Genomic DNA, 114,497 nt, shown 5'->3' with positions numbered 1-114,497 from the left:
GCGAGGGCGGTCGGTAACAGGAGACGACGGCGGCGCCTGGTGAGGGTGACCAGTGGCTGACAGCGGCGCCTAGCTAGGGCAGCGGTGGAGCCCTGAACGTCCCCCAAAACGACGACCCGCGTCTACGCGCGTGTGGGCGTACGACGTTGGGCCTGGCGGTGCTGGAGGAGAGGATCGGACCGGGCGTTGCCGAGGCGCAGGCGCGAACGGCCCGAGGGTCGCGCGACGACGCCGACACCCTGGACGGACCGTGCCTCGCCAGAGCGCGGCCCGTGCCGGTGCCTGGCGAGGGCGGCCAGCGACGGCGGTTGATGAGGGCAGCCAATGACAGCGCCTAACAGCGGCGCCTAGCGAGGGCGGACGGCGACGGCGGACGGCGACAGTGCGCGGTGGGTGTGGCCTGTGACGGTGACGGTGACGGCGTGCGGCGGCTGGTGACGGCGGATGACGATGGCAGCGCGGTGAGTGTGGCCAGCGACGATGGCCAGTGACGGCGTCTGACGGCGGCGCGTGGCGAGGGCGACGGTGGACGGCGACGGTGGACGGCGACGGTGCGTGGCGAGGGCGGCCGGTGACTGCGGCCAGCGACGGCGACGCGATGAGGACGCCCGGTGGCGGTGACCAGTGCCAGCGACCAGTGGCGGTGGCGATGGCCGGTGACGGCGTGCGACGGCAGCGGCTGACTGAAGGTGGCCGATGAAGGTGACCAGTGACGGCGACCGGTGACGGTGGTCAGTGACGGTGGTCAGTGACGGTGGCTGGTTGAGGGTGGGCGAGGGTGGTTGGAGAGGGTGGTTGGAGGGGTTGCTGGGCTGCTTGGTCTTTGGGGGTGGGTGGGGCGGTCGGGGGTGGATATGGCGGGCGTTTCGGACCGGATGTGGCGCGGTCTCGGCCAATCGGGTCCCGGATGGTTAGGGTCGAGAAGGCAGCCCGCCTCCCGAGGAGTCACATGACCACCGTGATCCTGGTCCTGCTCTGCCTTGCGATCGCCGGACGCGAGCTCTACCTGGCCTCCGACAAGCGGCTCCCGCAAGCACAGGCGGACGTGCGCGAACTGCGCGCCCAACTGTCCGAACTCGTCAAACGCCATGAGGCGCTCAAGGCGGAGGTCGCCGCGGCGGCCGAGCCGTCCGGGATCCCGATCCCGCAGCCGCTGCCGGACGGCGCGTCCGCGGAGATCCTCGACCGGCTGGAGAGCTTCTCGGGCCGGATCGACCGGCTGGAGAAGGAGACCGCCGACCTCGCCGGGGAGCTGGCGGGCCTCGGCCTCGACCGGGAGGCGCAGCACGCGCTCGCCCGCTCCCTGGACACGGTGGAGCAGGACGTGCACGAGCTGCACCGGGAGATGCTCGAACGCGTCGACCGCGAGGAGGGCGTCGTCCCCGGGCTCCTGCTCAGCGAGGAAGGGGAGGCCGAGGCGCTGCTCGCCGACGCGTACGAGCGGTGCGCCGCCGAGTGGGGGCTGCGCGTGCGCGTCCGCGACCAGCGGTCCCCGCAGGCGGCCGACGGCTCCTACCTGGGGACGGTCTACTACCTGTCCGGCCGCCGCGCCGACGATCTCGCCGAGGACCTGCTGACGCAGGTCAGGGGCCTGATCAACGCGGAGGACCCGGGTGCGTTGAGCGCCCTGCTCGGCGAGCTGGCGCACCTGCGGGGCGGTGGGATCGCGCGGTTCGGCCGGTTCGCCGTCGTCCGGACCGGGAGCACGCTGCTCTGCGGCGTCCTGCCGGGCGAGGCGCCCGCGGCCGAGCCCTGGGAGCTCGCGGGACGTCTCCGCGAGCTCCCCGAGGACCGGCGGGCCGACCTGTCCTGGCTCCGTCCGGACGCGTGATCAGGGCCGGACGAAGCGGGGCGGGGCGTCGTCGGTCCGGTCGACGCCGAACGCCAGCAGGCAGCGGGGCGGATGCCCGGCGTCGGTCTGCAGGCACAGCCCGACGCCCAGATCGGGGTCGATGACCACGACGCGCCGGAGGGCCCGCAGGGCGCGCCGGGCACGGCCTCGCGTCCGGGGCCGGGACGGCTCGTGCAGCGTGCTCGTCACGACCCGTCCCGCGTAGCGCCAGAGGGTCAGCGAGTCGAGGACCCGCACGCCCGCCGAGGTGAGGTTCGCGACGATGACCACGCCGCTGTCATCGTCCTCCCCCATCTCGGACGGCGTCGTCAGCGCCGCGTCCTCCGGCAGGTCGCGGGGCGCCCTGGGGCCGCCGACCGCACGGTGGTAGCGGAGCGGGTCGAGGGTGTCGATCACGAACGCCCCCGCGTACGGCCTTGACGCGCGCGGCTGCCCGGGACGCGCCCGCAGCGGCGTCCGCGGCGCGTTGCGGGCGTTCAGGTGCGCGCTGAGGTCGAAGACCATGCCGGCGTCGTCGAGCCAGGTGGGCAAGCCCAGCTTCGATGACGAGGTGCGGTCCAGGCCGTCCGTCATGCCGCGGATCTCGTCGGCGCGGCCCGAGAGCGCCGCCGCCATGCCGAGCCCGGGGAACGCGCCTTCGAGGACGGCGAGCATCGCCCGCCAGGTGGTACTCCCCACGAACTCGATCATGAAGGCGTCGGCCAGTGCCCTGCGCCGTCCCGGGTCCGCCATGGGCCCCGGCTGGGGCGCGGGCGGCGGCACGGTGGACGGCGGCTGGGCGGACAGTCCTCGGGCCGGCGGCCGTGCGATTTCCGGCCGTGTCACGTCCGGTTTCGTCAGCGAGGGCGGTGGTTCGGCGGAGAGGCCCTTGCCGGGCAGGAAGGGCTCGTCGGCGGCGGGGCGTTCGTGGCGGCCGGCGCTCCGCGTGTCCGCCGGGTCTTCGGGGGTTCCGGACTGCAGGCCGCCGGGCTTCCGGACGACCCACCGCTCCGGCTCGTCCTCCGGACGCGACGCACCGGCGACGTCTTCCTCGGGTACCGGCACACCCGTCCCGTGCGGCGCCCACTGCGGCGCCTCCCAGCGCGACGAGCCCTCGGACGACGGCACTTCGGTCGACCTGTACGGCGAGGAGGAGCCAGTAGGCCCCGTCGCCTCGGGGGGCACCCCTGCGCCTGGCTCCTGCTGTCCCCACGGCGCGGGTGTGGTCTCGGAGGACGGCTCGGTGGGACGCCCCTCCGGATCCTCTGCGGGACGCGCTTCCGGCACGTGCGGTGCCCACTGCGAGGGTTCGGCGGCTTGCGCGGACGTCTCAGGCGCCGCTGAACTCGGATCGCGGGCAGACCACGGCGCCGGCGTGGAGCCGGCAGGGGGTTCGGCTGACGGTGCCGGGTCGCGGGGGGACCGATCCGCAGGCGGCTCGGTGGCCGAGGAATCCGTGGGACGCGCCCCTGGGTCCTCTGGCGTCCATGGGGTCTGTGCGGTCTCCGGGGGCGGGGCGACGGGGCGTGCCGCAGGATTTTCGGGCGTCCATGGGGCGGGCGTGCCCTCCGGGGACGCGGGACGTGCTTCCGGGACGTGCGGCGTCCATTGGGGAGAGCCTGCGTCCGACCGCTCGGTTCCCCACGGGGCGGGTGTCGACCCGGGTGGTGGTGCCGCAGGGCGGGTCTCCGGCGTGTGCGGTGTCCAGCCCGAGGAAGCGGGCGACGGTGCCGCAGGCGGTGAAGCCGGATCGTGGGGCGTCCATGGGGCGGGGCCGGCAGGTGACGACGGCCCTGGATCGTGCGATGACCAGTCCGCGGGCCCGGCAGCCGACGGCCCCGGGGCGGGCGCGGACGGTGGTGTTGCGGGGCGGGTCTCAGGCGTGTGGGGCGCGTACGACGGGGGGTCTGAGGGAGCGCGGGCGATGGCGCCTCGGGGCGTCCAGGGCGGCTCGGCGGAGGGGGGCGGCGGTGAGGGAGATGTGCCCGGTGGGTAAGGCGATTCGGCGGTGGGCGGCGGGGCCTCGGGCTGCGGGGGCGGGACGGGGATCCAGTCGGCGGGCTCCTCCGGGCGGGACCTGCTCCTTCCCGCGACGTGGACGTCGCCGGGGTGGGGTGCGGGCGGGCCGCTGTCTTCGGGCTCGGGTCCGGGACGGTCGCGTGGGCCGAATCTCACGGTGACGATCCTGCGCTCTGGACGCGGGGCTCGGCAAGCGGGACGGAGGTCAACGGCGGCCGTCCTGGGCGCCGAAGAGAGCGGCGCAGAGGGATTCCAGGCGGTCGGGGCCGTCGCCGGCGGGCAGCACGGTGAGGACGGGCTCGCCGGTCTCACCGGGCGTGTCGGGTGCGTCGGGGGTGTCGAGGCGGAGCCGGACGGTGACCTCGCGGCGCAGGGGCTCGTCGGTGCCCTGGGCGGCGGCGACGTCCTGGAGGCCGACGGAGACGGTCTCGGGGAGGTCGACGACGAGGGGCTGCTCGCCGGCGGGGAGGCGCTCCTGCCAGAGGTCGAGGACGCGGCGGGCGAGGCCGTTGAGGAGGCGGCCCCAGGGGACGACGAGGGCGGGCGGGACGTTCTCGGTCTGCAGTTCGGGGAGCCCGAACCGGGCGAGGCCCTTGGTGGCGAACCAGAAGCCGTGCGGTCCCGAGGTGTGCGGGAGGAGCATCCAGTCGGTGAGGCGGACGGCGCCGTCGGGCTCCGGCAGGGAGCGGGTGAGGTGGTCGTGAGCGAGGATCTGCGGGGTGAAGACGTCGATGACGGGGGCGGTGCGGGCGGCGGCGACGGCTCCGGCGACGGCGCGGGCGGCCCATTCGTGGGCGGGCGGGTGCCCGGGGCGGTAGGCGGCGCGGACGGCGAGGATGTGGGAGGCGGCGTCGAGGGCGGCGAGTTCGGCCGGTGAGGCGCCGTAGGCGGCGAGGAGGTCGGCGGGCAGCGGCGGGAACTCGGCGGCGGGCCGCTGGTCGAGGGTGACCATGGGGCTGCCGAGCATGCCGAGGACGAGGTCGCGGAGCGGGGGCCGGGTCCGTGCGGCGACCTCGTCGTAGGCGAGTTCGCCGGGGTCGGGGATCGGCGCGGTGAGCACGACGGCGTAGGTGGCGTAGAGGGTCTCCGGGACCGGCAGGGTCAGCTTCTCGCCCAAATCGTCCCCCGATGGACCGTTGATGCGCTTCGACACTATCGATCTCAACGGACGGGACCGTTGGAAACTATCTGTCGTGGAGGGGACAGTTACCTCCCACCGGTGGGAGGCGGACCCCCGACCACCGGATTCACTCCGGGAGGCGGTGCTCGAACCACACCACCTTTCCGCCGTCGGTGCGGTGGGTGCCCCAGCGGGCGGCGATGTGGCTGACGAGCTGGAGGCCGCGCCCGGACTCGGCGGTGGCGTCGGCGTGCCGGAGGTGCGGCATGTCCTGCCCGTCGTCGTAGACCTCGCAGAGCAGGGCGTCGCCGCGGATGAGCCGCAGCACGATGGCCCCGGCGCCGTGCAGCAGGGCATTGGTGATCAGCTCGCTGACCAGCAGCTGGACGGTGTCGGCGACCGCGTCGAGGCGCCATTCGGCGAGCTTGAAGGCGACCTGGGCGCGGGTCCGCGGGACCATGCTCGGCTCGGGTTCCAGCTCCCAGACGGCGACGTCGTCCTTGGGGATGCCGTCGAGGCCGACGGCGACGATGGCGATGTCGTCGGCGGGGGCGGTGGTGGCGAGCGCGTCGAGGAGGGCGTCGCAGGTCGCGTCGAGCGGGCGGTCGGGCCCGGCGAGCAGGACGCGCAGCTCGTCGAGGCCCTGGTCGATGTCGCGGTCGCGGCGTTCGAGCAGCCCGTCGGTGCACAGGACGAGCCGGGAGCCGTCCTCGACCTCGATCTCCATGGTCTCGAACGGTTCGCCGCCGACGCCGATCGGCAGCCCGGCGGGGACGGGCAGCACCCGGCTCTCGCCGCTCTCCGACACCAGGACGGGCGGGACGTGCCCGGCGTTGGCGAAGCTGCACCGCCGGGCGACCGGGTCGTACACGGCGTACAGGCAGGTGGCGACGTAGCCTTCGCCGAGCCGCCGGGCGAGCTCGTCGAGCTGGCGGAGCAGCAGGTCGGGGCGCATGTCCTCGACGGCGAGGGTGCGGACCGCGGTGCGCATCTGGCCCATGATCGCGGCGGAGGTGAGGCCGTGCCCCATGACGTCGCCGACGACGATGCCGAGGCGGCGGCCGGGCAGCGGGAACGCGTCGAACCAGTCGCCGCCGACCTGCGCGGCCTGGCCGGCGGGCCGGTAGCGGTAGTGGACGCGGGCGCCGGGGACCTCGGGCGGGTCAGCGGGCAGCATGCTGCGCTGCAGCTCCTGCGCGACCTGGACCTCGCGGCGGTAGAGCCGGCCGTTGTCGACGCACAGCGCGGCGCGGCGGGCGAGCTCGTCGACCATGGCGAGCTCGAGGTCGTCGAAGCGGGGGCGGTCGGGCTTGCGCAGCAGCTTGAAGGTGCCGAGCACCCGGCCGCGCGCGATCAGCGGGACGATCAGCAGGTCGCGGCCGGTGAACAGCGGAGTCAGGTCGCGGCCGGCGAACGAGGCGGACAGCCGGGCCGCGAACTCGGCGTCGACCTGCGGGACGTGCACCGCGCGGCCGGTGCGCATGGCGCGGACGAACGGGGTGCCGCGCCCCAGCACGAGCGTCTCGCCCTCCGGGACGATCCGCTCCCAGCGTCCGGGCTCGTCGTTGTGGGCCACGGCGACGCGCCGCATCACGGCGGTCTCGTCGAGGTCGGCGGACGGCTGGGCGGAGTCGGCGGCGACGCCTTCGAGGAGTTCGACGGCGGCGAAGTCGGCGACCCGAGGGACGAGGACCTCGGCGAGCGTGCGGGCGGCCTGGAGGTGGTCGAGGGAGCCGCCGATCTGCTGCCCGGCCTCGCTGAGGAAGGTCAGCGTCTCGTTCTCGTCCGCGCCCGACGTACCGGACGTGCCGGTGGTGCCGGACGAGGCGGCGGCGCCGTCCCGGTCGTCGTGGTCGGCGGCGGCGGTGTGCGGGGAGACGGCGCGGGGGCGGATGCGCAGGGCCCGCGGCATGTCGCCGATGTGCGGGACGACGGGAAGCCGCACGGTGACGCTGAGCGAGACGGCGGGCCGGCCGAGCGCGAGCACGCGGGACACGATGGCATCGGTGGCGGCGGTTCCGGCGGCGGGCAGCAGTTCGGCGAGGCGGCGGGCGAGGGGCCCGTCACCGTGGCCGGAGCCATGGCCGGCGCCGTGGCGCGCGAGCCCGTCCCCGACGGGCCCCTCGGTGGCGGCCTCGCCCGTCACATTCTTGCCCGTCACGTTCTCGTCCGCGCCGGGCTCGTCCGCACCGGCCTCGCCCGTGGCGGTCTCCTCCGCGCCGGGCGCGTCCATGGGCGGGGCGAGGACGGGTTCGACGCGCAGCAGCCGGGCTCCGGCGGCGCGCCGGGCGGCGCCGTCGGGCGCGGCGACGAGGACGCCGTCCATGGCCAGGCCCGGGCCGTCCTCGCGGAGCCGGCGCAGGTCGGCGGCCAGCGCGAGGACGCGGACGTTGCGGGCGCCGCGGTCGCCGTCAGGTTCGATCGGGTACACCCACCAGCCGACCTCAGCGGGCCGTCCGTCGTCCGCGCGGGGCACTATGCAGGCGCCGCACCAGACGTGCCCGAAGACCTCGGGTTCGAAGGCCCCGCGGTGCTCCTGCGGCAGGCGCAGCAGCGAGGCGGGGGAACGGCCGGCGGCCTGCAGCGGCCCGGCGCCGAAGAGCTCGGTGGCGGCGTGGTTCCAGTGGTTGATGCGGCCGTGCTCGTTGAGCGTGAAGGCGGCCATGCTCACGACGCCGAGCAGGGGCTGGTCGAGGAACCGGGGCTGCCGGGCCCCGGCCCGCTGGTCGGGCGGGGCCGCTGCGCCCCCGCTGAGCGGCGGCCTGTTCTCGGCGATGGTCACGCTGCCCCCTTCCCCGGGCGGGATGCTCACTGCATCCGGCGACCCACGGTGAAGGGGACGTTACCTCGGGTGAACGACATTCGCCCGGGTTCTCGCGAACTCGGCAGGTGTGGCGGCCACCGATGACGGGTGAGCACTCACTCAGTATGCTGGGGTGCTACCGTCCGGCGACGGAAGGGAAGGTGGCGCAGGTGGCGGTGGGCAGGGAGCCGATGCGGGAGCGGATCCTGGCGGCGGCGGTCGCGGTGATCAGAGAGCGCGGGATCACCGCCGCGACGACCAAGGAGATCGCGCGGAGCGCCGGCGTCTCCGAGGGCAGCCTCTACAACCACTTCGCCAACAAGACCGCCCTGTTCGCGGCGGCGCTGGGCGAGGTCGCCGCCACCGCGCGGACGGCCATGGCGTCCCTCGCCGGGTCCGCCGGGCAGGGGACGGTCGAGGGCAACCTCGCCCGGCTGGCCGCCGGCATGGTGCGCTTCTACGGCGAGCTGCTGCCGATGATCGGGCCGGTGCTCGCGGACCCGGACCTGATCGCCTGGCTGCGCGCGGACGGCCCCGTCCAGGCACAGAAGGAGGCCGCCGAGCGTGCCCCGGACCCCGCGCTCCCGCCCGGGTCGCCCGGCGGGCCGCCGTCCGGACCGCCCGGCGGTCCGGCGGCCGGGCCGGTCCTCGGGCACGCCGCGCTGATCGGCTACCTGGAAGCGGAGCGGCGGGCGGGACGGCTGTCGGCGGGGGCTCCGCTGCCGGCCATCGCCGCCGCTCTGCTCGGCGGCTGCCAGCAGCACGCGTTCCTGATCCGCCTCGCGGGGCCGGAAGCGGTCGCGGCGGGCGCCCGGCTCCCGGAGGACCCCGAGAAGTTCGCCGAGCAGCTCGTCCGGGCCGTTCTGGCGGGCCATCTGCCGTCCTGACGCCCGCGCCCCGGCCTCCGCCCCACACTGCCGCCGGGCACCCTGCCGCCCCCACTACGGGCTCGCGGATCTCGACGGCAGCAGGCGGCTTATAGCGCCGCCTGGACACCGGTTCGGCCGACACGCCACGGTATGTGACGGACGCCACGCAACCTTCGGGCCCCGTTCGGGCGTCTTACCTAACGGGAAGCCACTGAAGCGTGGGTGCGCCCGACCAGTACGGCCCGCGACGTCCCGGACCCCGGGGTCGCCCTGGCGACGCCGGTCCGCGCACCCGCCGCCCGGCCCGCGCCGCCGCGGAGCCGAGCCCCCGACCACGCCGGACCGTCTCCCCCGGAGACGGGCACGAACCCGCGAGGACCACGTCGCTGGAGCGTGCCAAACGCCGGCCCGAACCCGTCGGGAACGGTGGCGCGTACCACCTGTACGGGGGGCGGTCATTCCGCCCGGCACGCGCGTGCCGCCGAGCACGCGCCAGCAACCGGCCCTTCACGGGGTCACGACCACGGGGAGCGATGATGACCGCTGTCACCATGCCCGTCCGCAACACCGCCGTCGTGCGCGTTCCGGCCGCCGCCGCGCACACCGAGACCATCCGGGACACCGAGACCATCCGGGACACCGGGAGCATCCGGGACACTGGGAGCATCGAGAACACCGAGCGCTACGAGCGCGACGTCCTGCCGCTGGCCGACCCGCTGTACGCCAGCGCCGTGCGGATGACGCGCAACAGCGCCGACGCCGAGGACCTCGTCCAGGAGACCCTGGCCAAGGCCTACGTGAACTTCCACCAGTTCCAGGAGGGCACGAACCTCAAGGCGTGGCTGCACCGGATCCTCACCAACAACTTCATCAACACCTACCGCAAGAAGCAGCGCGAGCCCCAGCGGGCCGGCTCCGAGGAGCTGGAGGAGTGGCAGATCGCGCAGGCCGAGGCGCACTCGTCCGGGTTCCGGTCCGCCGAGTCCGAGGCGCTGGACCGCATCCCCGACTCCGAGGTGATCGACGCGCTGCGCGCGCTGCCGAAGGACTTCCGGGACGCCGTCTACCTCGCCGACGTCGAGGGCTACGCCTACAAGGAGATCGCCGAGATGATGGGCACCCCCATCGGCACGGTGATGTCCCGCCTGCACCGCGGCCGCAAGCAGCTCCGCGAGGCCCTCGCGGGCCACAAGCGCGCCGCGCACACCCTGGCCGCCTGACCCGGGCGGCCCCGGCCGCGGGCGATCCGCCCCCGCCCCGCCCCGGCCCTTGAGCCTTCGCACGTTCCGACTCGATCCCGCGGTTACCCCGTGACCGCGGGATCGTCGGTTTTCCTGCACTGTCGGTAGTCACATGGATACATTGAGCGATGGTCCCTCAGGCCATCGGGAGTAGCCATGTCGAACACCATCGCCGTCCTGGCGGGCGCGCTGATCGCCCTCTCGCCCGCCGTTCCCGCGCATCACCACGAGAGCGGGACGACGTCCCTCCGGCTCACGCTCACCCATCCCGGGCGCCACGCGTCGAGCACGCACACGGTGACCCTCTACTGCGACCCTCCGGGCGGGCGGCACCCCGATCCCGCCCGTGCCTGCTCCGAGCTCAACGGCTCCGGCGGGAAGTTCGCCCACGCACCGGACGGCCGGATGTGCACCGCGGTCTACGCGCCCGTCGTGGCGCAGGCGAAGGGCCGCTGGCACGGCCGCCCGGTGTCGTTCCGCGCGCGCTACGGCAACGACTGCGTGATGCACTCCCGCACCGGAACCGTATTCGCGTTCTAACGGCACGGTCTTCGCGACTTGAGGAGCATCCCACCAATTCACCAAGACCGTCCGCATAGGTACGCCGACTGTGGGTAAGGCGCGCACACGGGCCACGCGAGCCGCCGGTCACTCGAGAGGATGTGCGCGCGATGCCACGACGGGTCAGCGACGTCATGACCCCGGCCCCCCAGTCGCTGCCGCTGGACGCGACGCTCTACGAGGCGGCACGGGTGATGCGGGACGAGGGCATCGGCGACGTCCTGGTCACCTACGCCGGGCAGCTCTGCGGGATGGTCACCGACCGGGACATCGTCGTGCGGGCCGTCGCGGAGAGCCGCGACACGGCGCTCACGCCGCTCGGCGAGGTGTGCACCGCCGAGCTGTGCACCGTGCGCCCCGACGACGACACCGAGACGGCGGAGCGCCTGATGATCGAGCAGTGCGTCCGGAGGCTGCCGGTGGTGGACGGCGGCCGGCGGCCCGTCGGCATCGTGTCCATCGGCGATCTCGCGGTGGCGGACGGGCAGCGGGGCCCGCTCCCCGAGATCAGTAAGGCTCCGCCGAACAACTGAGCCCGCTCAGCCCGGGCATGACGTGCCGCAGGATAACGTCATAAGCGTGGCTCCAACCGAAACGGTGCTCACCGACCAGCTCGCCGTGGAGATCGCCCGGCTGGGGATGGTCGGCGAGTCCTCCGACGTCGGCACCCTGCACCGGGTCGCCGAGCTGGCGTCGCGCGCCGTGCAGGGGTGCGCGGGCGCCTCGTGCGTCCGCTGGGCGATGCCGACGGCGTCCCTCGGCGACCCCGTCGCGGTCGCCGCGCTCGGGGCGTCGCCTGATCCGGTGCCGCGGCCTCCGGACGTCCCGCGCGTCCCGAGGCAGCAGGCCGCCTCGGAACGGGGCACCGCCGACCCCGACCTCCCGGACATGGCCGGGGACGTCGCGCCGGACGAGCTGCCCTCCCCGGACGCGGAGCGTCCCGAGCCGCTGGCCGTGGCCGCGAGCCACCCCGACCTCGCCGAGATCATCGACCGGCAGCTGTCGCGGGGGCACGGCCCCATCTACGACGTCGTCCTGGACCGCCGCACGCTGAGCTGCGACGACATCCTGGTCGAGACCCGCTGGCCGGAGGCGGTGTCGGACATGCTCCGCCGCGGGGTGCGGTGCTTCACCACGTCCCCGCACCTGAACCCGCCGGTGCTGGTCACGCTGACGCTGTACGGGGTGACGCCAAAGTCGCTCGGGCCGGACCGGCTCGCGCTCGTCTCGCTCCTGCTGGCGCAGGGCAGCGCGACGATGTCGAACGCGCAGCAGTACGACGACGTGCACCGGACCGCCGCGCAGCTGCAGGAGGCGGTGGAGGCGCGGGCCGTCGTCGACCAGGCGAAGGGCATCCTGATGCACGCGCTCGGCTGCGGCGCCGACGAGGCTTTCGCGGAGATGCGCCGCATTTCCCAGACAAGACATGTGAAACTAACCGCACTGGCCCAGCGGATAGTCGGTGACCAGGGGCTCCGCTAGGTCCCGCGCTAGGAGCACGGAGGTGACCGGCATAGGCTGCGAGATGCAGTCGCCGCGACTGCGGTCCGGATGAGCGGAGCGCGAAGCCGATCCTGTTTCGACCTTGCCTCGGGGCACAGAGGGAGACCTGTTGCACGATCAGCCCGATCAGCTCGAACCCGAGTCCCTGGTGCGGGAGATCTCGGATCTCGAGGGGCGCATCGGTGAGCTGCGCCAGGCCGCCGGCATGCCCGAGGCGGACCTGCGGGCCACCCTGGACGCGGCGCTGGTGGAGCTCGAGCTGGCGGTGACGGCGCTGCGCACCCTGGGCGCCGACCAGGGCACCGAGCAGGGCGGGTCGAACGCGGCCGAGAACGAGCGGCGGGTGCTGCGGACGGTCTTCCAGGACGCGCCCGTGCCGCTGTTCCTGCTCGACCGCAACACCAGCGTCCGGCGGGTGAACCGCCAGGCCGCGGAGCTGCTGGGCACCTCGTCCGGTTACGTCTCCGGCAAGCAGTTCACCGCGTTCTGCGATCTGGCGACCCGCGCGGCGGTCCGCTCGCAGCTGGCCGCGGTGGTGCGGACGGGACGGCGGCGGCGGGTGCCGGTGCGGTTCCTCGGCCGGGAGCGCCCGGTCGACGCGGTCATCACGCTGGCCCGGGTGTGGATCCGCGGGGAGCCGGACCCGATGGTGGTCGTCGCGGCGGGCGCCGCGCGCCCCCCGGCGGACGCCTCGGGCGACGGTACCGGGACCGCGGCCGCGGGCACCGCGGGACGCGGCGCGCCGGCCAAGCGGGACGGCGGGAAGCGGCCGGCGCGGCGCCCGGAGGCGGACGCGGCCGCGCCGCGGGTGCCGGAGCCGGCGTCGCCGCCGCAGGCGCGCGCGCCGCAGCCGCAGGCCCGCATCGACGACGAGGCCGTGGCCACGATCGTGCACCGGATGGACGTGCTGGCCACCGCGAGCGAGCTGCTGCTGGACGAGCCGGTCTTCAACGAGACGGTCGCGGTCCGGCGGTGCGCCCGGCTGCTGGCCGCCGAGCTGGCCGACTGGGCGTTCATCGACCTGACCGGCCCGAACACCGGCCCGTCCGGGCTGGGCGGCGGCGCGGCCGGATCGGCGCCCGTCCTGCACCGCCAGGTCGTGATGGGGCCGGACGACGAGTACTCCGTCGAGGCGGCGCGGACGCTGCAGGAGCTGCACCCGGCCGCCGGAACGCTCCCGCACGACGTGTTCGTCACCCGGCAGAGCGCCCTGCGCCCGCACCTGGACGGCCTGGACGAGCTCGGCAAGGCCGCCGACGGCGTCCCGATCTGCGCGAAGATCGGCGCGACGTCGCTGCTGAGCGTGCCGGTGGAGGACGGCGACCGGTGCCTCGGCGCGATCACGCTCGCGTCCGGCGGCGAGTACGGGCCGTTCGACCTGATGGACCTCGGCGTCGTGCAGCGGCTCGGCCGCTACCTGGCGCTGGTCATCCGCGCGGCGCGGCTCTACCGCCGCAGCGCGGAGGTCGCCGACTCGCTCCAGGCGAGCCTGCTGCCGCGGGCGCTGCCCGCCATCCCGGGCGCGACGGTCGCGGCGCGCTACCTGACGGCGACGCACGGCGCGGACGTCGGCGGCGACTTCTACGACGTGTTCCGCGTCGGGGACGGCTGGGGGCTGGTCCTCGGCGACGTGTGCGGCAAGGGCGAGGACGCGGCGGCGGTGACCGCGACGGCGCGGCACTGCGTGCGGCTCGGGGCGCGGTGGAAGTCGACTCCGGGCGAGATCCTCGGCATCGCGAACGAGGCGCTGCTGGACGAGGACCGGTTCGTCACCGCGATCATGGCGGGGCTGGAGATCACCGCGGAACGGGTCACGGTGTCGCTGGGCACCGCCGGCCACCCGCCGGCGATCGTGGTCCGCGCGGACGGGGTGATCAGGTCGGCGTCGCGGGGCGGCGTGCCGCTCGGCCTGTTCGAGGACTTCGAGGCCGGCTCGGACACCATCGACCTCCACGCCGGCGACACGCTGATCCTGCACTCGGACGGGGTGCTGGAGGCGTGCGACCACGCGCGCCAGGAGTTCGGCCAGGAGCGGCTGCTGGAGGCGCTGGCGGGCCAGGCGGGCGGCACTCCGGAGGAGATGCTCGGCGCGGTGGAGCAGGCGCTGCTGGAGTTCTGCGACGGCGACCTGCGCGACGACGTGTCGATGGTGGCGCTCCGCGTGGAGTCCCCCACGCTCGCCTGACGCCCCGGCGCGAAACCGGCACTGACGGGCGTTTTGCCGGGTAAAGGGATCTCATGAGCGTCGACCCCTCGTCCAAGCCGCGCAACGAGACCGAGCACGAGCGGCTCGACCGGCAGCTGATGGAGCTGCTCCAGGGCTTCCGGGTGGCCACCACGGGCGTGCAGGTGCTATTCGCGTTCCTGCTGACCGTCCCGTTCTCCAAGGGATTCGTGCAGGTCGACGACACCGGGAAGGCGCTGTTCTACGTGGCGCTGTTCGGTGCGGCGCTCGCCTCGATCTGCTTCATCGCGCCGGTGTTCCAGCACCGGATCCTGTTCCAGCTCAACAAGAAGCCGCTGCTGATCCGGCGGGCGAACCGGTTCGGCATCCTCGGCGCGTTCGCGCTCGCGGTCTCGATCACCGCGTCCACCACGCTGATCGTGCAGACGCTCGCGGCGGAGGGGGCGGCGATCGCCGCGGCGGTGGTCGTCCTGGCGCTGTGCGGGTGGGCGTGGTTCGTCCAGCCGTACCTGACCCGGCTGTCGGCGGGCGGCCGCGCGGAGCGGGAGGAGAGCTCCTGACCGCGCGGCACCCGCCGCCTCGCCGACGCACGAGCGCCGGCCCGGAATCGCCGGCTCAGTACGCCTTGCCGAAGATCACGCGCTTGCCGTAGGCGGACGGCCGCCCGCACTTGACGCACACACCGGTCTCCTCCGGCGCCTCGGCGGGGATGACCCGCGGGGTCGCGGCGGTCTCGGCCTTGATCTCGTCCTCGCAGGCGGTGGCGCCGCAGTGGAACGCGCGGGCCCAGCCGCCGGCGACCTGCGCGGTGAACGCGTCCCAGGTGTCCACGGCGGCGGTGTGCTCCTCGCGGAACGCCTCGGCCCGGGCCAGCAGGAACGACTGGAACTCGGCGAGCATCCCGGGCAGCACCTCGGGCACCTTCTCCAGCGGGATCTGCTCCTTGCCCTGCCCCTCGGCGGTCGGGAGCCGCCGGACGACGGTCGCGACGCCGCCCTCGATGTCGCGCTTGCCGAGCTCGATGCGGATCGGGACGCCGCGCATCTCCCACTCGTTGAACTTGAACCCAGGCGACAGCTGCGGCCGGTTGTCGTCGACGTGCACGCGGATGCCCATCGACTTGATCGCGGCGCCGAGCCGGCGGGCCTCCGCGGCGGCCTGCTCGCCCTGCTCCTTGCGCCCGATCGGGACGATGACGACCTGGTAGGGGGCGAGGCGAGGCGGCAGCACGAGGCCCTTGTCGTCCCCGTGCGTCATGATCATGCCGCCGATCATGCGGGTGCTCATGCCCCAGGACGTGGTGTGCGCCAGCGTCAGCTTGCCCGCCTCGTCCTGGTACTGGATCTCGAAGGCCTTGGCGAAGTTCGTGCCGAGGTAGTGCGACGTGCCGGCCTGCAGGGCCCGGCCGTCCCGCATCATGCCCTCGATGGTGTACGTGCGGACGGCGCCGGCGAACCGCTCGCCGGGCGTCTTCTCGCCCGCGATCACCGGCATCGCCGCGAGCTCGCGCGCGACGCTCGCGTAGGCGTCCAGCGCCCACATCGTCTCGCGCATCGCGTCGCCCTCGTCGATGTGGGCGGTGTGCCCCTCCTGCCAGAGGAACTCGGTGGTGCGCAGGAACATCCGCGGCCGCATCTCCCAGCGGACCACGTTCGCCCACTGGTTCAGCAGCAGCGGCAGGTCGCGGTGCGAGTCGATCCACTTGGCCATGTACTCGCCGATGACGGTCTCGGAGGTCGGCCGCATGACCAGCGGCTCCTCCAGGTCCTTGCCGCCGGCGTGCGTCACGACGGCGAGCTCCGGGGAGAAGCCCTCGACGTGCTCGGCCTCGCGCTTGAAGTAGGACTCCGGGATCAGCATCGGGAAGCACGCGTTGTCGTGCCCCGCGTCCTTGATGCGCCGGTCCAGGTCCGCCTGGAGCAGCTCCCACACCCGGTAACCGTACGGGCGGATGACCATCGTGCCGCGAACCGGACCGCGGTCGACGAGCTGGGCCTGCACGACCAGCTCGTTGTACCAGGCGGAGAAATCCTCGCTCTGCGGCGTCACACCTTCTCGACTCACAGCGAACAAGGGTACTGACCGGCGGCGGGGGCTCGGGCCGCTTCGCTACCCTCGCGAGATGCGCTGGTCCCAGATGTTCGCGCCGACGCTCCGCGACGACCCCGCCGAGGCGGACGCGCCGAGCCACCGGCTGCTCCTGCGCGCGGGCTACGTCCGGCAGCTCACGGCCGGGCACTACAGCCTGCTGCCGCTCGCCGTCCGCGTCCGCGCGAAGATCATCGAGATCGTCCGGCAGGAGATGGACGCGATCGGCGCGCAGGAGATGCTGCTGCCCGCGCTGCACCCGGCGGAGCCGTGGCGGCGTTCGGGCCGGTGGGAGCTGATGGGGCAGGAGATGTTCCGGCTCAAGGACCGGCGCGGCGCCGACCACGCGCTCGGCATGACCCACGAGGAGATCTTCGCGACGGTCGCGCGCGAGCTGAACTCCTACAAGCAGCTGCCGCAGCAGTGGTACCAGTTCCAGACCAAGTTCCGGGACGAGCCGCGCCCCAAGGGCGGCCTCATGCGGACGCGCGAGTTCACCATGAAGGACGCCTACAGCTTCGACGTGGACCGCGCCGGGCTGGACGTCTCGTTCGACGCCTACCACGGCGCCTACACGCGGATCTTCGCGCGGCTGGACCTGCCGGCGCTGGCGTGCGAGGCGTCCAGCGGGACCATGGGCGGGGCCGGCTCGACGGAGTTCATGTGCCCCGCCGACGTCGGCGAGGACCTGGTCGTCCACTCCCCCGCCTGCGGGTACGCGGCGAACATCGAGCGCGCCACCTCCGCGCTGCCCGCCGCGTCCGACGACCCCGGGCCGCCCGCGCCGGAGCGCTTCGACACGCCCGGCGTCCGCACCATCGACGATCTGACCGCCTACGGCGCGCCCGGCGACCGGCAGATCAAGACGCTCGTGTACGTCCTGGACGGCACGCTCACGCTCGTCCTCCTGCGCGGCGACCACGCGCTCAACGAGCAGAAGCTCGTGGACGCGACCGGCGCCGCGCGGATCCGCCCGGCGGAACCGGAGGAGATCCGGTCGGCGCTCGGCGCGCTCCCCGGCAGCCTCGGCGCGGTCGGCGTCGCGCTCCCGGTGATCGCGGACGAGGCGCTGCGCGGCCGCCGGTCGATGTTCACCGGCGCGAACACCGACGACGTGCACCTGCGCGGCGTCGACGTCGCCCGGGACATCGCCGTCGGGTCCTGGGCGGACCTGCGCGAGGTCGCCGCCGGCGAGCCGTGCCCGCGCTGCGGGGAGCCGCTGGAGATCGTCCGGGCGATCGAGATCGGGCACATCTTCAAGCTCGGCGACCGGTACGCCCGCGCGCTCGGCGTCGAGGTCCTCGACCCGGACGGCAAGCGGGTGCCGGTCGTGATGGGCAGCTACGGCATCGGCGTCGAGCGGGCGATGGCCGCGATCGTGGAGACCCACCACGACGAGCGCGGCATCGTCTGGCCGGTGGCGGTGGCGCCGTTCGAGGCCGCCGTGGTGATCGCGCAGTCCGACGACGCGGACGTGGCGGACGCCGCCGAGCGGATCTACGGCGCCCTCCGGGACGCCGGGGTCGACGTGGTGATCGACGACCGGGCCGAGCGCGCGGGGGTGAAGTTCCGCGACGTCGAGCTGACCGGGATCCCGTACCGGATCACGGTGGGCCGCCGCGGGCTCGCCGAGGGCGTGGCGGAGGTGACCGCCCGGGCCACCGGCGAGACCAAGAAGGTCCCGCTGGACACGGCCGCCGCGCACGTCCGGGCACTCCTGGCGCCCGTCTGAGGCGGCCGCTCTCCGGCGCACCCGGACGCCCGCGATCGCCGCCGAGCCGGCGGTGCCGGAAAACGGTTTGACGGGGTCGCGGCGCCTTCCGGAGACTCGGCGGGGGTTCTCAACGACGAGGGGTCACCGTGGGTCACGTGGAGGTCGGGCACGTCAGCCATGCGCTGCCCGATGGGCGGGTGCTGCTGGACGACGTGTCGTTCCGGGTCGGCGACGGCGTCACGGCGGCGCTGGTCGGGCCGAACGGGGCCGGGAAGACGACGCTGCTCCGGCTGGTCGCCGGGGACCTGGCGCCGCAGGACGGGACGGTCGCGCACAGCGGCGGGCTCGGCGTGATGCGGCAGTTCATCGGCAACGTGCGGGACGAGTCGTCCGTGCACGACCTGCTGCTGTCGGTGGCGCCGCCGCGGGTCCGCGAGGCGGCCGCGGCGGTGGAGGCCGCCGAGCTGGCGATGATGGAGCGCGACGACGAGCCGACGCAGCTGAGGTACGCGAACGCGCTGGCCGGCTGGGGCGACGCGGGCGGCTACGAGATCGAGGTGCTGTGGGACGCGTGCTGCGTGGCGGCCCTCGGCGTCCCCTACGACGCGTGCCGGTGGCGGGAGACGCGGACGCTGTCGGGCGGCGAGCAGAAGCGGCTCGCACTGGAGGCGCTGCTGCGGGGCCCCGACGAGGTGCTGCTGCTGGACGAGCCGGACAACTACCTGGACGTGCCGGGCAAGCAGTGGCTGGAGGAGCGGCTCCGGGAGACGGCCAAGACCGTGCTGGTGGTCTCGCACGACCGCGAGCTGCTCGACCGCTGCGCCGACCGGATCGTGACCGTCGAGGCGGGCCGGGTGTGGATCCACGGCGGCCGGTTCTCGACGTACGCGGCGGCCCGCCGGGACCGCAACGAGCGGCTGGAGGAGCTGCGGCGGCGGTGGGACGAGGAGCACGCGAAGCTCAAGGAGCTCGTCAACACCCTGAAGACCAAGGCGACGGTCAATGACGGTTTCGCGTCGCGGTACCGGGCGGCGCAGACCCGGCTGCGCAAGTTCGAGGAGGCGGGGCCGCCGGAGACGCCGCCGCGCGACCAGAGCCTGAAGATGCGGCTGCGCGGGGGCCGGACCGGGAAGCGGGCGGTGATCTGCGAGGACCTGGAGCTGACCGGGTTGATGCGGCCGTTCGGCGCGGAGGTCTGGTTCGGCGAGCGGGTCGCGGTGCTCGGCTCGAACGGGTCGGGGAAGTCGCATTTCCTGCGCCTGCTCGCCGCGGTGGCGGAGGTGCTGCCGCGGGGCGCGGTGCCGGTGCGGCCGGTGGCGCACACCGGGGTCGCCCGTCTCGGCGCGCGGGTGGTGCCGGGGCTGTTCGCGCAGACGCACGCGCGCCCTGACCTGGCGGGGCGGACGCCGTGCGAGATCGTCATGACCGAGCACGCCCGGCTGCGCAACGACGCGATGAACGCGCTCGCGCGCTACGAGCTGCAGTTCTGCGCCGAGCAGCCGTTCGAGACGCTGTCGGGCGGGCAGCAGGCGCGGTTGCAGATCCTGCTGCTGGAGCTGGGCGGCGCGACGCTGCTGCTGCTGGACGAGCCGACCGACAACCTCGACCTGGCCAGTGCCGAGGCGCTCCAGGAGGGTCTGGAGTCGTACGAGGGGACCGTCCTCGCGGTGACGCACGACCGTTGGTTCGCCCGTTCCTTCGACCGTTTCCTGGTGTTCGGCGCGGACGGGTCGGTCTACGAGGCCCCTGAGCCGGTCTGGGACGAGGCGAGGGTCGCCCGGCCGCGCTGATCGGACGCGCGGCCGGACGGCCCTCGTTTCCCCTCCGGATGGTCAGGGACGCCGGCCGGGGCGGTCCACGACGCCCGCGGCCAGGCGGACGGAGTAGCTCTCGACGGCGCCCTTCAGGAAGCGCCCGCCGTCCGGCATGGTGTGGTCCTTGACGACGGTGGTGCGGTGGCCCCGGTAGGCGTAGGTGGACGGGTCCAGGAGGATCTCGTCCTTCGCCCAGCCCTCGATGACGAACGAGACCGACACCGCCTTGTGCCCGGCCCCGTCCTCGGCGGTGCGGTCCACGGTGACGCCGGGGACCTTCGCCATCGCGCGGTACGCGGCGGCGGTCTGCGCGGGCGGCAGCGCGCCGTTGTTCAGCAGCAGCGACCCGAGCAGCTGGAACGCGCCCTCGTTCCGGCCGCCCGGCGCACCGGACCTGCGGGCCCAGGCCAGCATCCCGTCCGGGTCGGCGGGCAGCTTGGCGACGGTGGCGTGGTCAATCGGCGGCATCCCGCCGCCCGTAGCGGAGGTGACGAGCCTGCCGTGGTCGTACATCGCCATGCGCTTGCCGTCGGCCCGGATCCATGTCCGGTCGACCTGCGTCTTCAGCGGCGAGCCCGGCGCGATCGCCTGGCCGCGGCCGGGGACGCCGCTGCGCCGGTAGCGGGTCTCGGTGTAGACCCACTGGCCGGGACGGGGCGCCGTGTACGGCTGCTTCAGCGCGAACGTCGCGGCGACGTTCAGCACCTGCTGCGTCTCGGTCGCCGCCGCGGGCGCCGGGTGGTGCGGCCTGCCGTCGCTCGTGGCGACGACGGCACCGGCGATGAGCGCTCCGGCGACGCCGCCGGCGGCGACGAGGCGGAACGTCGTCCGGCGGGACGGGCCGGTGCGGCGGGCGGCGGACGCCGTGATCCGCTCGTAGGCGGCGCGTCCGGCCGGGTCGTGGGCGGCGCCGTCGAACGCGCCGGGCGGGCAGGGGTCGGCCGGGGCCATGACGCGGCGGACTTCGTGGAGGTCGTTCATGCCTGGGTGCTCCTTTGCAGCGGTGCGGCGGGTGCCGGGCGGTCTGCGGCGTCGATGTCGGCGAGGGCGGCGGTCAGGCGGCGGCGGGCGCGGTGCAGGCGCACGGAGAACGTCTTGACCGAGCAGCCCACGGCGGTCGCCGCGTCCCGCGCGTCGAGGCCCTCCCAGCCGACGAGCCGGAGGATCTCGCGGTCGCGGGCGGACAGGCGGCCGAGCGCGGCCGCTATGCGGCCGCCTTCGGCCAGACCGGTCGCCATGTCGGCGGCGGGGGCGCGCGGGCCGTCGCCGCGCAGCCGGTCCCACAGCCGGAGGCGCCGGCGGCGGCTCCGCATCTCGTTGGCGAGGACGTTGCGGGCGACGTTCAGCAGCCACGGGAACGGGCGGTCGGGCGGGATGTCGCCGCGCCGCCGCCAGGCGACCAGGAACGTTTCCGCGGCGATGTCCCGGGCCGTCTCGTGGTCGATCCGACGCGCCGCGTACCTGAGCACGTCGTCGTAGTGCGCGTCCCACAACCGGGTGAATCCCCCGTCTGGATCCGGCACGCCGGCTCCCTTCTCTCGGGTCGGTGTCGCTCGGAGATGTCCGGCAGGGCCGTTCCGCCTACACCCTGTTCGATCTTCGCTGGTCAGTGCACTCCGGTGGATCTGTCCAAGAACGCGGTGAGATGGATAGGGTGCCCGCGTGCGGGTGGTGGTGACGGGAGCGGCGGGATTCATCGGGGGGCATGTGGCCGGCGCCCTGTCGGGCGCGGGGCACGAGGTCCTCGCCGTCGACGCGCCCGGGCGGTCGCCGACGCCGGAGCCGGCGCGGCGCGCCTGGGCCGGGGTGGCGGCGCTGCCGGGCGTCACGGCGCTGGAGCGGGACCTGGCGGTGGACGACCTCGACGCGGTCGCCGCCGCCGACGTCGTGGTCCATCTCGCGGGGCGGCCGGGCGTGCGCAGCTCGTGGGGCGGCGGGCGCGCGGCGGCGGAGCGCGACAACGTGCTGGCGACGGCGCGGCTGCTGGAGGCGTGCGCGCGGCGCCCGGCGCGGCTGCGCCCGCGGGTGGTGGTCGCGTCGAGCTCGTCGGTGTACGGGTCGGCGGGGCACCGGCCGAACCGGGAGGACGACCCGCTCGACCCGGCGAGCCCCTACGCGGCCAGCAAGGTGGAGGTCGAGCGGCTCGCGGGGCTCGCCGCGGAGAACGGCCTGCGCACCGTGGTGCTCCGGTACTTCTCGGTCTACGGCCCCCGGCAGCGGCCCGACATGGCGTTCCACCGGTTCGTGGAGGCGGCGCTGGACGGGCGCCCGCTGCCGGTCTTCGGGGACGGGCGGACGTCGCGGTCGTTCACGCACGTGCGGGACGTGGTCGCGGCGACGCTGGCGGCGGCCGCCGAGGACCTGCCGCCGGGCGTCGCCCTCAACATCGGCCATCCCGAGCCGGTGGCGGTGCGGGCGGCGATCGCGCTGCTGACCGGGGTGCTCGGCGTGCGGCCCGAGATCCGGCGGGAGGCGCCGGTGGCCGGTGACGCGGCGCTGACCTGGGCGGACTGCGGGCTGGCCGGGCGGCTGCTCGGCTGGTCGGCCACCACCTCGCTCGCGGACGGCCTGGCGGACCAGATCGCCTGGCACCGGTCGCTGCGCGCGCAGGAGGTGGCGGTCGGATGAGGCACCGGGCGGCGTATCTCGCGTTCGACCGCTTCCCGTCGGGCAAGGGGTCGGCCGTGCACATCGCGCAGATGGCCGACGAGCTGTTCGAGCGGTTCGGCGGCGGGCTGCTGGGCGTGCTCGGCGGCGGCGGGCTGCCCGGCTACCAGCGGGAGGGCGCGCGGGAGATCGTCAGGTTCGAGGAGCAGATTCCCAACCTCATCGACCGCGCGGAGGCGTACTCGGCGTGGGCGGCGGCGCTGCTGAAGGAGCACGCGGGGTCGCTGGAGGTCGTCCACGTCCGGGATCCGTGGAGCGCGCTGCCCGCGCTGACCGCCGGCGGCCGGCGCTACCGGGTCGTCTTCGAGGTGAACGGGCTGCCGTCCATCGAGATGGGCCACACCTGGCCATGGGCCTCGCCCGCGACGCTCGGCAAGATCCGCGAGCTTGAGCGGTTCTGCCTGGACCGCTGCGACGCGGTCGTGGTGCCGTCGCGGGTGATCGGCGAGGCCGTCCGGAGGCTCGGGGCGGCGGAGGAGAAGGTCCACCTCGTGCCGAACGGCGCCGACCTCCCCGGCGAGACGGCGCGTCCCGCCGGCGCGCCCGGCCGGTACGTCGTCTACGTCGGGGCGCTCCAGCCGTGGCAGGGCATCGACGTGCTGCTCCGCGCGTTCGCGCGGCTGGGCGACCTCACGGACCTGCGGCTGGTGATCTGCTCGTCCGTCCCGGAGCGGCGCGCGAAGCCGGTACGGCGGCTGGCGGAGCGGCTCGGCGTCGCCGACCGCCTGGACTGGCGGTTCGCGCTGCCGCACCCCGAGGTCGCCGCGTGGCTGGCGCACGCCGAGGTGTCGGTGGCGCCGCTGACGGGTTGCGCCCGCAACCTCGACCAGGGCTGCGCGCCGCTGAAGGTGATCGAGTCGATGGCGGCGGGCGTCCCGGTCGTCGCCTCGGACCTGCCGGCGGTCCGCGAGCTCATGGCGGACGGGGAGCACGGGCGGCTCGTCCCGGCGGACCGTCCGGCGGAGCTGGCGCGGGCCGTCCGGATCCTGCTGGAGTACCCCGGCGAGGCCGCCGCGATGGGCGCGCGGGCGCGCGCGCACGTCGCCGGCGGCCTGACCTGGACGCGGTCCCGCGCCCGGCTGGCCGAGGTCTACCGTACGATCGCGCCGTCAGACCGATAGGTGGGGTGTCGTCATGTTCTGGCGCAAGCAACGCGCGGCCATCGAGGGGTTCCACCCGCTGCACCGGACGCTGGTGCTGGAGAAGGGGTTCTCGGTGTCGCTGCCGCGCGACCAGTGGGAGCCGGTGATCCGGAGCCTCGCCGGCCATGAGGCGGCCGTGAAGCGGCGCAAGTGGCGGGTCACCCCCCGGACGTCGCGGGTGCTGGTGCCGATGCTGCGCGTCCTCGCGGCGGACATGCCGCCCGAGGGCCTGCTGTCGGTGGCGCTGGACATGCGGGGCGCGGACGTCCCCGAGAAGCGCGGCCCCGAGCGGCCGGTGCAGGTGTCCCGGCCGATCCTGTCGATGAAGGAGTGGTTCGTCGTCGACCCGTGGCTGCGGATGCGCGCCGAGCTGCGGGACGGCAGCGTCGTGGAGCTGGCGGTGACCGACCGGGTCCGGCACCGCAAGTACAAGAAGCGGAACCCGCGCGGCAAGGTCAAGTACAAGCACAAGACGAAGACGGTGCAGATGGTCAGCGTGACGCGCCGGCTGGGCAAGGGCGCCGCCCCGCGGCCGCCCGGCACGCCGCCGCCGAGGTGGATCCAGGTGCGGGTCAAGGACGGCAACCGGTTCATGATCCGCGCGAACGCCAAGCTGCTCGGGCCGCTGAAGGACGACGAGCTGCGCGAGCGGATCCTGCACGTGTCGACGGAGCCGTTCCGCTGGACGCCCGCCGGCGCGGCCGGCGCGGCCGGAAGGAGCGCGCGGTGACGCCCTGCACCGTGACCACCGGGTTCTTCCTGCTCGGACGCTGCGGGCGCCCGGCCGTGGCCGCGTGCCCTGGGTGCGGGCGCGCGGTCTGCGCTGAGCACGCCGTGCAGGGCGGGTACTGCCCGGCCTGCGCCGCGCAGGCGGGCGGCGAGCCCGACCCGTACGACCCGTCCTACGCGAGCGGTTACCGGCGCCGCTACTACGAGAGCAGTTCGCAGACGTACTACGACAACCAGTGGTACTCGTCGTTCGACTCCTATGACCGCGGCGCGTTCAACCCCGGCGACGACTACTCGTACGGGGCGGGCGACTTCGGGCCGGACGACGGTGACGGCGGGTTCGTGGACAGCTGATGACCCGTGTCCTCTGGGTGACAGAGCACTATCCGCCAAGCCAGGGCGGGATGGCCAACTCGTGCGACCGGATCGTCCGGGGGCTGCGCGGCGCCGGCGTCGAGGTGGACGTCGCGCACCTGACGCGGCGCGAGCGGCCCTGGGCGGTGACGCGCGAGCACGGCGGCCGGCTGCTGGCCGCCCCGCTCGGCGACGACCCCGAGCACGCGCTGCGGCGGCTGTGGACGACGCTGACCGCCGAGCGGCTCACCGGCGCGTACACGCACGTCGTCGCGTTCGGCGGCACGTACTCGATGCTCGCCGCGCCCGTCCTCGCCCGGCTGGTGGACGCGCCGCTGATCACCCTGCTGCGCGGCAACGACATCGACGTCGGCGTGTTCTCGATGCGGCGGCGCGGCGTCCTGGCGGACGCCCTGCGCGCCTCCGCGCGGGTCTGCGTGGTGGCGCGCGACCACATGCCGCTGGTGACGGCGCTGGCCCCGGACGCGGCCGTGACGTTCGTGGCGAACAGCGTCGACACCGCGCAGTGGCGCGTCCTGCCGTCGGAGCGGGAGCGGGGGCGCGCCTGGCGGGCGGAGAACGTCGAGCCGGAGCGCCGCACCATCGGCGTCATCGGGCAGCTGAAGAACAAGAAGGGCGTCGGGTTCTTCCTGGACGCGCTCGTCGCCTCCGGCCATGCCGGCCGGTTCCACCTGGTGCTCGTCGGCGAGGTCGAGGAGACCGTGACGGCGTGGCTCGCCGAGCGCAAGGACACCGTGCCGCACTCGTTCCTGCCGTTCCTCGAACGCTACGACCTGCCCGCCGTGTACGCGAGCTGCGACCTCGCGGCGCTGCCGTCGTTCTACGACGGGATGCCGAACGTGGCGCTGGAGGCGGCGGCGCTCGGGGTGCCGCTGATCTGCTCGGACGCAGGCGGTCTCGCGGACGTGGCGGACGACGCGATCGGCTTCGTGTTCCCCGCGGGCGACGCGCACGCCTGCCGCGAGGCGATCGACCGGGCGGCCCGCGCGAGCGACGAGGAGCTGGCGGCGCTGGGCGCGGCGGGCGCCGAGCGGATCGCCCGCGACTTCACCCCCGCCGCCGAGACCGCCGGGTACCTCGCGGTCCTCGGCGAGGTGCGTTGATCGCCTGCTACGCGGCCGGCGGCGGGCTCGGGCACCTCACCCGGCTCCGCGCCTTCCTGCACACGCTGGCGGTGGACGACGACGTCGTGGTCCTGTCGGACTCGCCGTTCGCCGCCGACCCGCGCGTCTCGTCCGGCTGGACGGTGCGTCCCGCGTCCACCCGCCTGGCCGCGCTCGCACCGGACGAGCTGGTCGTCGACGCCTTCCCGGCCGGCCTCAAGGGCGAGCTGGCCCGGCCGCCGGCCGGGATCCGGGTCACGCACCTGGCGCGCCTGCTGCGCTGGGACGCCTACCTGCCGCTCCTGCCCGCCGACCCGCCCCGCTTCGACCGGACGTTCGTCCTCGAACCCCTCGACCCGGCCCACGAGGCCCACCTCCGCGCGGTGTCCGCCGAGATCGCGCCGCTCGCGCTGACGGACCCGCCGGCCGGGACGCTCGACGTCCGCGGCTGGCTGGTCGTCCACAGCGGCCCCGACGCCGAGACGCTCGAACTCCTCGCCTACGCGCGGGACATGGCGGCCATGGAGGGCGCGGACCCTCCGCTGACGCTCGTCTCGCCGCACCGCCCGGACGGCCTGCCCGCCGGGGTCGTCCACCTGGACGCCTACCCCGCGGGCCCGCCCGGGCCCGGCGTCGAGCGGATCGTCACCGCCGCCGGGTTCAACGCCGTCCGGCAGTACGCGCCCTGGCGGGACCGGCACCGGGTGCTGCCGTTCCCGCGCACCCTCGACGACCAGTTCGCCCGCGCCGCCCGCGTCAGAAGTACTTCGAGGTGAGGTCGCCGGTCGGCCAGGTCTTCACCGCGTTCGCGGCCTTGTGCAGCGCCGGGTCGATGTCGCCGTAGCTCGGCGCGCTGCCCTCCTGCCGCTGGTCGAACAGCACCGCCCAGGCGAGGCCGTCGTTGCGGCGGACGAGCAGCGTGCTCGTCCCGGCGAGGCTGCCGTCGTGCCAGGTGTTCATGCCGGTGCCGCCGGTGACGGGCCGGACCATCCAGCCGCAGCCGTAGTACCAGCCGTTGCTGTTGATCCCGGTCTCCGGCTTGGTGAACGCCCGCTTGATCGACGCGGCGGTCAGCACGCTCGTGCCGCCGTCGTAGATGCCGGCGAACCGGGTCAGGTCCATCGCGGTGGCGAGCCAGCCGCCGTGCGCGTCCATGTTCTCCAGGTTGAAGGCGCCGTAGGGGGTGGACACCTTCTTGCCGCTGTTGTCGAACACGGTCGGGCCCGTGTAGCCGGAGTAGTAGTGGGGCTCGCCGCTCGCCTGGGTGAGCGTGTGGCCCAGCTTCATCCGCTTGATGCCGCGCGGCGTCAGGACGGCCTTCTGCACGTACGACGCGTAGCTCAGCCCGGTGACCTTCTCGATGATGCGGCCGAGCAGCATGAAGCCGTAGTTGGAGTAGGCGTACTTCGTGCCCGGCGCATGGTCGAGCTTGTGCGCCGACACGTACTTCATGATGTTCGCCTGCTTCACCGGCAGCGCGATGCCGAGCGCCTTGGCGATCGCCGCGTCCTGGAACATCGGGTCGGGCGAGATGTCGCGGTCCCAGCCGCCGAGGTGCTGCAACAGCCGCAGGACGGTGACGTCCTTCAGCCGCGGGTCGGCGGCGGTCGACAGCCCGAGCAGCGTCGCGGCGCGGTCGGTGAGCTTCAGCTTCCCGTCCTGGACGAGCCGCAGCACCGCCGTCGCGGTCACCGGCTTGCTCAGGCTCGCGACGCGGAACGGCGACGTCGGCTGCGTGGTGAAGCCGGTGCTGGAACTCCACGTGTACCCGCGCGACAGCACCAGCTTGCCCTTGCGGACGACCGCGAGCTGCCCCGAGGGGACGTTGCGGGCCTGCATGAAGCTCTTCATCGTCGCGTCGAAGCTCCCGAGGCCGGCGAGCGCCGTCCCGGTCACCCGCCACGACCGCGTCGCGGCGGCCTGCGCGGCGGCGGCCCGCGCCGTGCGCGGCGAATCGTCGGACGAGCAGCCCGTCAGCAGCGCCGGCACCGCCGCGCCGAGACCGGCCAGCCCGGCCGCCTTGCCGAAGTCCCGCCTGGTTACCGGCGCCATGCATTCCCCCCGTAGAGACCCGCTGCCTGGAATGTACGGCTTCGGACACTAATGGGGGCCGATCTTCGCCGAGACCGGTCGGCGGCGGCGTTGATCAGTTGTTGACCGGGAGGCGGAGGTCGAACTCGACCTCGACCTCGTCGGCGAGGCGGAGCGCGCCGAAGAACGCCGAGAACGGCTTGATCCCCCAGCGGGTCTGCTGCACCGTCGCCCCGCCGCGCAGCCGGTCCCCGTCGAACTCGGCGCGGACCCGGACGGGCTTCGTCCGGCCCATGATGGTCAGGTCGCCCTCGACCTCCCCGGCCTCGGTGCGGACCGCGGTCGCGGTGAAGGTGATCTCCGGGTGGTGGCGGGCCTCCAGCACCTTGCGAAGGTTGTCGCCGATGTCCAGCCGGTCCTTCTCCGACAGCGGCTTCACGCCGCCGGTGCCCTCCCGGACCTCCAGGCCGTCCACCACGACGACCACCTTCCCGGACGACTCCGACAGCGGCTCGCGGACCGTCGCCTCCGCCGTCCAGTTGGTCGCCTCGATGGTCAGGTCGTGGCCGGCGCGCCGGCCGAGGCCGCTGCGGCTCGTCCGGAGCAGCAGCCGCCCGTCACCGGGGCCCAGCTCGTAGGTTCCCTCTCGAACGGTCATGCCCTCACACTGCCATGCGGCCCCGCGCGCCCCGCCGAGGGGCTACAGACAGGTCACCTCGGGTTGCGGACGGTACTCGGTGTGGAACTTCTCCCGGCGGACCTCGCGGCCGGCGGAGAGCAGCGTCCGCCACACGTCGATGCTGAAGCCCTTCCGGCCGGCCATCGGGACGCACCGGCGCCCGCGCCCCACGCCCGTCCCGTACGGCGAGAACCCGTACCGCTTCGACGTCTTCGACCGGACCTCGTACCGGCGGTGCCCCCACAGGCTCACCGTCAGCGAGTCCCCCGTGTAGCCGACCTGGATGCGCACCGGCGCGCCCGTGTCGTTCCGCCAGGTGAAGTCGAGATCCGGATAGGCCACCGCCGCCTCGCGCCCCTCCGGGTACTCCGGCATCCACATGGTGTGCGCGCGCGCCTTCCGGATGTCCAGGCCCGCACGGAACACCGCGTTGAACAGCGTCGTGGACACCTGGCAGATGCCGCCGCCCACGTCCTTCACCAGCCGCGACCCCATGATCGCGGGCGCCGGGACGTACCCGCGGCCCCGTGTCCGCGGCCCCACGACCCGGTTGAAGGAGAACGTCGCGCCCGGGCGCACCACCCTCCCGTCCAGCAGCCGCGCGGCCAGCTCGATGTTGCGGACGCGCGGCTGCCCCGGCTGGAACCGCGTCGTGTAGGACGCCATCGGCGCCCCTGACCGCGAGGCCGCGTCGGGCCGCGCGGAATCGCCGGGAGCCGCCCCCTCGGCGACCGACGCGCCCGACTTGCGCGGAGCCCACAGGTACACGCCGAGCAGCAGCCCCGTGGCGGCCAGCGCGCCGACCGCGAACGGCCACCAGCGCCGCACGCACTCCCCGAGGCCCGGCTCGCTCCCCGACGCCCGTCCGTAACGCCCCCGCCGGGTCCGTACCAACGATCACACCCCCCGAGGATCCCGGGCGATCTCGCCCGTCAGGATCCTGGCACCGCACCCTCCTCCCCTCTCCCGGCCGACACCCCCGCCTTTGCCGGAACAACACGAACACGAGCCCCGAAGTCGAAGCTGCGCGGTGCGCGGGAGTTCAGGCGCGGTGCGCGGGAGCCGGGCGCGGTGCGCCGGGCATGCCGACCGCCCGGCCGGTGGCGCGGAACCGGCCGGGCGACGGCGTCTGTGATGGGGGTGCCCCGTCAGCGGGCGCGGGCGCCCTCGCGCAGGCGTTGCGGGTCGATCTCGCGGCCCGGGCGCCTTCGCAGGTACTCGGCCTCCAGCTGGGCCATCCGCTGGGTGTGCTCGCCGTAGGCCTGGTCGGCGGCGTGCCGGAGCGCGTCCATCCGGGTCTCGTAGAGATGCCCCAGCTCACGGAGCAGGTCGTCGTCGGTGAGATCGGCGGGGCTGACTCCCATCGCCATGTGCGGTACCTCCTCCAGCGGTTCGCGGGCGTCCGTCTCCTACCCGGTCGGACGACCATGAACCGCGGGTCTTGCGCGTCCGGTGTCACCTACCTAGCGTTTGCTTTATGACTGAGACGAGCGGTCCCCTGGTCGGCCACGTCCACTCCGGCGACATCCCCTGGGTCACGATCGGCCCGGTCGGCCTCCAGGTCCTGAGGGTCTCCCCCGACACCTGGGTGGTGCGCAACCGCTTCGAGGCGGGCTTCCAGCTGCCCACCCACAAGCACACCGGCGGCGTCCACGCCTACACGTTCTCCGGACGGTGGCGCTACAAGGAGTACGGCATCGACTACCACGCCGGGACGTTCATCTACGAGCCGCCCGGCTCCGTCCACACGCTCACCATCGAGGAGGACAGCGACATCCTGTTCATCCTCGAAGGCGCCTTCATCGAGTACGACGCCGAGGGCAACATCACCGGCGTCACCGACGGCGAGTCGACGCTCAACGCCTACTACGCCATGTGCGACGACGCCGGGATAGCGAGACCGCAGGGCATCCTGTCGTGATCCCGGACGGCTTTCCGGACGGGTTCTACGCGCACGGGCATCCGTACGGGCTGTACGAGGCCGTACGGGCGGAGGGCGGCCTCGTCCGGCATCCATCGCTGCCGCTGTGGGTGGCGGGGTCCCACGCGGCGGTGCACGCGGTGGCGAGCGACCCGGCGGCGTACCGGTCGGGCGACGGCATCCTGATCGACGAGATCGGCGTCCCCTTCGACACGCCGCCGACGATCATGCACACCGACCCGCCCGAGCACGGCCGGTACCGGGGGCTGGTCGCGCCCGCGTTCCGGCCCTCGGCGATGCGGCGGCTGGAGGGCGCGGTCCGGGAGCGGATCCGGGCGCTGCTGGAGCCGGTGGAGGCGGGCCGCCCGTTCGACGTGGTCGCGGAGCTGGCCGTCCCGCTGCCGCTCCAGGTGATCTGCCTGCTGCTCGGCATCCCGGAGGACGACTGGCCGCGCTTCTTCCGCTGGTCGGAGTCGATCATCCCGGGGGCGGCGCCGGAGCTGTCGGACGAGGAGCGTGCCGCGCTGCGGATGGAGGCCGGCGTCTACCTGGTCGAGGTCTCCAACGAGCGGCGGGCCGCGCCGCGCGACGACGTGATCTCGCAGCTCGCCCAGGCCGAGGTGGACGGCGACCGGCTCACCGACATCGAGATGGTGATGTTCCTGATCCAGCTGCTCGTCGCCGGGAACGAGACGACCCGGCACGCGATCTCGGGCGGGCTGCTGGCGTTCGCGGAGAACCCGGACCAGTGGGAGGCGATGAAGCGGCCGGAGGCGATGCCGACCGCCATTGAGGAGATCTTGCGCTGGACATCCCCGGTCGTCTACTTCCTCCGGACCGCGACACGCCCGGCCGTCCTGGCGGGCGGGAAGCTGGAGGCAGGCGACCACATCATGCTCCTGTACGGGTCAGCGAACCGCGATCCGGAGGCGTTCGGGTCCGATGCCGACCGTTTCGACGTCACTAGGCGCCCCGACGTGCCGGGACTGGCGTTCGGGTACGGCCCGCACTTCTGCCTCGGCGCGGCGCTCGCGCGGATGGAGATGCGGCTCGTCCTCGAAGAGCTCCGGTCCCGGTACGGAACCGTCACGGTCACCGGCGAACCGGTCTACAACGGCTCGCCGGTGGTCGTCGGGCTCCGCGGCCTCCCGCTCGCGTTCGCCTGAGGACCGGCTCCCGGCGGCCGGACCCGCTTCTCGCGGCCGGCCGCCGGGAGCCGGTCGCGCGGCGCCCGGCCGCGGTTACAGCCGCCTGAACCTTCGCCGAACTCCCGGCACCCGTCAGGCTTCCGGCCGGAAGACCGCGAGCGCCTTCGCGTGCTTGCCGAACCGGATCCCCGGGGGCATCGGCGACACCTCGCCGTCCCGGGCCAGCCGGAGTTCGTCACACTCCGTGAGCACCTCCAGCCCGCCGGCGTGCCACCCCCGGAAACCGGGCACCACGTGCAGGTGCCCGGCGAGGACCGCGGCGACCGCCCGGATGCGGGGCATCCGCCGCCCGGACGAGACCATCCGGATGTCGAGGCGCCCGTCGTCGAGCCGCTCCCGCCACGTGGGCGCCGCGCCGTGCGAGCCGAACACGCCGTTCCCGACGAACGCCAGCCAGACGTGCCGCCGGTGCCCGTCCACGACGGCCTCGACGGGCTCGGAGTGCCGCAGCGTCCGGACGGCGGCGATCGCCAGCGCGGGCCACTTGCCGAGCCGCTTCTCCAGCCGCTCGCGCCGGTCGACCAGCTCGGTGTAGGCGCCGAAGCTCGCCGTGTTCAGGAACAGCCGCTCGCCGCCCCGGCGGGAGCCGGTCCCGGCGGGCGCGGCGTAGGCGACGTCCACGCGGCCGATCCGCCCCGCCCGGTACGCGGCGATCGCCTGCGCGGGCGACTCGACGCCGAGCGCGCGGGCGAAGTGGTCGAGCGTCCCGCCCGGCACGACCAGCAGCGGGACGTCGTGGTCGAGCGCGGCGCGCGCGGCCGCGTTGACGGTGCCGTCGCCGCCGACGACCGCGAGCACGTCGGCCCGCGCGGCGGCCTCCGCGCACGCCTTCTCGAGGTCCTGGCCGGGCTCCAGCATGACGATCTCCGCCGCCGGGAGCTCGCGCTCCAGCAGGCCGGACGCCATCTCCGCGCTGCCCGGCAGGATCCCGCGGGTGGCCTCGCCGCCGCCGCCCGAGCCGGTGTTGACGACCGCGACGACGCCGCGCCCGTCATCGGTGACCTGGACGTCCTCGCCCTCGGCCCCGGTTACGCGGGCCACCGGAGGGCGCGCCGGCCACACCAGGCGCGTGCCGAACCCGGCCAGCGCGCCGATGCCGAGGCCGGCGAGCACGTCGCCGGGGTAGTGCGCGCCCGTGTAGACGCGGGCGAACGCGACGGCGGCGGCGGTCGCCGCGACCGGCGCCGCCACCGCGGCCGGGGCCTCCAGCGCCACCCCGGCCGCGAACGCGGCGGCGGACGCCGAGTGCCCGGACGGGAAGGCGTGCGAGGTCGGCAGCTTCCATCGGATCCGGATCGGCGGCACCAGGTCCACGACCGGGCGCGCCCGGCGGAACGCCTGCTTGCCCAGGATGTTGACCATCGGGCTCGCCACCCCGATCGCGATCGAGCCGCGCAGCGCGGCGCGCCGCAGCCGGGGCCGCCGGGTGAGCCCGAGCGCCGCCGCCGTGGTGAACCACAGCACGCCGTGGTCGGCCGTCCTCGACAGCCGGGGCAGGACGTACTCCAGGCCGGGCAGCCGGGCCGCGGCGACCCGGTCGAACGCCCACCGGTCGGCGCGTCCCAGCCGGCCGAGCAGCGCCCGGTAGGGGGCGCGGGCGGGGCGGGCGGACGGGGGGCGCCCGGGCGAGCGCAGCACGGGGAGTGATCGAGAATGGTTGGACCGCATCCCCGGGGTATCCCCAGGGGCGACGACAAGATTCCGTAATGATCTCAGTTCGGGGGTCACATGCGGGTGAACGTCACCGACACATCATCGACTGCAATAGGCTTCCCGGCATGAGTCACCCGCAACGGCTCGGTTCATCGGGTGGCGAGTCGGTCGGCACGATCGCGGAGTCTCCTCACGTGAACGAGACGCTGGCCGCCTACGCCGCACGGTACGGATTGAGGCAGAGCGCGGCGCGCCCCCCGCTGCGCAAGTACATCCAGAGCGTCTGGGCCAGGCGCAACTTCATCTGGGCGTTCGCCTCGGCCAAGAACATCTCGATGTACACGGACTCGAGACTGGGTCAGGTCTGGCAGCTGCTGACCCCGATCCTGAACGTCTCGGTCTACTACCTGATCTTCGGCGTCCTCCTCAACACCAAGCGCGGCGTACCGGACTTCATTCCCTTCCTTGTGACGGGCGTGTTCATGTTCGGGTTTACACAGCGCTCGATCACGTCGGGCTCCAAGTCCGTCGGGGACAACCTGTCGCTGATCAGGGCGCTGCACTTCCCGCGCGCGACGCTGCCGCTCGCCATCGCGACCGTGGAGTTCCAGCAGCTGCTGCTCTCCCTGATCGTGCTGCTCGGCATCGTGTTCGCGTTCGGCGAGCCGATCAGCGTTCAGATGGTGATGTTCGTCCCGGTCCTGCTGCTCCAGCTGATGTTCAACGTCGGGATCAGCATGGTGATGGCACGGCTCGGCGCGTTCAACCGGGACGTCAGCCAGCTCCTGCCGTTCATCATGCGGACCTGGCTGTACCTGTCCGGCGTGATCTTCAGCCTGCCGGACCTGCTGCACCGCAGCCACGCGCTGAAGACCCACCCGTGGATCGGTGACATCCTCAAGGCCAACCCGGCCTACGTGTACGTGGAGCTGAGCCGGCACCAGCTGCTCGGCGAGTACCGCCACTTCGTGAACACCAAGCTGACGGAGACCACCGGCCAGCTGTGGCTCTACGCGGGGATCTGGTCGGCCGTCGCGCTGATCGGCGGGTTCCTGTTCTTCTTCAGTGCCGAGGAGCGTTACGGCCGTGGCTGACACCAAGGTGCGCGGCGGGACGGCCATCGACGTCGACCCCACGCGCGAGCCGATCGTCGTCGTCGACGACCTGCACATCATCTACCGCGTGTACGGCGCGGGCGGGAAGGGCAACGCCGCCAGCGCGTTCTCCCGGGTGCTGCGCCGCAAGAACCGTCCTTCGATGAAGGAGGTCCACGCGATCAAGGGGCTGTCGTTCGTCGCGTACCGCGGCGAGGCGGTCGGGATCATCGGGACCAACGGCTCCGGCAAGTCGACGCTGCTGAAGGCCATCGCGGGCCTGCTGCCGCCGCACAGCGGCGCGGTGTACACCGACGGCCAGCCGTCCCTGCTGGGCGTGAACGCGGCGCTGATGAAGGACCTCACCGGCGAGCGCAACATCGTCCTCGGCTGCCTGGCGATGGGCATGACGCCGACGGAGACGAAGGCCCAGTACCAGAAGATCGTCGACTTCGCGGGGCTCAAGGAGGGGTTCATCCAGTACCCGATGCGGACGTACTCGTCCGGCATGGGGGCGCGGCTCCGGTTCGCGATCGCCGCGGCGAAGACCCACGACGTGCTGCTGATCGACGAGGCGCTCGCCACCGGCGACGCCAAGTTCAAGCGCAAGAGCAAGAAGCGGATCGAGGAGCTGCGCAACGAGGCCGGCGCGGTCTTCCTCGTCGCGCACCAGCTGGACACGGTCAAGGAGATGTGCGACCGCGTCATCTGGATCGACGAGGGCCGGATGCGGATGGACGGCGATCCGGAAGAGGTCATCGCGGCCTACAGCGAGGCCGCCGGGAAGTGATTCCGGTCACGGACCGGTTCGTCACCGGGTTCTCTATGGGCGCGGTCAAGACCTGACCCGCCTGATAGAGATGGAGTGACAACTGATCCTTTGACGAGGAGGTCGCCATGGCCGGCCGGCCACCGCTTCCGCACGAGCACCTTCCCGAGGTCCCGTCGTTCACCGTGACCAGCGATGACGTCGCCCACGGCGAGCGGCTCGACGACAAGCACGTGTTCGACGACTGGGGGTTCAGCGGCGGCAACCAGTCCCCGCACCTGCGCTGGTCCGGATTCCCGCCGGAGACCAAGAGCTTCGCCGTGACCTGCTACGACCCGGACGCCCCGACGGGCAGCGGGTTCTGGCACTGGACGCTGTTCGACATCCCGGCGGACGTCACCGAGCTGCCGACGGGCGCGGGCACCGCCGACTCCAAGATCGGGATTCACGCCCGCAACGACTACGGGAACAAGGAGTTCGGCGGCGCCGCGCCGCCGCCCGGCGACCCGCACCGGTACGTGTTCACGGTGCACGCGCTGGACGTGGAGTCGCTCGGGATCGGCTCGGACGTCTCCCCGGCCGTGGCGGGCTTCAACATCACCGCCCACACCCTCGCCCGCGCGACGATCATTCCCGAGTACGGCGTCTGACGCCCCGCTGAGGCCGTCCCGCTGAGGCCGGCGCGCCCGCAGGGGCGGCCTCAGGAGGCGCCGACCAGCATGTCCCCCATGGCCGTCCGCCGGTACAGGACGGAGCGGCCGCTGCGCTCGCGGGTGACGAGGCCGGACGCGCGCAGCACCGCGAGGTGGTCGCCGGTCCCGCCGAGGCTCACCCGGAGCCGGGCGCTGAGCCAGGTCGTGGTGGCGGGCTCGGCCAGCGCGCGCAGCAGGTCGGCGCGGGTGCGGCCGAGCAGCCGGGCGAGCGCGTCGTCGTCCCGCGGCACCCGCCCCTCCCGCCCCTCCCACAGGGCCGCCACTCCCCTGGCCCGGTACATCAGCGTGTACGGCCAGTTCCGCTCCAGCGCGACGCCGAGTTCGGAGAACACGGTGGGGACGAACATCAGCCCGGCGCCGTCCAGCCGGTAGGCGCCCTCGTCGGGGATGTCCACCTCGATCATGCCGCCGCGCCACCGGACCTGCCGGGACAGGCCGTCGAGGGCCTCCGCCCAGCCGTAGGCGGCGAGCCGTCCCGCGCGGTGCACGATGTCCTGTTCGAGGATCGCGCGCAGCACCGGCCAGTCCGGTTCGACGAGCACCGTCCACGCGGCCTCCAGCGCGTCGCTGAGGCGCCGTACGACGTCGGGCGCGTGCAGGACCGCCCGGACGTCGTCCGGCGGCGTGGGAAGGCCGTCGAGGTTGCGGGCGATCTCCTCGCGGGCCTGGGGTTCGGGCGTGGCGCGGGCGACGGCGAGCTGCTCGGCGACCGTGAGGTTCGGGCGGCCGGGCGGCGGCTGGACGAAGTCGGCCATGTACCCGTGGCGGCGCCGCAGGAACGCCAGCGCCCGGACGGCCGGGTCGGCGGCGATCGCCGCGTAGCGGGGGCGCGCCCGCTCCACCCACGGGCCCACCGGACCGGCCGGCACGCGCCCCGCCGCGAGGCCGAGCGCGGTGATCGTCTCGTGCAGCGGCGCGATGCCGAACCGGCTCGCCGCGAGGTCGCCGGGCCCCACCTCGATCCGGTACATGTTTCGCTCCTCCCCGAAACATTATCCAGGCCGGCCCCGCCGCCCGAGTCTGGTCGCCATGACGGCATCCACCGCTCCCTCCGGCCCCGCCGCGCCGGCCGCGTCCGCGCGCTACCGCGACGTCTTCGGCGTCCCCGAGTTCCGCACGCTGTTCGGGCTGCAGACGCTGCAGGTGACCGGCGACTCCGTCCGGATGATCGCGCTGTCGGTGCAGACGTTCGAGCGGACCGGGTCCGCGCTCGCCGCGGCACTGGTGTTCTGCGCGGGCATGCTCCCGTACGCGGTGGGCGGCGCGCTCCTGCTGTCGCTCGCCGACCGCGTCCCGATGCGGCGGCTGCTCACCGGGTTCCACCTGCTGCGCCTCGCGGTCACGGCCGTCCTGGCGTGCGGCGCCGTCCCGCTGCCGGGGACGATCGCGCTGATCACCGTGCTCGGGCTGGTGGCGCCGGTCGGCGGCGCGACCGTGCAGGGCCGGCTGCCCGCGCTGCTCCCCGGCGACGGCTTCGTGCTGGGCCGGTCGCTGTTCACGATGACGTCCGCCGGGGCACAGATCACCGGGCAGGCCGCCGGAGGGCTGCTGCTGGCGGCGCTGTCCCCGGCGGGGACGCTCTGGCTGGCCGCCGCGAGCGCCGCCGTGGCCTCGGCGCTCGCCCGGTTCGGGCTGCCGGACGTGCCGGCGCCGAACCGCGGCGGCTCCGGGGTGGCGCGCGAGACGTGGCGGGTGAACCGGCGGCTGCTCGGCGCGGGCACCACGCGGGGCCTGCTGCTGGCCTTCTGGCTGCCGCTGTCGCTGTCCGTCGGGTCGGAGGCGATGGCGATCCCGTACGCGAGCGGGCTCGGGAATCCGGGGGCGGCCGGGCTGATGCTGTCGTCGGCCGCGGCCGGGATGTTCGCGGGCAACCTGCTGGTCGGCCGCTGGATTCGGCCCGGCCTGCGCGACCGGCTCACGTTCCCGCTCGCGCTGCTGACGGGCGCGCCGCTGCTGCTGTTCGTCCTGCACCCACCCTTGCCGCTGGCCTGCGCGCTGATGCTCGCGGGGACCGTCGGCCTCGGCTACGACCTGCCGCTCCAGCGCCGGCTCGTGGACGCGACGCCGGAGACCGTGCGGGGCCAGGCGATCGGGCTGGCGAGCACCGGGGTGATGACGGGCCAGGCCGCCGCGATCGGCGGCGCGGGCGCGCTCGGCGACCTGCTGGCCCCGGCGCAGGTCATCGCCCTCTGCGGGGCCGCCGCGGTGCTCGCCGCGCTCGCCCTCCACCGCCACCTGCGCTGACGGCGCCTATTCGGCGGAACGGCGGCGGCGTCGTCCGGGCCACAGGAGCCAGGTCTGAAGCGCCCCGGACCCGGTCGTCGCGACGTAGAACAGGACGTTGGTGAGGGCCTGCGGCATCTCCCCGAAGTCGAGGAGGTAGAGGCTCACCATCGACAGCGGCGCGGTGGCCAGGATGAGGAAGACGCCGATGAAGCCGGGGTCGTCCGCGAACAGGTCGGCGGCGAGGACGATCCCGGTCGTCACCGTGACGGCGGCGCCGTAGCCGATCGCGATGGCGAGCCGCACCCGGTCGGCCGTGCCGCGGGCCGGCCGGGGGGATCGGGGGGCGCGGGCGGAGAAAGAGGAGAACATGTCGGCAATGCTCGCCGCGCGCCCGGTGGCGCCGCCTGAGTACCGGTACTCAGGCGGCGCCCGGAAGGTACCTACTTCTCCCAGGGGAAACGGTCGGCGAACGCCGGCTTGAGATCGTCCAGCCAGGCCGCGTCGGGGTCGTACTTCGCGAAGAACGGCTTACCGACCAGGTCCGCGTCGCGGCACTGGATGAAGTGCAGGACGAAGACCTTCTCGCCCATCAGGTCGATGACGCCGTCCACGCACACCTTGCCGGGGGTGGCGGACATGGACGGGCCCCGGACGGTCCTGGAGAGCCCCGAGACGTTCTTGTAGGCGTCCCGGTAGATCTCGTAGGCGCGGGCGAGCGGGACCGCGAAGTAGTCCTGCGGACCGGTGTCGCGCTCGACGAACATGTAGTACGGGACCAGGCCCATCCGGGTCTGGGTCCGCCACATGCCCTCCCACGTCGCGGAGTCGTCGTTGATCGTCCGGATGAGGGGGGCCTGGGTCCGGATGACCGCGCCCGTGTCGCGGATGCGGCGGCACGCCTCGGCGACCATGAGCGGCTCCAGCTCGCGGGGATGCGAGAAGTGCGCCATGAAGGCGAGGTTCTTGCCCGACTCGACGACCTGCTCGAACAGCCGCAGCATGTCGTCGGCGTCCGGGTCGGTGACGAACTTCTGCGGCCAGTACGCCAGCGACTTGGTGCCGATCCGGATGGCCTCCAGCTGCTCCAGCTCCAGCAGCGGCTCGATGTAGCGCCGCAGCACCGGCTCGCCCATGATCATCGCGTCGCCACCGGTGAACAGGACGTTCGTCACCTGGGGGTTGGCGAGGAGGTAGTCGCGCAGGGCGGTGGGCTCGTCGCCGGCCATCTTCAGGTCGGGCTCGCCGATGAACTGCGCCCAGCGGAAGCAGTAGGTGCAGTACGCGTGGCAGGTCTGCCCCTGCTTGGGGAAGTACAGGACCGTCTCGCCGTACTTGTGCTGCATTCCGGGGATCTTGCCGTCCCCGAAGCTCGGGATGTTGAGCTCCATCTGCCCGGCCGGGTGCGGGTTCAGCTTCATCCGCACGGCGTGCGCGGCGGCCTCGATCTCGGCCTTGGGGGCCTCGCGGCGCAGCAGGTCGGACAGGCGCGCGACGTCCTCGGCCGGGAGCATGTCCTCCTGCGGGAACACCAGCCGGTAGATCGGGTCGTCCGGCGCGGCCGACCAGTCGATGAGCTCCTCAATGACGTAGGCGTTGGTCCGGAAGGGCAGGACCGTCGCGACCGCTCGGGTCGCGAGCCGCTGCTCGGGCGACAGACCGGCGCGAGCGGTGAGCTCGTCCAGGTGCTTCGCCGTGAAGGCGCGGAACTTGCGACCTGTGGATCGCATTGCGGGAGCCGCGTCGTTCACCAGTGTCACGTGTTGGTACTCCTTGATGTCATGGGGGAGCGGGTCCCCGGGCGCGTCGTCACGGACGGTGATCAAAAAGCCGCGGGACACCCCCATTCAACCGTTTGGGACCGGTTCATACCGAATTGATACCCCCTACAGGGTACGGAAAAAGCTGGTCAGCCCGGACCCCGACAAATCGCCCCTGCATCATCGTCGACGCCCCGCCCCATGTTCAACGACTACGGGACGTCAACCTCTCCGTCACGGCGGGGCCACGCTTCGGCCAGCGGATACTCCGGAAACCGCGCCCCAGGTCACACGCTGACACGATGTTCGGAAATACTGGCGAGGGCGGCACCGCGGACGGGCGAAGGGGCTGGTGTGCACTCCCATGACACGGACAGTCCGGCCGAGCCGGTCGATGGCCAGGGTGGAATCGCGCCCGGACCCGGCACCGGCGGACCGGACCTCCACGAGCCCGGCGGGCCGGGGGTCGCCCCGCGCTACGTGATCGTCCTGGCGTTCCTCGCGGCGCTCTTCTACGCCTCCTTCTTCCTGGAGAACTGGCTGAGCCCCGACCTGGACGTCGTCAACGGCTACGTGAGCGAGCTGTCGGCGATCGACCAGCCGTTCCACCTCGTCTACAGCGGCGGCGACCTGATCACCGGGGTCCTGTCGATCATCGTGTCGGCCGGCACGCTGCGCCGGCTGCGGCGCCGGCCGCTGGCCACCGCCGGCTGGGCGTTCCTCGGCCTGTTCGGGATCTGGGCGATCGGGGACGCCTCCTTCCCGCTGGACTGCGCCCCGAACCTGGAGACGTGGTGCGCGCTGCGGGAGCGCTCCGAGCACGTGTCGTTCTCGCACGAGTTCCACTCCGTCACCAGCACCGTCGTGATCACCTGCGGGGTGATCGCGCTGTTCCTGCTGTCGCTGGCCGCGCGCCGCTACGGGTGGTGGCCCGTGCTGGCCCGCTGGGGCTGGGTGGTCGCGGCGGCCGAGACCGTGTTCGCGCTGAGCACGCTGCTCGCGATGTACCTGGGCCGCTGGCTCGGCATCATCCAGCGCGTGCAGATCTCCGTCCTGTGCGCCGGGCTGCTGCTGGTCGCCTGGGCGCTCTACGCCGACCGCCGGAACGCCGGGCGGGCCCCGGCCTCCCCGCCGCTACGGGAGAAGACGCACCTATGAGCGACAGCCGCGCCGCGAACGACGGCGAGATCACGCACGAAGGCGGCACCGTGAACGACGGCACCGTGAACGACGGCGGCGCGGCACACGACGGCCGCGCCGCCGTGAGCGAGGTCGTGAACGTGGGCCGCGAGCAGGTCCACGTCGTCGAGGAGGGGCCGGCGGACGGGCCGCCGCTGCTGCTGAGCTCCGGTCTCGGCGGCGCCTGGTTCGACTGGCGGCCCAGCGTCGACCTGCTGCGCGACCGGAACCGGGTGATCGCCTTCGACCGCCCGGGGCTCGGCCTCAGCCCGGCCGCGATCGCCGCGCCGACGCTGCGCCGCGAGGCGGACGTCCTCGCCGCCCTCGCCGAGCGGGCCGGCCGGCCGGTGATCGCGGTCGCGCACTCGATGGCCGGGTTCCACGCCGAGGCGCTCGCCCGGCTCCGCCCCGACCTGGTGCGGGGCCTGGTGCTCGTCGACCCGAGCTACGAGCCGCACCCGCACGAGCTCGTCCGGTTCGCGGCGGCCGCGACGCCGCTGGCGACCGCGGCCGGGGTGCTCCTCGGCGCGACGCAGCTGGCGCGGGTCCTCGGGCCGATCGGGCGCCGCGCCGTCCTGAAGCACACCAGCCGGCGCGACGAACCGGTCCCGGACGCGGTCGTCCGCTCGGTGTACGGGCGCGGGACCGTCCTCGGCACGGTCATCGCTGAGGATCTCGCGTACCGGGAGCAGGCCGTCGACCTGGCGCGGCTCCGCGAGCGCCGCCCGTTCCCGGCCGTCCCGCTGGTCGTGCTGACCGCGCTAGGCGACGTCAAGGGCGAGGCCAAGAGGCGCGAGTGGTCGGAAGGGCACGCGCGGCTGGCGAGGATGACGCCCTACGGGAGCCAGGTGGACCTTCCGGACGCGCGGCACATGGTCCAGCTCGACCGCCCGGACGCCGTCGCCGACGCGGTCGCGGAGGTGCTCCGGGCGGAGGAGACGGTATGAGGCGCGTCCTGGCGCTGGTGCTTGCGGCGGTGCTGGGCGCGACCCTGTCCGGATGCAAGGTGATGCAGCGGATCTCCGAGGAGTCCTACCGCAACGCCGTCACCGACGGGGTCGTGGCCGAGCTGAAGAAGCGGGATATCCGGCTGAAGGCCCGCCCGTCCTGCCGGACGCCGAAGATCGGCGACACCGTCCGGGTGGCCTGCACGGCGACGACGAAGGCGGGGCAGCCCGTCGTGGTGACCGGCACCGCCCTCGGCGCCGACGGCGCGCACCCGGTCGAGGAGTACACCGTCACCGTCGCCGGGCGACAGGTCCTGGACCAGGGCTGCCTCGGCCTCGGCTGCTCCTGAGCCGCCGTCTCAGCCGCTCTTCTTGTGGCAGGAGGCGCCGAGGCACTGCGCGTTCTCCACGACCGGGCGGCCGTCCACGAGGATCGTGAAGTAGTTCCTCTTGGCCTCCTGCTCGCCGCTGCCGATCACCTTGACCTGCTTGTTGTCGGCGGTCGTGCCGGTGCAGGACACCCGCATGCTCTTCTTCGTCCAGCCGGGCAGGTCCTCGCACTTCAGCGGCGACCGCAGGTTCACCCCGCGGACGCTCAGCTCGTCGGTGGCCTTCGCCGGCATCGCGTTGCGCAGGGCCGCCTGCGTCTTGTACGTCAGCTCGCCGCCCGAGGTGACCAGCACCCACGCGGCACCGCCCGCGACCAGCAGGACGAAGAGCACGGCGGAGCCCAGGATCAGGGTCTTCTTGCGATTCATCACCATTTCCACGTCCGGTACATCACCGTCCGTACTGGATCACATGCGGTGGGTGCCGGACTTTTCCCTGATCATGCGCATTCGTTGCCCAAGGGCGCGGGCCGTCCGGCGCGGCGGTCGCGGCGGTCGCGGGCGCGTGAGGCTCGCCACCTCCGGGCCGCGCACCGCCAAGGCACCCGAACCGAGGACTTACCATGCGATGAGCTGCGGATCTCGCGCGCGCCACCCGTCCCTCTCCCTCCTGGAGCGACCCATGACCGGTCAAGGCGAGCCGCCGCGCCCGGCGGCCCGCCGTCCGGCGACGGTGCGGCCGCTGCCGATCGCGGTCGACACGATGGGCGGCGACCACGCCCCCGGGGAGATCATCGAGGGCGCGGTGGAGGCGGTCCGCGCGCACGGCGTGCGGGTGGTGCTGGTCGGGCAGGCGCCGCGGATCCAGCGCGAGCTGGACCTGCACGGCGTCGCCGGGAAGATCCCGATCGTGCACGCCGAGGAGGCCCTCGACATGGGCGAGGGCGCGCTCGCGAGCTGGCGCAAGCCGAAGTCGTCGATCGCGATCGCCTGCCATCTGATCAAGCAGGGCCGGGCGTCGGCGCTGGTGTCGGCGGGCAGCACCGCCGGGGTCGTCGCGACGTCCCGGCTGCGGCTGAAGGGCCAGCAGGGCGTGATGCGGCCCGCGATCGCGGTGACGCTGCCCACCTCGCCGCACCCGACGATCCTGCTGGACGCGGGCGCCAGCGTGGACGTGAAGCCGGAGGGGCTCGTCCAGTTCGCCGCGCTCGGCACCGCGTACGCGCAGATCCTGCTGGGCGTGGAGCGGCCGAGCGTGGGGCTGCTGACGATCGGGGCCGAGCCGGGCAAGGGCAACAAGGTCACCAAGCGGGCGTACGAGCTGCTGTCCGGGTCCAGCCACGGCATCGAGTTCGCGGGGAACGTGGAGGGCCACGACCTGCTGAGCGGCGAGGTGAACGTGGTCGTGACCGACGGCTTCACCGGCAACGTCGCGCTCAAGACCATGGAGGGCACGATCCGGACCGCGTTCGCGGAGATCCGGGGCGCGATGACCGCGAGCGCGCCCGCGCGGGTCGGCGCGCTGCTGCAGCGCCGCCGGCTGCTGGAGCTGCGCGAGCGGCTCGACCCCGACACCTACGGCGGCGGCGTCCTGCTCGGCCTGAACGGGACGGTCGTGATCGCGCACGGCGCCTCGCACGCCCGGGCGATCACCTCGGCGTGCGAGCTGGCGCACCGGCTGGCGGCCGGGCGGATCGTGGAGCGGATCCGCGAGCAGGTCGCGGCGACGCGGACGTCCCGGTTCGGCCGGTGGACGCACGGCGAGCGCGACTCCCAGGCCGACAAGGCAGATAAGGCCGACAGGCCGGACAAGAGCGACAGGGCGGACCGCGCGGACAGGGCCGACCGGGCCGACCGGGCCGACCGGGCGCCGAAGTCCCCGGAGCGGCCGCCGGAGCCCGCCAAGCCCGCGGAGCCGGCGCGGGAGGCCGCGGCGCCCGCCGGCGAGCGCGCCGCGCCGGAACGGACCGAGCCGCCCGCCGCGACATAGTCCGGGACGGGCCGGGGAGCTCGCCGGTGTGAACGGGGTGCCGGCGGCGGCCCGGCGCGGGCTGACGGCCCCCGAGGCGCGCGAACGGGTCGCGGCGGGCCGCGCCGACGACGTGCCGCGCCGCCCCGCACGGCGGGAAAACCCGTGCCATGCGGTACGCGCGCGCCGATAACCTTGGAACATGCCCGATCCGCAACTCGTACTCGCCGCCCGGGTCCAGGACGCGCTGAGCGCCGCCTTCGGACCGTCGTACGCGGACGCCGACCCGGTCATCCGGCCGTCGCAGTTCGCCGACCTTCAGGCCAACGTGGCGCTGCCGCTGGCCAAGAAGCTGGGCCGCAAGCCGCGAGACGTGGCCGACGAGATCGTCAAGCACCTCGACGTCGCCGGCGTCGTGTCGGACGTGCAGGTCAGCGGGCCGGGCTTCATCAACCTCACGCTCAGCGACGAGTGGATCGCCGGCGAGGCGCAGCGGGCCCTGGAGGACGCGCGGCTCGGCGTCCCCGTGACCGCCGCGCCGCAGAAGGTCGTCGTCGAGTACTCCTCGCCGAACGTGGCGAAGGAGATGCACGTCGGGCACCTGCGGACCACGATCGTCGGCGACGCGATCGCCCGCATCCTGGACTTCCTCGGCCACGACGTGATCCGCGACAACCACGTCGGCGACTGGGGCACCCCGTTCGGCATGCTGATCGAGCACCTGCTCGACCTCGGCGAGGACGCCGCCGCGCGGGGCGACTCGTCCGTCAGCGACCTCACCGCCTTCTACCAGGCCGCGCGGGCGAAGTTCGACGGCGACGAGGGGTTCGCCGACCGGTCCCGCAGGCGGGTCGTCGCGCTCCAGGCCGGCGACCCGGAGACGCTGCGGCTCTGGAACGTCCTCGTGGACGTGTCCAAGAAGTACTTCAACTCCGTCTACGGGCTGCTCGGCGTCACCCTCACCGACGACGACATCAAGGGCGAGAGCTTCTACAACGACCTGCTCGCCCCGACCGTCCAGGAGCTGGAGGACAAGGGCATCGCGGTGGTCAGCGACGGGGCGCTCTGCGCGTTCCCGCCCGGCTTCACCGGCCGCGAGGGCGAGCCCCTCCCGGTGATCATCCGCAAGAGCGACGGCGGCTACAACTACTCCACCACCGACCTCGCGACGATCCGGTACCGGGTCGACACCGAGCACGTCGACCGGATGATCTACGTGGTGGGCGCGCCGCAGTCGCTGCACTTCCAGATGGTCTTCGCGGTCGCCCGGATGGCCGGCTGGCTGAACGACGACGTCCGGGCCGACCACGCGCAGATCGGCAACGTCCTCGGCACCGACGGCAAGATCCTGCGGACCCGCGCCGGCGGCACCGTCAAGCTCGCCGAACTGCTGGACGAGGCCGTCGAGCGGGCCGGCACGGTGTTCGACGAGATCCAGCACGACGAGCCGTTCGACGACGCCACCCGCGCCGCGATCGTCCAGGACGTCGGCATCGGCGCGGTCAAGTACGCCGACCTGTCCGTGGCACGCGACAGCGAGTACGTCTTCGACCTCGACCGGATGATCTCGTTCAACGGCAAGACCGGCCCGTACCTGCAGTACGCGGCCGCGCGGATCCGGTCGATCTTCCGCAAGGGCGGCGTCGCCCCCGACGAGGCGACCGGCCCGATCGTCCTCACCGATCCGGCCGAGCGCGCGCTGGCCCTGCAACTGCTCGGCTTCGGCGCGGTCCTGGAGCAGGCGGGCGAGACGGCCGAGCCGCACAAGCTCGCGACCTACGTCTACTCGGTCGCCGACGCCTACACGACCTTCTATGAGAACTGCCCGGTCCTGAAGGCCCCGGACGAGGCGACCAAGGCGTCCCGGCTCGCCCTGTGCGCCGCCACGCTCCGCACCCTCACCACCGGCCTCCACCTGCTGGGCGTCCCCACCCCGGAACGCATGTAGCGAGGTCAGTGCGCGGGAGCGGCCTGCGCCGGGGCGGCGTTCGGCGCCGACCCGGCGGAGAGGCCCCGCCTCTCCCGGGCGGCCTGCTCGCGGACGGCGGGGACGACCTCCAGCGCGAAGACCGGAAGCTGCTCGGGATCGCCGCCGAACAGGAACGTGTCGACGCCGTGGCCCACGGCCAGCTCCGTCATCTCGTAGACCCACTGGCGCGGCGGGCCGTGCAGGAAGCCGCGCGAGTCCCGCCCGTCGATGGAGCCTTCGAGCAGGTAGACGCGGCGCAGCTCGGACGGGGCGCGGCCGGCCCGGGCGGCGGCGTCGTCGAGGCGGCGCTGCCCCTCGGCGAGCCGCTTCGGCGGGACGAGCGACGACGGCGCGATCCAGCCGTCGGCGACGCGCCCCGCGAGATCGAGCGCGCGCGGCCCGGTCACCCCGAACCAGATCCCGATCTGGTGGGCGGGCGCCGGCCCGGCCTGCGCGGCGGCGAACCGGTGGTGCTCGCCCTGGAAGCGCAGCCCGTTCTGGTCGCTCCAGTGCAGCCGGATGATCTGCACCGCCTCCTCCAGGGAGCGGCGCGCGGCGGCGGCGCCGAGCCGCGGGCCGCCGTAGGCCTCCACGCCGTCCCAGGACATGCCGGCGCCGAGCCCGAGCTCCACGCGCCCGCCGCTCAGGGCGTCCATCGTGGCGAGCGCCTTGGCCAGCAGCGCGGGCGGCCGCAGCGGCAGGCACGCCACGGCGGGCAGCACCCGGATCCGGGGCGTGACGGCCAGCGCGGTCGCCATCAGCGTCAGCGCGTCGGCGGTGTCGCGCAGGTACGGGCGGTCCCGGACGCCGAGCAGGTCGAGCCCGTACCGGTCCGCGTCCTGCGCGATGCGGACCAGCGGCGCGGACGCGTCCGGCGCCAGCGACAGGCCGAAGCGCAGCGGCCGCCGGGCGAGGGGCTGCGTCACTGCAGGTACCCCTCGACCTCGTCCGGCGGGCGGACGTGCGCGTCCGCGTCGCCGGGGTCGCTGCCCGCGTCGATCCGGGCGCGGCGGCGGCGCAGCAGGTCCCAGCACTGGTCGAGGGCCACCTCGAGGTCCTCGAGCCGCCGGTGCTCCTCGTCGCGGTCCAGGTCGCCGCGCTGGTAGCGGTCGCGCAGCCGCTGCTCCTCACCGACGTACTCGTCGATGCGCGCCAGGATGTCCTTCTCGTCCAATGGGCCCTCCCGTGAGCCGGCCGTCGTGGATCGCCGGCCGGCGGCGTGCGTGTGCGCGGCAGGCTCCGCCCGCGCCCGCGCCCGTGCCCGTGCTCGGGCACGGCCCCGCCCGCGGGCTCGCCGCTCGCCGCGTCCCGGGCAGGGCGCGGCGACGGGCGGGTCGGTGCCGCCCCTGGGGGCGGACCCCCGGGGGCGCCGTCCGGGCGGCGGTCAGCGCTCGCGCTGGCCGGCGCTGGTCAGGCCGCTCAGGAAGCCGCCGTCGGTGCCGGTCGAGTGCTGCAGGCCGTTGGAGGTCTTGGGCTCGACCATCGGCCCGGCGGGCGGCGCGGTGGCCGACTCGGCGGTCCGCCGGGCCGTCGTCCCGCCCGCTCGCGGGCGGGTCCCGGTGGTCCCGCCCGCCCCGGCGGTGCTCGCCTTGCGAGCGGTGCCGGACGAGCGGGATGTACCGCTCTTGCGGGCCGTGCCGCTCCGCGTGCTCGCGGTCGTCCGGGACGAGGACGCGGTGGACTTGCGCGCGGCACTGGTCCGCGGCTTGGCCGCCGTCGTCCTCTTCGCGGTCGACGGCCGGGTCTTGGACGCCGTGGTCTTGCGCGCCGTCGACTTCGGCGCCGACACCCGCGCCGACGTCGTGGACCGCGAGCGGCTCGCCGCCGAGGTGGACTTGCGGGCCGTCCCGGACGTGCTCTTGCGCGCGCTGGTGCCCGTCCTGCTCCTGGACGCCGTGGACCGGGCGGCCTGCTGCTGCTTCCCCATGTCCTTGGCCGCGGTGTTCATCGCCTTGGCGGCGTCGGTCATCGCCTTGGTGGCGGTGGTCATGGCCTTGGTCATCGCGGTCATGGCCTTGGCCGACGAGGACGCCTTGGTCGCCACCGACTTCATCTGCTTGGCGGCGGCCTTGGCCTGGTCGGCGGCCTTGGTGACGCGCTGCGACGCCTGTGTGGACGTCCGGCTCGACGCGGCGCTGGTCCGCTTCGCCGGAGTCTTCCTCGCGGCGGTCGAGCGGCTGGTCGTGGACCTCGACGGCGTCTTGGCGGCCGAGGTGCTCTTGGAGGCCGTCTTCTTGGCGGCCGTGGACTTGTTCGCCGTGGTGCTCTTCGTACGAGCGGCCGTACCTCGGCTCGTCGTCGTACGCGATGCGGTGTTGGTAGGCACTGATCTACCCCCCGTGATGATCAGTTACGGGGGGTTCTATTCCACCGTTCGTGACGCTCTACACACTCCGCGCCATTTCCACTTTCAGACGCCCACGGGATGCCACACCGTCTTGACCTCCAGAAACGCCGTCATACGCGCGGTTCCGGGGTCGCCGGACCAGTCCTCGGCGGCGCGGAAGACACGCTTCAGGTTCTCGGCCGCCTTCTCCTCCAGAGCGGTCACGTCGGCCTCCGGGACGCCGGTGAGGTCGATGGCGTTGACGTCCATGTGGGAGGCGAGCCAGGGGGCGAGTTCGGTGCGGTGTCCGGTGAGGATGTTGACGACGCCGCCCGGTAGGTCGCTGGTGGCGAGGACTTCGGCGAGGGTGATCGCGGGGAGTGGTGCGGGTTCGGAGGCGATGACGACGGTGGTGTTGCCGGTGGCGATCGCGGGTGCGAGCACCGAGACCAGGCCGAGGAGCGGGTCGTCGGGTGCGATGACGGCGACGATGCCGGTGGGTTCGGGGGTGGAGAAGTTGAAGTAGGGGCCGGTGACGGGGTTGGCGGCGCCGGTGATGGCGGTGATCTTGTCGGCCCATCCGGCGTACCAGACCCACCGGTCGATGGCGGCGTCGACTTGTGCGGCGGCGTGGGTCTTGGACGCGCCGCTGTGGCGGACCTCGGTGATGAACTGGTCGCGGCGTCCTTCGAGCATTTCGGCGATGCGGTAGAGGATCTGCGCGCGGTTGTAGGCGGTGCGGGCCGACCAGCCGGTGAAGGCTTTGCGGGCGGCGGTGACGGCGTCGCGGACGTCTTTGCGGGAGGCCTGGGAGGCGTTGGCGAGGAACCGGCCTTTGGTGTCGGTCACGGGGTAGGTCCTGCCTGACTCCGAACGCGGGAACGCGCCGCCGATGTAGAGCTTGTAGGTCTTGCGGACGGTGAGACGTTCAGACATTGAGGTAGGGCTCCAGTCCGTGGCGTCCGCCTTCGCGGCCGTGTCCCGATTCCTTGTAGCCGCCGAACGGGGAGGCGGGGTCGAACTTGTTGAAGGTGTTGGCCCACACCACCCCGGCGCGCAGCCGCTGCGCGGTCCACAGGATCTGCGAGCCCTTGTCGGTCCAGATCCCCGCCGACAACCCGTAGGGGGTGTTGTTGGCCTTGGTGACCGCCTCGTCGGGGGTGCGGAACGTCAGCACCGACAGCACCGGCCCGAAGATCTCCTCCCGCGCGATCCGATGCGATTGCGCGACACCGGTGAACACCGTTGGCGGGAACCAGAACCCGCGGTCGGGCAGCTCGCACGGCGGCGCCCAACGGTCGGCGCCCTCGGCCTCGCCGGCCGCCGACAGCTCGCGGATCTTGTCCAGTTGCGCGGCGGAGTTGATCGCGCCGATGTCGGTGTTCTTGTCCAGGGGATCACCGACGCGCAGCGTCGCCATCCGCGCCTTCAGCCGCTCCAGCACCTCCTCGGCCACCGACTCCTGCACCAGGAGGCGGGATCCGGCGCAGCACACGTGGCCCTGGTTGAAGAAGATGCCGTTGACGATGCCTTCGACGGCCTGGTCGATGGGGGCGTCGGCGTAGACGATGTTGGCGGCCTTGCCACCCAGCTCCAAGGTGAGCTTCTTCGATGTTCCGGCCAGGGTGCGGGCGATCTGGCGGCCGACGTCGGTGGAACCGGTGAAGGCGACCTTGTCGACCCCGGGGTGGGCGACCAGCGCGCGGCCCGTCTCGCCGGCGCCGGTGATGATGTTGACGACACCGGGCGGCAGGTCGGCCTGGCGGCAGATGTCGGCGAACAGCAGCGCGGTCAGCGGCGTGGTCTCCGCCGGCTTCAATACGACGGTGTTCCCGCAGGCCAGCGCCGGGGCGATCTTCCACGCCAGCATCAGCAGCGGGAAGTTCCACGGAATCACCTGGCCCGCCACACCGACCGGGCGCGGGTCCGGGCCGAACCCCGCGTGGCCGAGTTTGTCGGCCCAGCCGGCGTAGTAGAAGAACCACGCCGCCACCAGCGGAACGTCCACATCGCGGGACTCGCGGATCGGCTTGCCGTTGTCGATCGACTCCAAAACGGCCAGCTCGCGGGAGCGTTCCTGGATGATCCGGGCGATCCGGTACAGGTACTTGGCGCGCTCAGCGCCCGGCATCGGCCCCCACACCCGCTCATAGGCGGCGCGAGCGGCCTTCACGGCCCGGTCCACATCCGCCTCGTCGGCGCACGCCACGTCCGCCAGCACGCTCTCATCGGCCGGGTTGATCGTCTTGAACGGCTCCCCGTGCCCGTCGACGAACTCACCGTTCACGAACAGCCCGTAGGAGGCGCGGATGTCGACGACCGACGCCGACTCCGGTGCGGGCGCGTACTCGAACACCATGATCAGTCCAGGGTGAAGTAGTCGGGACCGGAGTACACCCCGGTGGACAGCTTGCGGCGCTGCATCAGCAGATCGTTCAACACACTGGAAGCACCCAGCCGGAACCAGTCGGGCGACAGCCAGTCCGGGCCGGCGGTCTCGTTCACCAGCACCAGATACTTGATCGCATCCTTGGTGGTGCGGATCCCACCCGCCGGTTTGACCCCGACCTGACGGCCCGTCGCCGCGCGATAGTCGCGGACGGCCTCCAGCATCACCAGCGTCACCGGCAACGTCGCCGCCGGAGACACCTTCCCGGTCGAGGTCTTGATGAAATCCGCGCCCGCCCGCATCGCCAACCACGAGGCACGCCGCACGTTGTCCAGCGTCGCCAGCTCGCCGGTCTCCAGGATCACCTTCAGATGCGCCTCGCCGCACGCCTGCTTGACCGCGGTGATCTCCTCGAACACCTTCAGGTAGTCGCCGGACAGGAACGCGCCACGATCGATCACCATGTCGATCTCGGCCGCGCCCGCCGCCACCGCCGCGCGGGTGTCGGCGAGCTTGGCCTCCAGCGGCGCCCGCCCGGACGGAAATGCCGTCGCCACCGACGCGACCCCGATCCCCGACCCGTCCAGCGCCGCGACGGCCGTCTCCACCATGTCCGGATACACGCACACAGCCGCGACCTTCGGCACCGAAGGATCAGACGGGTCCGGCCGGACGGCCTTGGCGCACAACGCCCGCACCTTCCCCGGCGTGTCCGCACCCTCCAGCGTGGTGAGGTCCACCATCGAGATCGCCAGATCGATCGCCTCGGCCTTCGCCGACGTCTTGATCGACCGGGTCGCCAGCCGCGCCGCCCGCTCCTCCGCCCCGACCTGGTCCACGCCCGGAAGTCCGTGCAGGAACGCGCGCAGCTCGGCGGCGCCGATGAGAGTCTCCGTTGACACGCCCCCAGCATCGCCGAAGACCCCCATCGGCACAAACGGCACGGAACCTCCGGCGGGCCGGTCCGCCGGAGGTTCCGTCCGGTCAGCCGAGCGGCGCCGTCGTCCAGCGCGCCGGGTCGTCGCCGAGCAGGGTGACCCGCCGGTACAGGCCGGTCAGCCCGCCCGCCGCCTGGAGGCTCCGCAGCGGCCCGCCCGTCGCCTGCAGCGTGACGTCGAAGCCGTGCGAGCCGTAGACGACCAGCCGCTGCGCGTTCGCCGGGTTGCGGCCCGTCTTCGGATCGGAGCGGGACAGGCGGGAGTCGAAGGCGGGATGCCCGTCGACCTTCGTGTTGGTGCGCGCCGGGGTTCGCCGGCTTCCGGCGGTGACCTCGATGAGGAGCTCGCCGCCCCCCTGCCCGGAGGAGGTGAGCCAGAGTTCGGCGTCCGGGCCCTGGCCGAGCGAGACCTGCGCCGGCTTCAGCCCGCCTGGTACGCCGGTCGCCCGGAACGGGAACGCCGCGGGCCTGCCGCCGCCGAACCGCACCCCCTTCGCGATGCGCTGGACGGTCTCCTTTTTCGCGATCCCGCGGTCGAGGACCGACAGCAGCGCCCAGCGGTGCGGCTGGTACTCCCAGCGCAGTTCGGCGGGCACCTGGTCGGAGCCCGGCCCGCCCGGCTCGATCGTCCAGTGCCCGACGCGTCCGTTGATGAGCTCCGTACCCGTCCAGCGGCCCTCCTTCCCGCCGGGCAGCTTCGCGATCGGCGGCTCCGGGCCGGGCCCGAGGACGGTCAGCTCGACCGCCGTGTCCGGTTCGTCCCCGCCCTTGCCCTTGCTCGCGGACACCGTGACGCTGGGCCGCTCCTGGTCGTCCCGCGAGACCTTGGTCTGCGCGTAGCCGGGCGGCAGCCAGCCGAACGACGCGGGCGGGACGAGCAGGTCCGGATACCGCACCTGCTCGGCGGGCCGGACCCGCCGCGGCTGGTCCGGCGAGCCGGGCAGCACCGCGACGGCGACCGCCGCCGCTCCGAGCCCGGCCGCCAGCGTGCCCGCCGCGGCGCGCCGCCCGCGCCTGATCCGGCGGCCCCTCCTGATCGCCGCCGCCGCGTCCACGGACGTCACCGGTCCGGGCGTCGCGGCGATCCCTTCCAGCCGCTCCTTCAGATCGTTCATGCCGGGTTCTCCCCATCCGTGAGGCTCTGCACCGGGTGCAGCGCGCGGCGCAGCGCGTCCAGCCCGCGCGACGTCTGGCTCTTGACGGTCCCCGTCGAGCAGTTGAGGACGCCGGCGGTCTGCTCGACCGACAGATCGCAGTAGAAGCGCAGCACGACGGCGGCCCGCTGCCTCGCCGGCAGCGCGGCGAGCGCGTCCCGCAGATCGAGGCCGCCGTCGGGGTCGGGCGCGCCGCCCGGTCCGTCGGGCGGCTCCGCGACGAGCCGGACGCGCCGCAGCCAGCCGCCGCGCTGCTCGGCGAGGAACACCCTGACCAGCACCGTGCGCGCGTAACCGTCGAGGTTGTCGGCCGCCGACGCGCGGTGCCACCGCAGGTACAGGCGGGTGATCGCGGTCTGCACGAGATCGTCCGCCCGGTGCCAGTCCTGGCACAGCAGGTACGCCACCCGCCGCAGCCAGGGCGTCCTGGCCGTCACGTAGGCGGTGAACTCGTCGTCCCGTCCCTGCATGTGCTCGCTCCTCGGCCGTTCCACACCCCACTGATGCGTCCAGGGGCCGGGAAGGTTGCACGGCCGGCACGAACGGCCTCAGCGTTTTCAGGCCGTCGCGTGCATGCCCGCGTCAGCCGTGTCCCACATCCCCAGGGTCGCGTCACCGCTCCCGATGGCCGAGGGTCTTGCCGTCAGGACTGAACGCCATCGCGCTGACGGGGTTGGTGTGCACGGCCGGATCACGAAGACCTTGCGGGTGTCCGCATGCCGCGGCAGCACGTCGACGTCCTGCGGGCTGGGACGCCGTCGCGGATCGCGGCGGAGCATCCTGCGCAGGACCGGCGCCAAACGCCCGCGCGCGCTCTATGGGCGCGGGCTCGCCCCGCGAGGCGGCCAGCAGCAGCGCCGCCGTCGTGCCGCCGGGCGCCCTTCGACGGCGTTGTCCAGGGTGACGCCGAGGACCAGACGTCGGACGCGGCGGTGGTCTCCCGGTCGTCGACCTGCCCGGGGGCCAGGTGGGCGGGGCGAGCAGGGCGCCGCGGGCGGTGAGGGCGGTTTCCTCCGGTACGGCGGCGAGCCCGAAGTCGGGGCGGGTTTGATGTCGCGGTGCACGGCCTCCGCTCGGCGCGCGGCCGCCAGCGCCTCGGCGATCCGGGCGGGCCGGGTGCGCTTTGTCAGCAGATCGATGGAATCGCGCGGAGCAGCCCGGCGCGGTGCAGGGCGTCCGGGCGGCGGGCCGCCTCGACCCGCCCGACGGCCTCCACCAGCTCCGTGCGGCAGGACGGGGCGCGGCGCGCGTCCTGCGTCTCCCTGAGGTCGGCGAGCAGCTCGCCGGTGATCCGGTCGAGCAGCGGCCGGACGTCTTTTTCCAGGTCGGGCCGGTGCGCCGGGGCGTCGCCGGGGCGGATCGCCCACCGGGCGAACAGGCCGCGCTGGACGAGCTTGCCCGCCTCGATCTGGTCACGGAAGATCCGCTGCGCGGTCTCCGGGTCGATGCCCATCGCCGCGGACCGCTCGGCGACCGAGTCGAGTATCCGCTGCTCGCGCACCGGGTCCTCGATGGGCTTGCCCGTCCCCCACTTGGCGGCGGCGACCAGGTCCGCGACGTCGAGCCGCCGCGCCGCCATGTCGACCAGTGGCGCCAACCCCGCGTCCGCCCGCGCCGGAACAGCGAATCCGCTCAGAACCAGCATCGCGGCCACAATGACCTTCATCCGCCAAGGCTAGGCCCGGGCGCAGCAGCCCGTTGAGGTCAGTGAGGGTATTGCCGAGGCGGGCGGGTCTGCGGGAGTTCCTCCCGGAACGCTTCGATCGCGGCGGCGATCTGATGGATCGTCCGGGTCTTCTCAAGACGGTCGAGATAGAGCGAGCGGCGGGCCAGCCCGTCCAGGTCGACGGCGAAGTACATCGCCATCAGGGGATTGATGAACAATTCGCTCCCCCGCGTGCGTTCGGTGAACCGGACGTCGCCGAAATGGCCGCGCAGGGCGGCCGCTATCGAGCCGTTGACGATGCTCGGATACGGTTCGTGCGCCGCATGGGCGTACTCCACCGCGTCGAGGTAGAGCGAGGCTTCGCGGCTCTCGGCCGGCAGGGAGAAGGCTCCCAGGTAGGCGCCGTCGCGGGCCAGGGCGGCGAGGTTCTCCAGGACGTGGACATGGTTCACGCCGTGATAGGCGTCCACACCGAATCCGAGCGAGACGACGATCTTCTCGGGGACGTCGAGGCCGTGCACGGCGGCGAGGCTGGCCATGTCCTCCTCGGGCGTGCCGAGCCCGGCCTCGTCGCCGCGCAGCAGGATGTCCGTGCCGCCGTCCACCAGGACGATCGCGTCCAGCCCGAGCCGGTCCGCCAGGTGGCCGTACGCCTCGCGGAGGGGCCGCACGCCGAGCTTGGGGAAGGCGTGGACGGTCGACGGGAGGCCGTTGCGGTCGAGCCAGCGGGCGAGGGCGCCCTCCGGGAAGTAGGCGTCGCGGCTCTCGGTCTCGGGCGTCACGGCGGCGACGCCGTCGTCCAGCCAGGTGTCGGAGGGCAGCCCGTAGAGCGAGCTGAACGAGAGGTTCGCGAAGTGGACGTCCTTGCCCCGGTCCAGGAGGGCGATGGCGAGCGGCAGTCCGGCGTAGACGTCGAATCCGCCGCCGGCCCCGGCCACCAGGATCCGCCGGGCGTCCCGGAGCCGCGCGAACAGCGGCGGTTCATGGAGCGAGAACACCCCGCGACGGTACTGCGGCGGCGAACATTCGTCCCCTAACACCGCGAACCCGAGCGGCATGGGGTGCATCAGACGTACTGGTGGCCGTGGTGATCGGGGGACCACGGCCACCCCTTCTCAGTAGGGGGACGGGCCGCCGAACATCTCGCTGATCCGCGGCGCCAGCTCGTAGTTCCCCCGGATGGCGAGCCGGCCGTCCATGAGCAGCGACGCCGGGTTGGCGTCCCCGGCGAGAATGCGCAGGAAGTCGGCCGTGCGGGCGCTGAGCGCGATGTCGGGGTCCCCGGACCCGCCGGCGCGGGCCCTGGCCCGTTCACCGGACACGTGGACCGTCCAGGTGGTCGCGGGGCCGTGGCCGGGCGTCAGGCGGAACTCGATGTCGCCCGCGAACCCCGCGGCGGCGGACGGGTCATAGGCGCGGGCCATCCCGGTGAAGAACAGCCGCTGCGCGTTCGGCCCGAAGCGGCGCTCGATCTGCTCGTCCGTCCTGCCGTGCACCAGTTTGTAGAAGCCCTGCGCGGCCCGCCGCCGGGCCGCCGCGCGGATCTCCTGCCGCACGGGGCGGCGGGAGCGGGGCGAGCGCTGGGCGCGCGCGACCTCGGCGTCCTCGTCGATGCGGTATCCGGGCGGCGATGTCCGGGCGGGCTTCCGCCGTGCGAGGGCCGCCTCGATGGCGGGCGCGAGGCGCTCCGCCTTGGCCGCCTCCCGCTCCTCGCGGCCTTCGGTGAAGTGCGGCAGCACCGACGTGCCGAACAGTTCGAGGCTCTCGCAGATGTGCTCGTGCCGGTTCGGCCCGGCCTGCAACACGAACGAGATCTGGTCGACGCCGACCGACTCGTACCGCCGGATCAGATCGACGACCTGCTCCGGGGTCCCGACCGCGCCGCGCAGGGAGCCGACGTTCACGTTCAGCGACTCCGCGTTGGCGATGATCTGCTCGCGGTCGAACCCCTGGGACGCCCGGCGCTCCTGGAACTCGTCCCACACGCTGGTGCGCCCGGGGTCGTGCGGCGTCGCCCCGTAGTAGTGGGCCAGCGCGAACGCGAAGAAGTGCGCGCCGTCGATGCCCCGGTCGATCGCGGTGGCCTCGTCCTCGTGCAGCATCATCGGGAGCACCACCGACACGTTCGGGTTCACCGCGAACCCCGCCGGAACGCACTCCTCCGACTCCAGGATGCGGTAGTACTCGTCGACCCACTTTCCCGCGTCCTCGGGTTCGACGAACGAGAACGACAGCGCGCCTATCCCGTTGCGGGCCGCGAACTGGATGGTCTCCCGCCTCGAACAGGCCACCCACAGCGGCGGATGCGGCTTCTGCACGGTCTTCGGGATGACGTTCCGGGGCGGCATCCGCAGGTACGGCGACCGCCATCCGGCGAACGGCTCCTCGACGAACATCCGAGTGACGGCGTCGATCGCGTCCTGCCACTGCGCCCGCTTCTCGGTGCGCCGCACGCCGAACCCGCCGAGCTCCGCGCCGGAGCTGGACTCGCCCGTCCCGAAGTCCACCCGCCCGTTCGAGACCAGGTCGAGCGTCGCGATCCGCTCGGCGATCCGCGCGGGATGGTTCACGGCGGGCGGCAGCTGGACGATCCCGTGCCCGAGCCGTATCCGCTTCGTCCGCTGCGACGCCGCCGCGAGGAACACCTCGGGCGCCGACGAGTGGCTGTACTCCTCCAGGAAGTGGTGCTCGACCTCCCAGAGGTGGTCGAACCCGACCCGGTCGGCGATCTCGACCTGGTCCAGCGCGTCCTGGTAGAGCCGCAGCTCCTGCCCGTCCGCCCACGGCCGGGGCAGCTGGTGCTCGTAGAAGAGACCGAACCGCATCTCGACCACCCCCATGACCAGCGATGACACTCTGCGACCCGGCCCTACCCGGCCAGCATCACCCGAATTGGACACCCCGTCAACAGCCGCCTCCGGCGACAACTTGCCAGTAATTACTGGCATTTTCAGCCGGCGAGAGGGAGGATCGGCGCATGAGGAAGATCACTGCCGCCGCGGCGGCGCTCGCGCTGTCCGGAACGCTGGCCCTCGGCACCCTGCCGGCGGAGGCCGCGCCCAAGCCCAAGGCGCCGGCCGCGCAGCTGCCCGCACAGCTCCGGACCCAGGTGGAACTCGGCTTCGTCGGCTGGGACGACAAGGGCCCGTACGTCGTCTGGGGCAACATGTCGTGCCACATCCACCTGCTCGTCCCGGAGGAGTGGTCCTGGGCCTGGGGCAGCGGCCCCTGCTGGTTCTGACGCGCGGGCCGAGCACGCGGACCAAGCACTTGCTTGACTGAGCCGTCCGGAGATCGACACGATGGCGGGAGGCCGGGCGCCCGCCCGCCGGAGGGCCGAGGACGCGGAGAGAACCCATGGCGCCGCTGGACGGACTGCGCGTGCTGGACCTGACGATGTGGCGGCCGGGCCCGTACACCACGCAGCTGCTCGCCCAGCTCGGCGCCGACGTCATCAAGGTGGAGCCGCCGGGCGGCGAGCCCATGCGGATGTTCCAGGGGCACTTCGACCTGCTCAACCGGCGCAAGCGCAGCATCGTGCTGGACCTGAAGTCCGACGAGGGCCGGGAGCGGTGCCTGGAGCTCGCGGCGGACGCCGAGGTGTTCGTCGAGGGGTTCCGGCCCGGCGTCGCGGACCGGCTCGGGGTCGGCGACGCCGTGCTGCGCGCGCGCAACCCGCGGCTCGTGTACTGCTCGATCTCGGGTTACGGGGCGGACGGGCCGCTCGCGCAGGTGCCGGGGCATGACGTCAACTACCGCGCCTACGCGGCGACGCTGCCGCCGGACGCGGTGTCGCCGTCCCTGGAGGAGCTGCCGGTCGCCGACATGTCCGCCGCGACGATGGCCGCGTTCGCGATCACCGCCGCGTGCCTCAAGGCCCGCGCCACCGGCGAGGGCGACCGGATCGACCTGGGGATGGCCGACGTGCTGGCGCATTGGACGAGCACCGTCCCGGAGGCCCTCCGGCCGCAACCGGCCACGCCCCCGCCGCCCCGCCCGGCGCCGCACGTGACCGGGCCCGTCCCCGGGTACGGGGTCTACGCCACCAAGGACGGCCTGAAGATCACGCTCGGGGTCGTGTCGGAGGAGCGGCTGTGGGCGGCGACCTGCCGCGCGCTCGGCCTGGACGGGGCGGCGGACGTCCCGTTCGCCGAGCGGCTCGGCCGGGTCGCCGAGCTGGACGGCGAGGTGGCGGCCGCCATCGCCCGGCTCACCAGGGACGAGGCGATGGAGCGGCTGTCGGCCGCCGGGGCGCCGGTCGCGCCGCTGCTCACCGGCGCCGAGATGCTCGACCTCGATCATTTCCGGGCGCGCGGCGTGCTGGACGCGGGTCCGGTCCGCACCGCGGCGCACCCGCCGCTGCCCGGCGGGCGGGTCGCGGGGCTGGACGAGCACCGCGGCGAGGGCTGGCGCCATCTCACCGACTGATATTCAGGTGGGATTGTCGGATTCATTTGGCATTCTTGTGACGTGAGCGCGCGTGCGATGAGTCCCGTCCTGGTCGGCAGGGCAGCCGAGCTCGGCCTGCTGGAGGACGCGCTGGCGTCGGCTCCCGGCGCGGTGCTGGTCGGCGGTGAGGCGGGCCTGGGCAAGACCCGGCTGATCCGCGAGTTCGCGGCGTCCGTCGCCCGCGGCGGGCGGGCCCGCGTCCTCATCGGCGGCTGCCTGGAGCTCGGCTCCGACGGCCTGCCCTTCGCGCCGTTCACCACCGTGCTGCGCGGCCTGGTCCGCGACATCGGCATCGACGGCGTCGCGGCGCTCGTCCCGCGCGGCGACACCGGGAGCCTCGCCCGGCTGCTGCCGGAGTTCGGCGAGCCGGAGAGCGACGCCGCGTCCGGCGAGGAGCGGGCCCGGCTGTTCGAGGTGGTGCTGACCCTGCTGGAGCGGCTCGCCGAGCGCGAGCCGGTCGTCCTCGTCATCGAGGACGCGCACTGGGCGGACCGTTCCACCCGCGACCTGCTGGCGTTCCTGGTCCGCAACCTGAGCGTCGCGCCCGTCCTGATCGTGGTGACGTACCGGTCGGACGAGCTGCACCGCGCCCATCCGCTGCGGCCGCTGCTCGGCGGGCTGGAGCGGGTCGACCGGGTGAGCCGGCTGGAGATCACCCGGCTGGCCCGCTCGGACGTCGCGGCACTGGTCACCGAGGTGCTCGGGCACGCGCCGCCGCCGGGCCTGGTCGAGCGGATCGACGCGCGCAGCGAGGGGAACCCGCTGTTCATCGAGGCGCTGCTCGACGACGACGGGACCCTCGCCTGCGAGCTGCCCGAGTCGCTGCGGGACCTGCTGCTCGCGGGCGTCCAGCGGCTGCCCGAGGAGACCCAGGACGTGCTGAGGGACGCCAGCGGCGGCGGCACCCGGATCGAGCACGCGCTGCTGGCCGCCGTGTCGGGCCTGGACGACTCCGCGCTGACCCGGGTGCTGCGCCCGGCCGTCGCCGCGAACGTGCTGGTCGTGGACGGCGACGGGTACGCGTTCCGGCACGCGCTGATCCGCGAGGCCGTCCACGACGACCTGCTGCCCGGCGAGTACACGCGCCTGCACACCCGCTACGCCGAGGCCCTGGAGAACGACCCGGGGCTGGTGCCGTCCGGACGGCTCTGGGTGGAGCTCAGCCACCACTGGAAGGCCGCCAACGACGCCACGTGGGCGCTGGTCGCGTCGTGGCGGGCGGCGGCCGACGCGCGCAAGGCCCTCGCCTACGCCGAGTGCCTGACGATGCTGTCGCGGGTGCTGAACCTCTGGGACCGCGTGCCCGACGCGGCGGAGCGCATCGGCGCCGACCACATCAAGGTGATGGAGGACGCCGCTGCCGCCGCCGACCTGGCCGGCGAGTACGACCGGGGCCTGAAGTTCGCCACGGCCGCGCTGAAGGAGGTCGAGGCCGCCGGCGAGGACGCGATGGACACCGAGCGCTGGGCGGCGCTGCTGGAGTTGCGCGGCCACATGCGCTACGAGATGGCGCGCCCGGGTTTCGTCGACGACCTGCGGGCCGCGGTGAAGGCGCTGCCGGCCGATCCCCCGACGGTGCTCCGCGCGCGCGTCCTCTCGACGTTCGCGACCTACGTGCGGTTCTCCACCGACATCCCCGAGGCCCAGGCCGCGGCGGCGGAGTCGCTGGAGATCGCCCGCAAGCTCGCCGACCCGGTCGCCGAGACGCAGGCGCTCATCACGCTGTTCTGCGCCGACATCGACTACTCCGACTACAGCGCCACGACGGAGGCCACGCTCAACGAGATCGAGCGGATCGCCACCGTCGGCGGCAACCACCGGGCCCTGCTGCGCTACTACGTCATCAAGTCGCACTTCCTGGAGGGCGCGGGCCGGCACGAGGAGGCCGCGGCCGTCGCCGCGAAGGGCAAGGAGCTGGCCCTCGAGTACGGCGTGGCGCGGACGCAGGGCACGTTCCTGTGCATCAACCAGGCCGAGCCGCTGGTCTCCCTCGGGCGGTGGGACGAGGCCATCGCGGTGATGAACCACGCGATGGAGCAGGAACCCGCGGTGACGATCCGGACGTCGCTGCTGGTCCTGTCGGGCGCCGTGGCGCTCGCCCGCGGCGACCTGGACACCGCCCGCGAGCGCCTCGAGGGCTCCCGCGAGATCATGCGGCTGAAGATGAAGTGGCTGAAGACGCAGGACTACTTCAGCTCGCTCTGGCTGGAGGCGCGGCTGGCGCTGGCCGAGGGCCGCCCGCAGGACGTGCTCCCCGCGGTCGAGCGGGTGATCGAGGTGGCGGGCCTGCCGGACGACGCCCGCTACGCCCTGCCGGTGCTGATCGCGGGCGCCACGGCCTGCGCCGAGATCGGCGCGGCCGCCGCGCCGATGCTGCGCCGGATCGAGGAGCGCGCCGCCGGCCTGACGATCAGCGGCCCGCTGCAGCGCGCCAACAAGCTCCTCTTCGACGCCGAGGCGGCCCGCGCCCGGGGCGTCCTCGACCAGGCCGCCTGGGACGCGGCCGCCGCCGCGTGGGAGTCGCTCGGCAACCGGTACGCCCGCGCGCAGGCGCTCGTCCACGCCGCGGAGGCGGCGCTGGCGGACGGCGACCACGACGCGGCGGCCGGGCGGCTGCGGATCGCGGCCGACGCCGCCGCGGACCTCGGCGCCGAGCCGCTCGCGGAGCGGGTCGCCGAGCTGCTGCGCCGGACGCGGGCGCCGCGCCGCGGCGGCGCCGAGCCGTCCGCGCCGCTGGGCCTGACCCCGCGCGAGTACGAGGTGCTGCGCCTGGTCGCCGAGGGCCGCAGCAACCGCGACATCGCCGAGGCGCTGTTCATCTCGGTCAAGACGGCCAGCGTGCACGTGTCGAACATCCTCGGCAAGCTCGACGTGGCGAACCGGGGCGAGGCCGCCGCGACCGCGCACCGGCTCATGCTGTTCGCCGGCTCGGCGGGGCGCTCCGCCGGGCGGGCGGGCGCGGGCGGGCATGGTTCCGTGGCGGGAACCCCCCTCCCGGACCCCCGCCACCGAACCGTCGGACCACACGGGAACTGACGTGGCCGGCCTTCACGGCCGCGCGCCGCGGAAGCATGCGGTGCTCCTCCCCCCGGAGAGGCGGCCCGCGACCGTTCCGGCCACTGCCCAGTGTGCTCCGCCCATTGCGCCGTGCAACGGGCGACATACCGAAAACGGCGGGCACGAGTTCACATGGTGATGATCTCGTGCCCGCCGCGGGCGCGCCGCACCCCGCGCTAGCGCGGGACGCGGGCCACGCAGAAGACGGTCTGCCCGAACGGCGGCCGGACGAGCCGCTCGATGGTGCGGGTCACCGGCACCACGGTCCGGTCGTAGATCTTGACCAGCCGGGGGTCGGGGTAGCCGGCGCCGCCGCGGCGGACCGCGAACCACCAGGCGATCCCGCCGAGGAAGTTGATCGGCTTGAGCACCTCGGGGACGAGCCCGGCCTCGCGGACCGAGGCCTCCAGCGTCGCCGGGGTGTAGCGCGTGACGTGCCCGACCTTGCGGTCGAAGTCGCCGTACAGCTGCATGTAGCCGGGCACCCAGATGACGATCCGCCCGCCGGGCAGCGTGACGGACGCGAGGTCGCGCAGCGCCTGGACGTCGTCCTTGATGTGCTCCAGGACGTTCATCATCACGACCGTGTCGACCTTCTGCCGGATGTCGATCTCGGCCGGCAGTTCGAGGTCGATGACCTCGACGTCGTCGTTGTCCGCGTAGCGCTTGCGCAGCTCGCCGACGCAGTACGGGTCGTTGTCGCTGACGGCGAGGTAGTCGAGGCGGCCGGCGAACTGCTCGGAGAAGTGCCCGAGCCCGGAGCCGATCTCCAGCAGCGAGCGTCCGACGTGGGGAGCGACGGTCTCGTACTCGTACTTGCGGTAGTTGCGGGCCTCGTCACCGCCCAGGTGGTTCTCCAGCGCCCCGTCGCCGGCGGCGGGCTGGATGACCTCTCCGTCCCCCGCGGTGGGCGCCGCGGGCGCGGGTTTCGGGCCGCTTCCGAGTAGATTGAGTAGGGTTCCTGCGATGGACTTCTTCTGACCAGGTTGCTGCATACTTCCCGCTCGCTGGGTGCGTTGGCGTTCTGCTTGTTTTCGCCGGATCGACGGACCGGATCCCTCGGGATGGTCTGATCTCTGGCGCAAGGTCGGGACAGTCTACCCATCCGTACGCAACCGCAATGCCCGGCGTTCGGGAATCGGTGCACAGGACCGGCGACCGGTCTGTCCCGGTGTGACCGGTCCCACCGACCGGCGACCGGGACACGCCACCGTAGCGCACCGCAGTCCGCCGGTCACGCACCGCAGGTCAGAGCGGCGTTCTCAGCCGATCGTGCGGTGGACGCTCTCCCTTTCGCTCGGACCTGGTTCGGCGGGCGCGATCCACGGTCCGGGAATGGAGGGGTCCAATACGCCTTCCTCGACCCAGGCGAAATCGCCGGCGAGGACGGCGCGCGCGAGTTTCACGTCCATCTCGTCGGTGTTGCGCCACAGCCCGTCGAAGAGTTCGTCGACGCGGACGCGCGCCTGCCGGCAGAACGCGTCGGCCAGCAGCACCGCGGACGCACCGGGGACATTGGCCTCGCTCGCACCGTCAACAATGGATCCGGAAAGCGGACCAAGGCCCGAGGAATCGGCATTGGCGCGGACGCAGACGGCGCTCATCGCGAACAATTCCGCGCCGATGTCCACCATCCGGCCGAGGAAGCCCTGCTTGTACTCCAGCCGCCCCTGCCAGCGGCCCGCCGCGTAGAAGATGGACCGGGCCAGCTTCCGGGAGGCGCGCTCCACGTACCGCAGATGCTTGGCGAGCGCGCCGAACTCGGCGTACGCGTTCGGCCGCTGCCCCGCGCCCGTCACGAGGGTCGGCAGCCAGCGCGCATAGAAGCCGCCCGCCTTCGCCGCCGCGCGCGCCTTTTTCCCGGCGGACGCGTCGGGGTCGATGATGTCGCCCGCGACGGACAGGTGCGCGTCCACCGCCTCGCGCGCGATCAGCAGATGCATGATCTCGGTGGAGCCCTCGAAGATCCGGTTGATCCGCAGGTCGCGGAGCAGCTGCTCGGCGGGCACGCCCCGCTCGCCGCGCGCGGCGAGCGACTCGGCCGTCTCGAAACCGCGGCCGCCGCGCAGCTGGACCAGCTCGTCGGCGATCCGGCAGGCCATCTCCGACGACCACAGCTTCGCCAGCGCCGCCTCGATCCGGATGTCGTTGCGCTCGTCGTCGGCGAGCTGGCCGGACAGGTCGAGGACGGTCTCCAGCGCGTAGGCGGTCGCGGCGATGAACGCGATCTTGCGGGCCACGGCCTCGTGCTCGCCGACCGGCCGCCCCCACTGCACCCGCTCCTTCGACCACTCACGGGCGATCTTCGCGGCCCACTTGCCGCTCGCCGCGCAGATCGCGGGCAGCGAGAGCCGCCCGGTGTTCAGCGTGGTCAGCGCGATCTTCAGGCCCGCGCCCTCCGCGCCGATCAGGTTGGCCTTCGGGACGCGCACGTCGTGGAAGCGCGTCACGCCGTTCTCGATGCCCCGCAGCCCCATGAACGCGTTGCGGTTCTCCACGGTGATGCCGGGCGCGGCCATGTCCACGATGAACGCGGAGATGCCGCCCCGGTGCCCGTCGGACTTCGGCACGCGCGCCATGACGACGACCAGGTCCGCGACGACGCCGTTGGTCGTCCACAGCTTGACACCGTTGAGGACGTAGTCGTCGCCGTCGGGGACGGCGGTGGCGCGCAGCCGCGCCGGGTCCGAGCCGACGTCGGGCTCGGTGAGCAGGAACGCGCTGATCTGCTTCGCGCACCGCGGCAGCCAGTGCTCCTTCTGCTCCTCCGTGCCGAACATCTTCACCGGCTGCGGGACGCCGATGGACTGGTGCGCCGACAGCAGCGCGCCGAGCGCGGGGCTCACCGACCCGACGACCATCAGGGCCCGGCCGTAGTAGAGCTGGCTGAGCCCGAGGCCGCCGTAGTGCTCGGGGATCTTCATGCCGAGCGCGCCCATCTCCCGCAGGCCGTTGACCACGTCGTCGGGGATGCGGGACTCGCGCTCGATCAGCGCGGGGTCGATCCGGGTGGCGCAGAACTCGGTGAGCCGCGCGAGGAACGCCTCGCCGCGCCGCCGCGACGCCACGTCCGGGCGGGGATGCGGGTGGACGAGATCGAGCCGGAAGTCGCCGAGGAAGAGCTGTTTCCCGAAGCTCGGCAGCCGCCACTCGCTCTCGCGGGCCTCCTCGGCGACCCGCCGCGCGGTCCGCTCGTCGACGGGGGTCTGGCTGCGACTCGGCTGGCTCATGCCGGCTCCTCGGAAGCGTTTCCCCTGCTCCCGCCCGCCCTTCGGGCGGCAGCCCTGGGGGGTCTGGGGGATCCGCCCCCAGAGGTTGCACTGTCCCGAAATTACTCCCCGGCCGTCCCGCCGTGTACTCCCGCGCCGTCCAGGCGTGTCGCGCGCAAGGGGGCCGAGTACCGCCAAAGCCCTTGACCTCGCCAGGCGGGAGGGGTTCGCTGTGCGTGATGGATGAGACACGCAGGCCCACTCTCATCGCCTCGGTGCAGCGGGCGCTGCACCTCATGGAGGTGGTGGCGTCGCATCCGAGCGGCGCGCCCGCGAAGCAGCTGGCCCGCGAGGCCGGGCTGCCCCTCGCCACCGCCTACCACCTGCTGCGCACCCTCGCCCACGAGGGCTACGCCATGCGGCTCCCGGACGGCGTCTGGGTGCTCGGCGACCGCGTCCAGTCGCTGCACGGCCGGAGCCGGACGCAGCAGCTGCTCGCCCGGGTCCGCCCGACGCTGATCGCGCTCCGCGACGAGCTGGGCGTCGCGTGCTACTTCGGCATGCACGTGGACGACGAGATCCGCCTCATCGACATCGCCGACGGCCCGCGCGCGCCCCGCGTCGACGTCTGGGTCGGCTTCGACGAGTCCGCGCACGCCACCGCGCTCGGCAAGTGCATGCTGAGCCAGCTCGACGACGAGCGGCTCCGCGACTATCTCTCCCGGCATCCCCTCGTCGACCTGACCCCGAACACCATCACCGAGCGGACCCGGCTGCTCAGCACGCTGACCTCGCCCTGCGGGCTCTCCCTCGACCGCGACGAGTACGCCCTCGGCACCGGCTGCGCGGCGGTCCCGGTCACGGACGCGACCGGCACCGCGATCGGCGCGCTCGCCATCTCCTGCCGCACGGGCAGGCTCCCCCGGATCGAGAAGTCCGCCGACCGCATGCACGCCCGCGCCGCCGAGCTCCAGCGCACCCTCACCCTCACCGCGACCGGCTGACCGCGCCCCGCCGAGCCATCGACCCACGAGCCACCCGAGCAACGAGCCGGTCGCGCGGCGGTCAGCGGCCCTGGAAGTCGGGGGCGCGGTTCTCCAGGAACGCCGTGATGCCCTCCTTGGCGTCCTCGGTGGCGGCCAGGCCGACGAGCTCGGACAGCAGGTGCTCCACCTGGTCCTCCAGCGGACGGCCCTCGATCGCGAAGAACGCGTCGCGGCCGCGGCGCAGGCCGAGCGGGCTCTTGGCCGCGATGGTGCGGGCCAGCTCGTCCACCCGCGCGTCCAGCTCGGCGCGCGGCACCACCTCGGTGACCAGGCCGATGTCGCGGCCCTCGGCCGCGGTGACGCGCTGCCCGGTGTAGTAGAGCTTGAACGCGTGCTTCGGCGCGACGTTCCGGTTGATGATCGCCATGATCATCATGGGCCACAGGCCCACGTTGACCTCGGGGGTGCCGAGCTTGACGTCGTCGGCCGCCACCACCAGGTCGCACGCCGCGGCGAGGCCGAGCCCGCCGGCGACCGCGTGCCCGGCGAGCCGCGCGATGATCGGCTTGCCGAGCTTCGGGAACGCGGTGAACAGCCGGAACGGGGCGCTCTCCCGGATCGCCGCGGCGTCCGCGACGGACCGTCCGTCCGCCTGCGCCCGGCCGAGCCCGCCGAGGTCGGCGCCCGCGCAGAAGGCCCGGTCGCCCGCCCCGGTCAGCACGATGACCCGCACGCCGTCGTCGGCCTTCGCCCGCTCGAACGCGTCGAGCAGCTCGTCGATCATGGTGTCGCTGAGCGCGTTGCGGGCGTCGGGCCGGTTCAGCGTGATCCGCGCGACCCGCTCCGCGATCTCGTAGACGATCGTCTCGTACATGCTCCACTCCCCGCCGCTCCACCGGAAGGCCATCATCCCGCCCCGCGAACACTCGTGGCCCACCCCCTGAACCGAGGATGGGCCACGCAGAAGCGGCCGGGATCGCGGGAAGCTACAGCCGCTCGATGATGGTGGCGTTGGCCTGGCCGCCGCCCTCGCACATCGTCTGGAGGCCGTAGCGGCCGCCGGTGCGCTCCAGCTCGTGCAGCAGCTTGGTCATCAGGATGCCGCCGGTCGCGCCCAGGGGGTGGCCGGTGGCGATGGCGCCGCCGTTGGGGTTGGTCTTCTCCAGCGAGGCGCCGGTGTCGTGCGCCCACGCCATCGGGACCGGGGCGAACGCCTCGTTCACCTCGAAGACGTCGATGTCGTCGATCTTGAGGCCGGCCTTGGACAGCGCCTTCTCGGTCGCCGGGATCGGGCCGGTCAGCATGTAGACCGGGTCCGAGCCGGTGACGGCGAGGGTGTGGATGCGGGCGCGCGGGGTCAGGTTGTGCTGCTTGACGGCCTCCTCGGAGGCGATCAGCAGCGCCGACGCGCCGATGGAGATCTGCGAGGACACCGCGGCGGTGATGACGCCGCCCTCGCGGAGGGTCTTCAGGCCCGCCATCTTCTCCAGGGTGGTGTCGGGGCGGGCGCCCTCGTCCTTGGACAGCCCGGCGAGCGGGGCGATCTCGCGGTCGAAGTAGCCGGCCTCGATGGCCTTGGCGGCGCGCTTGTGGCTCTCCAGCGCGAACTTCTCCAGGTCCTCGCGGGTGAAGCCCCACTTCTCGGCCATCAGCTCGGCGCCGCGGAACTGGGAGATCTCCTGCTGGCCGTAGCGCTCGCCCCAACCCTCGCCGTACGGGAAGTCGAGGCCCTGGACGATGGTGGCGCCCATCGGCACCTTGGCCATGTGCTCCACGCCGGACGCGACGACGAGGTCCTGGGTGCCGGACAGGACGCCCTGCGCGGCGAAGTGGATCGCCTGCTGGGAGGAGCCGCACTGGCGGTCGATGGTGACGCCGGGCACGCTCTCCGGCAGCCCGGCCGACAGCCAGGCGGTGCGCGCGATGTCCAGCGCCTGCGGGCCGGCCTGCATGACGCAGCCCATGATCACGTCTTCGACCGCGGAGGGGTCGACGCCGGTCCGGTTCACGAGCTCCTTGAGCACGTGCGCCCCGAGGTCGGCGGGGTGCACGTCCTTGAGGGCGCCCTTCTTGGTACCGACGGGGGTACGGACCGCGCCGACGATGTACGCCTCGGCCACTACGCCTCCAAAATTCTGGGGTTCCGTCCCGAAACCGAGTGAGATTCGGTCGTCAGTATGAGATTACATCCCTTGTAGCGCAACGCCATGTGAGCTGAGTCTCGGCGCAGCGATGCTCACCGTACGACGAAAGGGTTCCCGAGGGGTCCGTGACGCGGGCGCGTCAGGACGCGGTCCCGGCGGGCCGGCCGGGCTTCAGGACGGTCCCGTCGGCGTCCTCCCCCAGCGAGACGCGGGCGAGCTTGGTCAGCACGTCCGACAGCTCCGGATGCTCCTCGGGCGACCAGCCCTCGACGTGCTTCTCGAGGCCCTCGCGGCGCGCGGCGAACAGCCGCTCCGCGGTCGCCCCTCCGGACGGCGTGATGGCGAGGACGTCGCCGGCGCGCCGGACGTACCCCGCGTCCACGAGCCGGTCGACGTACGGGCGGCCCTGCTCGATGGGGACGCCGGCGCGGTCCGCGAGGTCCATGCCGGCGACCGTCTCGTCCTTGGCGATGCGGCACAGCGCCCAGATGCTGCCGGCGGGCATGTCGACGCCGCAGAGGCGGGCGAGCCGGTTGTAGACCTCGGCGGCCTTCGCGTCCCGCCGCATGAGCTCGCTGAGCGCCCGCTCGATCTCGTGCCGGGACGAGCGGACGGTCGGCGCCGCGCCGAACCCCTCGCCGTAGTCGCGGGTCTGGGAGGTGGCGCGGAGCGGCACCTCGCGCAGGAACCAGGTGAGGACGAACGCGACCCCCGCGACGGGCACGGCCCACAGGAACACGGTGTCGATGGACTGCGCATAGGCGTGCAGCACGCCCTGCTTCACCGAACCGGGGAACCGGTCCAGCAGCTTCGGGTTGCCCTGCACGGCGGACGGGTTGAAGCCGGGCGGCAGCATCCCCCGCCTGGCGAGGCTCTCCACATGCGAGGCCAGTTCGTTGCTGAAGACCGAGCCGAACACCGCGACACCGAACGACCCGCCGATCTGCCGGAAGAACGTGACCCCGGACGTCGCGGAGCCGAGGTCCTGGTAGGAGACGGCGTTCTGCACCGCGATGACGAGGACCTGCATCACCAGGCCCAGGCCGAACCCGAGGAGCGCGAACCGCAGGCTCATCGACAGCGTCGAGGAGTTCTCGTCCAGCCGCGACAGCAGGAACAGGGCGATCGCGATGAGCGGCGTGCCGATCACCGGGTAGATCTTGTACCGGCCGGTCCTGCTGATCAGCTGCCCGGAGCCGATCGAGGCGACCAGCATGCCGATCATCATCGGCAGCAGGTGCACGCCGGACAGGGTGGGCGAGACGCCGTGCACGACCTGCAGGAAGATCGGCAGGAAGGTCAGCGCGCCGAACATCGCGAAGCCGACCGCGAAGCTGATCGCCGACGACAGCGAGAACACCGCGTGCCGCAGCAGGTGCGGCGGCATGATCGGCTCGGCGGCGCGCCGCTCGACCAGCAGCCACACCGCGATCAGCGCCACCGACACGACCGCGAGCACGATGATCGGCGCGGACAGCCAGTCGTAGCGGGTGCCGCCCCAGGTCGTCATCAGCACCAGCCCCACGGACCAGCCGACGATCAGCAGCGAGCCGAGGTAGTCGATGCGGTGCCGCTCGCGCTCCCCCGAGGCGTGCAGGACGGCGGCGATGACCAGCAGCGCGACGATGCCGATCGGGATGTTGATGTAGAACACCCAGCGCCAGGACAGGTTGTCGACGAACCAGCCGCCGAGCAGCGGCCCGCACACGCTGGCGATGCCGAAGACGGCGCCGAACATCCCCTGGTAGCGGCCCCGGTCCCGGGGCGGCACGACGTCCCCGACGATCGCGACGACCAGCACCATCAGCCCGCCGCCGCCGAGGCCCTGCAGCGCCCGGAAGAAGATCAGCTCCGTCATGTCCTGCGCGATGCCGCACAGCGCCGACCCGACCAGGAAGAGGACGATCGACCCCTGGAACAGCCGCTTGCGGCCGTACTGGTCGCCGAGCTTGCCCCACAGCGGCGTCGAGGCGGTGGACGCCAGCAGGTACGCGGTGACGACCCAGGACAGGTGGTTGAGGCCGCCGAGGTCGCTGACGATGGTGGGCAGCGCGGTGGAGACGATCGTCTGGTCCAGCGCCGCCAGCAGCATGGCCAGCATCAGCGCGCCGAGGATGACGTACAGGTCCCTGCCCTTGGGCATGGCCTCCTCGCCGCGCGCCACCGTGTCAGCGGTCATACCGCCTTCCCCCCTCGCCGACCGACGGGGGAGGTCTACCCACAGAGATCACCCCAAATCGGAACCCGGGGGCGCCGGGTCGGGGCCCCGGCGCGGCGGCCGGGGCCCTGGGGGGACGTCAGCGCACGATGTCGCGGGCGACCTTGGCGGCGCCCAGGGCGGCCGAGCCGCCCGCGATGGCGGTGGCCCCGGCGGTCACCCACAGCGGGAGGCCGCGGCGGGTGCGCAGCCCGCTGACCGTGTCGAGCGCGTCGACGAGCAGCCCCGCGCGGGCCCACAGCCGCCGCCCGGGCCCGTCGCTCAGCAGGTAGCCGGCGCCGAGGGCGATCTCGCGGGCGGCGAACATCCGGGCGACGTAGTCGCGTCCCGGGTCGGTGCCGCCGGCCGACGTCATCACCTTCACGGTCAGCTTCGGCGCGGCGAACGCCGCGAGGCCCAGGGCGACCCGCGCCCGCGCCACGTTGGTCATCAGGTCGTCCAGCCGGTCCCGGCCGTCTACTTCCTTCGCATCTGCCACATGCGCGAGGTTATCGGGCGGCTCGCCGGGCTCCTACTCCGAGGTAACCCTTGCCTTACGCGTCTATCGTTCTAGGAGGCGGCACTCCCCCCCGGATTGAAGGTGACCATGGACGAGGGCCTTCTCAGCCTCGCGGTCGTCGCGCTCCTCGCCGCGTTCTGCGTGCGCTGGGTCGCGGTGAAGCTGCGCATGCCGATGCCCACCCGAGCCGCGGTGATCATCGTGTTCGTGCTGGTCGTCGGGGCGCTGTACGGCGAGCACCTGAGAGGCTGACGCGGCGGGGCGGTGAATTTCCCACCCGGGATCCGAACTTCCCGCCCCGACCGGGAGTCATAACTGGCGAAACCGGCTTCACGCTGTCCCCGTGCCCGAGGAGCCGGTCCGAGCCGAGGGAGACCACCCGTGCCGCATCCGGCGACCGCGGTCCAGGAGACCACCGGCGGCATCGCCCCGCACCTGAGGCGCCTGCTGGAGTTCGTCGAACCCGACCGCGACGACGTCTGCCTGGACGTGGCGCGCGGCCGCGGGCCGATGCCCGCCGCGCTGCGCCCCCGGGTCCGGCACGTGACGGCGGTGGACGCGACGCCCGCGCCGGAGGAACCGGGCAGGAGCGGCCGGATGGCCACGGTCGAGTTCGGGACGGGCCCGGTGCGCATCACCGGCTCGCCGGACGACGGGGACCGGCCGCCCGCCATGGCCACCCGCGAGGACCCGCGCCCCCGGCCCGCCGCCCCGGCGGTCGAGGCCGACGCCACCGCGCTGCCCTACCACGACAACACGTTCTCGCTGGTCACAGCCCGGTTCTCGCTGTACACGCTGGGCGAGCCGGAGCGGGTGCTGCGCGAGCTGCTGCGCGTCTGCCGGCCCGGCGGGCGGCTGATCATCGCCGACCTCGTCCGCGGCAACCTGGCCGGCCCCGAGCGCGACCGGATCGAGCGGCTCCGCGACCCCGACCACCCGGGCACCCCGTCCATCGCCCGGCTCACCGAGATGATCACTTCCGCGGGCGCGTCGATCCGCCGGCTCGACGTGTTCACGGTCGAGCGGCCCGTGGAGCCGTGGCTCGCGGGCGCGCGGGACGAGGCGTCCGCCGACCGGATCCGCGAGGCGCTCACCGACGAGGTCGACGGCGGCCCCCGCACCGGCGCGAAGCCCCGCGTGATCGGCGGCGAGCTCTGGTTCACCCAGTCCTGGGCCCACGTCGCCGCAGAGCCGATTTGATCGCCCTCGGCGGTCGGGCGTTGGACGCCCTCCCTTCAACGGGCGTTCGTGCGATCGCTGCATCGCTCCGACTCGCCCTGGGGGCTCGCTGCGCGATCGGATTCTCGCAAGCTCGAATCCGGCTTCGCTCGCGATCGCGACGGTGAGGGTCGTTGCGTGGCCGGGGAGGCGGCTGAGGTCGTCGTGACGGTCAGGGGACGAGGACGGCGGCTCCGGTGAAGCGGTCGGCGGCGAGGTCGGCGAGGGCGCGGTCCGCGGCGTCCAGCGGGTAGGGGTGCGTGGTGACGGCGACGTCGAGGCGGGCCGCGAGGCGCAGGAACTCCTCGCCGTCCGCGCGGGTGTTGGCGGTCACCGACCGGACCTGCCGCTCCTGGAACAGGTGCCGCTGGTAGTTCAGGGGCGGGACGTCGCTCAGGTGGATGCCGGCGACGGCGAGCGTGCCGCCGCGGTCCAGGCGTTCGAGCGCGGCGGGGACGAGCTCGCCGGCCGGCGCGAAGACGATCGCGGAGTCGAGCGGTTCCGGCGAGGCGTCGAAGGAGTCGCCGGCCCAGGACGCGCCGAGGTCGCGGGCCAGCTCGCGGGCGGCGGGGCTGCGGGTGAACACGTGCACGTCGGCGCCCTCGGCGAGCGCGATCTGCGCGGCGAGGTGCGCGGAGCCGCCGAACCCCCAGATCCCGAGCCGCCCGCCCGGCGGCAGGTCGGCGCGGCGCAGGGCGCGGTAGCCGATGATGCCCGCGCACAGCAGCGGCGCCGCGCGCACGTCGTCGAGCTCGGGCGGCAGCGCGTAGGTGTAGGCGTCGACGGCGAGGGCGTACTCGGCGTAGCCGCCGTGGGCGTCCCAGCCGGTGTAGACCGAGTACGGGCACAGGTTCTCGGCGCCCCGGCGGCAGAACCGGCACGCGCCGCAGGTGCCGCGCAGCCACGCGACGCCGACCCGGTCGCCGGCGGCGTGCAGCGCGCCCGCGCCCGCCTCGGCGACCTCCCCGACGATCTCGTGGCCGGGCGTCACGCCGGGCAGGTGGACGGGCAGGTCGCCCTCCGCGACGTGCAGGTCCGTCCGGCAGACGCCGCAGGCCAGGACGCGCACCAGCAGCTCCCCCGGCCCCGGCGACGGGACGTCCCGGTCGGCGCGGCGCAGCGGCCCCGAGGCGATCGGAGCCGGCGCGTCCACCGCCCAGGCCCGCATCACGGGGTCAGCGGCAGCTCGAACCAGACGGCCTTGCCGTCGTTGGTCGGCCGGGCGCCCCACCGGGTCGCGAGCTGGTCGACGAGGTAGAGGCCGCGGCCGCCCTCGTCGGTCTCGCCCGCGCTGCGGATGCGCGGCAGCCGCATGTCGGAGTCGAACACCTCGACCCAGATCGCGTCGCCGCCGCGCCGCAGCCGGAGCCGGAACTCCTTGGTGGGCGGCTCGCGGCGGCCGAGGTCGGCGCCGAGGGTCCAGTCGTCCTCGTCGAACCCGCCCGGGTCCATGGCGGGGTCGAGGCCGCCCTCGAACGCGCCGCCGACCTGCGCGGTGTTGAACTGGACGGGCGGCGGCGCGCTCAGCGGCTCGCCGCCGCGGCCGGGCGGCCCGGCGGGCACCGGGACGACCAGCTCGCGGCGCGGCTGCGGGGTCGAGGTGGCGTGCAGCACGACGTTCGTGACGACCTCGGAGACCAGCAGGCAGGCCAGCTCGGCCTGCTCGTCGAGCATGCCCCAGGACGCGAACGCGTCGGCGGCCATCCGGCGCGCCTCCGACACCATGATCGGCTCGGCGGGGAACGTGCGCTCCTCGACGGCCAGCTCGTCGGCTGCGGTGCGGATCACCACGATCGCCACGTCGTCGTCGATGTCGCCGGGGACGGCGTCGTAGGCGGCGTTCGCGATGGCCTCGACGCCGCCGCGCGCGACCCGCTGGACGGCGTCGCGGACCATCTCGCGGGACTCCTCCCGCGTGTAGTACTCGCCGTCGTCCTTGGGCCGCCGGTCGATGAGGCCGTCGGTGTACAGCACGAGCGTCGAGCCGGGCTGCAGCTCGCACTGCTCCTCGTTGAAGAGGATCTCGCCGCCCATGCCGGGGGCGCGGACGCCGAGCATGGCGCCCTCGCTCTCGAAGTCCAGCTCGCCGACGTCGCCGTCCACGATGAGCAGCGGCGGGTCGTGGCCGGCGTTGGCGAACTCCAGCACCCGCGACCACGCGTCGTACACGAAGTAGGTGCACGACACCAGCGGCGGGCGGACGAGGTCGTCGCTGTTCCAGCCGGACCGCATCCGCTCCGGGCGGGTCATCGTCCGGACCCACTCGTCGAGCTTGCGCAGGATGTCGGCCGGGGGCTTGTCGTCCTGGGCGAAGGCGCGCAGCGCGGCGCGCAGCTGGCCCATCACCGCCGCGGCGCGGGCGCCGCGTCCCTCGACGTCGCCGATGACGAGCCCGACGCGTCCGGCCGACAGCGGGATCACGTCGTACCAGTCGCCGCCGACCTGGGTCTGGATGCCGTGCCCGTGCGCCTCCAGCGGGCGGGCCGGCTCGTACCGCCAGGCGATCTGCAGGCCGTCCAGCGGGGGCGGGCGGTCGCCGGGCAGCAGGTGCTTCTGGAAGGCGAGCGCGGTCTCGCGCTCCTCCTCGAACAGCAGCGCGTTGTCGACGGCGAGCGCGACGCGGCTGGCGATGGCGCCGAGCAGGTCGCGGTCGAAGCCGTCGTAGTGCGGGTCGGGCCGCTTGGACAGGTTGGACAGCGCCAGGCTCATCACGCCGAGCAGCTCGCCGCGCACCAGCAGCGGCGCGGAGATCACCGAGGTGATGCCCATCGACTCGCCGAGCCGCTGGGACGACTCGGTCGGCGCGGCGAAGCGGTGCTGGACCATGTCCTCGACGAGGACGGCGTCGCGGCGCGCCATCGCCTTGGCGCTGAAGTGGCCGGGCGGGTACGAGACGGGCTCGCCGACCTCGGCCCAGGTGCCGGGCGGCGGCTCCCAGTTGCCGGCGTGCCGGGACACCCGCCGGTAGAGCCGGTCGCCGCTGTAGAGGTCGATGAAGCAGTGGTCGGCGAACTGCGGGACGAGGGTGTCGGCGACGCGCCGCAGCGTCGACTCCAGTTCGAGGGACCCGGCGAGCCGCTCGCCGATCCGCTCCAGCAGCCCGTACCGCTCCTGGTCGCGCTGGTTCGAGCGCAGCGCCTCCCGCGCGAAGATCACGACGCCGTCGACCGCGCCGGACGGGTGCCGCAGGGGGACGGCGTGCGCGCGCGTGTAGACGGTGGTGCCGTCGGCGCGCAGGTTGCAGAAGGTGCCCTCCCAGACGCCGCCCTTCAGGACGTGCCGGGCGAGCTCGGTGGCCTGCTCGTGGTCCTCCTCGGCGATGCCGAGCGACAGGATGGAGTGCCCGATGATCTCGTCGCCGCCGAACCCGAAGAGCTGGCGCGCGAACGCGTTGCCGTAGATGACGTTGCTGAAGCGGTCGCAGACGATGACCGCCATCTCCATCTGGTTGAGGACGGTCTCGGGCGGCAGATGCGCCTCGAAGGGCGCTTCCCCCCAACGCTTCATCTCCCCATCCCGATCACAGTCGCGGTCCCGCCGGTGGCCGCGTCGCGTCCGCGCGGCCGGGCCGCACCGCCCGCGGCGATGATCACCGGGCGTCGCGGCGCGGTCCTCGTTCGTGTTCTCCTCGTCGTATTGAACGACGAACCCGCCACCGGGATACGCCCGAACGGCGCGATGGTATGGAGATCTTCGGTATAGACCGTCGCGGCGGGGGCGGGGGGCGGCACGCCGACCGTGTCAGCGCCTGCTGACGAAGACGTGCTCGGCGATGTCGCGCGGCAACTCCGTCGCAGCACCGTCGGCCTCGTCGTCACAGGTCACCCGCACCCCGTCATCGGTCGCCCGGAGAGTCACCTCTCGTCCCGGTTGTATCCCTATTTGCTTGAGTCTAAGCATCAGGTCGCTGTCCATCTGCACCTGCTCGCTGATCCGCCGGACGACGGCGGCGGCGCCCGACGCGCTCGCGACCGCGGTCATCACCGACAGCGGCGCCGCGGCGGCGTCGTCGCCGTGGCCGCCCAGCTCGTCCAGGCCGGGGATCGGGTTGCCGTGCGGGCAGGTGGTCGGGTTGTCCAGCAGCGCGACCAGCCGCCGCTCGACCTCCTCCGACATCACGTGCTCCCACCGGCACGCCTCGATGTGGACGTCCTCCCAGGGCAGTCCGATGACGTTGACCAGGAGGCATTCGGCGAGCCGGTGCTTGCGCATCACGCGGGTGGCCAGGCCGCGGCCGCTGTCGGTCAGCTCGAGGTGCCGATCGCCCTCGACCCGCAGCAGCCCGTCGCGTTCCATCCGCGCGACCGTCTGGCTCACCGTCGGGCCGCTCTGGGAGAGCCGCTCGGCGATGCGCGCGCGAAGGGGGATGATCCCCTCCTCTTCGAGCTCGAACACCGTCCGGAGATACATCTCCGTGGTATCGATCAGGCCGTGTGAGGTCACAGCTCCCTCCAGTCTTATGGCCTTGAAGTCTACTTGCTCGGGCCCACCGTCGCCGGATCGCGCGAATATCCCGGAGACGGCGGGTACGGGGAAACGCGAGATGAACGCGGAAACTTCCCACGACGCCGAGCCGTTCCTGCCGGACTCCCCCGCCGGGCGCTCCGATCTGGGCGCGCTGCGCCGCGCCGCGGCCGGGTGCCGGGGCTGCGGGCTCTACGAGAACGCCACCCAGACGGTGTTCGGCGAGGGCTCGTCCGGCGGACGGGTCGTCCTCATCGGCGAGCAGCCGGGCGACCAGGAGGACCGCCAGGGCCACCCGTTCGTCGGCCCCGCCGGACGCGTCCTGGACCGCGCGCTGGAGGAGGCGGGGATCGAGCGCGGCGACGTCTACGTCACCAACGCCGTCAAGCACTTCAAGTTCAAGCGGCAGTCGGGCGGCAAGCGGCGCATCCACGAGACGCCGAACGCGGGCGAGATGCGCGCGTGCCGGCCGTGGCTGCTGGCCGAGCTGCGGACCCTGGACCCGGACGTGGTCGTCGTGCTCGGCGCGACCGCCGGCAAGGCGCTGCTGGGCTCGTCGTTCCGGGTGACGAAGCTGCGCGGGCGGCTGCTCGCCCTCCCCGACCTGGAGACGATCGGCACCCCGGCCGCCGGGCGGGAGATCGACGAGACCCCTCCGGGCGACGCGGACGCGCAGGTCGTCGCGACGATCCACCCGTCCGCCGTCCTGCGCGCCGAGGACCGCGACGCCATGTACGCCGGTCTGGTCGACGACCTCAAGGTCGCCGCTCAGGCCCTCCGCTGACCCGCCTCAGGTCGGCTCGGCTTGGGCGGTGCGGGTGTCGTAGCGGAGGAGCGCGGGGACGAGCAGGGCGACCGCGACCACCAGGACGGCGCAGGCGATGCCGCCGCCCACCCAGGACGCGGTGGCGCCGGCGACGCTCGCGACCGCGCCCGCCCGCACGTCGCCGAGCCGGGGACCGCCCGCGACGACGACGGTGAACACGCCCTGAAGGCGGCCGCGCATCTCGTCGGGCGCGTACGTCTGGAGCATCGTCTGGCGGAACACCGACGACACCAGGTCGGCGCCGCCGCCGACGGCGAGTAGCAGCACCGCCAGCCACAGCTGGTGCGCCAGGCCCGCGGCGGCCACGGCGAGGCCCCACACCACGATCGACGCCACCAGCGCGATCCCCTGCCGGTGCACGCGGCCGATCCAGCCGGAGATCAGCCCGCCGAGGAACGCGCCGACCGCGATCGCGGCGAACAGGTAGCCGACCGCGCCCTCGCCGCCGAACCGGGTCTCGGCCAGTTCGGGGAACAGCGCGCGCGGCATCGCGACGCCCATCGCGATGATGTCGACGACGAACGACATCAGCAGCACCGGCTGGGTGCCGAGGTAGCGCAGCCCGTCGATCACCGACCGCAGCCCGGGCGTGCCGGCGACCTCGCCGAGCGGCGGGATCGACGGCAGCCGCAGCGCCGCCCACAGCCCGACGGTGAACAGCACCGCGTCCATCCCGTAGGCGGCGCCGTAGCTCCAGCGGGCGAGGATCACGCCGGCGAACAGCGGTCCGGCGAGCATCCCGACCTGGCTGGCGGTGAAGTTCAGCGTGTTGGCGGCCGGGACGAGGGACTTGTCCACCAGCCGCGGGATGATCGCGCTGCGGGTCGGCGACGACACCGCGAACCCGGTCGCCTGCACCGCCACCACCACCATGATCAGCAGGAGGCTGTCCAGGTGCAGCAGCGCCTGGGCGAGCAGCAGCAGCGTGGCGCCCCACATCACGCAGGACGAGGAGAACAGCAGCTTGCGCCGGTCCATGTGGTCGGCGACCGCGCCGCCCCACAGCCCGAACACGATCAGCGGGACGAGGTTGACGAGCCCGAGCACGCCGACCCAGAACGACGACCCGGTCATGTCGTAGACCTGGACCGGCACCGCCACCGCCGTGACCTGGAAGCCGACGAACGACACGCCCTGCCCGAGCCACAGCCGCCGGTACGGGGGGTGGCCGAGGGGGCGGGTGTCGATCGCGAGCCGCCGGACCATGCCGCGGCCGCGCCTCCCCGACGGGGAGCCGGCTCGCGGCTCTCCGGGTTCCTCCGGTTCCTCGGGTTCCTCCGGTTCCTCGGGTCGGCTCTCGGGCTCGTCGGCGGACGCGTCGGGGGCGTCCGCGGCTCCCTCCCCCGGGATGTCAGGAGCGTAGGCGGGGGGTGGCTGCTGTTCCGATGTCACGGAGACAGTCTCTCCGTCACCCACCTCCCGGCCGCGTCCGGGTCCGCGTCCAGGGGGCGGCCCTGATCGTCCAGCGCCGTCCGCCGGTACCGGATGCGGTCGTGCAGCCGGTCGCGCCTCCCCTGCCAGAACTCGATGCTCTCCGGGACGACCCGGAACCCGCCCCAGAAGTCCGGCAGCGGCACCGCGTCCCCCTCCGCGACCGCGTCGCCGCCCGGCGCGGTGGCCGGATCCGGCCACCGCTCGGCGAGTTCGGCGAACCGCCGCTCCAGCACCGACCGGTCCGCGATCACCCCGGACTGGTGCTCGCTCGCCCACGCGCCGATCCGCGACCCGTAGGGCCGGGTCCGGAAGTACGCCTCCGACTCGTCCGGGGACAGGGCGAAGACCGGACCGGCGACGCGCACCTGCCGGTGCATCGCGTGCCACGGGAAGACGAGCGCCGCGCGCGGGTTCTCCGCCAGGTCGCGGCCCTTGGCGGAGGTGAGGTTGGTGAAGAAGCGGAAGCCGTGCGGCCCGTACCCCTTCAGCAGCACCGTCCGGGCGCTCGGGACGCCGTCCGCGGACGCCGTGGCCAGCACCATCGCGTTCGGTTCCGGGAGCCCGGCGGCGTGCACGTCGGCGAACCACGCGGCGAACAGCGCGAGCGGATCGGCGGGGAGGGCCGCCTCCGCCAGCTCGCCGCCCTCGTAGGACCTGCGGAGCCGTGCGGGGTCGGGTGTTGGGGAATCCACAGCGTCCGAGCCTCTCACCTGGGGATTGTGCATCTCACATGGACCTGGGTACTGGGCGGTAAGGCGGACAGGGTTCAATGGCACGACACCGCCTTATCAACAGTTGGGGACGAAAGGCAGGACGACATGTCCGACTTCAAACCCGGTCTTGAGGGGGTCGTCGCCTTCGAGACCGAGATCGCCGAACCGGACAAGGAGGGCGGCGCCCTCCGCTACCGGGGCGTCGACATCGAGGAGCTCGTCGGCCGCGTCTCCTTCGGCGACGCCTGGGGACTCCTGGTCGACGACAGCTTCGACCCGGGGCTGGCCCCCGCCGACCCGCACGTCCTGCCGGTCACCTCCGGCGACGTCCGGGTGGACGTGCAGAGCGCGCTCCCCACCCTCGCCCCCGCCTACGGGATGAGGCCGCTGCTCGACATCTCCGACGAGCAGGCCCGCGCCGACCTCGCCCGGGTGTCGGTGACCGCGCTGTCGTTCGTCGCCCAGTCGGCGCGCGGCATCGGCGTCCCGATGGTGCCGCAGAGCCGGATCGACGAGGCCTCGACCATCACCGAGCGGTTCATGGTCCGCTGGCGCGGTGAGCCCGACCCGAAGCACGTCCGGGCCATCGACGCGTACTGGGTCTCCGCCGCCGAGCACGGCATGAACGCCTCCACCTTCACCGCCCGCGTCATCGCCTCCACCGGCGCCGACGTGGCGGCGAGCATCTCCGGCGCGATCGGCGCCATGTCGGGCCCGCTGCACGGCGGCGCCCCGGCCCGCGTCCTGCCGATGATCGAGAAGGTCGAGCAGCTCGGCGACGCCCGCAAGGTCGTCACCGACATCCTCGACTCCGGCGACCGGCTGATGGGCTTCGGCCACCGCGTGTACCGCGCCGAGGACCCGCGCGCCCGGGTGCTGCGCCGCACCGCCAAGGAGCTGGACGCGCCGCGCTTCGAGGCCGCGAAGGCCCTGGAGGACGCCGCCCTCGCCGAGCTGCGCGAGCGCCGCCCCGACCGCCCGATCGAGACGAACGTGGAGTTCTGGGCCGCGGTCATCCTGGACTTCGCCGAGGTCCCGACCGCGATGATGCCCGCGATGTTCACCTGCGGCCGGACCGCCGGGTGGGCCGCGCACATCCTGGAGCAGAAGCGCACCGGCCGCCTCGTCCGGCCGAGCGCCCGGTACGTCGGGCCGGGCACCCGGTCGATCGACGACGTCGCCGGAGCGGCGGAGGTCCTCAAGCGCGGTGCTTGATCGCACGGCCGGCTGACGCGCCGGTTCCCCCCTCCCCCCCGCTGAACGCGCCTGAGGCCCCCGGTTCACACGGAACCGGGGGCCTTCGTGCGCCCTCGGCGGGCTCGTGCGGGCTCATGCGCCCTCGGCGGGCTTCGCGCCCTCAGCGGGACGGCTCGGACGGCGCGCCGTCGCCCGCCGGGCAGTCCGCGCGGGCCTGGTGGCCGGTGACGAGCCGCCCGCAGACCTCCTCGACCTCGACGGCGCCGTCCGGGCGGACGGTGGCGAGCAGCACGGGCTTGTCCGGCACCACGTGGCCGTCGGCGCGGCCGGTGAACGCGAGGACGCCGCTCGCCCCGTTCCACAGCGGGCCGTCGCCCGGGTCGTCCAGCGCCGCGAACACGCCGCCCGCGGTCGGCGGCGCCGCCTGCGCGGTGAAGACCTGGCCCGCCACGAACCCGATCATCGAGGCGGCGTCGTAGCTGACGGCGGCGCGGGTCTCCGACGGCCGCAGGTCGCGGGGCGCGTTCTTCCCGATGATCGAGTCGACGGCGCCGGGATAGGCGTTGAAGAACACGTTCCGGCGGTCGCCGACCCACGCGCTCGTCCACGCCTCGTGCGCGGCGAGCGGCATGTAGAACAGCCGGAACGTGGCGACCCGGCCGATCTGCGGCGCGTTGTCGCTGACGTACTTGGCGATCTCGTCGTCGGCCAGGACGAGCTGCCCGCTGGGGCAGGTGTGCTGGAGGACGTCGGTGAAGGTGCGGAACTCGTCCGAGCGGCCCGCGTAGTAGAACAGGTCCGGCGGCTTCCGGCACAGCTCGTGGACGGTCTTGCCGAGGTTCCCCGGGCTGTCGTAGTCGCGGACGACGACCCGCCCGCCCTTCACGTATCCGGTGAAGGCGCTCTTGAAGGACGCGGCCAGGTCCCTGCTGTACAGGTCGTGGGGGTCGGCGTTGTAGATGACGTCCACGGTGCGGGCCCGCTCGCCCCCGACCCGCCCGCGGCTCGCCCAGTAGGCGGCGTGCTGCGCCAGCCGCCGGTTGGGCGGCGCGAGGCGGAAGTAGTACGGGGAGAAGCCCGCGTCGTGGCCGAGCATCCCCGTCTCGTTGTAGCTGTTGGCGGTGCCGACCATCGGCAGCGCGGCCGTCGACAGCACCTTGATCGCGTCCTGGGTCTCGGCCCGGCTCTGCTCGAACCCGACGACCGCGACGACGGACCGGTCCTTCAGCGCCAGGTCGCGGATCTGCCCGGCGACCTGCCGGGCGTGCTGGAACCGGGCGCCCGCGTTCGCGACGAGCACCCGCATCCGCAGGCTCTGGCTGGCCGCGTTGAACTCCTCCTGCGCCATCGCCAGGCCGACCAGCTCGCCCTCGGCGCCGGCGAGCAGGTCGAGCTGCCGGTTCTGGATGGCGGGGTCGGCGGTGATCGGGCCGAGGTAGACGATCGTCGCGTGCGGCTTGCCGGACCGCGCCACCGCGTCGTTCTGCCTCTTCAGCCGCCCGAGCACCGACGACAGCCGGTTGTCGTTGTTCTCGCCGTCGCTGGCCTCGCCGAACTTGAACGACCCGTCGGTGATCCCGACGCACTCGCCGGACGCCGTCCGCTTGATGCCGAACGGCGAGCAGTACCGGTCGACCTGGACGGAGATGACGGTGATCGACGCGGCGGCGACCGCGACCATCGCGATCCACGGCAGCGCCGGATGCGTCAGCCGCGGCCGCCGCCGCACCGGCCGGACGGGCGGGATGTCGCCGCCGGGGTCGCGGGTGATGTCGACGCGCAGTTCCCTGCGCGACCCGAGGACGCCCACGCGCCGCTGCTCGCGCCAGTACCGGTCCCACAGCGCGCGCGCCGCGAACACGCTCTGCGGCTCCCCCGACCACAGGTCGACGCGGACCGCCTGCGCGAGCCGGTCCACCAGCCGGGGCCCGGCCGCTGCGGAAGGGCCGTCCTCGGCGGGGGTGGCCGGGTCGACGCCCGCGGTGACGACCAGCGGATCGAAGCCGGGCGGCGCCGCGCCGGCGCCGCCGTCGGCGCGGACGTGCTCGATGGACTCGATCACCCGCACGCCGGGATGCCCGGGCGCCAGATGCTCGAAGATCAGCACCGGATAGCGGACCCGCGCCCACGCCGCCCGCCGGTAGTCGCGCCGGTAGTTGCGCCGCAGGTCCTCCAGGAACGCCGCGACCAGCAGCAGGTCGAGCTGCTCGGCGTGGTCGTCCGGCTCGACGGGCCGCGGGTCGAACACGTTGAGGGCGAAGCCGAGGAAGCCGGTGGAGTCGCGCTGCAGGTACGGCTGCCCGACGAACCAGCCGAACCGCCGCACCCCGTACCAGCCGCGCGTCCGCGCGACGATCTGCACCGTCACGAACGCCAGCCCGACCACGGCCGCCAGCACCGCGGACGCCAGGTCCAGCGCGGCGGCGGTCCCGGCGCTGATCAGCGCGACGACCGCGACGCCGATCGGCGCGATCTGCTCCAGGAACGACAGGAACGTCGCGGTGCGGCTGCGCGGCTCCTCCAGGTCGCGCAGGACGTCCCGGCCCCGCCGCCGGATCACCCGGTTCAGCTCGCGGCGCCGCGCGTTCTCGTTGTCGCCGACGGGCGGGTGCGTGAGCCGCCGGACGAGCTGGAAGTTCTCCCGCTCCGACGGGGAGGCGTACCGGGGCGGCGACTGGTCGCCGGCCAGCCGGATCTCCCGCAGGTCCCGCAGCCACAGCGCCATCTCCAGCAGCGGGAACCGCAGCGCCGGCTCCCCGCGGGCCCGGCTGCTCGGCTGCGACAGCTCCCGCTTCGCCTCGCGCAGCACGCCCGCGACGTCCGTGGCGGGGGTGTCGGCCGCGATGTGCGAGACGGGCGCGCGCTCCTGCTCGCACCGGTTCTTGAACATCTCCGCGACGTGCGCGGCGGGCCCCGCCGGGCCGAGCAGCAGGAGCAGCGGCCGCAGCCGCTCCCGCCAGCGCCACGGCGGCCGCTCGCGCAGCCGTTCGAACAGGTCGAGCACTCCGCGCAGCCGATCCTCCGACAGGATCCGGTCGCCGTCGCCCGGCATGGGAAACCCCTCGCTCTCGCCCTCGTCCCCCGGCGGCTCCTCTTCTCGGCACGCGCCTCCCGCGCGCGCCCTCGAGTCATTGGACGTCGTGTATAGCGAAATGGATCGAAAATTTCCGAGATACACCCGACGTTCGTGGTAATTCGGCCACGGTCCCCGACCTGCGGCGTACCGCGCACCGGGACCCGTTTGCCATCATGGGCACCATGACCGAGGACCCGGACGAGCCGCTGGAAGGCGACATCGGACCCGCCGCCCGCGCCGTCCGCCCCGCCGAGCCGGAGCCCGACCCGGCCGACGAGATGCGCCGGTACGCGGCGGAACGCGAGGAACGCCGCCGCCACACCAACGCCGTCTCCGGCCGCGTCGCCGCCGTCCTCGGCGCCGCGCTGCTCGCGTTCCTCACCTACGACGCCGTCCGCGCCGCCGTGGACGACCACGCCCACGGCCGCGACTGGATCTATCCGCCGGGGGTCGTCGCGGCTGTCTGCGGAGTGATGCTGGTGGCCCTGCTTACCTGGGTCGTACACCGCACCAAGTAGCCTTCTGCGAGTGACCGAAAGCGCGAATCCAGCCATAGCCATTCCCGCCGACATCAAGCCCGCCGACGGCCGCTTCGGATGCGGTCCGTCCAAGGTCCGTCCCGAGCAGCTCGCCGCGCTCGCCGAGTCCGGCTCGACGTACATGGGCACCTCCCACCGGCAGAAGCCGGTCAAGTCCCTCGTCGGCCGGGTCCGCGAGGGCCTGGCGCAGCTGTTCTCCCTCCCCGAGGGCTACGAGGTCCTGCTCAGCAACGGCGGCACCACCGCGTTCTGGGACGCCGCCGCGTTCGGTCTCGTCCGGCAGCGGTCGCAGCACCTGACGTTCGGTGAGTTCTCCAGCAAGTTCGCCAAGGTCACCACGGGCGCGCCTTGGCTGGGGAACCCGACGGTCATCGAGAGCCCGGCCGGCCAGCACCCGGAGGCGTCCGCCGAGGAGGACGTCGACGTCTACGCGCTCACCCACAACGAGACCTCGACCGGCGTCGCCATGCCGATCAAGCGTCCCGCCGGCACCACCGCGCGCGACGGCCTCGTCCTGGTGGACGCCACGTCCGGCGCCGGCGGCCTGCCCGTCGACGTCACCGAGACCGACGTCTACTACTTCGCGCCGCAGAAGTGCTTCGCCGCCGACGGCGGCCTGTGGGTCGCGCTCGCCTCGCCCGCCGCGCTGGAGCGGATCGACGAGATCGCCTCGTCCGACCGCTACGTGCCGGAGTTCTTCAACCTGAAGACCGTCCGGGACAACTCGTCCAAGGACCAGACCTACAACACCCCGGCCGTCGCCACGCTGATCCTGCTCGCCGAGCAGATCGAGTGGATGAACGGGCAGGGCGGCCTGGACTGGACGACGTCCCGCACCGCCGACTCCTCGCAGCGCCTGTACACCTGGGCCGAGAAGACCTCGTACACGACGCCGTTCGTGACCGACCCCGAGCAGCGCTCGCAGGTCGTCGGCACGATCGACTTCAACGACGACGTCGACGCGGCGGCCGTCGCCAAGGTGCTGCGCGCCAACGGGATCGTCGACACCGAGCCGTACCGCAAGCTCGGCCGCAACCAGCTGCGGATCGGCATGTTCCCGGCGATCGACCCGTCCGACGTCGAAGCCCTCACCGCGTGCATCGACTACGTGGTGGAACGCCTGTCCTAATTGCATTGCCCTTGGCGGTCGGGCCCTGGGGGCCCTCCCTTCGGCGGGCAATGCGTGCGATCGCAGCATCGCTCCGACTCGCCCTGGGGGCTCGCTGCGCGATCGGATTCTCGCAAGCTCGAATCCGGCTTCGCACGCGATCGCGACGGCTCAGGTCGCCGCGTGGCCGGGCCGTCGGCCGAGGTCGCTTGACCCTGGGGCTTCGGCTCCGGGGTCAGGCGACGGGGGTCAGGGCCGGGGAGTCCGGGGTGACCAGGCGGTGCCGGAGGGTGGCGCGGTCGCGGGCGCGGTCGGCCTCGGTGAAGCCCGTCCAGACCCGGTCGTCGTGGTCCGCGGGCCGCGCCGTCGGGACGAACGAGGCCGCGGCCAGCACCTGCGGCCGGTCGCGGCGCCCGGGCGCGCGCTCGGTGCCGACCCGCATGTAGGTGCCCTCGCGGAGCATGACGATCGTCGCGAACCGGACCCGCGTGTACCGCTGCACCACCCGGAACCAGCGCGGGTTCGACGCCCAGTAGATGTTCTGCTCGGAGTCCACGGCGACGGCGAGCGGGCTCAGCGCGGCCCGCGCCAGGTGCACCTGGGTCGGACGGTCGCGGTCCACCCACGCGAGCGCGGCCCGTCCGACGAGCGCCTCCAGGACCTCGGTGACCCCGGACGACCCGCCCCGCCCGGCGAGCACCTGGAGGATCGCCTCGCTGTCGGTCCCGCCGGACGGGGCGGGCGGCCCGAACCGGGCCCGCAGCGCCCCGGCGTCGACGTCGCCGTTGTGCGTCCCGACGATGCCCGCGGACTTCGGTCCCGGCCCGGCGACCAGCATCGGGGCGGCGTTCGCCGCGTCCGCCGGGGACCCCTGCGTCGCCCAGCGGGTGTGGCCCATCGCGACCGGCGCCCGGTCCAGCTCGGCGAGCAGCTCGGTGCGCCAGACGGCGGAGAACCGGCCGCGGCCCTTCACCACCCGGCACCCGGCGTGCCCGAGGCCCGGCCAGCCCCCGAGCAGCGCCACCCCCGCCGAGTCCGTGCCGCGCTCCTCCGCGAGCGAGCCCAAGGTCACGAACACGTCCGACGCCCGTCCCGGGTCGTCGGCGAAGGGCGAGCGCACCAGCCCGAACAAACCGCACATGCCAGATGAGATGCAGATCATCGCCGTCCGGTTCGCGCCGCGCACGGCGCCGCATAAGCTCAATGCGTGAACCGCGCGCCCCAATGGCTGCTCCCCACCGTGCTGACCGCGCTGATCCTGGCCGTGGTCATCGGAGCACTGCTGCGTTGACCGCCGGGGCACTCCCGGCTCGCGGGGCGCGTCGTATGATCGACCGGGCGGGGGAACGGGGTTGATCACGAGATGTCAGTGCGTCCGTCGGCCCCGCGTGCCCTGCTCGGCGCCACCGCCGCACTCGCCCTCGGCGCCGCCTCCGCCGCCTGCTGGGCCCCGCCCGCCGCGGCCGCGACGGCGTCCGGCGGCACCACGGCCTTCACGATCGGCGACCCGCGGATCACCGAGTCCAGCGGGCTCGCGGCGAGCACGGTCCACCCCGGCATCGTCTACACCCACAACGACTCCGGCGGCGTCCCCAAGATCTACGCGCTGGGCCCGGACGGGCGGGTGCGGGCCGTGCTGACGCTGGGCGGCGCGACGGCGCGCGACTGGGAGGCGATGGCGCTCGGCAAGGACGAGAAGGGCCGCCCCGCGATCTACATGGGCGACATCGGCGACAACCTCGGCGGCGCCTGGCCGTACGTCACCGTCTACCGGATCCCCGAGCCCGCGCAGGTGCGCAGCCAGACGATCCGCGCCACCGCGTTCAGGATCAAGTACGCGGACGGGCCGCGCAACGCCGAGACCCTCATGGTCAACCCGCGCACGAACCGGCTCTACATCGCCAGCAAGCTGTTCGGCGGCGCGATCTACGAGGCGCCGAAGCACCTGCGCACGTCCGGCTACAACGTCATGCACAAGATCGGCAACGCGCCCGCGATCGCGACGGACGGGGCGTTCGCCCCCGATGGCAGCACCTGCGTCATCCGCACCTACTTCGGCGCCCGCATGTACGACGTGACGCCGGACGGCCGCCCCGGCAAGTCGCTCGGCTCGGTGTCGCTGCCGTTCCAGCCGCAGGGCGAGTCGATCACCTACACGCCCGACGGCAGGTACTTCCTGGCCGGTTCCGAAGGCGTCAAGCAGCCCGTCTACAAGGTCCCGGTGCCGGGCGCGGACAAGGCCGGCGCCTCACCGTCGGCCTCCGCGAAGACCGCGAAGAAGGCGGCGAAGGACGACGCCGACCAGGGCCACCGCGACGCCGGCGGCGTCCGGACCGGGCTCTTCGTCGCCCTCGCCATCGCCGCCGCCGTCGGCTACGGACTGTTCCGGAGACGCGGATGACCCGTGCGACCTCCGCGACCGGTGCGGCGCGGGCGGCCGGCCGCGACCTGACCGTCCGGCCACGGTCTGCTCCGCGAACCCCCGAACCTCTGCGAACCCGGCGCCGCGCTTGCGAGAATCCCATCGCGAAGCGAGCCGAAGCGTCCCCCACGTTCGCCCCGTTGCCCGCCGAAGGAGGGCGCCGCATGCCGCAGGGTGACACGCCCCGGAAGCCCCCGACCGGACCGCCGCCGGCGACCGCCGCCGGCGGCCCGAACCCCCGCCACGGCCCGACCCCCCACCACGGCCCGAAGCCCGGCCACGGCCCGAAGCCCGGCCCGCGCGGACCCGAGCGTTGCGATCGCGTGCGAAGCCAAGTTCGAGCTTGCGAGAACTTGATCGCGCAGCGAGCCCCCAGGGCGAGTCGAAGCGATGCAGCGATCGCCGCATTGCCCGTGGAAGGGAGGGCCTCCAAGGCCCGACCGCCGAGGGCAATCCAATGAGCACCGAGCTCGTCGGGCTCTCGGGGGCCGGGGGACGGTGGCGGCCGGTGGCGGCGGGGCCGTTCGCGCTGCTGGCGGTCGCGCTGGCGCTGCTGCCGATCCGGCCCGTGTGGCTGTGGGCGCTGCTGATCGCGGCGGTGTCGGCGTTCCCGTGGCTGCTCGGCGCGGCGCCGGAGGCGCGCCGCCGGCGGCCCCGGCCGTACTGGCGGCTGTCGGCGGCGGGGCTGGAGCGGATCGGCAAGGGCGGGCTGGTGATGGTCCGCTACGAGCGGGACCGCATCGACGGGCTCGCGATCACGACCGGCGACGGCATGCTGACAGTCTTCCACCGGTTCGGGCGGACCGCGGTCGGCGGGCTGACGGCGATGGGGCTGGAGCCGCTGGCGCTGTTCGTGACGGCGCGCCGGCTCGGCATCCCGATGCACGTGCTGGACGGCGAGGCGAGCGACCTGCTCGATCCCGCGCTGGACGAGGCGCTGCGGCACCAGGGGCCGGACGGGGACGTGCCCGGTCCCGGATTCTCGGCGCCCGGGCCGCTGCCGCGCGACCACGCCGCGGAGAAGCGGCTGCTGGACCAGGAGGCGGCGCTGCTCGCGGCCGTGCACGAGCCGCCGCGTCCGAAGGACGGGGCGGGCGGCGCGGCGCCGGAGCGCGGCGAGCTCCGGCTCGACACGCCGGACCCGCTGCCGGGGCGGCGCCGCGTCGCGCTGCTCGGCACGCTCACCGGCGTGCTCGGCGCGATCATGATCGTGCGGATCGCGGTGCAGGGCGCGGGCGGGTTCGAGGCGCGGCTGGCCGCGGGATGCTGGGCGCTCGCCGCGATCACCGGGGTGCTGGCGGCGCGGCGGCGGCTGCTGCGCGCCGCCCGGGTGCACTGGACGATCACGGCGGAGCGGCTGCTGGTGCGGGCCCGGCCGGGCCGCCGCCAGCTGCAGGACCTGCCGTCCGGGAAGGTCGCGGCGGTCGTGGTGGGGCCGGGGCTGCGGCTGGACCCGCTGAGCGGCGAGCCGCGCCGCGCGGAGCTCGCGGCGCTGGCGTTCGGGCACCGGCTGGAGCTGGTCGCGCGGCTGCCCGCGCACGGCCTGGACGGCTTCCAGCTCGCGCACGCGCTCGACGACCACGGCTACCACGTGATCACGCCGGGGGCGCGGCCGCCGCGCCGTCCCGAGTACGGGCTGGAGGGGCTGCCGGACATCTTCGCGCAGGTCCCGGGCGGCCGGCTGGTCGTCGCGGACGGCGGGCTCGGCTGGGCGGACGCGGCCGGCGACGTGGTGCTGAAGATGCCGGAGGACCGGATCGGCGGCATCGAGCTGCTGACGATCGCCGGGCACGCGTGGGTGCGGCTGTACGACGCCGACGGCGACGAGTTCTTCGCCGCGCCGCTGTCGGCGCTGCGGATCTCCCGCACGGACCTGCGCGAGTCGGCCCGGAAGGCGGGCCTGCCGGTGAACGACGCGGAGTACGACGCCTATCTCAGCGCCGCGTTCCATTCGGCGATGTCGACGCTGGCGGCGCCGGAGCCGGAGACCCGCGCGACGGCGCCGCTGTCCGCGCCGGGCGCGGCGTCCGACGGGTCCGAGGGGCCTGACGGGTCCGGGGCGCCTGAGGGGTCCGGGGCGCCGGAGGGCGCGCGGGACCCGCTCCGGACGTCCGGCGGGCTCCCCGGCGAGCCGGACTTCGCGTTCACGGCGCCGGAGCCGCCGAGCCCGGTGACCGCCCCCGGCGCGCTACTGGACGCGACGCGCCGCTCCCGCGTCGGCACGTACGGGATGAGCGTCCTGCTGTGCGAGGCGGTCGCGCTGATCGGCGCGGTGTGGCTCGGCCCCGACCTCGGCGGGTTCGGCACCACGGCGAGCTGGTCGGTGCCCGCCGGGCTGCTGGTCGGCCTCGCGGGCTACTGGCTGTACGACCGGAACCGCTCGCAGCTGCGCGTGTCGTCCGCCGGGCTGGCGGTCGTGACGCGGCGCGGCCGGGTCGAGTGGGACCTCGCCCGGGACCGCATCGGCGGCGTCGGCATCGACGAGTCGACCGAGCGGCTGCCGCGGCTGGTCGTCTGGGGGCCCTCAGGACGCGTCCTGCGGCAGGTGACGTTCCCGCCCGACCTGGAGGAGCTCCGCCGCGCCTGCGAGCGCTACGGCGTCCCCTGGGGCCCGCCGGACGCCGACCGGCCCGCGCCTCCGCCGCCGGAGCTGTAGCGCAGCGACCAGGTCTTCAGCGGCTCGTAGGTCAGCTGGTCGTACTGCTTGCCGGGCAGGTGGCTGCACATCAGCTGGACGGCGTCGGCCGTCCACGAGCCGGTCGCGAACGCCGACAGCGCCTCCATCAGCGGCCGCACGTCGATCGGCTGCCGGGACCGGGCGAGGGTCATGTGCGGCCGGAACGAGCGGTGCTTGTCGGGCGGCGTCCCCGCGCGGCGTCCCGCGGCGGCGACGGACGCGGCGAGCCGGGCCAGGCCGCGCCGGTCGCCGTACAGGCCCGTCCACAGGACGCGGGCGTGCGCGCCGTTGCTCGGGAACGCGCCGCCGCCGGCCAGGGACAGCGTCATCCGCTCGTGCCGCCGGGCGGCGCGCTCCAGCCGGGGCAGGAGCCGGTCGACGGTGCGGTCGTCGCACTCGCCGAGGAAGGCCAGCGTGACGTGGAGCAGCTCCCGCCGGATCCACTTCAGCTCGGGGACGTCGTCCTTGTGCGGAAGGACGGCCTCCTCGAGCTCGTCCAGGATGTCCGGTGGCGGTACGAGCGCCACGAAGAGCCTCATGGGAACGTCCGGAGAGCCACCACTTCAGCTTTCCAGCAGACGGCACCCGTTGTCACGCGGTTGCGCAGCGCCATCGGCGCCGGTTGGCACAGCGCCATCGGCGCCCGGTTGGCACAGCGCCGCAGGGCGGCTGGCCGTGGCGCCCCGCCGGCGGCCCGTGGCGCGCCGCCGGCGCGGGGCGTCAGCGGCCGGCGGCCGGGACGCGGGCCAGCCGCGCCAGCGCGGGCCTGATCGAGCCGCGCGGCGCCGCGAGCGCCGCCACGACGACCGCGATGGCCATCGAGACCAGCCCGCCGAGCACGATGCTCAGCCGGGGCCCGAAGTGCTCGGCCATCCAGCCGACGGTGGGCGCGCCGAGCGGGTTGGTCCCCATGAAGACGAACATGTAGAGGCCCATCACGCGGCCGCGCATCTCGGGCTGGACGCCGAGCTGCATCGTCGCGTTCGCCGACGTGGTGAAGGTCATCAGCGCGATCCCGGCCGGGACGAGCAGCACCAGGAACGACCAGTACGTGGGGGCGAGCCCGGCGGCGGTCTCCATCACGCCGAACGTCATCGCGGCGAGGATCAGCAGCCGGAGCCGGGGCCTGGTCGAGCGCCGCGCCGCCAGCAGGGCGCCGGTCAGCGCACCGAGCGCCAGCATGCTGGACGCGAGGCCGAACGAGGACGCGCCGGTGTGGAAGACCTCCTTGGCGACCAGCGCGGTCGTCATCTGGAAGTTCATGCCGAACGTCGCGACGAACCCGACCATCACCAGGACGAGGACCAGGTCGCGGCGCCCCCGGACGTACCGCAGCCCCTCGCGGAGCTGCCCCTTGGCGCGCTTGACGGTGCCGGAGTCGTGCAGCTCGCTCTCGCGCATCGCGTACAGGCCGAGCAGGACGGCGCCGAACGACGCGGCGTTCACCAGGAACACCGGGCCGGTGCCGATGACGGCGATCAGCACGCCGGCGACGGCGGGGCCGAGCAGCCGGGCGCCGTTGAAGGTGGCGCTGTTCAGCGCGATCGCGTTCGGCAGGTCGCGCTTGCCGACCATCTCGATCACGAACGACTGGCGGGTGGGGTTGTCGACGACGGTGGCGAGGCCGAGCCCGAACGCCAGCAGGTACACGTGCCAGACCTGCGCGTTGCCGGTGACGGTGAGGACGCCGAGGATCAGCGCGAGCGCGCCCATCGACACCTGCGTCATCATCAGGACGCGGCGCTTGCGGTAGCGGTCGGCGATCACGCCGCCCCACAGGCCGAACAGCAGCAGCGGCAGGAACTGAAGGCCGGTGGTGATGCCGAGCGCGGTGCCGTTGTTGTGGGCGAGGTCGAGGACGAGCCAGTCCTGCGCGACGCGCTGCATCCAGGTGCCGGTGTTGGAGACGACCTGGCCCATGGCGTACAGGCGGTAGTTCCGGGTCCGGAGGGACCGGAACATGCCGCCGGGCGGGGCTTCCTCGGGGTCTTCCGGCTCGGCGTCCCGGTCGGCGGCCCTGTCGGCGTCCGTGGCCGCGTTCGGGGTGGTGTCCGGGGCTTCGAGGACGGCGTCGGTCTCCTCGGCGGCGACGACGGCGCCTGCGGCCTGGTCCGCCTGATCGGCCTCGGTGGCGGCCCGGTCGGCGGCCTGGTCGGCCTCGCCGGCGGGCGGTCCGGCGGTCGTTTGGACCGCTCCAGCCGGGAGCCCGGCGCGCTCGGCGTGCGGCGGCGGCCCGGCGGCGTCCGGGCGGCCCGCCGGATGGACGGCCGCGTGCGGGGAACGGGCGGGGGTACGGGGGGCGGGACGGCGACGGTGCGCGCGGGGCGCTACGGGGAGCGCGGCCCCGGAGCGGCCGGCCCGCCCGGAGCGCGCCCCGCGCGCCGGGGCACCGTCCGGTTCATCGTGTCCATCGTTAGCAGAAGTCATTATCAAGGCTAACGATAATCGCGCGACCGCTATTCCGGCAACCGGACCGCCTCACGGCACCGGAACCGGCCGCCCGGGACCGGCGGCGGGGCGGCGTCAGGAGCGGCGGCCCAGCGGGGTCGGGAGGGGCGGGATGCGGCAGGGCGGGATGCGGCAGGGCGGGATCAGGAGCGGCTGAGCCTGTCGATGATCGGCGCGGCGCGGCGCAGGATCTCGCGCTCGTCGTCGGTCAGCTCGCCGAGCCGGGTGGACAGCCACGCCTCCTTGCGGCGCCGTTCGGCGCGCAGCAGCGACGAGCCGTCCTCGGTGGCCACCAGCACCACCTGGCGCCCGTCGGTCGGGTGCGGGCTGCGCACCACGAGCCCGCGTTCCTCCAGGTAGGCGATGACGCGCGTCATCGACGGCGGCTGCACCTTCTCGTGGTCGGCCAGCTCGCGGGGCGTCATGGAGCCGTGCCGCTCGATGGCGGCGAGCGCCGCGAACTGGGTGAGCGACAGCGGGTTCGGCCCGCCGTCGGGCGCCGGCGACCGCAGGTGCCGGAGCCGGCGCGACAGCCGCGCGATCGAGATGCGCAGCTCCTCGGCCAGCCCCGGAGGCGAGGCGGTCCGGCCGCCGGTCGGTGGCGTAGTCATCGTCATCGTTCTCCCGTGCTGGTCACCCATGCTGCCACGCCCGCTCCTTGACACGTGCAGCTAACCCTATTAGCTTTTTGGCTATCAAGTAGTCGAAGAAAGGATCGGGATGCCGCGCGCGGGCCTGACGCCGGACGCGGTGGTGGACGCCGCCATCGCCGTCGTGGACGCCGGCGGACCGGGCGCCCTCACGCTCGCCGCGGTCGCCGGAAGGGCCGGGGTCGCGACCCCCTCCCTCTACAAGCATGTCCGCAACCTGGCCGAGTTGCGACAGCTGGTGACCGCGAGAATCCTCGAAGAGCTGGCCGACCGCCTCGGTACCGCCGCCATGGGACGCTCCCGGGACGACGCCGTGGCGGCCATCATGCGCGCCTACCGCGGCTACGTTGTGGAGCACCCTAGCCGTTACGCGTCGCTGGAGCAGTCCGCGGAGCACGGGCGTTTCGCCGAGGCCGCCGCCGAACGCGTCCTCGGCGTCCTCTACGCGGTGCTGCGCGGCTACGGCCTGGACGGCCCGGAGCTCGTCCACGCGACCCGCTGCCTGCGCTCCGCCGTGCACGGCTTCGCCATCCTGGAGGCGGCGGGCGGCTTCGGCCTCCCGGAGGACCTGGAGGCCAGCTACGAGCGGCTGATCACCCTCTTCACCTCGGGCTTCTCCCAGCCCCGGGTGTGACGCCCCTCTCGCCCGCCCGCCGCGTAACCTGATCTCCATGACCCCTCCGCGCCGTCCGGACCCGCCGCCCATGCGGACCAACGACGTCCGCGTGGCCCTCGCGGGCACCGTGGCGTGGGCGATCGCGCTCGTCGTCCTGCTGGTGGCCGGGACGCCGTCCGGGGACCGCTGGTGGCTGTGGGTGTGCGTGACGGGGATCGTGACCGGCCTGTTCGGCATCTGGTACATCCCGCGGCTCCAGGCGGGCCGCGAGCGCCAGGAGGCCGCCCGCGCCGCCCGCCGCGAGGCGGCCGTGGAGGACGCGGCGCTGCCCGCCGATGGCGAGCCCGAGAGGCCCGGGGGGCCCGGGGCCACGCGCCAGGACGCCGTCGCGGAGGCGTCCGAGACCTCGAAGACCTCCAAGACCTCTGAGACGTCCGAGGCGGACGTCTAGAACCCCAGGACGGCTGGAAGCCAGGCCGCCCAGAACTCAAGGACGTCCAGAACCCCGGGGCTAGGGCTCCAGGTCGTCCTCGGCCAGCAGGAGGGGCAGGGCGTCCGGGTCGCGGAGGACGGCCTCGGCGAGGAGCCTGGCCGCCCAGTCCTCGCAGGACCACGCGAGCGCGCGCGCGAGGCCGCCGGTCCCGCTCGCGTGGACTTCGCCGTCCCTCGTCCACCACGGGACGTCCTGGCCGTCCACGATGAGCCGCTCGTGCGCGAGGTAGGTCTCCGGCGCGTGCGGCAGCACCGCCCGGACGGCGTCCGGGACGGGCCGCTTCTCCCCCGCTGTCTCCACCGCGCCGGGCACCTCGTCACCGGCCACGGGCAGGTCGAGCAGTTCGGCGAGCCGCGCGTCCCGTCCCTGCGCGGCGATGACGAGGGGCTGCCCGGCCAGTAGCGGCAGGACGTCGGGGCCGTCCAGGACGAGGGCGTCGGCGGCGTCGACGACCTCGACCACGCCGTCCACCACCGCGCGCACACTTTCGGGCGGCTCTACCGTGACGTCGGCGTCGGCGAGGGCCGTCCATAGACCGCCGAGTTGGACGCGGCTCACGGTGCGTTCCGGATCGCCCATCCGGTCGAGCAGCTCTTGGGCGCCACCGGGTTCGTCCAGCAGATCGGCCAGCGATGTACGGACGCCCAAGGCCAGCAGTAGCTGCTCGTCGAATCCCTCTGGGGCGATGTCGTAGAGCCCTGCGAGCGCGTCGTCGCCTCGGAGGCGGAACTCGCCCGGCCTGCGGCCGTCCAGGATGGGGCGGTGACTCAGCCACCACGCGGTGTAGGACGGGACCACGGCGCGGTGGCCCGTGTACAGGGCGACATGGGCGGGCTCCACGATCGCGGCGCGCCATGGCGGTGCGGCCAGGAGCCGTAGTGCGGCGGGCCAGTCGTCGACCAGTTCCAGATCGCGGACGGCCTGGAACTCCGGCACGTGCGGCGGCAGTTCCTGCGGGCCGATCCGTTCGAGGACGTGGTCGGCCCAGCGGTCCTCGTCGTCGAGTTCGAGCGTCTCGGCCTCGTCCAGCAGGCCGGACAGGTTCACGTCCTCCGCGCGCGCGATGGCGAAGCCGTCCAGCACGCCCGCGGCGGTGAGGGTCTCGGCGCCCCACCGCTCCAGCGTCTCGGGCGCGATGACGCCGAACGGCGCGTCGCCGGCCATCACGGTCCGCAGCGGGCTGTCCGGCAGGAGCAGCTCGCCGGCGGGGTAGAGATCGCCGTCGTCGCCGGGGAGCGCCAGCTCGGCCAGCCACGGCTCCTCGCCGGGGTCGAGCCGGGCCGCCGCGACCAGGCCCAGGACGGCCTCGGCGACGGCGCCGGGGTCGTCGGCGTCGAAGGAGTCCTCCACGGCGGCCCGCACCGCCGGGTCGGCGAGCACCGCCCGCGGGCCCGCCTCGACCGCGCCGAGCCGCAGCAGCAGCGGATGGACGGCGTCGGGATGCACGAACCGCAGCCCGAGCGCGTCGAGGCCCGCCGGATCGACGCCGTCCGCGATCAGCAGGCCGCGCGGTCCGCGCACCAGCCGTCCCGCCTCGCCCGCCAGCGGCACCGGAAGCGCCCCCAGAGCGTCCCTGGCGGCCTCGGTGAGCGCCTCGTACGCCCGATGCCACCAGCGCGGTCCGCGGTCCACAGCGGCCAGCTCGTCCACGACGTCGGCCAGCTCGACGCGGCGGACGCCGAGCGCGGCGAGCGCCGGGCTCCGCGCCGGCCAGCCGGGCGGCAGGAGCCCGCCGACGACGGCCTCCTCGCCGGCGCGCCCCGCCAGGAGGTCCAGGAAGGCGGCGGGCGCGTCCAGCGCCACGGCGTCCCGGCCGCGCATCCGGCGGCCCTCGGGGTCGTCCGGGACGGGGAGAAGCGCCGCTTCCGGCAGGAGTTCGCGGACGGCCCGCCGCAGCCGCGCGTCGAGTTCCCCGGCGCCCACAGGGCCGGGCACCAGATCGAGCAAGCGCGGCTCGGCCGGACGCGCCTTCAGCAGGTCCACGTACGCCTCGGCGGCCCGCGCCACGAGGAAGTCGGTCAAGGGGCCTGGCGCGACATGCCGCCTGTCAGGCGCGAGCGGGAACGACGCTATGAGCAGCGCCGGCAGGTCGAGCCGCTCGTCGCTGGGCGTGGGCGCGTGCACGACGGCGGGCGTACCGTCCGGCAGGCCCTCCTCGGGGAGCGCCCATCGCACCTGCCAGGACGCGCGCGCCCGTTCCTCGACGGGCCGGTCCTCAAGCAGTTCTCCAGGCGTCGCCCCATGCGCCTCGACGGTCCGCCACGCCTGCCCGTCGACGACGACCAGCCCCGGTTGGCGCCGCTCCGCGGTGAGTACCCGGACGTCGCCGCCGATGTCGATCTCGACGGTCTCCAATGCGGGCAGCGCCAGCATCAGCGCCGCGTCCACCTGCTCCAGCTGCCGCCGCACGGAATCGGCCGCGCCCGCCCGCAGCGGCAGCCGGACGACCGTGTCGAACCCGTCCGGGATCTCCGGCGGCGCCTCGGCCTCGAACGGCAGCCGCAGCAGCGGGACCCGGCCCTCCCGCCGCGCCAGCTCGTCCGCGACCCCGGCGAGGCCGCCCGCGAGCGCGCGCGCCCGGTCCTCCGACCATTCGACGCCGCCGGTCCGGGATGTGATCGACGGCTCGGAGGTCACGGCGACGACCGCCGCGAACCCGACGCCGAACCGCCCCACCGCGCCCGCGTCGTCGCGCTTCGCGGACGCCCGCAGCGTGGAGAGGGCCTCGACGCCCGCGGCGTCCAGCGGCGCGCCCGTGTTCGCCGCCGTCAGCACCGCGCCGGCGGGGTCCAGCGACAGCCGCAGCCGCCCGGGGACGGCGGCGCGCAGCGCGGCGTCCGCCGCGTTCTGCGCCAGCTCGATGACCACGCGGTCGCGGTAGCCGCCGAGGGCGTGGTCCTCCTCGGTGTTGGCGTCCTCGCGGAAGCGCGCCGGGGACTCGTCCCAGGCACGCAGGACGCGCTCGCGCAGCACGCGCGTGCCGAACGGGTCCGCGGCCACCTCGGTCACCACCTCGCCGCGCGGGTCGCGGCTCGTCGGAGGGACGGCGCGCGCCCCCGGTCCGGTCTCGTCGCGGTCAGCTGTGCCCGAGCGCCTCGTCGTCCAGCGACCCGGCGTCCTCGCCGGCGGACGGGACGACGTCGTAGCCCAGCTCGTCGATCACCGGCGGGTTGTGCTCGGACGCCGCCGGAAGGTTGACGGCCTCGGAGTGCGCGCCGCAGCCGTGGTCGGCGGACACCACGCGGCCGTCGTCCGGGGCGTACTCGTTGGCGCACACGCCGAACATCTGCCGCAGGCCGCCCGCGAGCGACACGTAGAACCCGCAGGTGGAGCACTGCGCCGGCGCGGACGCCGCGATCGGCGCGCGGGGCCCCGCGACGCCGTCGTACCAGCGGGCGGCGGCCTCGTCGCGGCCCTCGCGGGACAGCACCCGGACCCGGCCGAGGCCGAGCTCCCACTGCGCCTCGCGCTCGACGGACTCGTCGACCTGCGCGTAGCCGGGGGCGAGCCGGACGTCGTCGGGCGCGGTCGGCAGCAGGTCGCCGGGGCCGAGGTCGCCGGGCCGCAGCCGCTCCAGCCACGGCACCCACTGCGGCGCGAGCAGCGCGTCGTCGCCGGGCAGCAGCACGCACTCGCTCACCGTGACGATCTTGGCGCGGGCGGCGCGGGTGACGGTGACGGCCCACTGCCAGCCCGTGTAGGCCGGGTCCAGCGCGGCGAAATAGTGCGTGACCACCCGGTCGCCCTCGGCGCGCAGGCCGAGATGCTCCCCGACCGGCGCGGGACGGGCGGTCTCCTCGGCCGCGGTCCGCGCGAGGTCCACCGCCTCGGCGCAGGCGGGATCGACGGCGGGCGTGCGGGTCCGGCGGGCGGGCCCGGAGGTGGTGCGCGCGGCGGCGGTACGCGCGGGGCTGGACTGACGCGTTGGGCTCACATCTCGATTCTCGCGCATCCCGGGGCATGACCCGACACGCGGGCCGCGGCGGGCGCGAGGTGATCCGGCCCGCCGAAAGGGAACGTACTCTCAATCAGGCGGCCGGATGCGCGACCAGGCGGGTCGCGACGGCCGGAGGCGGCACGAATCCCGCGAGGAGAGATCAGGGCGCGATGGGACTGCGACGCTCCGTACGCGTCGGTGTGGGCGGCGCGGGCAGGACGCTGCGCGGCATGCGCTCGGCCGCGTGCGGCGCCGGGCGGCTCACCCGGCGTGTCACGCACGCGCGCGGCGCCGGGCGCAGCGGCCTCGGCGACCTCATCGAGGCGTCCGCGCTGAACTCGGCCGGCGACGCGATGGTCACCGTCGCGCTCGCCGGGACGCTGTTCTTCGGCCTGGACGTCAACCAGGCGCGCGGCCAGGTCGCCCTCTACCTGCTCGTCACGATGGCGCCGTTCGCGCTGGTCGCGCCGCTGATCGGCCCCGCGCTCGACCGGATGCGGCACGTCCGCCGGTACGCGGTGGCCGCCACGTTCGCGATCCGCGGGCTGCTGTGCTGGGGCATGGCGGGCGCCGTCGCGCACAACGACCCGGTCACCTTCCTGCCCGCCGCGTTCGGCGTCCTGGTGACCTCGAAGGCGTACGGGGTGCTGCGCGCGGCGGTGACGCCGCAGCTGCTGCCGGACGAGATCACGCTGGTCACGGCCAACGCGCGGGCCTCGTTCGCCGGGCTGATCGCCTCCTCGGTCGCCGCTCCGGCGGGCGCTGGCCTCGCCGTGCTGATCGGCCCCGGCTGGGTGCTGCGGATCGGTACGGCGCTGTTCCTGCTCGGCATCGTGTTCGCGATGCGGCTGCCGAAGCACGTGGACATGCCCGACACCGCCGAGGCGCCGCCGGACGCGGCCGCCACCGGAACCGGTGCCGGGGACGCGGCGGACGCCGAGCCCGGCCGGCCCGCCCGGCACTGGCGGACGCTGCCCCGCGTCGGCCCGGTCGTCGCGGAGGCGATGCAGGCGAACGCCGTGCTGCGCGCCCTGTCCGGCTTCCTCGTGCTCTACCTGGCGTTCCTGCTCCGACAGGAGCGGTTCGACCCGGTGTCGCACAACCTCGCGCTCGGCCTGCTCGCGGCGTTCGCGGGCGCCGGCGGCCTGATCGGCACCGCCCTCGGCGCCTGGATGAAGGCGCGGGCGCCCCGGCTGATCGTCACCGCGACGCTCGCCGCCGTCACCGCCGTGACCGCCGTCAGCGCACTGTTCTTCGGCCTGTGGGCGGCGCTCGCGGTGGCGCTCGCGGCCGGTCTCGGCCAGGTCCTCGGCAAGCTGTCGATGGACGCGGTCGTGCAGCGGGAGATCGGCGAGGAGGTCCGCTCGTCCACGTTCGCGGTGACCGAGACGCTGCACCAGCTCGCCTGGGTGGTCGGCGGGCTGGTCGGCCTCGGCATGTCGATCGTCGCGGACGGCCGGGTCGCGCTGGCGGTCGTCGCGGCGGCGCTCGCGCTGTCGCTCGGCCTGCTGCTGACCCGCCGCGCGGGCACGCGCCACCGCGTCCCGGCCGCGGCGGGCACCCCGATCAAGGACGCGCACACGCGGATGCGCGCCTGACGCACCACCGCGAGGCGCGCCCTCCAGAGGCGCCCTGCTCAGGGCGCCGTCCGGTCAGGGGCTGATGTCGTCCGCCACCGCGCGCAGCACGGTCGCGATCTTCTTCGCCTCGGCCGGCGCCGGATGCTTGCCGCGCCGGTAGGTGTTGGAGATCCCGTCGAGCAGCTTGATCAGGTCCTCGGTGATGACGACCATCTCGTCCGGCTTCTTGCGCCGCTGCTTGGCGATGGTCCGCTCGACCGACGGCAGGCTCTCCAGCACGCGCACCTGCAGCGCCTGCTGGCCGCGCCGGCCCTCGACCACGCCGAACTCGATGCGCTGGCCTGGCTTGAGCGTCGTCACGCCGCCCGGCAACGCCGAGGAGTGCACGAAGACCTCACCGCCGTCGTCGCGGGTGAGGAAGCCGAACCCCTTGTCGGAGTCGTACCACTTGACCTTGCCAGTCGGCACGGGATACCTCGTTCGGTAATCGTCCTGAATCGACCCCAAGATTAGTGCCTCGCCGGGTACCGGTGAACACGCCGGGACCCCCGCGAAGCCCCTGGGGCAACGGGATGAAGCTATCCCGGACGCCGCCTCCGCGGCACCTCGATATCGGCCCCGCCGGCACCCCGCGAGAGGCGGCCCGGCGCTCCGTCAGACCGCCGCGAACCCCGTGAGCCACCCGGGGAAGGCGGTCAGGTCGGGCAGGACGACGTCCGCCCCGTAGGCGGTGAGGGCGGCGGAGTCGAACGCGCCGGTCGCGACCGCGACGGCCACGGCGGACGCGGCGCGCGCGGCGTCCACGTCACCGGTGTGGTCGCCGATGTAGGCGCGCGCGCCGTGCTCGCGGAGCGCGGCGCCCTTGTCGGCGCCGAACAGCCCGCCGACGACGGTGTCCACGTCCAGCCCCAGGAAGCGGACGGTCCGCTCGGTGTCGCGCTGGTTCTTCCCGGACACGACGACCACCCGGCCGCCCACCGCGCGGACGGCCTCCAGCGCCGCGACGGCGCCCGGCATGGCCTCGGTCACCGGGAGCGCGACGTCCGGGTAGAGCGCCCGGTACAGCTCCGCCATCGCGGGGATCCGCTCTGGCGGGAACCAGTACGCCAGCTCGACCTCCAGCGGCGGGCCGAGTCGCCGGACGACGGCGTCGATGTCGATGGGGACACCGGTCTCCGCCGCGATCGCCGCGTACACCGCGCCGATGGCGGCGCGCGTGTCGGCCAGCGTGAGGTCGAGATCGAAGCCGACGGAGAAATCGGCACCATCCGGACGGGGAATCTTCGGCGAATCAAGGTCCAGCACGCCACACAGGGTAAAGGTCCGGTATGGAGCGAAAGCCAACGCCGGGGCGCGCGCGGGACGGACCGCGGCGACCAGGCCCTCGCCGAACGGGCCCGGACGCAAGTACCCGCGCTCTCCCGGTAGTGGCGATGCGACGGGATCCGAGTAGGAGAGCGCGGGAACTCTTGGCGCGGGGACCTGTGGTGCCCGGGCCCGGTCTGGTCTGCCGGGTTCCGGGCGGCCGCCCGTGTCGAGGTGATACCCGCGGCCCCTGGCGAAAACCGCCTGACCAGGAAAAACGTAGGGCTCGAACGAGCCACCACCACCCCAAGGACGATCAGCCGCAGGCCGGCCCGGCGAAGGAGGGCGCCCCATGGCGGACAACAGGGCAGACGACACGGACCGCACGATGAGCGCGCAGGAACCGGTGAGGCGGGACCCCGCCCGTACCGAACCCGCCGGGACGAGCACCACGGCGCGGCACGCCATGACCGGGACGCGCGTCGACCCGGGCGACCACCGGTCGCGGCGGCCGTTCACCGCGTCCGCGGCGGCCGCCCGCAGACGCACCGTCAACCTGATCGCCACGGTGATCTCGGTCGTGACGACGATCGTGGTGCTGGTGCTGGCGGTGCACATCCTGTTCGTGGTGTTCGATGCCAACACCGGCAACGACATCGTGCACTGGTTCGGCGCGCGCGCGGACGAGCTGGCCTGGCAGTTCAAGGACGTCTTCCAGCCCGACAACGCCAAGGTCGACATCGCCGTCAACTACGGCCTCGCCGCTCTCGTCTACCTCGTCATCGGGCGGATCATCGTGGCCGTCGTCCGCCGCGCCGCCTGACCCCTGCTACCGGCCGGGGAAGCGGACGACGTCGAACGGCCACGCCGTGGTGACCCACTCGCGGACGAAGTCCTCCAGGTCCTTCTCCAGCGCGGTGTCCTCCTCGTCGGCGCGGACCCAGAACACCACGACGGCGTCGGCGCCGGGCTCGTCGGACGGGGCGACGTGGATGCGGCCGAGCTGGCGTTCCCCGTCCGGCGTGTTCACCACGTAGCTGAAGGAGCGGCGCAGCTGACCCTCCTTCTGCAGCCACGCGACGTCGATCAGCGCCTGCTCGAAGGTGAACTCGCGGTCCGGCCAGCCCCACTCCGGGCCGAACCGGCCGGCGAGCCGGTCCAGGCTGCCGATCACCGCGCCGTAGTCCTTGACGACGTCGTGGACGGTGATCGGGCGGATCTGGAACCGGGGTCCGGCGACCAGCGTGGGCACCACGAAGTCCTCGGGGAGGAAGGCCCCGTCGGCCGCCTTCCGCGGAGACATGAACATCGTCGACCCTTCCGGCGACGCCCCTTCCGGCACAGGGGCGCGGGCATCGAACTCTAGTCGCCCCCGGCGCGGGGCGAGACGCGTCACGAATTCGGGCGCGCCGGGGCGCGGCAGGAGCCCGCAGGTCCAAGATGCCTTACTGTTCTTCCGGAGGAATTCATCACCATGACGACATCTACGCGCGAGCGGATCGTGGCCGAGTCGCTCCGTCTGTTCGCCGACCGGGGCTACGCGGCGACCTCGGTGGCCGAGATCGAGGCGGCGGCCGGGCTGTCGCCCGGCGCGGGGGGCCTGTACCGGCACTTCCGGTCGAAGGAGGAGGTGCTGGCCTCCGCGATCCGCGAGCACATCGAGCGGACCCGGCAGCAGATCACCACCGTGCTGGACCAGGCGGAGGTGTTCGCCGACCGCCCGCTCGAGGTGCGGCTGCGGATGACCTGCCAGGCCGGGCTGGCGAAGATGCGCGAGGAGCAGGACCTGATCCGGGTGCTGTTCCGCGACCTCGACCAGTTCCCGAACCTGGTCGCCGAGATGCGCGAGGGCATCGTCAACCCGCTGTACGACGGCATCGCGACCTGGCTGTCGCAGCAGCCGGAGTACGCGGGCGCCGAGGAGGACTGGGCGGCGGTCGCCTCGATCCTGGGCGGCGCCGTCGTCAACTACTGGCTGGCGAACGAGTCGATGTACGAGCCGCCGACGCGGATCGACGAGAAGCGGTTCGTGGAGAGCTGGGCCCGGCTCGGGCTCGGCCTGGTGAACCTGGAGCGCACGCCGGCGTCCTGACCCGCCGTTCCGGCCGGTTCCCGTATCGCGCCGGACGGCGTGTCCGGCACGCGTTCCTCCACGTGCCGCCGCGCCGGACCGGCCGCACCGTTCCGCTCATACGCTGGGAGGGTCCCGCACTCGCAGCGTCCGACATGCGGAAACGCCCCGTTTCCGGGGCGCGGCGAGCCGGGACGCCCGCGACACTAAGGTGGCGAACGGCATGGAATCGTATGCGGACTGGCTGCGCGCACGAGCCGACGACGAGCTCCGCGCGCTGCTGTCCGCGCGTCCGGAGCTGCTCGCGCCCGTCCCCGCGGACCTGACCGCGCTCGCCGCGCGCGCCGCGACGCCCGCCGCGGTGTCGCGCGCCCTCGACCGGCTCGACCGGTTCACGCTCGCGGCGCTGGAGGCGGTCCTCGTCCTGCCCTCGCCGGTGCTCCCGGACGCGCTGGCCGCCGCGCTCGGCGCCACCGCGGACCAGGCCGGCGACGCCGTCGACCGGCTGCTGCGGTTCGGGCTCGTGTGGAACGGCGGCGACGGCGCGCTGAACGCCGCGCCGGGCGTCCGGCAGGGCCTGCCGCATCCGGCGGGGCTGGGCCCGCCCGTCCGGGAGGTGTTCGCCGGATACCCCGTCGAGCGGCTCGCCGCACTGGTCACCGACCTGCAGGGCGAGGCGCCGCGCGGGTTCGCCGACGCGGCCCGGCTGCTGCGCCGGCTCGCCGAGCTGCTGGCCGACCCGGCGCCGCTGGTCGAGGCCGCCGGCCCGGAGGCCCGGTCCGCGCTGGACGCGCTCGCCTGGGGGCCTCCGGTGGGGCGGGTCGCCGACGCGCGCCGTCCCGTCCGGGTCGACACCGCCGCGACCCCGATCGAGCGCCTCCTCGCGCGCGGGCTCCTCGCCGCCGAGGACGACCGGACGGTCACGCTGCCCCGGGAGATCGCGCTCCACCTGCGCGGCGGCCGCCTGTTCCAGGACCTCCCGGCCGAGCCGCCGCCGCTCGGCGACGCGCCGTCCGGTGGCCCGCGCGGCGAGGACATGGTGGTCCGCGCCGCCGCCGGCGAGGCGTTCAACGCGGTCCGGCTCATCGAGGAGCTGCTGGAGCGCTGGGGCCTGGACCCGCCGCCGGTGCTGCGCAGCGGCGGCCTGGCCGTCCGCGACCTGCGCAACGCCGCGACGCTGCTGGACGTCCCGGAGTGGAAGGCGGCGCTGCTGGTCGAGGTCGCGTACGCGGCGGGCCTGCTCACCCGCAGCGGCGACCTCGACGGCGAGTGGCTGCCGACCCCCGCCTACGACCTGTGGCTGATGCGCGACACCGCGGGCCGCTGGACGGAGCTGGCGCGCGGCTGGCTGAAGTCGGACCGGGCCGCCGGCCTCGCCGGGGAGCGCGACGACCGGGACCGGTTGATCAACGCGCTGAGCGAGGCGATGGTGCGCAGCAGCGCGCCCGCGACCCGCCGCACCGTCCTGGAGATCCTCGCGGGCGCCGAGCGCGGCACCGCGGTGGACGCCGACGCGCTGCGGGCCCGGCTGGCGTGGCTGCGCCCCCGGCGCGGCGGCCCGGCCCGCGACCGGCTGGTCGGCTGGACGCTGCGCGAGGCGGCGGCGCTCGGCCTCACCGGGTTCGGCGAGCTCGCGCCGTTCGCCCGCGACCTGCTCGCCGGCGGCGACCCCGAGCCCGGCCTGGAGAAGTACCTGCCCGACCCGGTCGACCGGATCCTCATCCAGGCGGACCTGACCGCCGTCGCGCCGGGCCCGCTGGTCACCGAGCTGAGCCGGGAGCTGGCGCTCGCCGCCGACGTCGAGTCGACCGGCGGCGCGACCGTGTACCGGTTCACCCCCGAGTCGATCCGCCGCGCCCTGGACGCCGGGCGCACCGCCGACGACGTCACCGGCCTGCTGGCCCGGCACTCGGCGACGCCGCTGCCGCAGCCGCTCACCTACCTCATCGACGACGTGGCGCGCCGGCACGGGCACCTGCGGGTCGGCTCCCTCGCCTCGTACGTGCGGACGGACTCCGCCGGCACGCTGGACGAGATCCTCGCCGACCGGCGCGCGGCGGCGCTGCGGCTGCACAGGCTCGCCCCGACGGTGCTGGCGTCCAGCCTGCACCGCGGCGAGCTGCTCGACGGGCTGCGCGCGATGGGCCTCGCGCCGGTGGCCGAGTCGCCGGGCGGCGGGGTGATCGTGACGCGGCCGGACGCGCAGCGCGCCGAGCCGCCGCCGACCGCCGAGATCGTCCGGCTGCGCCCGGACGAGACCGCGGACGACTCGATGATCTCGGCGGCGGTGCGCGCGCTGCGGGCCGGCGACGAGGCGGCCCGGCACGGCGCCGAGCAGGCGCGGCTGCGCGCGGACGCCCCGTCCGGGGAGCCGCCCCGGTCCCCGGCGATGGCGACGATCGAGCGGCTGCGCGGCGCCGTCGACCGCGGCGGCCGGGTCTGGATCGGCTACCTCGACCAGCAGGGCCAGGCGTCCAGCCGGATCGTCGAGCCGGTCCGGGTGGAGGGCGGCTTCCTCACCGGCTACGACGCGACCCGCGCCGCCGTGCACCGGTTCGCGCTGCACCGCATCACCGGCGTCGCCGAGCTGGACGACGAGTCCTGACCCGGCTGGCGCACTGACCCGGCTGGCACAGTGCCCCGGCTGGCACACTGACCCGTTCGCACACTGACCCGGCCGGATGCGGCCTGAGGGCACCGGGGGCCGAAGGGAACCGGCGGAACGCCCGATCTGTCCAACCATGTGCGCTATCGGGCCGGTACCGTGCCCTCAAGCGCGAGGAGGGCTACCGGTGAGCGGATACGGAGGGGTGCCGCCCGGCTGGCACGACCCGTACGGCGGCTACGGGCAGGGCGGGACGCCGGGATGGGACGACGCCGGCGCGTACGGCCCGTACGGGCCGCCCGGCGTGCCGCAGGCGCCGGCGAACAACGGCTCCGCCATCGCGGCGCTGGTGTGCAACTGCGTCGTGGCGCTGCTGTGCTGCAACATCGTCGCCATCCCCGGCATCGTGACGGGCGCGCTCGCCCTCGGCCGCGTGCAGACCGACCCGGCCTCGGCGCGGCGGCTGACGATCTGGAGCTGGTCGCTGTTCGCGGCGTCGCTGCTGATCGGCATCATCATCGCGGTCGTCTACTTCGTCGTCATCCTCACCCACGACCCGGGCTACACCTCGACCGGCGGGGTCTGAACCGGGGCCGGCGCCGCGGCGCGCCGGCGGTGCAGCGCGAGCGCGACGAGCATCCCGGCGGCCATGCCCGCGGCGGCGAGCAGCACGGCGGTGCGGCCCCCGTCGGCGATCGCGGCCCGCAGCAGGTCGCCGGTGCGCCCGCCCGTTCCGGCGTTCGCGACCGCGGTCAGCACGGCCAGACCGATCGCGTTGCCGAGGTTCAGCGCCGTGGACGCCATCCCGTTCGCGACGCCCTGCCGCTCCGGCGCGACGCCGGTGGACGCGGCGATCCACATCGCCGTCCACACGAGCCCCTGCCCGACCCCCGACACGACCAGTCCCGGCACGGTCGTGAGGAACGCGGCGTCGACGTCGAACCCGGCGGCGAGCAGCGCGGTTCCCGCGACCCCGGCGGCGAACCCGACGACGAGCGTCCGCCGCGTCCCGAACCGCCCCACCATCCGCTCGCCGAGCTGGGTGCCGGTGGCGATCGCCACGGACGGGACGAGGAACGCCAGGCCCGTCTCCAGCGCCGAGAAGCCGTGCACGTTCTGGAACAGGACCGTCAGGAAGTACGGCAGCGCGCCGAACGTCCCCATGAACACGAACGTGGTGGCGACCCCGACGACGAGGCTGCGGTTGCGCAGCAGCCCGAACGGCATCAGCGGATCCGCGCCGCGCGCCTCGATCACGGCGAACGCGGCCAGCAGCACGGCGGCGGCGGCGAACGCGCCGATGATCGGCGGGTCCGTCCAGCCGGTCTCCGGTCCCTGGACGAGCCCGAACACCAGCAGGGTCGCGCCGCCGGTCACGGTCAGTGCGCCGGGCAGGTCGAACCGGCGCCGCTCCCGGACCGCGCCGCGCCGGTCGTCCGGGATCAGGAACAGCGCCGCGACCGCGACGAGCCCGGCCAGCGGGACGTTCACGAAGAACACGGCGGGCCACCCGAACGCCTGCGTCAGGACGCCGCCGAGCAGCGCGCCGATGGTCAGCCCGCTCGCCCCGGCGCCGCCCCACACCGCGAGGGCCCGGTTGCGGCGCGGCCCCTCCTCGAACAGCGTGTTGAGCAGCGACAGGGTGGACGGCAGCAGCAGCGCCCCGCCGATCCCCTGGACGGCCCGCGCCGCGATGATCACTCCGGGCGCGCCCGCGAGACCGCCGGCGAGCGAGGACAGCGCGTAGACGGTGAGGGCGGCGACGAACGTCCGGCGGCGTCCGAGCAGGTCGGCGGCGCGCCCGCCGAGCAGCAGGAACCCGCCGGCCAGCACCACGTAGGCGCTGATGACCCACTGCTGGGTCTGGCCGGAGAAGCCGAGGTCGGCGCCGATGTCGGGGAGCGCCACGTAGACGATGTTGAGGTCCAGGGAGAAGATCAGCTGCGCCAGGGCCAGGAGCGCGAGGCTCCCGCCCGTCCGGCGGCGATCGGGTGCGGGCATGCGAACGGTCCTGCCTTCTCGGAAGATCGGAAACGACTGTTCGAATGTTCTCGTACAGTCCTACTGTTCGTCAATATTCGTACTGACGTACTCTCGCGTAGGCTGGTGGGCATGATCGCCCAGCACCCCGACCGGGACCAGATCCTGCTGGAGAACGTCCTCGCCGCCCTCGGCAACCCGCTGCGGCTGCGCATCGTCGGCGTCCTCTCCGACGGCGGCGAGCACAACTGCGGCAGCATCCTCGACGACATCTCGAAGTCGACGCTCACCCACCACTGGCGCGTCCTGCGCGACAGCGGCGTCATCTGGCAGCGCCCCCACGGCCGCGAGAACCTCCTCTCGCTCCGCCGCGACGACCTCGAAGCGCGCTTCCCCGGCCTGCTCGCCTCCGTCTGCGGCGCCCTCACCGGCCGCTGACGCCGTATCGGCGCCCACGAACGCGGTGCCGGCACCCGCGAACGCGCCGGCGGCCGCGAGTGCACTGGCGGCCGCGAACGCACTGGCGGCGGCCGACGCAATATCCCGGACGGATCGGGCGTTGAACCCTGCGGCCCGCCCGGAACGCGCGACGCGCCGGCATGCCTCGGGTAGCGTGCACGGCGTCCGGACGAGCCATCGCCATCATCGACGGGGGCTTCTGCATTGACCGACGGTCCGCTCATCGTCCAATCCGACAAGACGCTGCTGCTGGAGGTCGACCACGAACTGGCCGGCGCCTGCCGCAAGGACATCGCCCCGTTCGCCGAGCTCGAACGGGCGCCCGAGCACGTCCACACCTACCGGGTCACGCCGCTCGCGCTGTGGAACGCCCGCGCCGCCGGGCACGACGCCGAGCAGGTCGTCGACACCCTGATCACCTACTCCCGCTACCCCGTCCCGCACGCGCTCCTGGTCGACATCGCCGACACCATGGCGCGCTACGGGCGGCTGCGGCTGGAGAAGCACCCCGTGCACGGGCTCGTCCTGTCCTCCTCGGACCGCTCGGTCCTGGAGGAGGTGCTCCGCGCCAAGAAGATCAAGGGCATGATCGGCGACCGGGTCGCCGACGACACCGTCATCGTCCACCCGAGCGAGCGCGGCTCGCTGAAGCAGGCGCTGCTCAAGCTCGGCTGGCCCGCCGAGGACCTCGCCGGCTACGTCGACGGCGAGGCGCACGCCATCTCCCTCGTCCAGGACGGCTGGGAGCTGCGCTCCTACCAGCGCGACGCCGCCGAGGCGTTCTGGCACGGCGGGTCCGGCGTCGTCGTCCTGCCCTGCGGCGCGGGGAAGACCATCGTCGGCGCCGCCGCGATGGCCCGCGCCGAGGCGACCACGCTGATCCTGGTCACCAACACCGTCTCGGCCCACCAGTGGAAGCAGGAGCTGCTCCGGCGCACCTCGCTCACCGAGGACGAGATCGGCGAGTACACCGGCACGAAGAAGGAGATCCGGCCGGTCACCATCGCCACCTACCAGATCATGACGACGCGCCGGAAGGGCGTCTACACGCACCTGGAGCTGTTCGACGCCCGCGACTGGGGCCTGGTCGTCTACGACGAGGTCCACCTGCTGCCCGCGCCGATCTTCCGGATGACCGCGGACCTGCAGGCCCGCCGCCGCCTCGGCCTCACCGCCACGCTCGTCCGCGAGGACAACCGAGAGGGCGACGTGTTCTCCCTCATCGGCCCGAAGCGGTACGACGCGCCGTGGAAGGACATGGAGACGCAGGGCTGGATCGCGCCCGCCGACTGCGTCGAGGTCCGCGTCACCCTCACCGACTCCGAGCGGCTCGCGTACGCCACCGCCGAGCCCGAGGAGCGGTACCGCTTCTGCGCCACCACCGACACCAAGACCAAGCTCATCCAGGCGCTCGTCGACCGGCACCGCGGCGAGCAGACCCTCGTCATCGGCCAGTACATCGACCAGCTCGACGAGCTCGGCGCGCTGCTGGACGCGCCGGTCATCAAGGGCGAGACGCGGGTCCGCGAGCGCGAGCGGCTGTTCGACGCGTTCCGGTCCGGCGAGCTGAACGTGCTGGTCGTGTCGAAGGTCGCGAACTTCTCCATCGACCTGCCGGAGGCGACCGTCGCCGTCCAGGTGTCCGGCGCGTACGGGTCGCGGCAGGAGGAGGCGCAGCGCCTCGGCCGCCTCCTGCGGCCGAAGGCGTCCGGGCAGGGCGCCCGCTTCTACGCCGTCGTCGCCCGCGACACCCTCGACCAGGACTACGCCGCCCACCGGCAGCGCTTCCTCGCCGAGCAGGGCTACGCCTACCGGATCGTCGACGCCGACGCGGTCCTCGCGGGCGAGGAGATCTGACCGGCCGGCGGCATCCGAAGGACCTGCTGACGGCCGAAGGGCCAGGAGAGCCCGAAGAACGCGGAAAGGCCGAAGGGCCCGGCGTCGCGCACGCCGGGCCCTTCGGTGTCCGTCCCCTCAGCCGATGTAGGCGATCCCGTCGATGCAGACGGTCGGCCGCCCCGACGTCCCCGCGACGACGACCTTGATCGTGTGCTTGCCGCTGGACTTCCAGGCCCGCGACCAGACGAGCTGCCGGTACGCGAGCGTCGACGCGCGGGTGTCGAGCGTGCCGACCTTCACGCCGTCCACGTAGACGACGACCGCGCCCACGTTCGACTGCCGCTTGACGATCAGGCCCGCCTCGCGCCCGGTGAACGTCCAGCTCGCGCTCGCGCCCTTGCTCGCGCTGTAGAGCCCGTACCCGCCGAGGTAGGAGCTGTTCGTCGTCTTCTTCCAGGTGCCCGTGCGGGTCGACTGGCCCTCCGGCATGAGCGCGACGCTCCGGGAGATGCCGGACGCCGCGGTGTTCCCGGCGGCGTCGGCGGCGGTCAGCGACCACGACTGCGCCGTCCCCGGCTTCGCCGTCGCCGCCCAGCTCGTCGTGGTGGCCGCGAACGTCTTGGCGGCCGGCGACGTCGCCTTGACAGAGTTGAGCAGCGCGTTGTCGGTGGCCTTCCAGCCGAGCGTGACGGGAACGCCGGTGGTGCTGACCGTCGCCCGCCGCAGCGACAGCGCCGGCGGCGTCGCGAAGACGGGCTTGGTGACGTCCGCGACGACCGTGGACGCCGGCGAGTCGGCGGTGCTGCCGTCGCTGTACGTCGCGTGGACCACGACGCTGTGCGTGCCCGGCTGGAGCGTCAGCTCCGCGGACGACGCGCCCGCCGCCGGGGTCGCCGCGACCGCCCCGTCCACGCGGACCTGGTACGTCGCGGACGCGACCGGCTTCCACCCGACCGTCACCGTGCTCTTCGTGTAGTAGCGCCCGCCCGCGTTCGTCGCGCCGGTCAGCGTGACGGCCACCGCCGGGGTGGTGAGCTTCTTCGCGGCGGTGCGGATGTCGCCGAGCTTGGCGTACAGCTGCGCGCCCGGGCAGGCCGTGGCGAACCCGTCACGGTGCCCGGAGATCGTGTCGAACGACACCTTCTGCCCGTACGGGTACTTCCCGCCGGTCCCGTCCGGCGCCATCGACGTCAGCGTCGTCTTCCCCGTCGGGTCGACGCCCGTCAGGCCGAGCTTCCACGCCGCCACCTTCGCGACGCCGTTCAGCGCCGCCTGCGTCGGCGCGACGCCCGCCGGCGTCTCGTTCGCGTTCGTGTAGGTGCCGAGCACGGCGATCCCGGCCGTGTCGGTGTTGAACCCGTACGTGTGGGCGCCGTGCACCGGACGGTCGACGCCGCCCCCGCGGCCCTCGTACACGGTGCCGCACTTGTCCACGAGGAAGTTGTAGCCGATGTCGTTCCAGCCCTCGCTCTTCACGTGGTACAGGAAGATCGACCGCACCACGGACGGGGCCTCGGCGCACGTGTAGGAGTTGCCGGTGTCGGAGTGGTGGACGAACACCGCCTTCACCGACGTGTCGTACTCCGGCGGGTCCTTGACCAGCGACTCGTCGGCTCCCCACGCCGCCCGCGACACCATCGCCGGCTTCGGCGCGGTGACCGCGGTCGCGGCTCCCGCGGCCCCCGACGGCGAAGCGGTCGGGGTCGCGGTCGCGGTCGGCGTCGGAGACGGGGATTCGGACGGCGGCGTCTCGGACGGCGACGGTTCCGCGCCGCCGGAGTCGGTCGGTTCCGGAGCCGCGCTCGTCGATGTGTCCGGGGCGGGCGAGTCGCTCGGCCCGTCGACCGGGTCGGCTGCGGCCGCGAGCCGGACATCGGTGCCGCCCTCGCCCGCGGCGCGCGGACGGGACGTCCCGCTTCCGCCCGCGCCCCCTTCGGGGTCGACGAGGTCGACGCGCAACCCGGCCGGGAGGGTGCGGCCCTGCCCGGCCACCCGCACTTCAACGCCGTTGGAGGGGCCGACCCACAGGCCGTTCGTCCCGCCACGGCTCCCCGGCCCCGCGCTCTCACCGGAATCGGGGGCGTCCTGGGTGGCCGGCTCGACCTCCTGCCATCCCGACCAGCGTCCGGACGCGGCGTCCCGGGTCCGGACCCGGACCGTCCCGCGCAGTTCCGACCGCGGCTTGTCCCACGTCACGCCGAGCAGGCTGAACGGCTCGGTGGACGCGGCGGGCAGCCCCGCCACCTTCTTCGCCGCGCTGGCGGCCGTTAAGTCCCGCAACGCGTGCTGGGTGACGCGTCCGGGGCCGGGCTGAGCGGCCGCAGAGGTCGTGGCGTCCGACCCGTCGGAGACCAGATAGGTCACCGTTCCCGCGACGACGACCGCGGCGACGGACGCGCCGACCAAAGTACGCCTGAGCATGTCTCTCCGATCACGACCCGGTCCGAATCACCCTTCGGCCGGCATCACGGCGCCTGATCCTGCGCCTCTACCTCACCAGCGCCCCAAACCTCACGATTGTCACGCAAGCATCGGCCAGAAACAACGGGACGGATCACTGCCTCGGCAATGGCGGCTGCGGCACCGGAGCGGACGACCGTCCGGCGGCGGCGACGAACGCCGCGACGCCCACGCCGGTGATCACGAGGGACATCAGCAGCGCCAGGAACCAGCCGAAGTCCAGCGAGGCATGCAGCTGCTTCTCGAGGAGAGCGTGCACCACGGGAGGGAGCGCACGAGGCTGACCGTCGAGAACCGCGGACTTGGCGGAGTCGAGACGCGTGGCGGCGAGCCCCAGGGAGAGCAGACCGAGCAATCCCGGAATCGCCGCCGCACCGACGAGCCGTCCATTTCGGAGAACCGCGCCCACCACACCCAGGCCGCCGGCGGCCAGAGCGCACAGCAGCGTCAGGTAACCCCAGCCGACGGTGCCTTCGAAACCGTTGTACGACCTGTCCAGACTGTGAGCGGCACCCGACGAGAGCCCCTCCGCCTGCAACGTCACTTTCACCCATGGCAGGACCGCTGAGACCAGCAGCAGAAACGCCGCTCCCGCGACCACCAGCCCGAACCAATTCAGCCCGCGCCCAGGTGCCGCCTGCGGTCCGCCAGGCCCGAACGGAGCGCCCTGCTGGTACGGAACACCCGGATACCCGGGCCCTGGCGGACTTCCCGGCTGTGGCGGGCCACCGGGCCCTGGCGGACCTCCCGGTTGCGGTCCCCACTGAACCCCAGGGGGCATGCCCTGGGGCATTCCCGGGGGCCCGAACGGCTGCCCGTGATTGTCCGCCGGTGGATTCTGGCCCGGCTGCGGATGCGGAGTCGCCCACTGCGGCTGGCCTGGTTCTTGTGGCTGGCTCATGGTCGGCAGTCGTCCTCACTGGGAGCAGAGGCGGACGTCGGGGGGAGTCGCAGAGCCACCCTACTCTGACGAACAGTCCCGTCTACATAGCGAGCCGCACCGGACTTCACCGGCCGCCGGCGTCCCCGGATCCAGAAAAGGAAAAGGCCCCGCCGTGAACGGCGGGGCCTTCCTCACAAAATGTCCGGCGGTGTCCTACTCTCCCACACAGTCTCCCATGCAGTACCATCGGCGCTG

97 protein-coding genes and 1 pseudogene are annotated in these 114,497 nt (G+C 73.7%); 48 read left to right on the top strand and 50 right to left on the bottom strand.

What is annotated here, in order from left to right; translation table 11 throughout:
• The first annotated feature begins 949 nt into the window (after positions 1 to 949).
• A complete protein-coding gene (locus tag ABT299_RS15220; RefSeq protein WP_500251126.1) occupies positions 950 to 1,831 on the top strand; it encodes a hypothetical protein in 882 nt (293 codons plus the stop codon).
• Here the strand turns inward: ABT299_RS15220 and ABT299_RS15215 are convergent, their stop codons facing one another.
• From ABT299_RS15215 to ABT299_RS15205, 3 genes are all read right to left on the bottom strand, one after another.
• Complete coding sequence (locus ABT299_RS15215) at positions 1,832 to 2,959, bottom strand: hypothetical protein (RefSeq protein WP_500251125.1); 1,128 nt, start codon at positions 2,957 to 2,959, stop codon at positions 1,832 to 1,834.
• A 1,096-nt stretch (positions 2,960 to 4,055) separates the two neighbouring features.
• Positions 4,056 to 4,967 carry a hypothetical protein gene (locus ABT299_RS15210; protein ID WP_500251124.1) on the bottom strand — a complete coding sequence of 304 codons (912 nt, stop codon included), beginning with the start codon at positions 4,965 to 4,967 and terminating at the stop codon, positions 4,056 to 4,058.
• 130 nt (positions 4,968 to 5,097) lie between these two features.
• Positions 5,098 to 7,752, bottom strand: a complete 2,655-nt coding sequence (locus ABT299_RS15205) for a SpoIIE family protein phosphatase (RefSeq protein ID WP_500251123.1) — start codon at positions 7,750 to 7,752, stop codon at positions 5,098 to 5,100.
• A 191-nt stretch (positions 7,753 to 7,943) separates the two neighbouring features.
• Here ABT299_RS15205 and ABT299_RS15200 point away from each other — a divergent pair, with 191 nt between their 5' ends.
• The 7 genes from ABT299_RS15200 (at position 7,944) to ABT299_RS15170 (ending at position 14,692) form a co-directional block, all read left to right on the top strand.
• On the top strand, positions 7,944 to 8,660 hold the full coding sequence (locus tag ABT299_RS15200) for a TetR/AcrR family transcriptional regulator (RefSeq protein ID WP_500251122.1): 717 nt from the start codon (positions 7,944 to 7,946) through the stop codon (positions 8,658 to 8,660).
• Positions 8,661 to 9,178: 518 nt separating this feature from the next.
• On the top strand, positions 9,179 to 9,862 hold the full coding sequence (locus tag ABT299_RS15195) for a sigma-70 family RNA polymerase sigma factor (protein WP_500251121.1): 684 nt from the start codon (positions 9,179 to 9,181) through the stop codon (positions 9,860 to 9,862).
• A gap of 177 nt (positions 9,863 to 10,039) precedes the next feature.
• Positions 10,040 to 10,423 carry an SSI family serine proteinase inhibitor gene (locus tag ABT299_RS15190; protein ID WP_190860422.1) on the top strand — a complete coding sequence of 128 codons (384 nt, stop codon included), beginning with the start codon at positions 10,040 to 10,042 and terminating at the stop codon, positions 10,421 to 10,423.
• A gap of 131 nt (positions 10,424 to 10,554) precedes the next feature.
• Entirely contained in the window at positions 10,555 to 10,977 is a 423-nt protein-coding gene (locus tag ABT299_RS15185) for a CBS domain-containing protein (protein ID WP_190860420.1), read from the top strand.
• A 46-nt stretch (positions 10,978 to 11,023) separates the two neighbouring features.
• Positions 11,024 to 11,926, top strand: coding sequence for an ANTAR domain-containing response regulator (locus ABT299_RS15180; RefSeq protein ID WP_347256854.1), 903 nt, complete (start codon positions 11,024 to 11,026; stop codon positions 11,924 to 11,926).
• A 130-nt stretch (positions 11,927 to 12,056) separates the two neighbouring features.
• Complete coding sequence (locus ABT299_RS15175) at positions 12,057 to 14,132, top strand: SpoIIE family protein phosphatase (RefSeq protein WP_500251120.1); 2,076 nt, start codon at positions 12,057 to 12,059, stop codon at positions 14,130 to 14,132.
• 53 nt (positions 14,133 to 14,185) lie between these two features.
• Positions 14,186 to 14,692, top strand: coding sequence for a DUF6328 family protein (locus ABT299_RS15170; RefSeq protein WP_190860418.1), 507 nt, complete (start codon positions 14,186 to 14,188; stop codon positions 14,690 to 14,692).
• Positions 14,693 to 14,747: 55 nt separating this feature from the next.
• Here the strand turns inward: ABT299_RS15170 and proS are convergent, their stop codons facing one another.
• Positions 14,748 to 16,196, bottom strand: a complete 1,449-nt coding sequence (gene proS / locus ABT299_RS15165; RefSeq protein WP_387027585.1) for a proline--tRNA ligase — start codon at positions 16,194 to 16,196, stop codon at positions 14,748 to 14,750.
• A 58-nt stretch (positions 16,197 to 16,254) separates the two neighbouring features.
• Between proS and ABT299_RS15160 the strand changes: the two genes are divergently transcribed.
• Together ABT299_RS15160 and ABT299_RS15155 are read left to right on the top strand one after the other, a co-directional pair.
• Positions 16,255 to 17,952: a proline--tRNA ligase gene (locus tag ABT299_RS15160; protein ID WP_190860414.1), complete on the top strand. Its 1,698-nt coding sequence runs from the start codon at positions 16,255 to 16,257 to the stop codon at positions 17,950 to 17,952.
• A gap of 128 nt (positions 17,953 to 18,080) precedes the next feature.
• Positions 18,081 to 19,724 (top strand): ATP-binding cassette domain-containing protein, encoded by a 1,644-nt coding sequence (locus ABT299_RS15155; protein WP_190860412.1) that lies wholly within the window; start codon positions 18,081 to 18,083, stop codon positions 19,722 to 19,724.
• Positions 19,725 to 19,766: 42 nt separating this feature from the next.
• On the opposite strand, the gene ABT299_RS15150 is transcribed toward ABT299_RS15155, so the two are convergent.
• Positions 19,767 to 20,729: a CU044_5270 family protein gene (locus ABT299_RS15150; RefSeq protein ID WP_500251119.1), complete on the bottom strand. Its 963-nt coding sequence runs from the start codon at positions 20,727 to 20,729 to the stop codon at positions 19,767 to 19,769.
• Positions 20,726 to 21,271, bottom strand: coding sequence for a sigma-70 family RNA polymerase sigma factor (locus ABT299_RS15145; RefSeq protein ID WP_206700097.1), 546 nt, complete (start codon positions 21,269 to 21,271; stop codon positions 20,726 to 20,728). Before ABT299_RS15145 ends, ABT299_RS15150 begins: the two co-directional genes overlap by 4 nt.
• 139 nt (positions 21,272 to 21,410) lie before the next feature.
• Between ABT299_RS15145 and ABT299_RS15140 the strand changes: the two genes are divergently transcribed.
• Genes ABT299_RS15140 through ABT299_RS15115 form a run of 6 tightly spaced genes read left to right on the top strand, consistent with a single transcriptional unit; the run spans position 21,411 to position 26,540 of the window.
• On the top strand, positions 21,411 to 22,376 hold the full coding sequence (locus ABT299_RS15140) for an NAD-dependent epimerase/dehydratase family protein (RefSeq protein ID WP_347256852.1): 966 nt from the start codon (positions 21,411 to 21,413) through the stop codon (positions 22,374 to 22,376).
• Positions 22,373 to 23,536 (top strand): glycosyltransferase family 4 protein, encoded by a 1,164-nt coding sequence (locus ABT299_RS15135; protein WP_387027578.1) that lies wholly within the window; start codon positions 22,373 to 22,375, stop codon positions 23,534 to 23,536. The genes ABT299_RS15140 and ABT299_RS15135 overlap by 4 nt, the downstream gene beginning before the upstream one ends.
• Positions 23,537 to 23,549: 13 nt before the next feature.
• Positions 23,550 to 24,287: a hypothetical protein gene (locus ABT299_RS15130; protein WP_190860404.1), complete on the top strand. Its 738-nt coding sequence runs from the start codon at positions 23,550 to 23,552 to the stop codon at positions 24,285 to 24,287.
• Positions 24,284 to 24,640 carry a hypothetical protein gene (locus ABT299_RS15125; RefSeq protein WP_190860402.1) on the top strand — a complete coding sequence of 119 codons (357 nt, stop codon included), beginning with the start codon at positions 24,284 to 24,286 and terminating at the stop codon, positions 24,638 to 24,640. The genes ABT299_RS15130 and ABT299_RS15125 overlap by 4 nt, the downstream gene beginning before the upstream one ends.
• Complete coding sequence (locus ABT299_RS15120; RefSeq protein ID WP_500251118.1) at positions 24,640 to 25,764, top strand: glycosyltransferase family 4 protein; 1,125 nt, start codon at positions 24,640 to 24,642, stop codon at positions 25,762 to 25,764. Before ABT299_RS15125 ends, ABT299_RS15120 begins: the two co-directional genes overlap by 1 nt.
• Complete coding sequence (locus tag ABT299_RS15115; protein WP_500251117.1) at positions 25,761 to 26,540, top strand: hypothetical protein; 780 nt, start codon at positions 25,761 to 25,763, stop codon at positions 26,538 to 26,540. Before ABT299_RS15120 ends, ABT299_RS15115 begins: the two co-directional genes overlap by 4 nt.
• Here the strand turns inward: ABT299_RS15115 and ABT299_RS15110 are convergent.
• The 4 genes from ABT299_RS15110 to ABT299_RS15095 form a co-directional block, all read right to left on the bottom strand.
• Positions 26,521 to 27,816, bottom strand: a complete 1,296-nt coding sequence (locus ABT299_RS15110; protein WP_387027573.1) for a serine hydrolase domain-containing protein — start codon at positions 27,814 to 27,816, stop codon at positions 26,521 to 26,523. The two genes, ABT299_RS15115 and ABT299_RS15110, sit on opposite strands and share 20 nt — an antisense overlap.
• 94 nt (positions 27,817 to 27,910) lie before the next feature.
• Complete coding sequence (locus tag ABT299_RS15105) at positions 27,911 to 28,453, bottom strand: YceI family protein (RefSeq protein WP_500251116.1); 543 nt, start codon at positions 28,451 to 28,453, stop codon at positions 27,911 to 27,913.
• A gap of 42 nt (positions 28,454 to 28,495) precedes the next feature.
• The gene (locus ABT299_RS15100; RefSeq protein WP_387027571.1) at positions 28,496 to 29,302 is read right to left on the bottom strand and encodes a VanW family protein; all 807 of its coding nucleotides are present in this window, start codon (positions 29,300 to 29,302) and stop codon (positions 28,496 to 28,498) included.
• 320 nt (positions 29,303 to 29,622) lie between these two features.
• Complete coding sequence (locus ABT299_RS15095; RefSeq protein WP_190860390.1) at positions 29,623 to 29,844, bottom strand: DUF6158 family protein; 222 nt, start codon at positions 29,842 to 29,844, stop codon at positions 29,623 to 29,625.
• Positions 29,845 to 29,951: 107 nt separating this feature from the next.
• On the opposite strand from ABT299_RS15095, the gene ABT299_RS15090 reads away from it, so the two are divergent.
• Together ABT299_RS15090 and ABT299_RS15085 are read left to right on the top strand one after the other, a co-directional pair.
• Entirely contained in the window at positions 29,952 to 30,395 is a 444-nt protein-coding gene (locus ABT299_RS15090) for a 2,4'-dihydroxyacetophenone dioxygenase family protein (protein WP_190860388.1), read from the top strand.
• Positions 30,392 to 31,561: a cytochrome P450 gene (locus ABT299_RS15085; RefSeq protein WP_500251115.1), complete on the top strand. Its 1,170-nt coding sequence runs from the start codon at positions 30,392 to 30,394 to the stop codon at positions 31,559 to 31,561. Before ABT299_RS15090 ends, ABT299_RS15085 begins: the two co-directional genes overlap by 4 nt.
• A 114-nt stretch (positions 31,562 to 31,675) precedes the next feature.
• Here ABT299_RS15085 and ABT299_RS15080 read toward each other — a convergent pair whose 3' ends face one another.
• A complete protein-coding gene (locus tag ABT299_RS15080) occupies positions 31,676 to 33,241 on the bottom strand; it encodes a bifunctional phosphatase PAP2/diacylglycerol kinase family protein (RefSeq protein WP_500251114.1) in 1,566 nt (521 codons plus the stop codon).
• Between the two features lie 140 nt (positions 33,242 to 33,381).
• Between ABT299_RS15080 and ABT299_RS15075 the strand changes: the two genes are divergently transcribed.
• From ABT299_RS15075 to ABT299_RS15065, 3 genes are all read left to right on the top strand, one after another.
• Positions 33,382 to 34,350, top strand: coding sequence for an ABC transporter permease (locus ABT299_RS15075; protein WP_190860383.1), 969 nt, complete (start codon positions 33,382 to 33,384; stop codon positions 34,348 to 34,350).
• The gene (locus ABT299_RS15070) at positions 34,343 to 35,140 is read left to right on the top strand and encodes an ABC transporter ATP-binding protein (RefSeq protein WP_347256849.1); all 798 of its coding nucleotides are present in this window, start codon (positions 34,343 to 34,345) and stop codon (positions 35,138 to 35,140) included. The genes ABT299_RS15075 and ABT299_RS15070 overlap by 8 nt, the downstream gene beginning before the upstream one ends.
• A 107-nt stretch (positions 35,141 to 35,247) precedes the next feature.
• Positions 35,248 to 35,769: a YbhB/YbcL family Raf kinase inhibitor-like protein gene (locus ABT299_RS15065; protein ID WP_387027564.1), complete on the top strand. Its 522-nt coding sequence runs from the start codon at positions 35,248 to 35,250 to the stop codon at positions 35,767 to 35,769.
• Positions 35,770 to 35,819: 50 nt separating this feature from the next.
• On the opposite strand, the gene ABT299_RS15060 is transcribed toward ABT299_RS15065, so the two are convergent.
• Positions 35,820 to 36,803, bottom strand: coding sequence for an ArsR/SmtB family transcription factor (locus ABT299_RS15060; protein ID WP_500251113.1), 984 nt, complete (start codon positions 36,801 to 36,803; stop codon positions 35,820 to 35,822).
• 58 nt (positions 36,804 to 36,861) lie between these two features.
• Between ABT299_RS15060 and ABT299_RS15055 the strand changes: the two genes are divergently transcribed.
• Positions 36,862 to 38,076, top strand: coding sequence for an MFS transporter (locus tag ABT299_RS15055; RefSeq protein WP_500251112.1), 1,215 nt, complete (start codon positions 36,862 to 36,864; stop codon positions 38,074 to 38,076).
• Between the two features lie 6 nt (positions 38,077 to 38,082).
• On the opposite strand, the gene ABT299_RS15050 is transcribed toward ABT299_RS15055, so the two are convergent.
• Both ABT299_RS15050 and ABT299_RS15045 read right to left on the bottom strand, forming a co-directional pair.
• A complete protein-coding gene (locus ABT299_RS15050) occupies positions 38,083 to 38,427 on the bottom strand; it encodes an SCO4225 family membrane protein (protein ID WP_190860375.1) in 345 nt (114 codons plus the stop codon).
• 71 nt (positions 38,428 to 38,498) lie between these two features.
• Entirely contained in the window at positions 38,499 to 39,785 is a 1,287-nt protein-coding gene (locus ABT299_RS15045) for a KamA family radical SAM protein (protein WP_190860467.1), read from the bottom strand.
• A gap of 384 nt (positions 39,786 to 40,169) precedes the next feature.
• Between ABT299_RS15045 and ABT299_RS15040 the strand changes: the two genes are divergently transcribed.
• From ABT299_RS15040 to ABT299_RS15030, 3 genes are read left to right on the top strand one after another with little or no spacing between them, the layout of a single operon-like run.
• Complete coding sequence (locus ABT299_RS15040; protein ID WP_500251111.1) at positions 40,170 to 40,973, top strand: DUF998 domain-containing protein; 804 nt, start codon at positions 40,170 to 40,172, stop codon at positions 40,971 to 40,973.
• On the top strand, positions 40,970 to 41,941 hold the full coding sequence (locus ABT299_RS15035) for an alpha/beta fold hydrolase (RefSeq protein WP_500251110.1): 972 nt from the start codon (positions 40,970 to 40,972) through the stop codon (positions 41,939 to 41,941). Before ABT299_RS15040 ends, ABT299_RS15035 begins: the two co-directional genes overlap by 4 nt.
• Positions 41,938 to 42,291, top strand: a complete 354-nt coding sequence (locus ABT299_RS15030; RefSeq protein WP_387027555.1) for a hypothetical protein — start codon at positions 41,938 to 41,940, stop codon at positions 42,289 to 42,291. The genes ABT299_RS15035 and ABT299_RS15030 overlap by 4 nt, the downstream gene beginning before the upstream one ends.
• A gap of 9 nt (positions 42,292 to 42,300) precedes the next feature.
• Here ABT299_RS15030 and ABT299_RS15025 read toward each other — a convergent pair whose 3' ends face one another.
• Positions 42,301 to 42,699: a hypothetical protein gene (locus ABT299_RS15025; RefSeq protein WP_241755909.1), complete on the bottom strand. Its 399-nt coding sequence runs from the start codon at positions 42,697 to 42,699 to the stop codon at positions 42,301 to 42,303.
• 253 nt (positions 42,700 to 42,952) lie between these two features.
• Between ABT299_RS15025 and plsX the strand changes: the two are divergent.
• Together plsX and argS are read left to right on the top strand one after the other, a co-directional pair.
• Positions 42,953 to 44,029: pseudogene (gene plsX / locus ABT299_RS15020) on the top strand (phosphate acyltransferase PlsX); the annotation flags it as partial.
• 412 nt (positions 44,030 to 44,441) lie between these two features.
• Positions 44,442 to 46,187 carry an arginine--tRNA ligase gene (gene argS, locus ABT299_RS15015; RefSeq protein ID WP_500251109.1) on the top strand — a complete coding sequence of 582 codons (1,746 nt, stop codon included), beginning with the start codon at positions 44,442 to 44,444 and terminating at the stop codon, positions 46,185 to 46,187.
• A 5-nt stretch (positions 46,188 to 46,192) separates the two neighbouring features.
• On the opposite strand, the gene ABT299_RS15010 is transcribed toward argS, so the two are convergent.
• From ABT299_RS15010 to ABT299_RS14960, 11 genes are all read right to left on the bottom strand, one after another.
• On the bottom strand, positions 46,193 to 47,134 hold the full coding sequence (locus tag ABT299_RS15010; protein WP_500251108.1) for an LLM class flavin-dependent oxidoreductase: 942 nt from the start codon (positions 47,132 to 47,134) through the stop codon (positions 46,193 to 46,195).
• A complete protein-coding gene (locus ABT299_RS15005) occupies positions 47,131 to 47,382 on the bottom strand; it encodes a DUF2630 family protein (protein WP_190860363.1) in 252 nt (83 codons plus the stop codon). The genes ABT299_RS15010 and ABT299_RS15005 overlap by 4 nt, the downstream gene beginning before the upstream one ends.
• Positions 47,383 to 47,592: 210 nt before the next feature.
• Complete coding sequence (locus ABT299_RS15000) at positions 47,593 to 48,534, bottom strand: hypothetical protein (protein ID WP_190860361.1); 942 nt, start codon at positions 48,532 to 48,534, stop codon at positions 47,593 to 47,595.
• Between the two features lie 84 nt (positions 48,535 to 48,618).
• Positions 48,619 to 49,470 (bottom strand): aldehyde dehydrogenase family protein, encoded by an 852-nt coding sequence (locus ABT299_RS14995; RefSeq protein WP_500251107.1) that lies wholly within the window; start codon positions 49,468 to 49,470, stop codon positions 48,619 to 48,621.
• Positions 49,463 to 50,893, bottom strand: coding sequence for an aldehyde dehydrogenase family protein (locus ABT299_RS14990; RefSeq protein ID WP_500251106.1), 1,431 nt, complete (start codon positions 50,891 to 50,893; stop codon positions 49,463 to 49,465). The genes ABT299_RS14995 and ABT299_RS14990 overlap by 8 nt, the downstream gene beginning before the upstream one ends.
• 2 nt (positions 50,894 to 50,895) lie before the next feature.
• The gene (gene deoC, locus ABT299_RS14985; RefSeq protein WP_500251135.1) at positions 50,896 to 51,852 is read right to left on the bottom strand and encodes a deoxyribose-phosphate aldolase; all 957 of its coding nucleotides are present in this window, start codon (positions 51,850 to 51,852) and stop codon (positions 50,896 to 50,898) included.
• Between the two features lie 55 nt (positions 51,853 to 51,907).
• Positions 51,908 to 52,975: a hypothetical protein gene (locus tag ABT299_RS14980; protein WP_500251105.1), complete on the bottom strand. Its 1,068-nt coding sequence runs from the start codon at positions 52,973 to 52,975 to the stop codon at positions 51,908 to 51,910.
• Positions 52,972 to 53,484 carry a SigE family RNA polymerase sigma factor gene (locus ABT299_RS14975; RefSeq protein ID WP_190860353.1) on the bottom strand — a complete coding sequence of 171 codons (513 nt, stop codon included), beginning with the start codon at positions 53,482 to 53,484 and terminating at the stop codon, positions 52,972 to 52,974. The genes ABT299_RS14980 and ABT299_RS14975 overlap by 4 nt, the downstream gene beginning before the upstream one ends.
• A gap of 656 nt (positions 53,485 to 54,140) precedes the next feature.
• Positions 54,141 to 54,680 carry a chorismate mutase gene (locus tag ABT299_RS14970; protein ID WP_500251104.1) on the bottom strand — a complete coding sequence of 180 codons (540 nt, stop codon included), beginning with the start codon at positions 54,678 to 54,680 and terminating at the stop codon, positions 54,141 to 54,143.
• Between the two features lie 38 nt (positions 54,681 to 54,718).
• Entirely contained in the window at positions 54,719 to 55,678 is a 960-nt protein-coding gene (locus ABT299_RS14965; RefSeq protein WP_500251103.1) for a DUF1152 domain-containing protein, read from the bottom strand.
• Between the two features lie 117 nt (positions 55,679 to 55,795).
• Positions 55,796 to 57,520, bottom strand: coding sequence for an LLM class flavin-dependent oxidoreductase (locus ABT299_RS14960; RefSeq protein WP_500251102.1), 1,725 nt, complete (start codon positions 57,518 to 57,520; stop codon positions 55,796 to 55,798).
• A 137-nt stretch (positions 57,521 to 57,657) separates the two neighbouring features.
• Here ABT299_RS14960 and ABT299_RS14955 point away from each other — a divergent pair, with 137 nt between their 5' ends.
• From ABT299_RS14955 to ABT299_RS14945, 3 genes are all read left to right on the top strand, one after another.
• Positions 57,658 to 57,921, top strand: coding sequence for a hypothetical protein (locus ABT299_RS14955; protein WP_500251101.1), 264 nt, complete (start codon positions 57,658 to 57,660; stop codon positions 57,919 to 57,921).
• A gap of 116 nt (positions 57,922 to 58,037) precedes the next feature.
• Positions 58,038 to 59,108, top strand: coding sequence for a CaiB/BaiF CoA transferase family protein (locus ABT299_RS14950; RefSeq protein WP_500251100.1), 1,071 nt, complete (start codon positions 58,038 to 58,040; stop codon positions 59,106 to 59,108).
• 42 nt (positions 59,109 to 59,150) lie between these two features.
• Positions 59,151 to 62,165 (top strand): helix-turn-helix transcriptional regulator, encoded by a 3,015-nt coding sequence (locus ABT299_RS14945; protein ID WP_500251099.1) that lies wholly within the window; start codon positions 59,151 to 59,153, stop codon positions 62,163 to 62,165.
• A 197-nt stretch (positions 62,166 to 62,362) separates the two neighbouring features.
• On the opposite strand, the gene ABT299_RS14940 is transcribed toward ABT299_RS14945, so the two are convergent.
• Both ABT299_RS14940 and ABT299_RS14935 read right to left on the bottom strand, forming a co-directional pair.
• On the bottom strand, positions 62,363 to 63,181 hold the full coding sequence (locus ABT299_RS14940; RefSeq protein WP_241755908.1) for a class I SAM-dependent methyltransferase: 819 nt from the start codon (positions 63,179 to 63,181) through the stop codon (positions 62,363 to 62,365).
• 267 nt (positions 63,182 to 63,448) lie between these two features.
• Positions 63,449 to 65,416, bottom strand: coding sequence for an acyl-CoA dehydrogenase family protein (locus ABT299_RS14935; RefSeq protein ID WP_500251098.1), 1,968 nt, complete (start codon positions 65,414 to 65,416; stop codon positions 63,449 to 63,451).
• 218 nt (positions 65,417 to 65,634) lie between these two features.
• Between ABT299_RS14935 and ABT299_RS14930 the strand changes: the two genes are divergently transcribed.
• The gene (locus tag ABT299_RS14930; RefSeq protein WP_190860329.1) at positions 65,635 to 66,399 is read left to right on the top strand and encodes an IclR family transcriptional regulator; all 765 of its coding nucleotides are present in this window, start codon (positions 65,635 to 65,637) and stop codon (positions 66,397 to 66,399) included.
• A 61-nt stretch (positions 66,400 to 66,460) separates the two neighbouring features.
• On the opposite strand, the gene ABT299_RS14925 is transcribed toward ABT299_RS14930, so the two are convergent.
• The 4 genes from ABT299_RS14925 to ABT299_RS14910 all read right to left on the bottom strand — a co-directional run bounded on the left by ABT299_RS14925 (position 66,461) and on the right by ABT299_RS14910 (position 71,221).
• On the bottom strand, positions 66,461 to 67,255 hold the full coding sequence (locus ABT299_RS14925; protein ID WP_500251097.1) for an enoyl-CoA hydratase-related protein: 795 nt from the start codon (positions 67,253 to 67,255) through the stop codon (positions 66,461 to 66,463).
• Positions 67,256 to 67,367: 112 nt separating this feature from the next.
• Positions 67,368 to 68,501 carry an acetyl-CoA C-acetyltransferase gene (locus tag ABT299_RS14920; RefSeq protein ID WP_190860324.1) on the bottom strand — a complete coding sequence of 378 codons (1,134 nt, stop codon included), beginning with the start codon at positions 68,499 to 68,501 and terminating at the stop codon, positions 67,368 to 67,370.
• A gap of 163 nt (positions 68,502 to 68,664) precedes the next feature.
• Positions 68,665 to 70,704, bottom strand: coding sequence for an MFS transporter (locus ABT299_RS14915; RefSeq protein WP_387027532.1), 2,040 nt, complete (start codon positions 70,702 to 70,704; stop codon positions 68,665 to 68,667).
• Positions 70,705 to 70,822: 118 nt separating this feature from the next.
• On the bottom strand, positions 70,823 to 71,221 hold the full coding sequence (locus tag ABT299_RS14910) for a hypothetical protein (protein WP_347256844.1): 399 nt from the start codon (positions 71,219 to 71,221) through the stop codon (positions 70,823 to 70,825).
• A 108-nt stretch (positions 71,222 to 71,329) separates the two neighbouring features.
• On the opposite strand from ABT299_RS14910, the gene ABT299_RS14905 reads away from it, so the two are divergent.
• On the top strand, positions 71,330 to 71,494 hold the full coding sequence (locus ABT299_RS14905) for a hypothetical protein (RefSeq protein ID WP_173096635.1): 165 nt from the start codon (positions 71,330 to 71,332) through the stop codon (positions 71,492 to 71,494).
• A 129-nt stretch (positions 71,495 to 71,623) separates the two neighbouring features.
• Positions 71,624 to 72,442, top strand: a complete 819-nt coding sequence (locus ABT299_RS14900; RefSeq protein ID WP_500251096.1) for a class I SAM-dependent methyltransferase — start codon at positions 71,624 to 71,626, stop codon at positions 72,440 to 72,442.
• A 190-nt stretch (positions 72,443 to 72,632) separates the two neighbouring features.
• Here ABT299_RS14900 and ABT299_RS14895 read toward each other — a convergent pair whose 3' ends face one another.
• The 3 genes from ABT299_RS14895 to ABT299_RS14885 all read right to left on the bottom strand — a co-directional run bounded on the left by ABT299_RS14895 (position 72,633) and on the right by ABT299_RS14885 (position 76,903).
• Positions 72,633 to 73,628, bottom strand: a complete 996-nt coding sequence (locus tag ABT299_RS14895) for a zinc-binding alcohol dehydrogenase family protein (protein WP_190860454.1) — start codon at positions 73,626 to 73,628, stop codon at positions 72,633 to 72,635.
• The gene (locus tag ABT299_RS14890) at positions 73,628 to 75,967 is read right to left on the bottom strand and encodes a SpoIIE family protein phosphatase (RefSeq protein WP_190860315.1); all 2,340 of its coding nucleotides are present in this window, start codon (positions 75,965 to 75,967) and stop codon (positions 73,628 to 73,630) included. The genes ABT299_RS14895 and ABT299_RS14890 overlap by 1 nt, the downstream gene beginning before the upstream one ends.
• Before the next feature lie 234 nt (positions 75,968 to 76,201).
• Entirely contained in the window at positions 76,202 to 76,903 is a 702-nt protein-coding gene (locus ABT299_RS14885; protein ID WP_151542213.1) for an iron-dependent transcriptional repressor DtxR, read from the bottom strand.
• A gap of 100 nt (positions 76,904 to 77,003) precedes the next feature.
• Between ABT299_RS14885 and ABT299_RS14880 the strand changes: the two genes are divergently transcribed.
• The gene (locus ABT299_RS14880) at positions 77,004 to 77,708 is read left to right on the top strand and encodes a UdgX family uracil-DNA binding protein (protein ID WP_500251095.1); all 705 of its coding nucleotides are present in this window, start codon (positions 77,004 to 77,006) and stop codon (positions 77,706 to 77,708) included.
• A 6-nt stretch (positions 77,709 to 77,714) separates the two neighbouring features.
• On the opposite strand, the gene ABT299_RS14875 is transcribed toward ABT299_RS14880, so the two are convergent.
• Positions 77,715 to 79,142, bottom strand: coding sequence for an MFS transporter (locus ABT299_RS14875; RefSeq protein ID WP_500251094.1), 1,428 nt, complete (start codon positions 79,140 to 79,142; stop codon positions 77,715 to 77,717).
• Positions 79,139 to 79,876 (bottom strand): pyridoxamine 5'-phosphate oxidase, encoded by a 738-nt coding sequence (gene pdxH / locus ABT299_RS14870; RefSeq protein ID WP_347256842.1) that lies wholly within the window; start codon positions 79,874 to 79,876, stop codon positions 79,139 to 79,141. The genes ABT299_RS14875 and pdxH overlap by 4 nt, the downstream gene beginning before the upstream one ends.
• A gap of 126 nt (positions 79,877 to 80,002) precedes the next feature.
• Between pdxH and ABT299_RS14865 the strand changes: the two genes are divergently transcribed.
• Positions 80,003 to 81,112: a citrate synthase 2 gene (locus ABT299_RS14865; RefSeq protein WP_190860304.1), complete on the top strand. Its 1,110-nt coding sequence runs from the start codon at positions 80,003 to 80,005 to the stop codon at positions 81,110 to 81,112.
• Between the two features lie 142 nt (positions 81,113 to 81,254).
• Here the strand turns inward: ABT299_RS14865 and ABT299_RS14860 are convergent, their stop codons facing one another.
• Positions 81,255 to 84,146, bottom strand: coding sequence for an ABC transporter substrate-binding protein (locus ABT299_RS14860; RefSeq protein ID WP_500251093.1), 2,892 nt, complete (start codon positions 84,144 to 84,146; stop codon positions 81,255 to 81,257).
• Between the two features lie 206 nt (positions 84,147 to 84,352).
• Here ABT299_RS14860 and ABT299_RS14855 point away from each other — a divergent pair, with 206 nt between their 5' ends.
• On the top strand, positions 84,353 to 84,688 hold the full coding sequence (locus ABT299_RS14855; RefSeq protein WP_500251092.1) for a hypothetical protein: 336 nt from the start codon (positions 84,353 to 84,355) through the stop codon (positions 84,686 to 84,688).
• Between the two features lie 10 nt (positions 84,689 to 84,698).
• Positions 84,699 to 85,838 carry a phosphoserine transaminase gene (gene serC / locus ABT299_RS14850; protein ID WP_387027521.1) on the top strand — a complete coding sequence of 380 codons (1,140 nt, stop codon included), beginning with the start codon at positions 84,699 to 84,701 and terminating at the stop codon, positions 85,836 to 85,838.
• Positions 85,839 to 86,052: 214 nt separating this feature from the next.
• On the opposite strand, the gene ABT299_RS14845 is transcribed toward serC, so the two are convergent.
• Entirely contained in the window at positions 86,053 to 86,958 is a 906-nt protein-coding gene (locus ABT299_RS14845; protein WP_500251091.1) for a class II glutamine amidotransferase, read from the bottom strand.
• 222 nt (positions 86,959 to 87,180) lie between these two features.
• On the opposite strand from ABT299_RS14845, the gene ABT299_RS14840 reads away from it, so the two are divergent.
• Positions 87,181 to 88,218 (top strand): hypothetical protein, encoded by a 1,038-nt coding sequence (locus ABT299_RS14840; RefSeq protein ID WP_387027518.1) that lies wholly within the window; start codon positions 87,181 to 87,183, stop codon positions 88,216 to 88,218.
• A gap of 478 nt (positions 88,219 to 88,696) precedes the next feature.
• Positions 88,697 to 90,895, top strand: a complete 2,199-nt coding sequence (locus ABT299_RS14835; protein ID WP_500251090.1) for a hypothetical protein — start codon at positions 88,697 to 88,699, stop codon at positions 90,893 to 90,895.
• Here ABT299_RS14835 and thpR read toward each other — a convergent pair.
• The 3 genes from thpR to ABT299_RS14820 all read right to left on the bottom strand — a co-directional run bounded on the left by thpR (position 90,832) and on the right by ABT299_RS14820 (position 93,975).
• Positions 90,832 to 91,455, bottom strand: coding sequence for an RNA 2',3'-cyclic phosphodiesterase (thpR, locus tag ABT299_RS14830; RefSeq protein ID WP_190860288.1), 624 nt, complete (start codon positions 91,453 to 91,455; stop codon positions 90,832 to 90,834). The two genes, ABT299_RS14835 and thpR, sit on opposite strands and share 64 nt — an antisense overlap.
• Positions 91,456 to 91,636: 181 nt before the next feature.
• A complete protein-coding gene (locus ABT299_RS14825; protein ID WP_190868497.1) occupies positions 91,637 to 92,878 on the bottom strand; it encodes an MFS transporter in 1,242 nt (413 codons plus the stop codon).
• Between the two features lie 629 nt (positions 92,879 to 93,507).
• On the bottom strand, positions 93,508 to 93,975 hold the full coding sequence (locus ABT299_RS14820) for a MarR family winged helix-turn-helix transcriptional regulator (protein WP_500251089.1): 468 nt from the start codon (positions 93,973 to 93,975) through the stop codon (positions 93,508 to 93,510).
• Positions 93,976 to 94,084: 109 nt separating this feature from the next.
• Here ABT299_RS14820 and ABT299_RS14815 point away from each other — a divergent pair, with 109 nt between their 5' ends.
• Positions 94,085 to 94,648, top strand: coding sequence for a TetR-like C-terminal domain-containing protein (locus ABT299_RS14815; RefSeq protein WP_190868485.1), 564 nt, complete (start codon positions 94,085 to 94,087; stop codon positions 94,646 to 94,648).
• Between the two features lie 37 nt (positions 94,649 to 94,685).
• On the top strand, positions 94,686 to 95,081 hold the full coding sequence (locus ABT299_RS14810; RefSeq protein ID WP_500251088.1) for a DUF2530 domain-containing protein: 396 nt from the start codon (positions 94,686 to 94,688) through the stop codon (positions 95,079 to 95,081).
• Between the two features lie 60 nt (positions 95,082 to 95,141).
• Here the strand turns inward: ABT299_RS14810 and ABT299_RS14805 are convergent, their stop codons facing one another.
• Both ABT299_RS14805 and ABT299_RS14800 read right to left on the bottom strand, forming a co-directional pair.
• Positions 95,142 to 98,132, bottom strand: a complete 2,991-nt coding sequence (locus ABT299_RS14805) for a sacsin N-terminal ATP-binding-like domain-containing protein (RefSeq protein WP_500251087.1) — start codon at positions 98,130 to 98,132, stop codon at positions 95,142 to 95,144.
• Positions 98,133 to 98,199: 67 nt separating this feature from the next.
• Positions 98,200 to 98,946, bottom strand: a complete 747-nt coding sequence (locus ABT299_RS14800; protein WP_347257156.1) for a DUF3027 domain-containing protein — start codon at positions 98,944 to 98,946, stop codon at positions 98,200 to 98,202.
• Positions 98,947 to 99,230: 284 nt separating this feature from the next.
• On the opposite strand from ABT299_RS14800, the gene ABT299_RS14795 reads away from it, so the two are divergent.
• A complete protein-coding gene (locus ABT299_RS14795; RefSeq protein ID WP_500251086.1) occupies positions 99,231 to 100,658 on the top strand; it encodes an MFS transporter in 1,428 nt (475 codons plus the stop codon).
• Between the two features lie 54 nt (positions 100,659 to 100,712).
• Here ABT299_RS14795 and ABT299_RS14790 read toward each other — a convergent pair whose 3' ends face one another.
• Complete coding sequence (locus tag ABT299_RS14790; protein ID WP_190868487.1) at positions 100,713 to 101,108, bottom strand: cold shock domain-containing protein; 396 nt, start codon at positions 101,106 to 101,108, stop codon at positions 100,713 to 100,715.
• A 186-nt stretch (positions 101,109 to 101,294) separates the two neighbouring features.
• Entirely contained in the window at positions 101,295 to 101,945 is a 651-nt protein-coding gene (locus tag ABT299_RS14785; RefSeq protein ID WP_347257155.1) for an HAD family hydrolase, read from the bottom strand.
• Between the two features lie 352 nt (positions 101,946 to 102,297).
• Between ABT299_RS14785 and ABT299_RS14780 the strand changes: the two genes are divergently transcribed.
• A complete protein-coding gene (locus ABT299_RS14780) occupies positions 102,298 to 102,768 on the top strand; it encodes a hypothetical protein (RefSeq protein WP_500251085.1) in 471 nt (156 codons plus the stop codon).
• A 6-nt stretch (positions 102,769 to 102,774) separates the two neighbouring features.
• Here ABT299_RS14780 and ABT299_RS14775 read toward each other — a convergent pair whose 3' ends face one another.
• Positions 102,775 to 103,254, bottom strand: coding sequence for a GNAT family N-acetyltransferase (locus ABT299_RS14775; RefSeq protein ID WP_241756582.1), 480 nt, complete (start codon positions 103,252 to 103,254; stop codon positions 102,775 to 102,777).
• A 165-nt stretch (positions 103,255 to 103,419) separates the two neighbouring features.
• On the opposite strand from ABT299_RS14775, the gene ABT299_RS14770 reads away from it, so the two are divergent.
• The 3 genes from ABT299_RS14770 (at position 103,420) to ABT299_RS14760 (ending at position 107,207) form a co-directional block, all read left to right on the top strand.
• Positions 103,420 to 104,037 carry a TetR/AcrR family transcriptional regulator gene (locus ABT299_RS14770; RefSeq protein ID WP_387027506.1) on the top strand — a complete coding sequence of 206 codons (618 nt, stop codon included), beginning with the start codon at positions 103,420 to 103,422 and terminating at the stop codon, positions 104,035 to 104,037.
• Between the two features lie 202 nt (positions 104,038 to 104,239).
• Complete coding sequence (locus ABT299_RS14765; RefSeq protein ID WP_500251084.1) at positions 104,240 to 106,621, top strand: helicase-associated domain-containing protein; 2,382 nt, start codon at positions 104,240 to 104,242, stop codon at positions 106,619 to 106,621.
• Positions 106,622 to 106,808: 187 nt separating this feature from the next.
• A complete protein-coding gene (locus tag ABT299_RS14760; RefSeq protein ID WP_387027502.1) occupies positions 106,809 to 107,207 on the top strand; it encodes a hypothetical protein in 399 nt (132 codons plus the stop codon).
• Here the strand turns inward: ABT299_RS14760 and ABT299_RS14755 are convergent.
• Entirely contained in the window at positions 107,183 to 108,622 is a 1,440-nt protein-coding gene (locus ABT299_RS14755) for an MFS transporter (protein ID WP_500251083.1), read from the bottom strand. The two genes, ABT299_RS14760 and ABT299_RS14755, sit on opposite strands and share 25 nt — an antisense overlap.
• A gap of 111 nt (positions 108,623 to 108,733) precedes the next feature.
• Here ABT299_RS14755 and ABT299_RS14750 point away from each other — a divergent pair, with 111 nt between their 5' ends.
• Positions 108,734 to 109,039, top strand: a complete 306-nt coding sequence (locus ABT299_RS14750; RefSeq protein WP_387027498.1) for an ArsR/SmtB family transcription factor — start codon at positions 108,734 to 108,736, stop codon at positions 109,037 to 109,039.
• A gap of 225 nt (positions 109,040 to 109,264) precedes the next feature.
• On the top strand, positions 109,265 to 110,917 hold the full coding sequence (locus ABT299_RS14745) for a DNA repair helicase XPB (RefSeq protein WP_190868494.1): 1,653 nt from the start codon (positions 109,265 to 109,267) through the stop codon (positions 110,915 to 110,917).
• A gap of 117 nt (positions 110,918 to 111,034) precedes the next feature.
• Here the strand turns inward: ABT299_RS14745 and ABT299_RS14740 are convergent, their stop codons facing one another.
• Positions 111,035 to 113,320, bottom strand: coding sequence for a peptidoglycan recognition protein family protein (locus ABT299_RS14740; RefSeq protein WP_500251082.1), 2,286 nt, complete (start codon positions 113,318 to 113,320; stop codon positions 111,035 to 111,037).
• A 133-nt stretch (positions 113,321 to 113,453) separates the two neighbouring features.
• Positions 113,454 to 113,960, bottom strand: a complete 507-nt coding sequence (locus ABT299_RS14735; RefSeq protein ID WP_500251081.1) for a hypothetical protein — start codon at positions 113,958 to 113,960, stop codon at positions 113,454 to 113,456.
• Positions 113,961 to 114,497 lie beyond the last annotated feature (537 nt).

This window comes from Spirillospora sp. NPDC000708 (assembly GCF_040299565.1).
Taxonomy (GTDB): Bacteria; Actinomycetota; Actinomycetes; order Streptosporangiales; family Streptosporangiaceae; genus Spirillospora.
This window is presented reverse-complemented; position numbering and strand designations above follow the sequence as displayed.

What these genes read in the sequence shown, in the direction of transcription:
- ABT299_RS15220 (WP_500251126.1), top strand. Translation starts at nt 950, where the DNA reads ATGACCACCGTGATCCTGGTCCTGCTCTGCCTTGCGATCGCCGGACGC.
- ABT299_RS15195 (WP_500251121.1), top strand. Translation starts at nt 9,179, where the DNA reads ATGACCGCTGTCACCATGCCCGTCCGCAACACCGCCGTCGTGCGCGTT.
- ABT299_RS15190 (WP_190860422.1), top strand. Translation starts at nt 10,040, where the DNA reads ATGTCGAACACCATCGCCGTCCTGGCGGGCGCGCTGATCGCCCTCTCG.
- ABT299_RS15185 (WP_190860420.1), top strand. Translation starts at nt 10,555, where the DNA reads ATGCCACGACGGGTCAGCGACGTCATGACCCCGGCCCCCCAGTCGCTG.
- ABT299_RS15170 (WP_190860418.1), top strand. Translation starts at nt 14,186, where the DNA reads ATGAGCGTCGACCCCTCGTCCAAGCCGCGCAACGAGACCGAGCACGAG.
- ABT299_RS15160 (WP_190860414.1), top strand. Translation starts at nt 16,255, where the DNA reads ATGCGCTGGTCCCAGATGTTCGCGCCGACGCTCCGCGACGACCCCGCC.
- ABT299_RS15150 (WP_500251119.1), bottom strand. Translation starts at nt 20,729, where the DNA reads ATGAACGACCTCCACGAAGTCCGCCGCGTCATGGCCCCGGCCGACCCC.
- ABT299_RS15135 (WP_387027578.1), top strand. Translation starts at nt 22,373, where the DNA reads ATGAGGCACCGGGCGGCGTATCTCGCGTTCGACCGCTTCCCGTCGGGC.
- ABT299_RS15130 (WP_190860404.1), top strand. Translation starts at nt 23,550, where the DNA reads ATGTTCTGGCGCAAGCAACGCGCGGCCATCGAGGGGTTCCACCCGCTG.
- ABT299_RS15120 (WP_500251118.1), top strand. Translation starts at nt 24,640, where the DNA reads ATGACCCGTGTCCTCTGGGTGACAGAGCACTATCCGCCAAGCCAGGGC.
- ABT299_RS15110 (WP_387027573.1), bottom strand. Translation starts at nt 27,816, where the DNA reads ATGGCGCCGGTAACCAGGCGGGACTTCGGCAAGGCGGCCGGGCTGGCC.
- ABT299_RS15105 (WP_500251116.1), bottom strand. Translation starts at nt 28,453, where the DNA reads ATGACCGTTCGAGAGGGAACCTACGAGCTGGGCCCCGGTGACGGGCGG.
- ABT299_RS15095 (WP_190860390.1), bottom strand. Translation starts at nt 29,844, where the DNA reads ATGGCGATGGGAGTCAGCCCCGCCGATCTCACCGACGACGACCTGCTC.
- ABT299_RS15090 (WP_190860388.1), top strand. Translation starts at nt 29,952, where the DNA reads ATGACTGAGACGAGCGGTCCCCTGGTCGGCCACGTCCACTCCGGCGAC.
- ABT299_RS15075 (WP_190860383.1), top strand. Translation starts at nt 33,382, where the DNA reads ATGAGTCACCCGCAACGGCTCGGTTCATCGGGTGGCGAGTCGGTCGGC.
- ABT299_RS15065 (WP_387027564.1), top strand. Translation starts at nt 35,248, where the DNA reads ATGGCCGGCCGGCCACCGCTTCCGCACGAGCACCTTCCCGAGGTCCCG.
- ABT299_RS15060 (WP_500251113.1), bottom strand. Translation starts at nt 36,803, where the DNA reads ATGTACCGGATCGAGGTGGGGCCCGGCGACCTCGCGGCGAGCCGGTTC.
- ABT299_RS15055 (WP_500251112.1), top strand. Translation starts at nt 36,862, where the DNA reads ATGACGGCATCCACCGCTCCCTCCGGCCCCGCCGCGCCGGCCGCGTCC.
- ABT299_RS15050 (WP_190860375.1), bottom strand. Translation starts at nt 38,427, where the DNA reads ATGTTCTCCTCTTTCTCCGCCCGCGCCCCCCGATCCCCCCGGCCGGCC.
- ABT299_RS15045 (WP_190860467.1), bottom strand. Translation starts at nt 39,785, where the DNA reads ATGCGATCCACAGGTCGCAAGTTCCGCGCCTTCACGGCGAAGCACCTG.
- ABT299_RS15035 (WP_500251110.1), top strand. Translation starts at nt 40,970, where the DNA reads ATGAGCGACAGCCGCGCCGCGAACGACGGCGAGATCACGCACGAAGGC.
- ABT299_RS15030 (WP_387027555.1), top strand. Translation starts at nt 41,938, where the DNA reads ATGAGGCGCGTCCTGGCGCTGGTGCTTGCGGCGGTGCTGGGCGCGACC.
- ABT299_RS15025 (WP_241755909.1), bottom strand. Translation starts at nt 42,699, where the DNA reads ATGAATCGCAAGAAGACCCTGATCCTGGGCTCCGCCGTGCTCTTCGTC.
- argS (WP_500251109.1), top strand. Translation starts at nt 44,442, where the DNA reads ATGCCCGATCCGCAACTCGTACTCGCCGCCCGGGTCCAGGACGCGCTG.
- ABT299_RS14995 (WP_500251107.1), bottom strand. Translation starts at nt 49,470, where the DNA reads ATGTCTGAACGTCTCACCGTCCGCAAGACCTACAAGCTCTACATCGGC.
- ABT299_RS14990 (WP_500251106.1), bottom strand. Translation starts at nt 50,893, where the DNA reads ATGGTGTTCGAGTACGCGCCCGCACCGGAGTCGGCGTCGGTCGTCGAC.
- deoC (WP_500251135.1), bottom strand. Translation starts at nt 51,852, where the DNA reads ATGGGGGTCTTCGGCGATGCTGGGGGCGTGTCAACGGAGACTCTCATC.
- ABT299_RS14980 (WP_500251105.1), bottom strand. Translation starts at nt 52,975, where the DNA reads ATGAACGATCTGAAGGAGCGGCTGGAAGGGATCGCCGCGACGCCCGGA.
- ABT299_RS14975 (WP_190860353.1), bottom strand. Translation starts at nt 53,484, where the DNA reads ATGCAGGGACGGGACGACGAGTTCACCGCCTACGTGACGGCCAGGACG.
- ABT299_RS14970 (WP_500251104.1), bottom strand. Translation starts at nt 54,680, where the DNA reads ATGAAGGTCATTGTGGCCGCGATGCTGGTTCTGAGCGGATTCGCTGTT.
- ABT299_RS14960 (WP_500251102.1), bottom strand. Translation starts at nt 57,520, where the DNA reads ATGGGGGTGGTCGAGATGCGGTTCGGTCTCTTCTACGAGCACCAGCTG.
- ABT299_RS14955 (WP_500251101.1), top strand. Translation starts at nt 57,658, where the DNA reads ATGAGGAAGATCACTGCCGCCGCGGCGGCGCTCGCGCTGTCCGGAACG.
- ABT299_RS14950 (WP_500251100.1), top strand. Translation starts at nt 58,038, where the DNA reads ATGGCGCCGCTGGACGGACTGCGCGTGCTGGACCTGACGATGTGGCGG.
- ABT299_RS14940 (WP_241755908.1), bottom strand. Translation starts at nt 63,181, where the DNA reads ATGCAGCAACCTGGTCAGAAGAAGTCCATCGCAGGAACCCTACTCAAT.
- ABT299_RS14935 (WP_500251098.1), bottom strand. Translation starts at nt 65,416, where the DNA reads ATGAGCCAGCCGAGTCGCAGCCAGACCCCCGTCGACGAGCGGACCGCG.
- ABT299_RS14930 (WP_190860329.1), top strand. Translation starts at nt 65,635, where the DNA reads ATGGATGAGACACGCAGGCCCACTCTCATCGCCTCGGTGCAGCGGGCG.
- ABT299_RS14925 (WP_500251097.1), bottom strand. Translation starts at nt 67,255, where the DNA reads ATGTACGAGACGATCGTCTACGAGATCGCGGAGCGGGTCGCGCGGATC.
- ABT299_RS14915 (WP_387027532.1), bottom strand. Translation starts at nt 70,704, where the DNA reads ATGACCGCTGACACGGTGGCGCGCGGCGAGGAGGCCATGCCCAAGGGC.
- ABT299_RS14905 (WP_173096635.1), top strand. Translation starts at nt 71,330, where the DNA reads ATGGACGAGGGCCTTCTCAGCCTCGCGGTCGTCGCGCTCCTCGCCGCG.
- ABT299_RS14895 (WP_190860454.1), bottom strand. Translation starts at nt 73,628, where the DNA reads ATGCGGGCCTGGGCGGTGGACGCGCCGGCTCCGATCGCCTCGGGGCCG.
- ABT299_RS14890 (WP_190860315.1), bottom strand. Translation starts at nt 75,967, where the DNA reads ATGAAGCGTTGGGGGGAAGCGCCCTTCGAGGCGCATCTGCCGCCCGAG.
- ABT299_RS14880 (WP_500251095.1), top strand. Translation starts at nt 77,004, where the DNA reads ATGAACGCGGAAACTTCCCACGACGCCGAGCCGTTCCTGCCGGACTCC.
- ABT299_RS14865 (WP_190860304.1), top strand. Translation starts at nt 80,003, where the DNA reads ATGTCCGACTTCAAACCCGGTCTTGAGGGGGTCGTCGCCTTCGAGACC.
- ABT299_RS14860 (WP_500251093.1), bottom strand. Translation starts at nt 84,146, where the DNA reads ATGCCGGGCGACGGCGACCGGATCCTGTCGGAGGATCGGCTGCGCGGA.
- ABT299_RS14855 (WP_500251092.1), top strand. Translation starts at nt 84,353, where the DNA reads ATGACCGAGGACCCGGACGAGCCGCTGGAAGGCGACATCGGACCCGCC.
- ABT299_RS14845 (WP_500251091.1), bottom strand. Translation starts at nt 86,958, where the DNA reads ATGTGCGGTTTGTTCGGGCTGGTGCGCTCGCCCTTCGCCGACGACCCG.
- ABT299_RS14840 (WP_387027518.1), top strand. Translation starts at nt 87,181, where the DNA reads ATGTCAGTGCGTCCGTCGGCCCCGCGTGCCCTGCTCGGCGCCACCGCC.
- ABT299_RS14835 (WP_500251090.1), top strand. Translation starts at nt 88,697, where the DNA reads ATGAGCACCGAGCTCGTCGGGCTCTCGGGGGCCGGGGGACGGTGGCGG.
- thpR (WP_190860288.1), bottom strand. Translation starts at nt 91,455, where the DNA reads ATGAGGCTCTTCGTGGCGCTCGTACCGCCACCGGACATCCTGGACGAG.
- ABT299_RS14825 (WP_190868497.1), bottom strand. Translation starts at nt 92,878, where the DNA reads ATGTTCCGGTCCCTCCGGACCCGGAACTACCGCCTGTACGCCATGGGC.
- ABT299_RS14820 (WP_500251089.1), bottom strand. Translation starts at nt 93,975, where the DNA reads ATGACTACGCCACCGACCGGCGGCCGGACCGCCTCGCCTCCGGGGCTG.
- ABT299_RS14815 (WP_190868485.1), top strand. Translation starts at nt 94,085, where the DNA reads ATGCCGCGCGCGGGCCTGACGCCGGACGCGGTGGTGGACGCCGCCATC.
- ABT299_RS14810 (WP_500251088.1), top strand. Translation starts at nt 94,686, where the DNA reads ATGACCCCTCCGCGCCGTCCGGACCCGCCGCCCATGCGGACCAACGAC.
- ABT299_RS14795 (WP_500251086.1), top strand. Translation starts at nt 99,231, where the DNA reads ATGGGACTGCGACGCTCCGTACGCGTCGGTGTGGGCGGCGCGGGCAGG.
- ABT299_RS14780 (WP_500251085.1), top strand. Translation starts at nt 102,298, where the DNA reads ATGGCGGACAACAGGGCAGACGACACGGACCGCACGATGAGCGCGCAG.
- ABT299_RS14775 (WP_241756582.1), bottom strand. Translation starts at nt 103,254, where the DNA reads ATGTTCATGTCTCCGCGGAAGGCGGCCGACGGGGCCTTCCTCCCCGAG.
- ABT299_RS14770 (WP_387027506.1), top strand. Translation starts at nt 103,420, where the DNA reads ATGACGACATCTACGCGCGAGCGGATCGTGGCCGAGTCGCTCCGTCTG.
- ABT299_RS14765 (WP_500251084.1), top strand. Translation starts at nt 104,240, where the DNA reads ATGGAATCGTATGCGGACTGGCTGCGCGCACGAGCCGACGACGAGCTC.
- ABT299_RS14755 (WP_500251083.1), bottom strand. Translation starts at nt 108,622, where the DNA reads ATGCCCGCACCCGATCGCCGCCGGACGGGCGGGAGCCTCGCGCTCCTG.
- ABT299_RS14750 (WP_387027498.1), top strand. Translation starts at nt 108,734, where the DNA reads ATGATCGCCCAGCACCCCGACCGGGACCAGATCCTGCTGGAGAACGTC.
- ABT299_RS14740 (WP_500251082.1), bottom strand. Translation starts at nt 113,320, where the DNA reads ATGCTCAGGCGTACTTTGGTCGGCGCGTCCGTCGCCGCGGTCGTCGTC.